The sequence below is a fragment of the Streptomyces sp. ADI95-16 genome (assembly GCF_003721495.1).
Lineage (GTDB): Bacteria > Actinomycetota > Actinomycetes > Streptomycetales > Streptomycetaceae > Streptomyces > Streptomyces goshikiensis.
Genome location: NZ_CP033581.1, coordinates 3020441 through 3135783 on the forward strand (window position 1 = coordinate 3020441; position 115343 = coordinate 3135783).

The 115343-nt window shown below is 72.2% G+C and carries 91 protein-coding genes and 4 tRNA genes (2 of these 95 running past the window's edge); 35 read left to right on the forward strand and 60 right to left on the reverse strand.

Annotation, left to right across the window (positions count from 1 at the left end):
• The 9 genes from leuS to EES41_RS41400 all read right to left on the reverse strand — a co-directional run.
• A protein-coding gene (gene leuS / locus EES41_RS13230; RefSeq protein ID WP_123078273.1) for a leucine--tRNA ligase crosses the window boundary here: on the reverse strand, positions 1-1556 show its 5' portion. The gene continues 1327 nt to the left of window position 1, outside the view; the window shows 1556 of its 2883 coding nt (coding positions 1-1556); its start codon is at positions 1554-1556; its stop codon lies beyond the left edge, outside the window.
• A gap of 281 nt (positions 1557-1837) precedes the next feature.
• Positions 1838-1910, reverse strand: a tRNA-Ala gene (locus tag EES41_RS13235).
• A gap of 131 nt (positions 1911-2041) precedes the next feature.
• Positions 2042-2275 carry a hypothetical protein gene (locus EES41_RS13240; protein WP_008738908.1) on the reverse strand — a complete coding sequence of 78 codons (234 nt, stop codon included), beginning with the start codon at positions 2273-2275 and terminating at the stop codon, positions 2042-2044.
• A gap of 143 nt (positions 2276-2418) precedes the next feature.
• A tRNA-Ala gene (locus EES41_RS13245) sits at positions 2419-2491 on the reverse strand.
• 133 nt (positions 2492-2624) lie between these two features.
• Positions 2625-3308 (reverse strand): histidine phosphatase family protein, encoded by a 684-nt coding sequence (locus tag EES41_RS13250; protein ID WP_123078275.1) that lies wholly within the window; start codon positions 3306-3308, stop codon positions 2625-2627.
• Positions 3305-3751 (reverse strand): ribosome silencing factor, encoded by a 447-nt coding sequence (gene rsfS, locus EES41_RS13255; protein ID WP_008738910.1) that lies wholly within the window; start codon positions 3749-3751, stop codon positions 3305-3307. The genes EES41_RS13250 and rsfS overlap by 4 nt, the downstream gene beginning before the upstream one ends.
• Before the next feature lie 108 nt (positions 3752-3859).
• On the reverse strand, positions 3860-5530 hold the full coding sequence (locus EES41_RS13260; RefSeq protein WP_123078277.1) for an LCP family protein: 1671 nt from the start codon (positions 5528-5530) through the stop codon (positions 3860-3862).
• A 24-nt stretch (positions 5531-5554) separates the two neighbouring features.
• Positions 5555-6172, reverse strand: a complete 618-nt coding sequence (gene nadD, locus EES41_RS13265) for a nicotinate-nucleotide adenylyltransferase (RefSeq protein ID WP_123078279.1) — start codon at positions 6170-6172, stop codon at positions 5555-5557.
• A 66-nt stretch (positions 6173-6238) separates the two neighbouring features.
• Positions 6239-6406, reverse strand: a complete 168-nt coding sequence (locus tag EES41_RS41400) for a hypothetical protein (RefSeq protein WP_164495826.1) — start codon at positions 6404-6406, stop codon at positions 6239-6241.
• Between the two features lie 140 nt (positions 6407-6546).
• On the opposite strand from EES41_RS41400, the gene EES41_RS13270 reads away from it, so the two are divergent.
• Positions 6547-7629 carry a M48 family metallopeptidase gene (locus tag EES41_RS13270; RefSeq protein ID WP_123078281.1) on the forward strand — a complete coding sequence of 361 codons (1083 nt, stop codon included), beginning with the start codon at positions 6547-6549 and terminating at the stop codon, positions 7627-7629.
• Here the strand turns inward: EES41_RS13270 and EES41_RS13275 are convergent.
• From EES41_RS13275 to EES41_RS13305, 7 genes are all read right to left on the reverse strand, one after another.
• A complete protein-coding gene (locus EES41_RS13275; RefSeq protein WP_123078283.1) occupies positions 7613-8758 on the reverse strand; it encodes a hypothetical protein in 1146 nt (381 codons plus the stop codon). The two genes, EES41_RS13270 and EES41_RS13275, sit on opposite strands and share 17 nt — an antisense overlap.
• Before the next feature lie 69 nt (positions 8759-8827).
• Positions 8828-9370: a hypothetical protein gene (locus EES41_RS13280; RefSeq protein WP_123078285.1), complete on the reverse strand. Its 543-nt coding sequence runs from the start codon at positions 9368-9370 to the stop codon at positions 8828-8830.
• A gap of 76 nt (positions 9371-9446) precedes the next feature.
• Positions 9447-10724 carry a glutamate-5-semialdehyde dehydrogenase gene (locus tag EES41_RS13285; RefSeq protein WP_123078287.1) on the reverse strand — a complete coding sequence of 426 codons (1278 nt, stop codon included), beginning with the start codon at positions 10722-10724 and terminating at the stop codon, positions 9447-9449.
• Positions 10725-10965: 241 nt separating this feature from the next.
• Positions 10966-11364, reverse strand: coding sequence for a hypothetical protein (locus EES41_RS13290; RefSeq protein ID WP_250568512.1), 399 nt, complete (start codon positions 11362-11364; stop codon positions 10966-10968).
• 96 nt (positions 11365-11460) lie between these two features.
• Positions 11461-12588, reverse strand: coding sequence for a glutamate 5-kinase (proB, locus tag EES41_RS13295; RefSeq protein WP_123078291.1), 1128 nt, complete (start codon positions 12586-12588; stop codon positions 11461-11463).
• Positions 12589-12668: 80 nt separating this feature from the next.
• Positions 12669-13106, reverse strand: coding sequence for a GtrA family protein (locus EES41_RS13300; protein ID WP_123082428.1), 438 nt, complete (start codon positions 13104-13106; stop codon positions 12669-12671).
• A 62-nt stretch (positions 13107-13168) separates the two neighbouring features.
• Positions 13169-14176, reverse strand: coding sequence for a glycosyltransferase family 2 protein (locus tag EES41_RS13305; protein ID WP_073773486.1), 1008 nt, complete (start codon positions 14174-14176; stop codon positions 13169-13171).
• Positions 14177-14334: 158 nt separating this feature from the next.
• Between EES41_RS13305 and EES41_RS13310 the strand changes: the two genes are divergently transcribed.
• Positions 14335-17205, forward strand: coding sequence for a bifunctional glycosyltransferase family 2 protein/CDP-glycerol:glycerophosphate glycerophosphotransferase (locus EES41_RS13310; RefSeq protein WP_123078293.1), 2871 nt, complete (start codon positions 14335-14337; stop codon positions 17203-17205).
• A complete protein-coding gene (locus EES41_RS13315; RefSeq protein ID WP_123078295.1) occupies positions 17202-18377 on the forward strand; it encodes a glycosyltransferase in 1176 nt (391 codons plus the stop codon). The genes EES41_RS13310 and EES41_RS13315 overlap by 4 nt, the downstream gene beginning before the upstream one ends.
• Before the next feature lie 124 nt (positions 18378-18501).
• On the opposite strand, the gene galE is transcribed toward EES41_RS13315, so the two are convergent.
• The 17 genes from galE to EES41_RS13400 form a co-directional block, all read right to left on the reverse strand.
• Positions 18502-19503, reverse strand: coding sequence for a UDP-glucose 4-epimerase GalE (gene galE, locus EES41_RS13320; RefSeq protein ID WP_008738928.1), 1002 nt, complete (start codon positions 19501-19503; stop codon positions 18502-18504).
• Between the two features lie 111 nt (positions 19504-19614).
• On the reverse strand, positions 19615-21246 hold the full coding sequence (locus EES41_RS13325) for a glycosyltransferase family 2 protein (RefSeq protein ID WP_254211426.1): 1632 nt from the start codon (positions 21244-21246) through the stop codon (positions 19615-19617).
• Positions 21247-21313: 67 nt separating this feature from the next.
• Complete coding sequence (obgE, locus tag EES41_RS13330) at positions 21314-22759, reverse strand: GTPase ObgE (RefSeq protein WP_123078299.1); 1446 nt, start codon at positions 22757-22759, stop codon at positions 21314-21316.
• Positions 22760-22928: 169 nt separating this feature from the next.
• On the reverse strand, positions 22929-23183 hold the full coding sequence (gene rpmA / locus EES41_RS13335) for a 50S ribosomal protein L27 (protein WP_008738950.1): 255 nt from the start codon (positions 23181-23183) through the stop codon (positions 22929-22931).
• 13 nt (positions 23184-23196) lie between these two features.
• Entirely contained in the window at positions 23197-23517 is a 321-nt protein-coding gene (gene rplU, locus EES41_RS13340; RefSeq protein WP_008738952.1) for a 50S ribosomal protein L21, read from the reverse strand.
• 252 nt (positions 23518-23769) lie between these two features.
• A complete protein-coding gene (locus EES41_RS13345) occupies positions 23770-27786 on the reverse strand; it encodes an Rne/Rng family ribonuclease (protein ID WP_123078301.1) in 4017 nt (1338 codons plus the stop codon).
• Between the two features lie 233 nt (positions 27787-28019).
• Positions 28020-28799: a TIGR03936 family radical SAM-associated protein gene (locus EES41_RS13350; protein ID WP_123082429.1), complete on the reverse strand. Its 780-nt coding sequence runs from the start codon at positions 28797-28799 to the stop codon at positions 28020-28022.
• Between the two features lie 364 nt (positions 28800-29163).
• Positions 29164-31089 (reverse strand): TIGR03960 family B12-binding radical SAM protein, encoded by a 1926-nt coding sequence (locus tag EES41_RS13355; RefSeq protein WP_174261684.1) that lies wholly within the window; start codon positions 31087-31089, stop codon positions 29164-29166.
• 80 nt (positions 31090-31169) lie between these two features.
• Positions 31170-32699 (reverse strand): CYTH and CHAD domain-containing protein, encoded by a 1530-nt coding sequence (locus EES41_RS13360; RefSeq protein ID WP_123078305.1) that lies wholly within the window; start codon positions 32697-32699, stop codon positions 31170-31172.
• An 81-nt stretch (positions 32700-32780) separates the two neighbouring features.
• Positions 32781-33980 (reverse strand): rod shape-determining protein RodA, encoded by a 1200-nt coding sequence (rodA, locus tag EES41_RS13365; protein WP_123078307.1) that lies wholly within the window; start codon positions 33978-33980, stop codon positions 32781-32783.
• A 7-nt stretch (positions 33981-33987) separates the two neighbouring features.
• A complete protein-coding gene (gene mrdA, locus EES41_RS13370) occupies positions 33988-36165 on the reverse strand; it encodes a penicillin-binding protein 2 (protein WP_123078309.1) in 2178 nt (725 codons plus the stop codon).
• 13 nt (positions 36166-36178) lie between these two features.
• Positions 36179-36910: a rod shape-determining protein MreD gene (gene mreD, locus EES41_RS13375; protein ID WP_008738977.1), complete on the reverse strand. Its 732-nt coding sequence runs from the start codon at positions 36908-36910 to the stop codon at positions 36179-36181.
• A 12-nt stretch (positions 36911-36922) separates the two neighbouring features.
• The gene (gene mreC / locus EES41_RS13380; protein ID WP_123078311.1) at positions 36923-37864 is read right to left on the reverse strand and encodes a rod shape-determining protein MreC; all 942 of its coding nucleotides are present in this window, start codon (positions 37862-37864) and stop codon (positions 36923-36925) included.
• A gap of 174 nt (positions 37865-38038) precedes the next feature.
• Entirely contained in the window at positions 38039-39058 is a 1020-nt protein-coding gene (locus tag EES41_RS13385; RefSeq protein ID WP_008738981.1) for a rod shape-determining protein, read from the reverse strand.
• Between the two features lie 293 nt (positions 39059-39351).
• Positions 39352-39765, reverse strand: coding sequence for a nucleoside-diphosphate kinase (ndk, locus tag EES41_RS13390; RefSeq protein WP_123078313.1), 414 nt, complete (start codon positions 39763-39765; stop codon positions 39352-39354).
• Positions 39766-39874: 109 nt separating this feature from the next.
• Positions 39875-40240 (reverse strand): DUF4233 domain-containing protein, encoded by a 366-nt coding sequence (locus tag EES41_RS13395; protein ID WP_123078315.1) that lies wholly within the window; start codon positions 40238-40240, stop codon positions 39875-39877.
• Between the two features lie 3 nt (positions 40241-40243).
• Complete coding sequence (locus EES41_RS13400) at positions 40244-41773, reverse strand: folylpolyglutamate synthase/dihydrofolate synthase family protein (RefSeq protein ID WP_123078317.1); 1530 nt, start codon at positions 41771-41773, stop codon at positions 40244-40246.
• 117 nt (positions 41774-41890) lie between these two features.
• Between EES41_RS13400 and EES41_RS13405 the strand changes: the two genes are divergently transcribed.
• A complete protein-coding gene (locus EES41_RS13405; protein ID WP_123078319.1) occupies positions 41891-42955 on the forward strand; it encodes a rod shape-determining protein in 1065 nt (354 codons plus the stop codon).
• A 36-nt stretch (positions 42956-42991) separates the two neighbouring features.
• On the opposite strand, the gene EES41_RS13410 is transcribed toward EES41_RS13405, so the two are convergent.
• Both EES41_RS13410 and EES41_RS13415 read right to left on the reverse strand, forming a co-directional pair.
• Positions 42992-44152 carry a sensor histidine kinase gene (locus EES41_RS13410; RefSeq protein WP_123082430.1) on the reverse strand — a complete coding sequence of 387 codons (1161 nt, stop codon included), beginning with the start codon at positions 44150-44152 and terminating at the stop codon, positions 42992-42994.
• A 168-nt stretch (positions 44153-44320) separates the two neighbouring features.
• On the reverse strand, positions 44321-46942 hold the full coding sequence (locus EES41_RS13415; RefSeq protein WP_123078321.1) for a valine--tRNA ligase: 2622 nt from the start codon (positions 46940-46942) through the stop codon (positions 44321-44323).
• 128 nt (positions 46943-47070) lie between these two features.
• Between EES41_RS13415 and EES41_RS13420 the strand changes: the two genes are divergently transcribed.
• Positions 47071-48021 (forward strand): hypothetical protein, encoded by a 951-nt coding sequence (locus EES41_RS13420; protein ID WP_123078323.1) that lies wholly within the window; start codon positions 47071-47073, stop codon positions 48019-48021.
• A gap of 65 nt (positions 48022-48086) precedes the next feature.
• Here the strand turns inward: EES41_RS13420 and clpX are convergent, their stop codons facing one another.
• From clpX to EES41_RS13445, 5 genes are all read right to left on the reverse strand, one after another.
• Positions 48087-49373, reverse strand: coding sequence for an ATP-dependent Clp protease ATP-binding subunit ClpX (clpX, locus tag EES41_RS13425; protein ID WP_008738998.1), 1287 nt, complete (start codon positions 49371-49373; stop codon positions 48087-48089).
• A gap of 154 nt (positions 49374-49527) precedes the next feature.
• Positions 49528-50202, reverse strand: a complete 675-nt coding sequence (locus EES41_RS13430; RefSeq protein ID WP_123078325.1) for an ATP-dependent Clp protease proteolytic subunit — start codon at positions 50200-50202, stop codon at positions 49528-49530.
• 55 nt (positions 50203-50257) lie between these two features.
• Positions 50258-50875 (reverse strand): ATP-dependent Clp protease proteolytic subunit, encoded by a 618-nt coding sequence (locus EES41_RS13435; RefSeq protein WP_030026957.1) that lies wholly within the window; start codon positions 50873-50875, stop codon positions 50258-50260.
• A gap of 276 nt (positions 50876-51151) precedes the next feature.
• Complete coding sequence (gene tig, locus EES41_RS13440; RefSeq protein WP_123078327.1) at positions 51152-52555, reverse strand: trigger factor; 1404 nt, start codon at positions 52553-52555, stop codon at positions 51152-51154.
• Positions 52556-52719: 164 nt separating this feature from the next.
• Positions 52720-52796 (reverse strand) — tRNA-Pro (locus tag EES41_RS13445).
• Between the two features lie 203 nt (positions 52797-52999).
• Here EES41_RS13445 and EES41_RS13450 point away from each other — a divergent pair.
• A tRNA-Gly gene (locus tag EES41_RS13450) sits at positions 53000-53070 on the forward strand.
• Between the two features lie 191 nt (positions 53071-53261).
• On the opposite strand, the gene EES41_RS13455 is transcribed toward EES41_RS13450, so the two are convergent.
• The 3 genes from EES41_RS13455 to EES41_RS13465 all read right to left on the reverse strand — a co-directional run bounded on the left by EES41_RS13455 (position 53262) and on the right by EES41_RS13465 (position 55489).
• The gene (locus tag EES41_RS13455) at positions 53262-53456 is read right to left on the reverse strand and encodes a hypothetical protein (protein WP_008739008.1); all 195 of its coding nucleotides are present in this window, start codon (positions 53454-53456) and stop codon (positions 53262-53264) included.
• 177 nt (positions 53457-53633) lie between these two features.
• Positions 53634-54089, reverse strand: coding sequence for an HD domain-containing protein (locus tag EES41_RS13460; RefSeq protein WP_123078329.1), 456 nt, complete (start codon positions 54087-54089; stop codon positions 53634-53636).
• Entirely contained in the window at positions 54086-55489 is a 1404-nt protein-coding gene (locus EES41_RS13465) for a pyridoxal-dependent decarboxylase (RefSeq protein ID WP_123078331.1), read from the reverse strand. The genes EES41_RS13460 and EES41_RS13465 overlap by 4 nt, the downstream gene beginning before the upstream one ends.
• A gap of 90 nt (positions 55490-55579) precedes the next feature.
• Between EES41_RS13465 and EES41_RS13470 the strand changes: the two genes are divergently transcribed.
• Positions 55580-56227 carry a DUF4232 domain-containing protein gene (locus EES41_RS13470; protein ID WP_123078333.1) on the forward strand — a complete coding sequence of 216 codons (648 nt, stop codon included), beginning with the start codon at positions 55580-55582 and terminating at the stop codon, positions 56225-56227.
• Positions 56224-56826 carry an AAA family ATPase gene (locus EES41_RS13475; RefSeq protein ID WP_123078335.1) on the forward strand — a complete coding sequence of 201 codons (603 nt, stop codon included), beginning with the start codon at positions 56224-56226 and terminating at the stop codon, positions 56824-56826. Before EES41_RS13470 ends, EES41_RS13475 begins: the two co-directional genes overlap by 4 nt.
• Positions 56827-56859: 33 nt before the next feature.
• Here the strand turns inward: EES41_RS13475 and EES41_RS13480 are convergent, their stop codons facing one another.
• Positions 56860-58002, reverse strand: coding sequence for a PP2C family protein-serine/threonine phosphatase (locus tag EES41_RS13480; RefSeq protein WP_123078337.1), 1143 nt, complete (start codon positions 58000-58002; stop codon positions 56860-56862).
• 117 nt (positions 58003-58119) lie between these two features.
• On the opposite strand from EES41_RS13480, the gene EES41_RS13485 reads away from it, so the two are divergent.
• Positions 58120-59355 (forward strand): GNAT family N-acetyltransferase, encoded by a 1236-nt coding sequence (locus EES41_RS13485; protein ID WP_123078339.1) that lies wholly within the window; start codon positions 58120-58122, stop codon positions 59353-59355.
• Positions 59356-59425: 70 nt separating this feature from the next.
• Here the strand turns inward: EES41_RS13485 and EES41_RS13490 are convergent, their stop codons facing one another.
• Positions 59426-60232 carry an Fpg/Nei family DNA glycosylase gene (locus EES41_RS13490; RefSeq protein WP_123078341.1) on the reverse strand — a complete coding sequence of 269 codons (807 nt, stop codon included), beginning with the start codon at positions 60230-60232 and terminating at the stop codon, positions 59426-59428.
• Positions 60233-60310: 78 nt separating this feature from the next.
• On the reverse strand, positions 60311-60796 hold the full coding sequence (locus EES41_RS13495; protein ID WP_030862238.1) for a ribose-5-phosphate isomerase: 486 nt from the start codon (positions 60794-60796) through the stop codon (positions 60311-60313).
• Positions 60797-61041: 245 nt separating this feature from the next.
• Between EES41_RS13495 and EES41_RS13500 the strand changes: the two genes are divergently transcribed.
• Positions 61042-62496 carry an amino acid permease gene (locus EES41_RS13500; protein WP_123078343.1) on the forward strand — a complete coding sequence of 485 codons (1455 nt, stop codon included), beginning with the start codon at positions 61042-61044 and terminating at the stop codon, positions 62494-62496.
• 76 nt (positions 62497-62572) lie between these two features.
• Here the strand turns inward: EES41_RS13500 and EES41_RS13505 are convergent, their stop codons facing one another.
• Positions 62573-63154, reverse strand: coding sequence for a biotin transporter BioY (locus EES41_RS13505; protein WP_123078345.1), 582 nt, complete (start codon positions 63152-63154; stop codon positions 62573-62575).
• Between the two features lie 289 nt (positions 63155-63443).
• On the opposite strand from EES41_RS13505, the gene EES41_RS13510 reads away from it, so the two are divergent.
• The 3 genes from EES41_RS13510 (at position 63444) to EES41_RS13520 (ending at position 67247) form a co-directional block, all read left to right on the forward strand.
• A complete protein-coding gene (locus EES41_RS13510) occupies positions 63444-64841 on the forward strand; it encodes an amino acid permease (protein ID WP_123078347.1) in 1398 nt (465 codons plus the stop codon).
• A 154-nt stretch (positions 64842-64995) separates the two neighbouring features.
• On the forward strand, positions 64996-66420 hold the full coding sequence (locus EES41_RS13515; protein ID WP_123078349.1) for an amino acid permease: 1425 nt from the start codon (positions 64996-64998) through the stop codon (positions 66418-66420).
• A gap of 170 nt (positions 66421-66590) precedes the next feature.
• Positions 66591-67247, forward strand: a complete 657-nt coding sequence (locus tag EES41_RS13520; protein ID WP_123078351.1) for a superoxide dismutase — start codon at positions 66591-66593, stop codon at positions 67245-67247.
• Positions 67248-67369: 122 nt separating this feature from the next.
• On the opposite strand, the gene EES41_RS13525 is transcribed toward EES41_RS13520, so the two are convergent.
• Positions 67370-68017, reverse strand: coding sequence for a DsbA family protein (locus EES41_RS13525; RefSeq protein ID WP_123078353.1), 648 nt, complete (start codon positions 68015-68017; stop codon positions 67370-67372).
• A 127-nt stretch (positions 68018-68144) separates the two neighbouring features.
• On the opposite strand from EES41_RS13525, the gene pepN (EES41_RS13530) reads away from it, so the two are divergent.
• Positions 68145-70730, forward strand: coding sequence for an aminopeptidase N (pepN, locus tag EES41_RS13530; RefSeq protein ID WP_123078355.1), 2586 nt, complete (start codon positions 68145-68147; stop codon positions 70728-70730).
• A 174-nt stretch (positions 70731-70904) separates the two neighbouring features.
• Positions 70905-71867: a hypothetical protein gene (locus tag EES41_RS13535; RefSeq protein ID WP_123078357.1), complete on the forward strand. Its 963-nt coding sequence runs from the start codon at positions 70905-70907 to the stop codon at positions 71865-71867.
• On the opposite strand, the gene EES41_RS13540 is transcribed toward EES41_RS13535, so the two are convergent.
• Complete coding sequence (locus EES41_RS13540; protein ID WP_123078359.1) at positions 71843-72748, reverse strand: pyridoxamine 5'-phosphate oxidase family protein; 906 nt, start codon at positions 72746-72748, stop codon at positions 71843-71845. The genes EES41_RS13535 and EES41_RS13540 overlap by 25 nt on opposite strands.
• A gap of 134 nt (positions 72749-72882) precedes the next feature.
• Here EES41_RS13540 and EES41_RS13545 point away from each other — a divergent pair, with 134 nt between their 5' ends.
• Both EES41_RS13545 and EES41_RS13550 read left to right on the forward strand, forming a co-directional pair.
• Positions 72883-73449: a CGNR zinc finger domain-containing protein gene (locus tag EES41_RS13545; RefSeq protein ID WP_123078361.1), complete on the forward strand. Its 567-nt coding sequence runs from the start codon at positions 72883-72885 to the stop codon at positions 73447-73449.
• Positions 73450-73723: 274 nt separating this feature from the next.
• The gene (locus tag EES41_RS13550; protein WP_123082431.1) at positions 73724-77047 is read left to right on the forward strand and encodes a S8 family serine peptidase; all 3324 of its coding nucleotides are present in this window, start codon (positions 73724-73726) and stop codon (positions 77045-77047) included.
• A gap of 118 nt (positions 77048-77165) precedes the next feature.
• On the opposite strand, the gene EES41_RS13555 is transcribed toward EES41_RS13550, so the two are convergent.
• Positions 77166-78656 (reverse strand): M28 family metallopeptidase, encoded by a 1491-nt coding sequence (locus tag EES41_RS13555; RefSeq protein ID WP_123078363.1) that lies wholly within the window; start codon positions 78654-78656, stop codon positions 77166-77168.
• A gap of 265 nt (positions 78657-78921) precedes the next feature.
• Between EES41_RS13555 and EES41_RS13560 the strand changes: the two genes are divergently transcribed.
• Positions 78922-79950 (forward strand): aspartate-semialdehyde dehydrogenase, encoded by a 1029-nt coding sequence (locus EES41_RS13560; protein WP_123078365.1) that lies wholly within the window; start codon positions 78922-78924, stop codon positions 79948-79950.
• 68 nt (positions 79951-80018) lie between these two features.
• Here the strand turns inward: EES41_RS13560 and EES41_RS13565 are convergent, their stop codons facing one another.
• Positions 80019-80528 (reverse strand): DUF1203 domain-containing protein, encoded by a 510-nt coding sequence (locus tag EES41_RS13565; RefSeq protein WP_123078367.1) that lies wholly within the window; start codon positions 80526-80528, stop codon positions 80019-80021.
• A gap of 152 nt (positions 80529-80680) precedes the next feature.
• On the opposite strand from EES41_RS13565, the gene pepN (EES41_RS13570) reads away from it, so the two are divergent.
• Entirely contained in the window at positions 80681-83272 is a 2592-nt protein-coding gene (gene pepN, locus EES41_RS13570; RefSeq protein WP_123078369.1) for an aminopeptidase N, read from the forward strand.
• Positions 83273-83365: 93 nt separating this feature from the next.
• Here pepN (EES41_RS13570) and EES41_RS13575 read toward each other — a convergent pair whose 3' ends face one another.
• From EES41_RS13575 to EES41_RS13590, 4 genes are all read right to left on the reverse strand, one after another.
• Entirely contained in the window at positions 83366-84280 is a 915-nt protein-coding gene (locus tag EES41_RS13575) for a LysR family transcriptional regulator (RefSeq protein WP_123082432.1), read from the reverse strand.
• A gap of 10 nt (positions 84281-84290) precedes the next feature.
• A complete protein-coding gene (locus EES41_RS13580; RefSeq protein WP_123078371.1) occupies positions 84291-85259 on the reverse strand; it encodes a DMT family transporter in 969 nt (322 codons plus the stop codon).
• Between the two features lie 44 nt (positions 85260-85303).
• Positions 85304-86254 (reverse strand): EamA family transporter, encoded by a 951-nt coding sequence (locus tag EES41_RS13585; RefSeq protein WP_123078373.1) that lies wholly within the window; start codon positions 86252-86254, stop codon positions 85304-85306.
• 61 nt (positions 86255-86315) lie between these two features.
• Positions 86316-87665: an MFS transporter gene (locus tag EES41_RS13590; RefSeq protein WP_123078375.1), complete on the reverse strand. Its 1350-nt coding sequence runs from the start codon at positions 87663-87665 to the stop codon at positions 86316-86318.
• A gap of 105 nt (positions 87666-87770) precedes the next feature.
• Here EES41_RS13590 and EES41_RS13595 point away from each other — a divergent pair, with 105 nt between their 5' ends.
• A complete protein-coding gene (locus EES41_RS13595) occupies positions 87771-88268 on the forward strand; it encodes a MarR family winged helix-turn-helix transcriptional regulator (RefSeq protein ID WP_123078377.1) in 498 nt (165 codons plus the stop codon).
• Between the two features lie 114 nt (positions 88269-88382).
• Here the strand turns inward: EES41_RS13595 and EES41_RS13600 are convergent, their stop codons facing one another.
• The 3 genes from EES41_RS13600 to EES41_RS13610 all read right to left on the reverse strand — a co-directional run bounded on the left by EES41_RS13600 (position 88383) and on the right by EES41_RS13610 (position 90947).
• The gene (locus EES41_RS13600; protein WP_123078379.1) at positions 88383-88622 is read right to left on the reverse strand and encodes a hypothetical protein; all 240 of its coding nucleotides are present in this window, start codon (positions 88620-88622) and stop codon (positions 88383-88385) included.
• A gap of 20 nt (positions 88623-88642) precedes the next feature.
• Positions 88643-90643: a 4-alpha-glucanotransferase gene (locus tag EES41_RS13605; RefSeq protein WP_123078381.1), complete on the reverse strand. Its 2001-nt coding sequence runs from the start codon at positions 90641-90643 to the stop codon at positions 88643-88645.
• A 67-nt stretch (positions 90644-90710) separates the two neighbouring features.
• Positions 90711-90947: a hypothetical protein gene (locus EES41_RS13610; RefSeq protein WP_123078383.1), complete on the reverse strand. Its 237-nt coding sequence runs from the start codon at positions 90945-90947 to the stop codon at positions 90711-90713.
• A gap of 199 nt (positions 90948-91146) precedes the next feature.
• Here EES41_RS13610 and EES41_RS13615 point away from each other — a divergent pair, with 199 nt between their 5' ends.
• A complete protein-coding gene (locus EES41_RS13615; protein WP_254211427.1) occupies positions 91147-94197 on the forward strand; it encodes a beta-N-acetylglucosaminidase domain-containing protein in 3051 nt (1016 codons plus the stop codon).
• A 127-nt stretch (positions 94198-94324) separates the two neighbouring features.
• On the opposite strand, the gene EES41_RS13620 is transcribed toward EES41_RS13615, so the two are convergent.
• Positions 94325-94861 carry an HNH endonuclease gene (locus EES41_RS13620; RefSeq protein WP_008743943.1) on the reverse strand — a complete coding sequence of 179 codons (537 nt, stop codon included), beginning with the start codon at positions 94859-94861 and terminating at the stop codon, positions 94325-94327.
• Between the two features lie 272 nt (positions 94862-95133).
• Here EES41_RS13620 and EES41_RS13625 point away from each other — a divergent pair, with 272 nt between their 5' ends.
• From EES41_RS13625 to EES41_RS13690, 14 genes are all read left to right on the forward strand, one after another.
• The gene (locus EES41_RS13625; RefSeq protein ID WP_164495827.1) at positions 95134-96207 is read left to right on the forward strand and encodes a mechanosensitive ion channel family protein; all 1074 of its coding nucleotides are present in this window, start codon (positions 95134-95136) and stop codon (positions 96205-96207) included.
• A 138-nt stretch (positions 96208-96345) separates the two neighbouring features.
• Positions 96346-97611 carry an ROK family transcriptional regulator gene (locus tag EES41_RS13630; RefSeq protein WP_123078389.1) on the forward strand — a complete coding sequence of 422 codons (1266 nt, stop codon included), beginning with the start codon at positions 96346-96348 and terminating at the stop codon, positions 97609-97611.
• Positions 97612-97698: 87 nt separating this feature from the next.
• Positions 97699-99033 carry an ABC transporter substrate-binding protein gene (locus tag EES41_RS13635; RefSeq protein WP_123078391.1) on the forward strand — a complete coding sequence of 445 codons (1335 nt, stop codon included), beginning with the start codon at positions 97699-97701 and terminating at the stop codon, positions 99031-99033.
• Between the two features lie 5 nt (positions 99034-99038).
• Complete coding sequence (locus tag EES41_RS13640) at positions 99039-99983, forward strand: carbohydrate ABC transporter permease (RefSeq protein WP_123078393.1); 945 nt, start codon at positions 99039-99041, stop codon at positions 99981-99983.
• 79 nt (positions 99984-100062) lie between these two features.
• The gene (locus tag EES41_RS13645) at positions 100063-100914 is read left to right on the forward strand and encodes a carbohydrate ABC transporter permease (protein ID WP_254211755.1); all 852 of its coding nucleotides are present in this window, start codon (positions 100063-100065) and stop codon (positions 100912-100914) included.
• A 5-nt stretch (positions 100915-100919) separates the two neighbouring features.
• A complete protein-coding gene (locus EES41_RS13650; RefSeq protein ID WP_123078397.1) occupies positions 100920-102185 on the forward strand; it encodes a 6-phospho-beta-glucosidase in 1266 nt (421 codons plus the stop codon).
• The gene (locus EES41_RS13655) at positions 102176-103198 is read left to right on the forward strand and encodes an N-acetylglucosamine kinase (protein WP_123078399.1); all 1023 of its coding nucleotides are present in this window, start codon (positions 102176-102178) and stop codon (positions 103196-103198) included. The genes EES41_RS13650 and EES41_RS13655 overlap by 10 nt, the downstream gene beginning before the upstream one ends.
• Positions 103199-103482: 284 nt before the next feature.
• Positions 103483-104775 (forward strand): hypothetical protein, encoded by a 1293-nt coding sequence (locus EES41_RS13660; protein WP_123078401.1) that lies wholly within the window; start codon positions 103483-103485, stop codon positions 104773-104775.
• Between the two features lie 113 nt (positions 104776-104888).
• Positions 104889-105833 (forward strand): glutamate ABC transporter substrate-binding protein, encoded by a 945-nt coding sequence (locus EES41_RS13665; RefSeq protein ID WP_250569902.1) that lies wholly within the window; start codon positions 104889-104891, stop codon positions 105831-105833.
• 56 nt (positions 105834-105889) lie between these two features.
• Positions 105890-107149, forward strand: coding sequence for a hypothetical protein (locus EES41_RS13670; protein ID WP_123078403.1), 1260 nt, complete (start codon positions 105890-105892; stop codon positions 107147-107149).
• Complete coding sequence (locus EES41_RS13675) at positions 107146-109845, forward strand: serine/threonine-protein kinase (RefSeq protein ID WP_123078405.1); 2700 nt, start codon at positions 107146-107148, stop codon at positions 109843-109845. Before EES41_RS13670 ends, EES41_RS13675 begins: the two co-directional genes overlap by 4 nt.
• 3 nt (positions 109846-109848) lie before the next feature.
• Entirely contained in the window at positions 109849-111774 is a 1926-nt protein-coding gene (locus EES41_RS13680; RefSeq protein ID WP_254211428.1) for a protein phosphatase 2C domain-containing protein, read from the forward strand.
• 35 nt (positions 111775-111809) lie between these two features.
• Entirely contained in the window at positions 111810-113138 is a 1329-nt protein-coding gene (locus EES41_RS13685) for a VWA domain-containing protein (protein WP_123078407.1), read from the forward strand.
• 47 nt (positions 113139-113185) lie between these two features.
• Positions 113186-114412, forward strand: coding sequence for an FHA domain-containing protein (locus tag EES41_RS13690; protein WP_123078409.1), 1227 nt, complete (start codon positions 113186-113188; stop codon positions 114410-114412).
• Here EES41_RS13690 and EES41_RS13695 read toward each other — a convergent pair.
• Positions 114409-115343, reverse strand: partial view of a methyltransferase domain-containing protein gene (locus EES41_RS13695; RefSeq protein WP_008741641.1) — the 3' portion only. Its footprint extends 43 nt past the window's final position; only the last 935 of its 978 coding nucleotides appear in the window; the start codon falls outside the window, past its right edge; the stop codon is at positions 114409-114411. The two genes, EES41_RS13690 and EES41_RS13695, sit on opposite strands and share 4 nt — an antisense overlap.

A 115343-nucleotide genomic window follows, 5' to 3' on the forward strand; every position in this document is an offset into this window, starting at 1 on the left:
CAGTCGCGCAGACGGAAGTTGACGGTGCCCTCGCCGATGCCGCGCTCGGCCAGCCAGTCGGTGATGGCGGCCTTGGCCTCTACGACGCCCAGGCCGTCCAGGGAAATGCCCTCGCCGGCCGAGTTGACCAGCGCCGCGTCGTAGGAGACGAACGCCGCGTCCCATTCGGCCGGGTCGGTCCCGCGGCCGTCGGTCGGCTGGACGACGCAGCGCATCGGCAGCTCGAAGGCGCGCGCGAACTCGAAGTCGCGGCTGTCGTGCGCGGGGACGGCCATGATCGCGCCGGTGCCGTAGCCCATCAGCACGTAGTCGGCGATGAAGACCGGGACCTTCGCGCCGCTGACCGGGTTGAGCGCGTACTCGCCGGTGAAGACGCCGGTCTTGTCCTTGGCCTCGGCCTGCCGCTCGACGTCGGACTTCGAGGCGGCCTGCTTGCGGTACGCCGCGACGGCCTCCGCCGGGGTGGCGTGCCCGCCGGTCCACACGTCGTGGGTGCCCTCGGGCCAGGCGGCCGGGATGAACTTGTCGACCAGCGGGTGCTCGGGGGCCAGCACCATGTAGGTGGCGCCGAACAGGGTGTCGGGGCGGGTGGTGAAGACGGTGATCGCGTCCTCGCCCAGCGCGAAGTCGACGCGCGCGCCCTCGCTGCGGCCGATCCAGTTGCGCTGCTGCAGCTTGATGGCCTCGGGCCAGTCCAGCGCGTCCAAGTCGTCCAGCAGGCGGTCCGCGTAGGCGGTGATCCGCATGTTCCACTGGCTCAGCTTGGCCTTGAAGACGGGGAAGTTGCCGCGCTCGGACCGGCCGTCCGCGGTGACCTCCTCGTTGGCCAGGACGGTGCCCAGGCCCGGGCACCAGTTGACGGGCGCGTCGGAGGCGTACGCCAGCCGGTACTCGTTCAGTACGTCGGCCCGCTCGCCGGCGGTCAGGTCCGCCCAGGCGCGGCCGCCCGCGACGCCGGCCGGAACCTCACGGGAGCCGTCCTCGAAGGCGGCGATCAGCTCGGCGATCGGCCGGGCCTTCTTCGCGTCCGCGTCGTACCAGGAGTTGTAGATCTGCAGGAAGATCCACTGGGTCCACTTGTAGTAGTCCGGGTCGATCGTCGCGAACGACCGGCGCTTGTCGTGGCCCAGGCCCAGGCGGCGCAGCTGGACCTTCATGTTCTCGATGTTCGCCTCGGTCGACACGCGCGGGTGCGTCCCGGTCTGCACGGCGTACTGCTCGGCCGGCAGGCCGAAGGCGTCGAAGCCCAGGGTGTGCAGGACGTTGTGGCCGGTCATCCGCTGGTGGCGGGCGTAGACGTCGGTGGCGATGTACCCGAGCGGGTGGCCGACGTGCAGGCCCGCACCTGAGGGGTACGGGAACATGTCCATGATGAACTTCTTGGGCCGCGCGACGACCTCCGGGTCCCCGGCCAGGTCACCGGTCGGGTTCGGGGCCTCGTACGTGCCCCGCGCGTCCCATACGTCCTGCCAGCGTGCCTCGATGTCGGCGGCCATGGCAGCCGTGTAGCGGTGCGCCTCGGCCGCCTCGGGGGCCGGGGTGTTCGTCTCGCTCATGATTTCTGAAGCTCCATCGATCGTCTCTGCCGTCTCTGCCTGCCCAAACGAAAAAACCCCTCGCACAGGAGGGGGCGCCGCGCCGGTGCCGACCGTCTCGAAGGGTCGGCGCTGATCAGCGCGGCTCGGTAAGCAGAAGGCGTACGGCACGCATGGCGTCAGGGTACCGCAGCGGCCCCTTCCGACGCTCGGCCGTTCCACCGCTCGACACGGGACGCGACGACAAAGTGGGACACAACGAGAAGCGGGCCACCCGATCCGGGTGGCCCGCTTCTTCACTGTGGAGCTAAGGAGAATTGAACTCCTGACCTCCTGCATGCCATGCAGGCGCTCTACCAACTGAGCTATAGCCCCTTGTTGCGCTTGCCGCTCCGGTTTCCCTTGCCGGTTCCCCTTGGCGACATCCCAAACATTACACGGTCATGGCCCTGGTCCAAAAATCGGTTTCCGCCGACCAGAGGCCATGTCCGGTTTGAGACAACTTGTCACGCTCTCGCGAACTGATAGAACCGCTTGAGCGTGCAGTGCTCGTCGAGCAGCCGCCCATAGATCGGCTCCCCTTCCAGCTCACGGTACGTCTCGATCGGGTCGCCTTTTATGATCAGCGCCCGCGCGCATTCCTCGCACCAGTACTGGTAGTCGGGGTTGACCGGGTCCATGTCCCGCACGATCGGCGTGCCGTTGTTGCACCAGTCGCACCGCCGCCGGTGTGCACCCATCCGTCAGCGACTCCCTCCCGCGTCGGGCCGTCGTGTCCCCCTCCGGCCGTCCGATTCTGCCATGACGTTACGGGGCGGGTCAGCCAGCACAAAAGGAACAAACGCAAGGATCCCGCCCCCTGTTGGGGACGGGATCCTGATTGTGGAGCTAAGGAGAATTGAACTCCTGACCTCCTGCATGCCATGCAGGCGCTCTACCAACTGAGCTATAGCCCCGCTCTCCGCCGCGCTCCCCCCGTTTCCGGTGTTCTGCGCTGCGAACAAGAAGAACTCTAGCCTGCGACCAGCCGGAAAGTGAAATCCGGGTGGGAGCCCCGGCCCGGCGCCGCCGGAGGCCTCGCGAGAGGCCTCAGTCGTCGTCGCCGAGGACGGGTTCCGGCAGCGTGCCGGCGTTGTGCTCCATCAGGCGCCAGCCGCGCGCGCCCTCGCCGAGGACGGACCAGCAGCAGTTGGAGAGCCCGCCCAGGCCCTCCCAGTAGGACGACTCCAGTCCGAGCAGCCTGCCGATGGTCGTACGGATGGTGCCGCCGTGGCTGACCACGACGAGCGTGCCGCCGGCCGGCAGCCGGTCGGCGTGCGCCAGCACCACCGGCGCGGCCCGGTCGGCGACTTCGGTCTCCAGCTCGCCGCCGCCGCGGCGCACGGGCTCGCCGCGCTTCCACGCCGCGTACTGCTCGCCGTACTTCCCGAGGATCTCGTCGTGCGTGAGGCCCTGCCACTCACCGGCGTACGTCTCGCGCAGCGCCTCGTCGTGCTCCACGGGCAGGCCCGTGACCGCAGCCAGCTCGGCGGCCGTCGCGGCGGCCCGCTGGAGGTCGGAGGCCACGATGGCGTCCGGCTTCAGCGAGGCGAGCAGCCGGGCGGCGCGGCGCGCCTGCGCCACACCCGTCTCGGTCAGCTCGATGTCCGTGGAGCCCTGGAAGCGGCGCTCCAGGTTCCACGAGGTCTGGCCGTGCCGCCACAGGACGATCTTCCGGCCGGTCCGGCCGGCCCCCTCGGTCCCGGCGGCCGTGCCGGTGCTCGGCGCGCTCAGAACAGATCACCGTCCAGTTCGTCGTCGCCCTGAGCCTCACGCAGCTTGGCGTGCTCCTCGGCCTTGCCCTTGGTGAGCTTGGCGTCCTCGGGGAGGTCGATCTCGGGGCAGTCCTTCCACAGGCGCTCCAGCGCGTAGAAGACCCGCTCCTCGCTGTGCTGCACGTGCACGACGATGTCGATGTAGTCGAGGAGGATCCAGCGGGCGTCGCGGTCGCCCTCACGGCGCACCGGCTTGGCGCCGAGCTCCTTGAGCAGGCGCTCCTCGATCTCGTCCACGATCGACTTGACCTGGCGGTCGTTGGGGGCCGAGGCGAGCAGGAAGGCGTCGGTGATCGACAGCACGTCGCTGACGTCGTACGCGATGATGTCGTGCGCGAGCCGGTCGGCCGCGGCCTGGGCGGCGGCGGTGATGAGCTCGATGGAGCGGTCCGTGGCGGTCACTGGCCATGCTTTCGGGTTGGCGGGCAGATCCTTACAAGGGTCTCATGTACCGCCATCGCCGCCCGCGCGGAAGGTCCCGCGCGGGCGGCGATCCAGCCCGATGCCTGGTCAGGACGGTTTGTAGTCCTTGCCCAGGGTCACCACGACGTCCGCGTTCACGGCGTTCTCGCCCTTCTTCACGGCCGTCTCGGCCAGCCCCAGCGTCTTGGCGACCTCGACCGCCCGCTCCCTCTGCGCGTCGTCCTGGTAGGTGATCTGCGAGGCGGCCTGGGTCTTGTCGGCCTTGCCTCCGTCCACGAAGGTGTAGCCGCCGTTCAGCAGCGCCGCCTTCGCCGTGACCTGCGTCTTGTCGTCGCCGGTGGCGTCCCTGAGCCCGACCCGGGGGGACGCGGCGGCCTGCGCGGCCGTGAAGTTGCCGCCGAGGATCTCCTTGACGACCGTCTTGTTGGCCTCGTCGGTGAGGGAGCCGTCCGCCTTCACGGCGAGCAGCTCGGTGCGGTAGTCGCCGACCTTCGCGTGCTCGCCGATCCTGGACAGCATGGCGCCGAGGGTCTGGGCGTTCAGCGCGGGGTCCAGGATCTGGCCCATGCTCTCGACGGTCACGGCCGCCGCCTTGGGGTCGCCGGGGATCTTGCGCAGGACCGCGTACAGCACGCCGCCCGTCCGCTGGAGCTGCTTGGCCTCCGGCTCGCCCTGGGCGCGGTACGTGGCGTAAGCGACGGCCATCGCGCCGCTCAGGTGCTGCTTCTTGCCCTGGGCCACGGCCGGGGTCTTGGCCTTGTCGTCGGCCGGGACCGCGGCGTCGGTGTCGACGTCGATGCCGCCGACCAGCTCGACCAGGCGCTCCAGGAAGGGGGTGTCCAGGCGCCAGGTGCCGCCGATGTCGGTGCCGAGCACGGTGTCGAGGGACTCGCTGGTGCCGATGCCGCCCTCCTCGACCGCCTTGCCGAGGGCCAGGCCGGCGCCGTCCTGCCGCGGGACGGTGAGGGTGTTCGGGAGCAGGACGGTGGCGCCCTGCTTCGTGGTGACGTTGTCGACGAGCAGCGCCGTGGAGGTGCCGCCCTTCTTGGTGTTGTGCAGGTGGACGACGATCATGTCGCGCTTCTGCGCCCCGCCGGCGGCCACGGCGCCCTTCTTGCTCCCGGGGCCGTCGAGGAACGGCAGCTTGCCGGCGTACCAGAGGTAGCCGAGGCCGCCGACGACGAACAGGGCGAGGACGACGATCAGCGCCACCACGCGGTTGCGGCCGCGGCGGCGGGCCTCCTCACGGCGTTCGGTCCGGCTCTCGGTGAAGGCGAGCCAGTCGATGACGTCTTCGGATTCCTCGTCGGGCTGGTCGATGAACGCGAACTGCTCGGTGCGGTAGTCGCCGTCCGGCCCGGCCTCGGCCCGGCGCGGTTCCGGGACCTGCGCGGCCCGCCGGGGCGCCGCTTCCGGTTCGGGTTCCGGTTCGGCCGCCTGGGGCTCGGGAGCCATCTGCTGCGGGATCCACTGCTGGGCCTGCTGGGCCTGCTGGGCCTGGGCCTCGTAGCCGTAGCCGTAGCCCGGGTCGGCGGCCGGCTGAGGGTACTCCTGGGCGGCCGGCTGCTGCTGGTCGTAGCCCTGATAGTCGTACCCGTACTGCTGTTCGTACGTCTGCTCGTACTGCTGCGGGGCCTGGGCCTGGACGGCGGGCTGCGGGGGCACCTGGCCGTACACCGGTCGCCCGTACGCGTCGTAGCCGATGAGCTGCTGCTCCTGGGCGGCGTACGGGTCGTACGGCTGCTGTCGGTCGTTCACCGCGGGACCCCTCTCTCCGGAAGCTCAGGCTCCCCGGTACAGCTCACGCTTGTCGATGTAACGCACGACACCGTCCGGCACCAGATACCAGACGGGGTCCGCGTTGGCCACCCGCTCGCGGCAGTCCGTCGACGAGATCGCCAGCGCGGGCACCTCGACCAGCGAGACGCCGCCCTCGGGCAGTCCGTCGTCGGTGAGCACGTGGCCGGGGCGGGTGACGCCGATGAAGTGGGCGAGCGAGAAGAGCTCGTCGGCGTTTCGCCAGGTCAGGATCTGCGCGAGGGCATCGGCGCCGGTGATGAAGAACAGGTCGGCGTCGGCGTTGAGGGCGCTCAGGTCCCGCAGGGTGTCGATCGTGTACGTCGGGCCGCCGCGGTCGATGTCGATGCGGCTCACCGAGAACTGGGGGTTCGAGGCCGTGGCGATGACCGTCATGAGGTAGCGGTCCTCGGCGGGCGACACGGCCCCCTGGGACTTCTGCCACGGCTCGCCGGTCGGTACGAACACCACCTCGTCGAGGTGGAAAAGGGCGGCCACCTCACTGGCGGCCACCAGGTGTCCGTGGTGGATCGGGTCGAATGTCCCGCCCATCACGCCGAGCCGGCGCTTGACCGGGCCGGTAGGCACTTCCTGCTCTCCCATGAGCGCAGAGCCTACTGGCCCGGCGGGGCGGCCCGGACCCTCGGATCGAGCGTGCGCGACGGCGCTCTAGCGGTCGCGGTTCAGGCGCGTGGTCACCCACAGCATGAAGAGCAGGATGAAGAACGCGCCGCCGCCGGTCAGGTACGGGCTGAGGCTGTCGTGGTTGCCGCCGTGCTGCTCGGCCCCCTCCGAGGCGAGGACGACCAGGTTGTGGGCGGTGGAGGAGAGGCTCATCAGGCTGATACCTATCGAGTCGGGGAGCGGGCGGAGACTTCGCTCACATCGTATGCGGGGGCCCGGGGCACGCTCACGCCGACTCAGGCGTTGGAGAGGATAGACGCACGCTGAGCAAGCCGATCTAGGGGGAGGGCGCAATGACGGACACGGGATTCGAGAAGGCACCGGCGCGGGATCGCAGGAGGTTCCCCGGTATCTCCTCGCGGGCGTACGAGCATCCGGCGGACCGCTCGGCGCTGGTGGCGCTGCGCAAGCTGAGCGGGTTCGACACGGTGTTCAAGGCGCTGAGCGGGCTGCTGCCGGAGCGGAGCCTGCGGCTGCTGTTCCTGTCGGACTCGGTGCGGGTGGGCGAGACCCAGTTCGCGCACCTGCACACGATGCTGCGGGACGCCTGTTACATCCTGGACCTGGAGAAGGTCCCGCAGATGTACGTCCAGCAGGACCCGAAGCCGAACGCCATGTGCATCGGGCTGGACGAGCCGATCATCGTGGTGACGACGGGCCTGGTCGAGCTGCTCGACGAGGAGGAGATGCGCGCGGTCGTGGGCCACGAGGTGGGCCACGCGCTGTCGGGGCACTCCGTGTACCGCACGGTCCTGCTGTTCCTGACGAACCTCGCGCTGCGGGTGGCGTGGATCCCGCTGGGCAATGTGGCGATCACCGCGATCGTCACCGCGCTGCGGGAGTGGTTCCGCAAGTCGGAGCTGTCCGCGGACCGGGCCGGGCTGCTGGTGGGGCAGGACGTGACGGCCTCGATGCGGGGGCTGATGAAGATGGCGGGCGGCAACCACCTCCACGAGATGAACGTGGACGCCTTCCTGGCCCAGGCCGACGAGTACGAGAAGAGCGGCGACCTGCGCGATTCCGTGCTGAAGATCCTCAATGTGCTGCCGCGTACGCACCCCTTCACCACGGTCCGGGCGGCCGAGCTGAACAAGTGGTCGCAGAGCCGGGACTACCAGCGGATCATGGACGGCCACTACCCGCGGCGCGAGGACGACAAGGACGCCTCGGTGTCGGACTCCTTCCGGGAGTCGGCCTCGCACTACGCGGACGCGGTGCGCAGCAGCAAGGACCCGCTGTTCAAGCTGGTCGGCGACATAGCGGGCGGCGCGGCCGACGTGGGCGGCAAGCTCCGCGACAAGTTCACCGGGGCCGCCGGGTCCGGGAGCGCCGGCGGCGCCGAGGGCAAGGGCGGCGCCGCTACGGGGCAGGGCTGACGGGCTCGGTCCCGGGCGGCGGCGTCGCGAGGACGCCGCACAGCCCGGCCGCGCGCCGGGGGTGGCCGCTGGCGTACGGGTCGCTCGCGGCCGGGCCGACGGTGGTGGGGCCGGTGCCCGCGGTGAGCGGGCGGAAGCCGGCAGCCGGGTCGGCGGAGCAGTCCTGCGGCCCGGCCATCACATAGGCCGAGGCCAGCTCCGCGCGGCGGGCCGTGAGGTCCTCCCGGTCGAAGCGCAGCCGTAGCTCGCGGCGGACGGTGAAGAGCGAGGCGCCGTCGGCGGCGGCTCCGGTCGCGGAGGCGGGCCGGACCGCGTACACGAAGGTGTGGTCGGTGGTCACCTGGAGGACGTCGGGGGCCACCTCCTCGTAGCCGAGGATGCCGCTCACCCGGACGCGGGAGTCGGCCAGGACGGTGGTCGCGGGGTCGAAGCGGACGAGCCAGCCCGTCGCGGCGTACCGGCCGTCGCCGGAGGGCGAGGTCATGCTGCGGTCGAACTGGGCCAGCTGGTCGGGGTCGAGCAGTACCCGCACCGGCCGGGTGGCGGCGCCGGACAGTACGTCCGGGTCGAGCGATGACTGCACCAGGTAGTCCTTGGCGATGGACAGCGCGGCGCCGACCTGCCCGTCGGTGAAGTGCTGGGTGCGGCGCACGGCGGGCATGGTGATCCCGGCCGCCCCGACGCGGTACTGGGCGGCGGGGCTCTTCGCGTACAGCTCGGCGGGCTTCCCGCCGGGTACGACGGCGGCCGGCGCGAGCGGGACGACGGTGCTGGCGAGCGGCTCGGCGGAGCCTCCGGGCACGGGCACGTACGGGTTGCGCAGGCCCATGTAGACGGCCACGGCGAAGGCGGTGGCGATGAGCAGTACGAGCAGCATGCCCTGGCGGGCGCCCCGGCCGGGGCTTGCCGTGCGGGAGCCGCCGGAGCCCGCGCCCGACCAGATCGAGCGGCTGCGTACGGCCCGGGCGTGCTCGCCCATGCGTTCCTGGGCGGAGTACTCCTGGATCCGGGCAGCGCGGACGAAGTCCTCGTCGAACACGATCGACCGGTACTCGTCCGGGCGGAATTCGTCGTCACCCCCTCCGATGTTCTCGGGGGTGCCGTTGGGTGGGTCTCCTGGAACGGCCATCGCTTCTCCCCGCTGTCCCCGCTTCAGAGAAGCCCCCAGCTCCGGCGTATGCGAGTGGGGTCGTTACCTTCAGGGTTGGCGGACTGCGGGGTAGGTAAACGCTCCGGCCCCGGTGACTTCCCCGAGCGGAGTACTGGCGGGCGCCGGAGCGGGTTCCGCGGACCCCGAGGCGCTGCGGTAGACGGCGCTGAAGGCGAGCGCGACCATGCCGAGGCCCATCACGCAGGCGAGTACCCAGGCGACGGGGCGCAGCCACGGCGAGCGGCCCCGGTACGGGCGCAGGCTGCCGCCGTAGGCCCCGTACGGGCCGTCGGGGCCGAGGTGGCCCGGCTCCTGGTCCCAGCCGCGCTCGTCGAGGCCGTACCCGTACCCGTAGGGGTCGTGGTCCTCGTCTCCCGGCCAGCCTCCGGCGACGGCACGGGCGGCTTCCGCTTCCGCGCGCGCCCGGTCGGCGGCCCGCTGGCGCTCTGCGGCGCTCGGTTCATGGATCTCGGCGTTCCGGACGAAGTCCTCGTCGAACACCACGGAGGCGAAGTCCTCTTCCGCGCCTCCGCGGTCGTCGTTGGGCTCCCCGTCGTCCGGGAACGGCTTGCCCCCCACGTCGTCCGGCACAGGGCCAGCCTAGACCTGGGGGGCTGCTTTGGGCAGGGTGTGGGCCGAATCCGGCCACACGTTGTTCCGGTTCCGGCTACCGGATGTGACCGTCGCCGGTGACGATGTACTTGGTGGAGGTGAGCTCCGGAAGGCCCATCGGTCCCCGGGCGTGCAGCTTCTGCGTGGAGATTCCGATCTCGGCGCCGAAGCCGAACTGGCCACCGTCGGTGAACCGGGTGGAGGCGTTCACGGCGACCGTGGTCGAGTCGACCAGCTGGGTGAACCGGCGCGCCGCGGCCTGCGAGGTGGTGACGATCGCCTCGGTGTGGCCGGAGGTCCAGCGCCGGATGTGGGTGACGGCGTCGTCGAGGGAGTCCACGACGGCGGCGGCGATGTCGTACGAGAGGTACTCGGCGGCCCAGTCCTCGTCGGTGGCGGGCAGCGCGGTGGCCTTGGTGTGCTCGGCGGCCGCGAGGACCCGGGCGTCGCCGTGGACGGTGACGCCGGCGTCGGCGAGGGCGTCGAGGGCGCGCGGCAGGAAGGCGTCGGCGATGTCGCGGTGGACGAGGAGCGTCTCGGCGGAGTTGCAGACGGAGGGCCGCTGGGCCTTGGAGTTGACGAGGATGTCCACGGCCATGTCGAGGTCGGCCTGGGCGTCCACGTAGACGTGGCAGTTTCCGGTACCGGTCTCGATGACCGGAACGGTGGACTCCTCGACGACGGTCTTGATGAGGGAGGCGCCGCCGCGCGGGATCAGGACGTCGACGAGGCCGCGGGCGCGCATCAGCTCTCGGACGGAGTCGCGGGACTCGCCGGGGACGAGCTGGATCGCGTCGGCGGGGATGCCGGCGGACTCGATGGCGTCGCGGAGGATCTCGACGAGCGCGGAGTTGGAGGCGTAGGCGGAGGAGCTGCCGCGCAGCAGGACCGCGTTGCCGGACTTGAGGCAGAGGGCGGCGGCGTCGACGGTGACGTTGGGGCGGGCCTCGTAGATGATGCCGACGACGCCGAGCGGGACGCGGATCTGGCGGAGGTCGATGCCGTTGGGGAGGGTCGAGCCGCGGACGACCTCGCCGACGGGGTCGGGGAGGGCGACGACGTCGCGGACGTCGGAGGCGATGGCCGCGACGCGCTCCGGGGTGAGGGTGAGGCGGTCGATGACGGTCTCGCTGGTGCCGGCCGCGCGGGCCTTGTCGGTGTCGACGGCGTTGGCGGCGACGATCTCGGCGGTACGGGCCTCCAGGGCGTCCGCGATGGCCAGCAGCGCCGTGTCCTTGGCGAACCGCGGCAGTGGGGCGATGGCGGCGGCGGCCGTGCGGGCGCGGTGTGCGGTGGCGAGAACGGGCGAGGTCGTGGCATCGAGCGAGGTCATGCGGCCAGGGTAAGCCCCGGCCCGGCCCCCGCCGATGGGGTTCCACCCCGCGAGACGGCCGCGCCCGTGGCCGCGCGGGCCGCCGCGCGGGCTCCCGTCCCCGGGACGGTCAGGCGCCGTGCCTGCGGGGCGGGCTGCCCGCCGCCGGGCCGGCTTCTCTCCCCAGCCCGGCCCTTCTCCGTATCCCGGACTCCGCCCGGACCCGGTCCTCAAGCGCCGGACGGGCCGACATGGCCCGGGGCTAGTACGGGTGCACGCCCACCGGGTGCGCCGGGGGCGGGCCGTAGCCCTCGGCCACGCGTTGGTGGTAGGTGGCGCGGTCGATGACCTCCAGGCCGACGATCTCCCACGGCGGGAGCTGCGCCGACGAGCGGTGTTCGCCCCACAGGCGCAGGGCGACGGCGGCCGCGTCGTGGAGGTCGCGGGCCTCCTCCCAGTACCGGATCTCCGCGTGGTCGTCCGCGTAGCGGCTGGTCAGCAGGAAGGGGTGGTCGTACGCGAGCTGCTCCAGCCCGCGCCGCACCTCGGACAGCGGCGCCGGCTTGCCGGAGACGCTCAGGGTGACGTGCCAGAGGCGGGTGGCGTCGCGCTCGTCCCCGCCTCCGCCGCCGTCACCGTCCCCGGTGCCGACGCTGGTCAGCGCTCGTCCCACCAGCCGCCTCCTGTCTGCGCTACGCGTGTCCGCCCCACACAGTTGACCAGTCCCACGGCCACCGCGCGGCGGTTTTGCCGAACCTCAGCCCTGCAGCAGGACCAGATCGTCACGGTGGACGACCTCCCGCTCGTACGCGGGTCCGAGTTCCCGCGCGAGGTCGCGGGTGGAGCGGCCCAGCAGCTGCGGGAGCTCCTTGGCGTCGAAGTTGACCAGGCCCCGGGCGACGGCGTGGCCGGCGGCGGAGCGCAGTTCGACCGGGTCGCCGGCGACGAAGTCGCCCTCGACCGCTGCGATGCCGGCGGCCAGCAGCGAGCTGCCGCGCTCGGTGACGGCGCGGACGGCGCCGTCGTCGAGTACGAGGTGTCCCTGCGGGGTGGACGCGTGCTGGAGCCACAGCAGCCGGTCCGCCGAGCGGCGCCCGGTGGCGTGGAACAGCGTGCCCGTCGCCCGCCCGGCCAGGGCGTCGGCGGCCTGGCTGGCGGAGGTGAGGACCACCGGGATGCCGGCGGCCGCCGCGATCCGCGCCGCCTCGACCTTGGTGACCATGCCGCCGGTGCCGACGCCCGCCTTGCCGGCGCTGCCGATGGAGACGTGGGCGATGTCCTCGGGGCCGGACACCTCGTCGATGCGGGTGGTGCCGGGCTGGGACGGGTCGCCGTCGTAGAGGCCGTCCACGTCAGACAGCAGGACGAGCAGGTCGGCGCGGACGAGGTGGGCCACCAGCGCCGCCAGCCGGTCGTTGTCGCCGAAGCGGATCTCGTCCGTGGCGACGGTGTCGTTCTCGTTGACGACGGGCAGCGCGCCCATCGCCAGCAGCTGGTCCAGGGTCCGGTACGCGTTGCGGTAGTGCGCGCGGCGGCTGGTGTCGTCGGTGGTCAGCAGCACCTGGCCGACGCGGACCCCGTAGCGGGCGAAGGAGGCGGTGTAGCGGGCGACGAGCAGGCCCTGTCCGACGCTGGCGGCGGCCTGCTGCCGGGCCAGGTCCGTGGGGCGGCGGCGCAGGCCGAGCGGGGAGAGGCCCGCGGCGATGGCTCCGCTGGAGACCAGGACGATCTCCTTCTCGCCGCCGCTGCGCGCCTTGGCCAGTACGTCGACCAGCGCGTCCACCCGGTCCGCGTCGAGCCCGCCGGCCGCCGTGGTCAGGGAGGAGGAGCCGACCTTGACCACGATCCTGCGGGCGTCCACGACACCTTGCCTAGCCGCTGACACGTCTGTCCCCTTGCCCCTCGCCTGCGCCGATTGCTGCCCGCCCAATCTACGGGGTGGCTCACCGGCCGCGCCCTGCGGTTTCAGACCGTGGACGACGTGGGGGCCTGCTCCGGTTCCCCGCCCCGGGCGCGGGCGCCGGGGACGAGGATCTTGCGGGACAGCAGGAAGGTGAACGGGATGGCCACGACGGCCGCGACGAGCGGGGCGATCCGGGTGTCCATCCCGGCCCAGGTCACCAGGGCGTAGAGGCCGACCGACTGGATCACGTAGTTGGTGACGTTCGTCAGCGGGAAGAGCAGGAACTTCTTCCAGGTCGGCCGGGTGCGGTAGGTGAAGTACGTGTTCATGAAGAACGAGCCGACCATCGACAGCAGGAAGGCGAGGGTGTACGCGGCGAAGTACGGCATCCACGGGTGCAGGAGCAGGTAGATGCCGAAGAACGTGCCGGTGTTCACCCCGCCCACGAGGGCGAAGCGCAGGACCTGGCCGAGCTGGTCCTTGCGGTTCCGGCCCTCCAGGTCCTTCCCGCCGTCCAGGCCCTTCCGGCCCTCCGGGTCCTTCCGGTCCTTCCGGTCCCTCGTCATCGGCGGAAGCGCTCCGCGATCATCGGGTCGGTGGCGCTCTCCGCCGGGAGTGCCGCTCCGGACCCGCCGGGGGCCGGGTTCGCGCCGTGGGCTTCCTTGACGAGGAAGTGCGGGCGGCGCTTGGTCTCGTAGTAGATGCGTCCGATGTACTCGCCGATCAGGCCCAGCATGATCATTTGGACGCCTCCGAGGCCGGTGATGATGGCCACGAGCGTGACATATCCCGGCGAGTCGACCCCGTTGGTCATCGCCATGACCGTGATCCACAGCGCGTACAGCCCGGTCAGCCCGACCAGCGACACGCCGAGCCAGATGGCGATGCGCAGGGGTCTGTTGTTGAAGGAGATCAGGCCGTCCATGCCGTAGTTGAGCAGGGAGCCGAACTTCCACTTCGTCTCGCCCGCCCCGCGCTGGGCGTTGCGGTAGTCGAAGTGGACGGTGTCGAAGCCGATCCAGGAGAACAGGCCCTTGGAGAAGCGGTTGTACTCGGGCAGCGACAGCAGGGCGTCCACGGCGGGCCGGGACAGCAGCCGGAAGTCCCCCACGCCGTCGGTCAGCTCCACGTCGACCCAGCGGTTGATGCCCCGGTAGTAGAGCCGGCTGAGCGCGGTGCGGAGCTTCTTGTCGCCCTCGCGGGTGCGCCGGGCGATGATCTGGTCGTGGCCCTGCCGGTAGTACTCCAGCATGGTGGCGATGAGCTCCGGCGGGTGCTGGAGGTCCGCGTCCATGATCACGACGGCGTCGCCGGTGGCCTCGCGCAGGCCGGCGAGCATGCCCGCCTCCTTGCCGAAGTTGCGGCTGAAGGAGACGTACCGGGTCTGGTCCCGGTACTCCGCCGCGATCCTGCGGAGCTTCTCCAGGGTTCCGTCGCGGCTGCCGTCGTCGACGTAGCAGACCTCGTAGTCGACCGGGAGCGCGTCCAGAACCTTTCGAATCTCGACATCGAAACTTTCAATGACGGCTTCTTCGTTGTAGCAAGGGACGACTACAGACAGCTTCGTCATGACACATCCTGCTGGGTCCGAACGGGTGATTGTCGGCGACCAGACCCGGAACTCACCCCTTCATTTGAAGTAGGCACGGCGAGGTTCGGGCTTCCCGGGTCGTCTGCGGCGCACGGTAGCTTTGACGGGTTAAGAGGAATGAAACAAAGGGATTCGAGGTGCACGTGCCTGACGTCTCCGTGGTCGTCATCGTCTACAACGACGCAGAGCGCCTGACGGCAGCCGTCCAGTCGGTTTTGGACCAGACCCTGCGCGGCGTCGAGGTCGTGATCGTCGACGACTACAGCCAGGACGGGTCGTACGCGGTCGCCCAGGGGCTGGAGGCCGCGCACCCCGGGCGGGTGCGCGCGTTCCGGCTGCCGGAGAACAGCGGCGGCTGCGGTGCGCCGCGCAATCACGGCATCCGGCAGGCGACCGGCACGTACGTCATGTTCCTGGACAGTGACGACGTACTGGAGCGCAACGCCTGCCGGAACATGCTGGCCGCGGCGGAGCGGACCGGCTCCGATCTCGTCTCGGGCATGTGCGTGCGCGTGCACCTCGACGACCGGTGGCACAGGACCACCGAGTGGTACCCCTGGATCTATTCGCGCACGCGTACGCTCGAATCCATCACCGAGTACCCCGACCTGCTGGTTTACGACACCCTTTCGACGAATAAGTGCTATCGGCGCGCATTCCTGTTGGAACAGGGGCTCGAATTCCCGGTCGGTATCCACTACGAGGACCTGCTGTTCTCGGCGCAGGCGTATGTCGCCGCCCGCCGGATCACGCTGATCCCGAACCACGTCTACTTCTGGAACGTGATCGAGAAGGCCTCGTCGAAGTCGATCAGCAATCGGCGCCACGAGATCGCGAACTTCGTCCACCGGATGGAGATCCACCGGCGCGTCGACGAACTGCTGGCCGCCAACGGCCACACCGCCCTCAAGACGGCCAAGGACACCAAGTTCCTCAAGCACGACCTGGTGCTGCACCTGCGTGACCTGCCCCTCCTCAGCGACGCGTACCGCCGCGAGTTCGCCCGGCTGGCCAACGGCTACCTGGCCGGCATCGACCCGGCCGCCTACGAGAACGTCAACCACCTCCAGGCGATCTGCGCCTACCTGCTGGGCAAGGAGGACTGGGACAACCTGCTCCCGGCCGCCGACGCCATGGCCAACAAGGGCCGGCTGTCCTCGCCGCTCGCCGAGCGCGACGGCCGCGTCTACTGGTGCGCCGAGCACCTCGACGACGCCGAGGGCCGCCGGATACTGGACGTCACCGACCAGGGGTTCCACACCACCCCGGTCTCCGCGCTCCGGCTCGGCAACCGCCTCACCTCCTACGCGGACGACGGGCGCGGCACGATCACCCTCAGCGGCGCCGTCGTGAACCCGCTCGGGCGCATCGCGCCGGAGGCGGGTCTCAAGGCCTCGCTGGAATTCCGGGCCCGCCGGCAGATCGGCGTCCGTTCCTTCAGCTTCCCGGTGGCAACCGTGCGCCACGCGGGTGACTCGATCGAGTGGACTGCGACGGCCGACATCGGGAGCACCGTGCGCCCCCTCGGCATCATCGACGCCGTCTGGGACGTCCGCCTGAAGTTGACGGCCGGCCGCGACCGGATCACCACCCGCGTCTCGGTCGGCGGGGTCGACCTGGAGAACGCGGCCCGCCTGCGCGTGCGCCCCCGGCTGACCCGGCTGGTCTCCGACCGCTTCGCGCCGGAGATGACCCGCAAGGGCAACCTCTCGTACGTCCTGACGGCCCAGGGCGCCGCCACTGTCCGCACCCGGACGCTGATCGACAGCGCGATGCACGGCAGGGCCGCGGGCGTCGTCAAGCGGAGCCTGCGCCGGGCGCTGAAGGCCCGCAGGAACCTCGGCTCGGGTGAACAGAAGGTGAAGGTCTACCACGAGGTCTTCTCGAAATTGCCCGTCCGCAAGGGCACGGTCGTCTTCGAGAGCCACATGGGCAAGCAGTACAGCGACAGCCCGAAGGCGATCTACGAGGAGCTGGTCCGCCAGGGCGCCCCGTTCGAGGCGATCTGGTCGTACGCCGGCGCCCGGCCCACCGGCTTCCCCCCGGAGGCCACCCTCGTCAAGCGCTGGAGCTGGCCGTACCTGCGGGCGCTGGCCCGGGCCGAGTATTGGGTCGACAACCAGGGCTTCCCGCTCGCCCTCGCCAAGCGCCCGGGAACCACGTACATCCAGACCTGGCACGGCTCCGCGCTCAAGCGGATGGGCTTCCACGAGCCCCGCACCAAGGCCCAGGGCAAGGAGGGCCAGGCCCGCTTCCAGGCGGCCGTGGACCGCTTCGACCACTTCCTGATCCGCTCCGAGCACGACGCCCGCACCCTCGCCAAGGCGTTCCGGCTGCGGGACGAGGTGCTGCTGCGCACCGGCTACCCGCGCAACGACGCCCTGGTCGCGGCGCAGCGGGAGGAGGCGCAGAGCGGGGAGCGGGTGCGCGGGCCGCTCGCCACCGAGCTGGACATCGATCCGGACAAGAGGGTGCTGCTGTACGCGCCGACGTTCCGGGCCGGTGCGGACGGGGCGGTGGAGGGCTTCGAGTTCCCCTTCGACGTGGAGGAGTTCGCCGACCGGCTCGGCGACCGCTTCACGCTGCTGGTGCGCACCCACTACCTCAACAGCGTGTCGCTGCCGCCGTCGGTCGCGGGCCGGGTGGTCGACGTGTCGCGGTACCACGACATCACCCCGCTGCTGGCGCTCGCCGACGCCCTGATCACCGACTACTCGTCCGTGATGTTCGACTACGCGGTGCTGGACCGGCCGATGCTGTTCTTCGCGTACGACTACGAGAAGTACGCGACCGACATCCGCGGCACGTACTTCGACCTGAAGGAGAAGGCGCCCGGCCCGGTGGTGGCCACGGCGGACGAACTCCTCCAGGCGCTCGCCGCCTTCGACGAGGCGGACGCGAAGTACGCGGAGGCGCGGCAGCGTTTCCTGACCGAGTTCGGCGAGTACGACCGCGGGGACGCGGCCCGCCGGATCGTCGCGAAGTTCTTCACCAGGAGCGGCAAGTGAGCCAGCAGACCGGCGGCGCGCCCGGCGGCCGTGACATCTTCCTCGTCTCGAACAGCGTCGACGAACTCGGCGGCGTGACCACCTGGTCGCACCAGATGGCGCGGCTGTTCAGCGAGCGCGGGCACCGGGTGCACGTCATCGGGATCACGCCGGTGGCCGAGGAGCTGCGGCAGCGGCTGCCGCAGGAGCTGCCGTACGGGACGACCACCCTGTACGACACCCACCCGCCGCAGGCCCGCGCGCTGCACGGGATCAAGGGCCGGCTCAACGCGCCCGAGCGCCGCCGCCAGGCATCGCGGCGCGCCGGGATGCGCGCGCGGGCGGAGAAGCTGAGCGAGCTGTTCCGGGCGGCCCGGCCGGGCGCGGTCGTGATCGTCACGCAGGTGTGGGCGATGGAGTGGGTGGCGCTCGCCGACACCAAGGGGCTCACCGTCATCGGGATGAGCCACGAGTCGTACGAGGCCAGCCACAAGTCCTCGCGCGCGGCGCGGGTCCGGCGCCACTACCGGGAGGTGGACCGGCTGCTGGTGCTGACGGCGGAGGACGCGGACCTGTGGATCCGGGCCGGCATGGAGAACGTCGCCAGCATGCCGAACCCGCTGCCGTTCATGCCGGACTCCCCCGCTCCGCGCACCGGGAAGGTGGTGGCGAGCATCGGCCGGCTGTCCTTCGAGAAGGGGCTGGACCTGCTGCTCGACGCCTGGGCGGACGTCGCTCCCCGGCACCCGGACTGGGTCCTGCGGATCTACGGGGCGGGCGCGGAGGAGCCGGCGCTGCGGGCGCACTGCGCCTCGCTCGGGCTGAGCGACTCGGTGGAGTGGAGGGGCAGCACGGACGACGTGCTGGGCGCGCTGCGCGAGGCCTCGGTGTTCGCGCAGGCCTCGCGGGCGGAGGGGTTCCCGATCACGCTGCTGGAGGCGATGGCGGCGGGCCTTGCCGTGGCCGCGTTCGACTGCGCGCCCGGCGTACGGGAGATCGTCACGCACGGGGAGGACGGGCTGCTGGCCCGGCTCGGCAACACGATGGAGCTGGCCGCGCACCTGGACGCGCTGATGTCGGACCGCGGGCTGCGCGACCGGCTCGGCGACACCGGGTTCCGCCGGGTGCGGCGCTACTCCAGCGCGGAGATCACCGACCGCTGGGAAGCGCTGATGGCGTTCCTGGAGCGCTGACGCCGTAGCCGTAGCCGTAGCCGTAGCCGTAGCCGTAGCCAACGCGCGAGCGCCCGCCCCGGATCACCTTCCGGGGCGGGCGCTCTTGCTACGGGCGCGGAAGCCGTGTCGGCCCGCCCGGTGCTCAGCGCTCGGCGTGCTGGAGGACGCCCTTGCGGTTGGCCTCCCAGCCGGCCCAGGCCGAGGTGATCATCTCGGCGACGTCGTGCCGGGCCTTCCAGCCCAGCTCGGCGGCGATCTTGTCGGCCGAGGCCACCACCTTCGCCGGGTCACCGGGGCGGCGCGGGGTGATCACCGGGGCGTGGGTGTGCCCGGTGTGGGCGCCCAGGAGCTCGACCATCTCCTTGACGGAGACTCCCTCACCGCGGCCGATGTTCACGGTGAGGTCCTTGTACTCGCCCTGGGCGCCCCACTCGGCGAGCTTGCGGGCCGCGACCACGTGGGCGTCGGCGAGGTCCTCGACGTGGATGTAGTCGCGGATGCAGGTGCCGTCCGGGGTCGGGTAGTCGTCGCCGAAGATCCGGGCGCCCTGGCCCGCGTCGTAGCGCTCGAAGACCATCGGGACCAGGTTGAACACGCCGGTGTCGGCGAGCTCGGGGGTCGCGGCGCCCGCCACGTTGAAGTAGCGCAGGCAGGCGGTGGAGATGCCGTGCGCCTTGCCGGCGGCGCGGACCAGCCACTCGCCGGCCAGCTTGGTCTCGCCGTACGGGCTGAGCGGCGCGCAGGGGGTCGTCTCGGTGACCGAGTCCACGTCGGGCATGCCGTAGACGGAGGCCGAGGAGGAGAAGAGGAAGTTGCGGATCCCCGCGGCCGCGACCTCGCCGAGCAGGACCTGAAGGCCCTCCACGTTCTCGTGGTAGTAGTACGTCGGCCTCTCGACGGATTCGCCGACCTGCTTCTTGCCCGCGAGGTGCACCACGCCGGTGATCTTGTGTTCCCGGAGGGTCTTCTCCACGACCAGGCGGTCCAGGACCGACCCGATCACGAGCGGGACGCCCTCCGGCACCCGGTCCTCGTTGCCCGTGGACAGGTCGTCCAGGACGACCACCTTCTCACCCGCGATCAGCATCGCGCGGACGACGTGCGCGCCGATGTAGCCGGCGCCACCGGTGATCAGAAACGTCATGCGTATCTCCCTGAGGTCCCCCCGGACGGCGTCCGGGGGAAGGTCCGATTTATCTCTGTGACGGCATGTCCGGAAGGCGGTCATCGTACGGCGGCCGCCGTAGGACGTGCGTCAGCCTGGCCGGGGACCCGGCCTGCGGCCCGCGCGGGCCCGGCCGAAGCGGTTGCGTACGAGGGCCAGCGCGCCCTCCGCGCCGGGCGCGAGGCGCAGCGCCAGCGAGCCGGACGCCGTCCGGTAGGGCTGCGCCAGCAGCACTCCGTACCGGCTGCTCGGCAGGATCCGGCGGCCGATCAGGTCACCGAAGGGGCGCGGGGCAGCCTGCACCGAGCTCCCGTCGGCGCAGCGCACGGCGACCCGGACGTCCCAGGCCTGCATCCCGCGCAGCCCCCGGCGGCGTCCGGTGACGGCCAGCCCGCCCAGCCGCAGCGGCAGCTCGGCGATCCAGCCGCCACCGGCCGGCGCGGCCTCCAGGGCGACCGGGTGCCCCAGGGCGGGTTCGCCGCCGTCGCGGGGCAGGAAGCTCAGCCGGGCGGTGTCCGCGCCGGCCGCGGCGAGGCGCCCGTACAGGTCGTGGACGCGGATCCGGACCGAGGAGCGGCCGGCCCGCTCCACCTCAACGGCGACGGGCAGCTCGGCGACCTGCATCGTGGCCATCCCGTCCAGCTCGACCGGCAGCTCCTCGCTCCACACCGCCGCCCCGTCGGCGCCGGTCGCGTAGGGCGGCAGCAGGCTCGGCGGGGCCGAGGCGAAGCGGGCCAGCCGGTCCATGTCGGCGGGCGGGGTCTCGCCGGCGCGCAGCAGCCGGGCGATCCAGCGGCCCTGCGCGCCGGCGGCCGCGATGTCGCCCTCGGTGAGGCAGCGCAGGCCACTACGGGTCAGGGTCCACCAGGCGGCCCGGTAGCCCGGGTCGGGGTCGAGTTCGCGGAGGTATATCGGCAGGTCGTATTCGAGGAACTTGACCTTGCTGGCCCGGCCGAGTTCGGGCGCGGCCTCGCCGAGGATGCGGGCGGCCTCGTGGTGGGCCTCCACGCGGGAGTGCCAGTTGCCGACGTCCCCCCGGTCCAGGGAGATCGACACCCGGGCGGCGGTGCGGCGCACGTGCCAGACGTAGACGAGGTCCCCGACGACGGCGATGCGCGGGGCGGCGGCCAGGACCCGTGCGGTGAAAACGAAATCCTCGTAAATGTACCGGCCGTCCGGAAAGCGGATCGCATGCTTGTCCAGGAAGTACCGGTCGTACAGCTTGTTGACGCAGAGGGTGTCGCGGACCAGCGCGGGCCGGTCGACGGGATGCTCGATGACCTCGCCCGCCGTGTACAGGCCGGGGACCCACGGCACGTCGCGGCCCTGCGGCAGTTCGCGCCGCACGCAGGCGCCGACCGCGACGGGCGCCCGGTAGCGCTCGGCGGCCGTCACCAGGGCGTCCGCCGCGCCGGGCGGCAGGACGTCGTCGCTGTCCAGGAACATGACGTACGGGGCGGTCGCGGCCGTCATCCCGGCATTGCGGGGGGTCCCGCAGCCCCCGCTGTTCTCCGCCCTGTGCACCACCTTCAGGCGCGGGTGGACGGCGGCCAGAGCGTCCAGGACCCGCCCGGTGCCGTCCGTCGAGGCGTCGTCCACCGCGACGACCTCGCGGACCACCGGGCCCTGGGCGAGGGCCGAGGAAACGGCCTCGCCCACGAGCCCGGCGTCGTTGAACGCGATCACCACAACGGTGACCGTGGAGGAGGGGCAGCTGTTCACCCGGCGGACCATAGCCGACCTGGCAGGGACCTAAATCAAGGTGAACAGGGCGCTGACATGGACAGGATTAGAACGGACGGAACTCGTCGTACTCCTGCTGGGCCGAGTCTCCACGCTTGGCTTCCTTCTCCTTGCGGCGGGTGGTCGCCGGGCGCGGAGCCTCCAGACGGTGGTCCTCACCGCGGCGGCCCAGCATCTCGGCGCCGGCCATCATGGTCGGCTCCCAGTCGAAGACGACCGCGTTCTCGTCGGAGCCGATGGCGACGCCGTCGCCCGCGCGGGCGCCCGCCTTCTTGAGCGCTGCCTCGACGCCGAGGCGGTTGAGGCGGTCGGCGAGGTAGCCGACGGCCTCGTCGTTGTTGAAGTCGGTCTGGCGGACCCAGCGCTCCGGCTTCTCGCCGCGCACGGTGTAGACGTCCTCGACCTCGTCGTAGGTGACGGTGAAGCCGGCGTCGTCCACGGCCTTCGGGCGGATGACGATACGGGTCGCCTCCTCCTTCGGCTTGCGGGCGCGGGCCTTGGCGATGCCCTCGGCGAGGAAGTAGGAGAGCTCCTTGAGGCCCGTACGGGCGACGGCGGAGACCTCGAAGACCTTGTAGCCGCGCGCCTCCAGGTCCGGGCGGACCATGTCGGCGAGCTCCTGGCCGTCCGGGATGTCGACCTTGTTGAGGACGACGAGGCGCGGACGCTTCTCCAGGCCGCCGCCGTAGAGCTTGAGCTCCTCCTCGATCACGTCGAGGTCGGCGATCGGGTCGCGGTCGGACTCCAGCGTGGCGGTGTCCAGGACGTGCACGAGCACCGAGCAGCGCTCGACGTGGCGCAGGAACTCCAGGCCGAGGCCCTTGCCCTGGCTGGCGCCGGGGATCAGGCCCGGGACGTCGGCGATCGTGTAGACGGTCGAGCCGGCGGTGACGACGCCCAGGTTCGGGACCAGCGTGGTGAAGGGGTAGTCCGCGATCTTCGGCTTGGCCGAGGAGAGCACCGAGATCAGCGAGGACTTGCCGGCGCTCGGGAAGCCGACCAGCGCCACGTCGGCGACGGTCTTGAGCTCCAGGACGATGTCACCGGTGGTACCGGGGACACCGAGCAGCGCGAAGCCGGGCGCCTTGCGGCGGGCGGAGGACAGCGCGGCGTTGCCGAGGCCGCCGCGGCCGCCCTCGGCGGCGACGTACGTGGTGCCCTGGCCGACGAGGTCGGCGAGGACGTTGCCCTCCTTGTCGAGGACGACGGTGCCGTCCGGCACGGGCAGGACCATGTCCTGGCCGTCCTTGCCGGAGCGGTTGCCGCCCTCGCCGGGCTTGCCGTTGGTGGCCTTGCGGTGCGGGCTGTGGTGATAGTCCAGCAGGGTGGTGATCGCCTGCTCCACCACCAGGATCACGTCGCCGCCGCGGCCGCCGTTGCCGCCGTCGGGGCCGCCGAGCGGCTTGAACTTCTCCCGGTGAACGGAGGCGCAGCCGTGGCCCCCGTTACCCGCGGCGACGTGCAGCTCGACGCGGTCCACGAAGGTGGTCATGGTTGTTCCTCCAGTTACATGCGGGAATGTCCCGGACAGGCCTTGCTGTCCATAAAAAACGTCTGTACATACCAACGCGCCGAGGGCGGACCTCTCTTCCCGGCTTGCGCCGGAAAGAGCTGAGATCCGCCCTCGGGAAGTTACGAACGCTCGATCAGCCGAAGCTGGATCAGGCGGCCGGAACGATGTTGACGACCTTGCGGCCACGGTGCGTGCCGAACTGCACGGCACCGGCCTGCAGCGCGAACAGCGTGTCGTCGCCGCCACGGCCGACGCCCGCGCCCGGGTGGAAGTGCGTGCCGCGCTGGCGGACGAGGATCTCACCAGCGGAAACGACCTGACCGCCGAAGCGCTTCACGCCGAGCCGCTGGGCATTGGAGTCGCGCCCGTTCCGGGTGGACGATGCGCCCTTCTTGTGTGCCATGTCTCAGTCCCTCTTACTTCGCAGCCGCGGGGATACCGGTGACCTTGATCGCCGTGTACTGCTGGCGGTGACCCTGGCGACGGCGGTAGCCGGTCTTGTTCTTGTAGCGCAGGATGTCGATCTTGGCACCCTTGTGGTGGTCCACGATCTCGGCCTGGACCTTGATGCCGGCCAGGACCCACGGGTCGCTGGTCACAGCGTCGCCGTCGACAACGAGCAGGGTCGAGAGCTCGACCGTGTCGCCAACCTTGGCAGTGGAAATCTTGTCAACCTCAACGATGTCACCAACAGCAACCTTGTGCTGGCGACCACCGCTGCGCACGATGGCGTACACGCGGATCTCTCTCTCACTCGGGACGGATGCTCCTGAAGCCAGCCGCTCAGGCGGGCCGGAGCCCGAACTGATCCGGAATGGACGAGCGGCCTCTCCGGGCAGAGCCTGGAGGAAGGTGCTCAGGAGCGCGGCGCGTAACTACGACACGCCGACGGTCTAGGTTACGGGGCCGGTTGCCGGAGGGTCAAACCGGGGGTCCCGCACACACGCCGTGGGCCCCGCCGCACGGCGGGGCCCACGGTCATGGGCTGGTCAGCCCTCGGTCGGAGCGGAGACGGACGGGGCCGTCTGCTCCGCCGCGGCGGTCTTCTTCGTCGTCCGCTTCGCAGCGGTCTTCTTGGCCGTCGTCTTCTTGGCGACGGTCTTCTTGGCGGTCGTCTTGGCCGCGGCCGCCTTCTTGGCCGGGGCCTTCTTCGCCGTGGTGGTCGCCTTCTTGGCCGGGGCCTTGCGGGCGGCCTTCTTGACCGGCGCCGCCTCGGGCTCGGCCTCGGCCTCCGCGGCGGGCTCGGCCGCCACGGGCTCCGGCTCCGCCACCGGGGCCGCCTCGACGACCACGACGGCCGCCTCGGCCGCGCCCGCCGGGGAACCGGCGGGGGCGGTGGCCTTACGGGTGGCACGGCGGCGCGGACGGGCCGGGGCCGCGTCGGCGACGGGCTCGGCCGGGGCCTCGACGACGACCGGCTCGGGCTCGGCCTCCACGACCGGCTCGGGCTCGGGCTCCGCCACGACGACCGGCTCGGCCTCGGCGACCGGGGCCGGCGCCGTGGCCTTGCGGGTGGCGCGGCGGCGGGTACGGCCCTTCGGCGCGGCCTCGTCGGCCACGACCTCGGCGACGACCTCGGCCACGGCCTCCGACGCCGGAGCGGCCTCGGTGACGACCTCGGCGGCCGGCTCCAGGACGGTGTCGGCGGGCGCGGTCACCGGCTCGGCCTCCACCACGGGGGCCGGAGCCGCCGCGGTCCGCGGGGCGCCCGCGGCAGCGGTCGCCTTACGGGTGGCACGGCGCCGGTTGCGGCGACCGCTCACGGCGGCCTCCGCCTCGGCCGGGTTGCTGTACAGCTCCTCGTCCGCGACGAACTCCGGCTCCGGCAGCGCGACCGGCGCGGCGGCCTCGGCGGCCACCTCCGCTTCGGTCTCGGCCTCGAAGGAATCCGCCTCGACCGACCCGGTCACGTGCTCGTGCTCGTGCTCGTGCTGGTCCGACTCGGACTTGCCGCCGCGGCGCTTGGCGCGCTTGCCGTTGCCACCGCCGCCGACCACGGTCGGCGTCTCCATGTGCACGATCACACCGCGCCCGTTGCAGTGGACGCAGGTCTCGGAGAAGGACTCCAGCAGACCCTGGCCCACCCGCTTGCGGGTCATCTGGACCAGGCCCAGCGAGGTGACCTCGGCCACCTGGTGCTTGGTGCGGTCGCGGCCCAGGCACTCCAGCATGCGCCGCAGCACCAGGTCGCGGTTGGACTCCAGGACCATGTCGATGAAGTCGATGACGACGATGCCGCCCAGGTCGCGCAGCCGCAGCTGGCGCACGATCTCCTCGGCCGCCTCCAGGTTGTTCCTGGTGACGGTCTCTTCGAGGTTGCCGCCCTGACCGGTGAACTTGCCGGTGTTGACGTCGATGACGATCATCGCCTCGGTCTTGTCGATCACGAGGGAGCCGCCCGAGGGCAGCCACACCTTGCGGTCGAGCGCCTTGGCGAGCTGCTCGTCGATCCGGTACGTCGCGAAGACGTCGACCTCGGAGGTCCAGCGGGACAGCCGGTCGGCCAGGTCCGGGGCCACGTGGTTCACGTAGCCGTGGATGGTCTCCCAGGCGCCGTCACCGCTGACGATGACCTTCGAGAAGTCCTCGTTGAAGATGTCGCGCACGACGCGGACGGTCATGTCCGGCTCGCCGTACAGGAGGCTCGGCGAAGAGGTCGAGATCTGCTTCGACTTCTTCTGGATGTCCTCCCACTGGGCCTGAAGGCGCTCGACGTCGCGGCGCAGCTCGTCCTCGCTCGCGCCCTCGGCGGCGGTGCGCACGATGACGCCCGCGTCCTCGGGGACGATCTTCTTGAGGATGGTCTTCAGACGCGCGCGCTCGGTGTCGGGCAGCTTGCGGCTGATGCCGGTCATCGAGCCCTCGGGCACGTAGACCAGGTAGCGGCCGGGCAGCGAGACCTGGCTGGTCAGGCGGGCGCCCTTGTGGCCGATCGGGTCCTTGGTGACCTGCACCAGGACCGACTGGCCGGACTTGAGGGCGGACTCGATGCGGCGCGGCCCGTTGGCCATGCCGAGCGCCTCGAAGTTGACCTCACCGGCGTACAGGACCGCGTTGCGGCCCTTGCCGATGTCGATGAAGGCGGCCTCCATGGACGGCAGCACGTTCTGGACCTTGCCCAGGTAGACGTTGCCGACGTACGAGGTGGCCTCTTCCTTGTTGACGTAGTGCTCGACGAGCACGTTGTCCTCAAGGACGCCGATCTGGGTGCGCTCGCCGGCCTGGCGGACGACCATCACGCGCTCGACGGCCTCGCGGCGGGCCAGGAACTCGGCCTCGGTGATGATCGGGACGCGGCGGCGGCCCTGCTCGCGGCCCTCGCGGCGGCGCTGCTTCTTCGCCTCCAGACGGGTCGAGCCCTTGATGGACTGCACCTCGTCGGACGGCTCGGCCTTCTCGCGGGCCGGGCGCGGCTCGCGGACCTTGACGACGGTGCGTACGCCGTCCTCCTCGCCCGCCTCGGCGTCCGCAGCGGAGTCACCGCTGCGACGGCGACGGCGCCGGCGACGACGGCTGGAGCTGGAGCCGGAGGCCCCGTTCTCCTCGTCGTCGTCCTCGGCGGAGTCCTCGTCCGCGTCGGCCTCCTGCTCGGCGGCCTCGGTCTCGCCCTCGTCCTCGGCGGAGTCGTCGAGGTCGGCGGACTCACCGCGGCGACGGCGACGGCCACCACGACGGCGGCGGCGCGACGGGCGCTCGCCGTCGGTCTCGTCCTCGTCGAGGTCGGCGGCCTCGGCCTCCGGCTCCTCGATCTCGGCCTGCTCCACGTCGGCCACGGTCAGCGGACCGGACTCGGCGGCCGGCGCGGCGGGCTCGGCGGCGGCGCCGCGGCCACGGCGGCGGCGACGGCCGGCGGACTGGGCGGCGGGGGCCTGGACGACCTCGGCCTCGACCTCGGCCTCCTCCTCTTCCTCCTCGGCCTCTTCGGCGCGGGTGGCGGCGGCAGCGGCCGCGGCGGCCATCGCGGCCGTCTCCGGGGTCTGGAACATCGGCTCGGCGAAGACCGGGGCCTGGAACACGGCCACGGCGGGCCGCGCGGCGCGACGGCCACGGGCCGGACCGGCGGGCGCCTCGGCCTCGGCGGCGGGCGCGGGCGCCTGCTGTACGGGGGCGGCCGGAGCGGCGGAGCGGGTGGCGCGGCGGCGGCCACCGCGCTTCGGGGAGTCCACGGCGTCGGCGACCGTGACGGTGGCCTTGGCGGCGGGCTCCTCGACGACGGCCGGCGTCTCCGCGGCGGCCTCGGCGGCCGGGGCGGTGACGGCGCGGGTGGCACGGCGACGGGCACGCGGCGCCGGAGCGGCAGCGGGCTCCTCCACAACCGGAGCGGCAGCAGCGGCGGTGGCCGGAGCGGCCTCGACCACCACGTCGGCGACGGCGGTCTCCGGAGCGGCGACGGCACGGGTGGCACGACGACGGGCACGCGGCGCCGGAGCAGCGGCGGGCTCCTCCACAACCGGAGCGGCAGCAGCGGCGGCGGCCGGAGCGGCCTCGACGACCGCGTCAGCGGCGGCGGTCTCCGGAGCGGCGACGGCACGCGTCGCACGACGACGGGCACGCGGCGCCGGAGCAGCAGCGGGCTCCTCCACAACCGGAGCGGCCTCGACGACCTGGACGACCTCGGCGGCCGGGGTCTCCGGAGCGGCTACGGCACGGGTCGCACGACGACGGGCACGCGGCGCCGGAGCGGCAGTCGGCTCCTCCACAACCGGAGCGGCCTCGACGACCTCGACGACCTCGGCGGCCGGGGTCTCCGGAGCGGCTACGGCACGGGTGGCACGACGACGGGCACGCGGCGCCGGAGCGGCAGCCGGCTCCTCCACAACCGGAGCAGCGGCAGCGGCGGCGGCCGGAGCGGCCTCGTCGGAAGCGGTGGCGGCGGCAGCCGTCGCGCCGGGCGGGCCGGCGGGCCGGGAAGCCGCGCGGCGACGCCTGCGCGGGGGCAGGTTGTCGCTGGGGCTGTCACCGTCGGCGTTGCCGGCGGCGGGGGTGGTGTTCTCGTTGTTGAGCATGCGGGGTTCTCCCGTCACGCTCCCGGGCGCCGCGGCTGACATCCGGTCCGGCGCGGCTCCGCGTAATGAGCGCGGAACCGGCCTCCGGGGCGCGTTCGCCACACGGGAGCTGTAGTCCATGGCCGCCGGTTCCGTACGTCTTGTCCGTACGGCCTGGCGGAAGTCTTCAGGTCAGTTGCGCTGCCCGACCCAGGTGGCTCCCGAGTGCCAGGGCGGCGCGGCAACGACGTTCCTTACGCGGCGGGACCTTCCGGCGCCTTCGCGTCGGCTGCTACGGCGGCCGTGGATGGGGCGGCCGTGACAGCCTCGCGGTCGGGCGCGAGCGGGTCGGTCACCGTGCCGGACTCTTCGTCGAAAAGCCCCTGCGCCAGCCTGGTCACCGCTGCGGGGACCGGCGGCGCCAGGTCGGCCACGACATGGAGACCGGACAGGACGTCGTCGGGTCGCACGGCAGGTGTCAAATGCCGAACAACCAGCCGCAGTATCGCACAAGCATTGTCCAGCGGCCTATCAGCCTGCGCGGTAAGCGCTTCCAGGCTGACCACGGCCGCGCGGGTGTCGAAGGTCCGGATGCCGTTCTTGGTGCGGCGCTGGACCTCCACGGTCTCGGCCGCGAGGAACGCGGCCACGGCCCGCTCGGCGTCGGCGGGCTCCACGCCTTCCAGGCGCAGCTCCCAGACGGAGGCGGTCAGGCGCTCGGCGAGCCCGGAGGTGCGGGCCTCGACGGCGTCGATGATGTCGAGCCCGACCGGCATCGACTCGTCCAGGAGCTCACGGAGCCTGTGCGGGTCGCGGGGCGCGGCGAGCGCGATCTCCAGGTACTCGGCTTCGCTGCCGGTGCCGGTGGGCGCGGCGTTCGCGTACGAGACCCGGGGGTGCGGGGTGAAGCCGGCCGAGTACGCCATGGGCACCTCGGAGCGGCGCAGGGCCCGCTCGAAGGCACGCTGGAAGTCTCGGTGGCTGGTGAACCGGAGGCGGCCGCGCTTGGTGTAGCGCAGTCGAATGCGCTGCACCACCGGTGCGGGAGGCGGGCCTTCGGGCTGTCGCTTGCCCAGTGGTTCTTCTCCTTGTGCGGGGCTCCGCGGCTCGCGCGTCGCCCTGAGCGTCTGTGGACCCGGCAGGCCATGCCCGGCTCCCGGCTCACCCCTGCCGTGTAGCGGGGGGCTCTCGGGGCGGGCGTGTCGCCTACGGGTGTCGTACTACCCAGAGTACGCGCCCGTGACCTCGTCGGTTCCCCGCCAGGAGTACCGAACGGCGCGCGCTTGACGTCGAGGGCGAGGAGGAGGTCCCGGACCGGCCGTACGGGCGGCACGGCCGGGCGGGAAACGCGGGAGGCCCCCACCCGTTGCGGGTGGGGGCCTCTCGTGTTCGCGAGGGTTACTTCACGACCGACAGCGGCAGCAGCTTCTTGCCCGTCGGGCCGATCTGGATCTGCGTGTCCATCTGCGGGCAGACGCCGCAGTCGAAGCAGGGGGTCCAGCGGCAGTCGTCGACCTCGGTCTCGTCGAGGGCGTCCTGCCAGTCCTCCCAGAGCCAGTCCTTGTCGAGACCGGAGTCCAGGTGGTCCCAGGGCAGGACCTCCTCGTAGGTGCGCTCGCGGGTGGTGTACCAGGCCACGTCCACCCCGTACGCGGGCAGGGCCTTCTCGGCGGCCTGCATCCAGCGGTCGTACGAGAAGTGCTCGCGCCAGCCGTCGAAGCGGCCGCCCGACTCGTACACGGCGCGGATGACGTCGCCGATGCGGCGGTCGCCGCGCGAGAGCAGGCCCTCGACGATGCCGGGCTTGCCGTCGTGGTAGCGGAAGCCGATGGAGCGGCCGTACTTCTTGTCGCCGCGGATCTTGTCGCGCAGCTTGGTCAGACGCGCGTCCGTCTCCTCGGCCGAGAGCTGCGGCGCCCACTGGAACGGGGTGTGCGGCTTCGGGACGAACCCGCCGATGGACACGGTGCAGCGGATGTCGTTCTGCCCGGAGACCTCGCGGCCCTTGGCGATGACGTTGACCGCCATGTCGCCGATCTGGAGGACGTCCTCGTCGGTCTCGGTGGGCAGGCCGCACATGAAGTACAGCTTCACCTGGCGCCAGCCGTTGCCGTACGCGGTGGCGACGGTGCGGATGAGGTCCTCTTCCGAGACCATCTTGTTGATGACCTTGCGCATGCGCTCGGAGCCGCCCTCGGGGGCGAAGGTGAGGCCCGAGCGGCGTCCGTTGCGGGTCAGCTCGTTGGCCAGGTCCACGTTGAAGGCGTCCACACGGGTCGAGGGGAGGGACAGGCCCACCTTGTCGTCCGAGTAGCGGTCCGCGAGGCCCTTGGCGATGTCGGCGATCTCGGTGTGGTCCGCGGAGGACAGCGAGAGCAGGCCGACCTCCTCGAAGCCGGTCGCCTTGAGGCCCTTCTCGACCATTTCGCCGATGCCGGTGATGCTTCGCTCCCGCACGGGGCGCGTGATCATGCCGGCCTGGCAGAAACGGCAGCCGCGGGTGCAGCCGCGGAAGATCTCCACGGACATGCGCTCGTGGACGGTCTCGGCGAGCGGGACCAGGGGCTGCTTGGGGTACGGCCACTCGTCGAGGTCCATGACGGTGTGCTTGGACACGCGCCACGGCACGCCGGAGCGGTTCGGGACGACGCGGCCGATGCGGCCGTCCGGCAGGTACTCGACGTCGTAGAAGCCCGGGACGTAGACGCCGCCGGTCTTCGCGAGGCGCAGCAGGACCTCCTCGCGCCCGCCCGGGCGGCCCTCGGCCTTCCAGGCGCGGATGATCTCGGTCATGTCGAGGACGGCCTGCTCGCCGTCGCCGATGACGGCGCAGTCGATGAACTCGGCGATCGGCTCGGGGTTGAAGGCCGCGTGGCCGCCCGCGAGGACGATCGGGTGGTCCACCGTACGGTTGCGGGCCTCCAGCGGGATGCCCGCGAGGTCGAGCGCCGTGAGCATGTTGGTGTAGCCGAGCTCGGTGGAGAAGGAGAGCCCGAACACGTCGAAGTCACCGACCGGGCGGTGGCTGTCGACGGTGAACTGCGGGACCTGGTGCTCGCGCATGAGCTCTTCCAGGTCCGGCCACACGCTGTAGGTGCGCTCGGCGAGGACGCCCTCGCGTTCGTTGAGCACCTCGTACAGGATCATGACGCCCTGGTTGGGGAGGCCCACCTCGTACGCGTCCGGGTACATGAGCGCCCAGCGGACGTCCGCGCTCTCCCACGGCTTCACGGTGGAGTTGAGCTCACCACCGACGTACTGGATGGGCTTCTGCACATGCGGGAGCAGAGCTTCGAGCTGTGGGAAGACCGACTCGGACATCACGCGACTTTCGTGAAGCGGGCAGGGGGCAGCTCTCAAGCGTACCCCGCTGCCCGGGCGGCACCCGCCGCGTCGATCACCGGTCAGCCGCGCGGGGCCGCCCGCAGCTCGGGGTCGCGGGCCGCCGCCCAGACGTCGGTGAGTTCCTGTTCGCGCCGCTCGGCCAGGGACTCCTCGCGGGCGTGGACGACACCCCAGGTGAAGGCGGACTCCCCCGCCGCGGTGGCCTGGACGCCGAGGCCGAGCAGGGCCTCGCGGGCGACGACGCTGTCCTGGTGGTCGCCGAGCAGCGTCTGCACCTTCTTCACGGCCTCGGCCAGGCGTTTCGCGGGCTTGCCGAGGGCCGGTACGGCCGCTTCAGCCGCGTAGCGGGAGCGTTTGGCGGCCTTGCGGGCCTCGTGCAGGGCCAGGTCGCGCTCGTGGCCCGGTTCCAGGTCCAGGGCGGTGGCGATCCGCTTCGCGAGCCGCCGGTGGTCGTGCAGCACGGCCTTGGGCAGGACGCTGTCGGCGGGCTCGTCGGCGCCCTCCAGCAGCGGCGGGTCGGCGAGCAGGGCGTCGAGGGCGTCCAGGAGGGCCACGTACCGCTTGCTGTCCAGGGCGGCGAGGGCGCGCCGCCGGGAGCCGGAGCGGCGGGCGTTGTTCCACACCCGGAGCCGGCCGCGGACCGGGCCGAGCAGCAGGGTGCGCGGGAGTTCGCCGAGCCGGGTCTGGAGCCGGTCGAGCAGGACCTCCTGGTCGCGGTCGACGCCGAGTTCGGCTGCGAGCCAGCGCAGCTCGTCGCCGAGGGGGTCGGTGACCTCCCGGTCCAGCACCTTGCCGTAGGTCTTGAAGGCGCTGCGCATCCGCCGGGTGGCCACGCGCAGCTGGTGGACGGAGTCGGGCAGGTTCCGGCGTACGGCGGGGTCGTGCGCGATCACGGCGTCGAGCTGTTCGCGCAGGTACGAGAGGACGTACGCGCCCGCCGCCCCGTCGGCGGGACCGGTCCCGGGCCGGGCGGGCGGCGCGGCGCCGGTCTCGGTGAGGGCGCGGGCCAGCTTCGAAGGGGCGTCGCTGACGCGGAGTCCGGCCTTGCGGAACTTCTTCTCGACGGCGTCGAGCAGCGCCGGGTCGACGTCGTCGGCGAGTTCCACCTCGACCTCGGTCCAGCCGGTGGTGGCCTCGCCGCGCTCGGCCCGGACGGTGTCGGTGGACAGTTCGGCGAGCAGGGCCCCGTCGGCGTCGAGGAGGTGGCTGACCCGGCGCGAGGAGCGCAGCCGGACCTGGGGCTCCAGGGCGCCGCCGCGGACCCGGGAGCGGAGCAGGGCGGCGAGGGCGGGGGGCACCGTGTCGCCGAGCGGCGCCGCGATCTCGTCGCGGACTCCGGGTGAGACGGGGATCTTGAGGTGCCAGCCGGCGTCGCCGCCGCCGGTCCTGCGCCGCAGGGTCAGGCCGTCGGCGGCGAGCCGCTGGTCGGGGGTGTCGTAGTAGACGGCGTCGAGGTCGACGGTGCCCTCGTCACGGACGGCCGCGACGGCGGCCGTGCCGGTCAGGTCCGGCAGCGCCCGCCGGGTGGCTTTCGACGCCTTCTCGGAGAACTCGAATTTCCGCTCGATCTCGCGCTTGGTGTCCGCCATGAACCGAATTTAGTCCTCCCCGGATCACGACGGCGGGGTGAACGGGGAATCGGGGGCGTTTAGGCGGCGGATCGGCCACGACTAGGCCGACATCGGACGTTGCACCCTGATCGACTGCAACAGTCCGACCGCCACCCAGACGGCGAACATCGACGATCCTCCGTAGGACACGAACGGCAGGGGCAGCCCCGCCACCGGCATGATCCCGAGGGTCATCCCGATGTTCTCGAAGGCCTGGAAGGCGAACCAGGCGATGATCCCGGCCGCCACGATCGTTCCGTAGAGCTCGGTGGTCTCCCGGGCGATCAGGCAGGCCCGCCACAGCACCACGCCGAGCAGGACGAGGATCAGCCCGGCCCCGAGGAAGCCCAGCTCCTCCCCCGCCACGGTGAAGACGAAGTCGGTCTGCTGCTCGGGGACGAACTGGCCGGTGGTCTGCGAGCCCTTGAACAGCCCGGAGCCGGTGAGACCGCCGGAGCCGATCGCGATGCGCGCCTGGTTGGTGTTGTAGCCGACGCCCGCGGGGTCGAGCTCGGGGTTGGCGAAGGCCGCGAAGCGGTTGATCTGGTACTCGTCGAGGACGCCGAGCTGCCAGATCAGGATGGCGCCGGTGGCGCCCGAACCGAGCAGCCCGAGCACCCAGCGGTTGGAGGCGCCGGAGGCCAGCAGCACGCCGAGCACGATGATCACCATGACCATGACCGAGCCGAGGTCGGGCATCAGCATGACGATGCCCATCGGGGCGGCCGCCAGGCAGAGCGCCTTGACCACGGTCCGGTGGTCGGGATGGGACAGGTCACCGGCGTCGACCCGGGCCGCCAGCAGCATCGCCATGCCCAGGATGATCGTGATCTTCACGAACTCGGAGGGCTGGAGCGAGAAGCCGCCGCCGATGACGATCCAGGCGTGGGCGCCGTTGATGGTCGCGCCGAGCGGGGTGAGCACGGCGAGGATCAGCAACAGCGAGAGCCCGTAGAGGACCGGCACGGCGCCGCGCAGCGTGCGGTGGCCGAGCCAGACCGTGCCGATCATCAGCACCAGGCCGATGCCGGTGTTCAGGGCGTGCCGCAGCAGGAAGTAGTACGGGTCGCCCTGGTTGAGGCTGGTCCGGTTGCGGGTCGCCGACCACACCAGCATCGAGCCGATGAAGGACAGCGCGAGCGCGGACAGCAGTATCGGCCAGTCGAGCCGGCGCAGCACCGAGTCGCGCGAGGTCAGCTTGGCCACCGGCCCGCGCTGGGGCGCGTACCGGGAGACGGAGAACTTGTTGGCGGTCTGCATCGGGGCCTCAGTCCTGCCGCGCGCTGGGCGGGGCGGGCGGTCCGGCGAGCGCGGGCGGCGCCGAGTCCTCCGGGGACGGGGGCACGTACGGCTTGACCTCGGGCGAGTCGATGGAGCCGTCGGGCTGGATGGTGGGCAGCTTCGCCTCGGGCTTGAGCAGCAGGGCCTTCTTCGGGTCCTGCTTGCCGGCCATGTCGAGGCCGTAGATGGCGTTGTAGACGTTGCGCACGGCCGGACCGGAGGCACCGGAGCCGGTACCACCCTGGGAGATCGTCATCACGATCGTGTAGTCCTCGGTGTACGTGGCGAACCAGGAGGTCGTCTGCTTGCCGTAGACCTCGGCGGTACCGGTCTTGGCGTGCATCGGGATCTGCTTCTGCGGCCAGCCGCCGAAGCGCCAGGCGGCGGTACCGCGGGTGGCGACGCCTTCGAGCGCCTCGTCGATCTGGTCGCGGGTCTTCGTGGTCATCGGCAGCTTGCCGTGGGCCTGCGGCTTGATCTCCTCGACGTTCTTGCCGTCGGCGCTGATGACGGCCTTGCCGATGGTCGGGTTCCACATGGTGCCGCCGTTGGAGATGGCCGCGTAGATGGTGGCCATCTGGATCGGGGTGACGAGCGTGTCGCCCTGGCCGATGGAGTAGTTGACGGAGTCACCGGCGCGCATGAGGTTGCCTTCGAGGCAGTTCTCGTAGGACAGCAGCTCGATGTAGGTGCCGCCCTTCTTGCCGGTCTTGCACCACTGGTCCTTGTTGGCTTCCCAGAACCGCTGCTTCCACTGGCGGTCCGGGACGCGGCCCTTCTCCTCGCCCGGCAGGTCCACGCCGGTCTCGGCGCCGAGGCCGAACTGGTGGGCCGTCTTGTAGAAGATGTCCGCCGGGTTCTTCACCGGCTTCAGGGCGCCGTCCTTCTGCCACTGCTGGTGGGCGAGGGCGTAGAAGACGGTGTCGCAGGACACCTCCAGGGCCTGGCCCAGGGTGATGGAGCCGTGGCCCTGGGACTCGAAGTTCTTGAAGACCTGGCCGCCGATGGAGTACGAGCTGGGGCAGGGGTAGTTGCCGTCGAACTTGTACCCGGCGTTGACGGCGGCCGTGGTGGGGATGACCTTGAAGATCGAGCCCGGGGCCGCCTGGCCCTGGATCGCCCGGTTCATCAGCGGGACGTTGGAGGACTTGGCGGTGAGCTTGGCGTAGTCCTTGCCGGAGATCCCGCCGACCCAGACGTTCGGGTCGTACGTCGGGTTGGAGGCCATCGCGACGACGCGGCCGGTCTTGGACTCCAGCACCACGATGGCGCCGGCGTCGGCCTTGTAGGGGACCCCGGTGTTGCGGTCGATCTGCTTGCGGGCCTCGACCATGGCCGCGTTCAGCTCGAACTCGGCGACGCCCTGGACGCGGGCGTCGATGCTGGTCACGAGGTTCGCGCCGGGGACCGCCGGGTCGTTCGCGGCCTCGCCGATGACCCGGCCGAGGTTGTCCACCTCGTAGCGGGTGACACCGGACTTGCCGCGCAGCGCCTTGTCGTAGGTGCGCTCCAGTCCGAAGCGGCCCACCTGGTCGGAGCGCAGGAACGGCGAGTTGGTGTTCTTGGCCTTGACGATCTCGTCGTCGGTGACCGGCGAGAGGTAGCCGAGCACCTGGCCGGTGTTGGCGCCGCCGGGGGCCGGGTAGCGGCGTACGGCGGTGGGCTCGGCGGTGATGCCGGGGAAGTCCTCGGGGCGCTCGCGGATCTGCAGCGCCTGCTGGGTGGTCGCCTCGTCGGTGACCGGGATGGGCTGGTACGGGGAGCCGTTCCAGCAGGGCTGGGGGGTCTTGGAGTCGCAGAGCCGGACCTTGTCCATGACGTCCTGCGGCTTCATGTCGAGCACCCCGGCGAGCCGGGTCAGGACGCCTTTGCCCTTGTCCTTTATCTTCATCAGCTCGGTGCGGCTGGCGGAGACGACCAGGCGGGTCTCGTTGTCGGCGAGCGGCACGCCGCGCGCGTCCAGGATCGAGCCGCGCACGGCGGGCTGGACGACCTGCTGGACGTGGTTGTTCTTGGCCTCGTCGGAGTACTCCGCGCCGTTGCGGATCTGGAGGTACCAGAGCCGCCCCCCGAGGGTGAACAGCAGCGAGAAGACGAGCACCTGGATGATGACGAGCCGGATCTGCACCCGAGGGGTGCGGCCGGTCTCCGGAATGTTGGTCACGCCTGCTCCCCCGTCACGGCTTCTTGACGCTCTTCACGCCTTTGATGCCTTTGACGCCCTTGACACTCTTGACGCCCTTCACACCCTTTATGCGTACGGCCCGGTTGGCCCGGCCGCGCGCGGTACGCATCCGCAGGCCGCCGCGCTGGCTGCCGATCCGCAGCCCGGTGCCGCCGGCCAGCCAGCCGGAGGCCACGTCCTTGCCCTGCGGTGCTCCGCCGTTGGCCTCGACGGCCATCGGGTCGTTCTCGGCTCGGCGCGCCAGGGCCATGATGAACGGCACCGTGAACGGGGCGAGCAGCAGGTCGTACAGGGTCGCCGTGAACAGCAGCCCGGTCAGGCCCACGTGCCGGGCGGCGGTGTCGCCGACGAGGGCGCCGACCCCCGCGTACAGCAGGGTGGAGCCGATCGCGGCGGCGACGACGGTCAGCATCGGGCCCCAGGCGGAGCGGAACCGCCCGCTGTCGGGGCGGGCCAGGCCGACGAGGTAGCCGATGAGGCACAGGACGAGCGCGTAGCGCCCGGCGGCGTGGTCGGCGGGCGGGGCCAGGTCCGCGAGGAGACCGGCGCCGAAGCCGATGAGGGCGCCGCTGACGTGCCCGTACACCAGAGCGAGGGCGACGACGGTCAGCAGCACCAGGTCGGGTACGGCGCCGGGCAGTTGCAGCCGGCCCAGGACGGAGACCTGGATGACGAGGGCGACCACGACCAGCGTGGCCGAGAGCAGGATCCGGTTGAAGCGCATGGCGGTCAGCTCCTACTCGTCGGCCGGCTTGGCGGGCGCGCTCGCGGACGGGGTGACCGTGACGGTGACCGTCGGGGTCGGCTTGGGCGGTGCGGGCTTGGGGGGCAGCACGGCGTCGCGCGGGTCCTCGCGCGGGGGCATGACCACGACGCCGACGATGTCGAGGCGGGAGAACCCGACGAACGGGCGGACCCAGACGGTGCGGGTCAGGTCGCCGCGCGAGGGGTCGACCTTGACCACCTCGCCGATGGGGACACCGGGGACGAAGGGCTTGTTGCCGCGCGACCCGAAGGTGAGGAGCCGGTCGCCGGGGTTGATCTTCGCCTTGCCGTTGAGCATCTGGACGGACAGGGCGCGGTCGCCCTGGCCGGTGGCGAAGCCCAGCTCGCCGGTCTTCTCCAGGCGGGTGCCGACGGTGAAGTCGGGGTCGTTGGCGAGGACCACGGTGGCGGTGTCCGGGCCGACGGTGGCGACGCGGCCGACGAGCCCGTCGCCGTTGAGGACGGTCATGTCGCGCTCGATGCCGTCCTTGCTGCCGGCGTCGATGGTCACGGTCCAGGAGAAGCCCTGAGCCGCTCCTATGGCGATGACCTCGGCGCCCTTGATGCCGTACTGGCCGGCTCCGGCGCGCTTGAGCATCTCGTCGAGCTCGTGGATCCGGCTGCGGGTCTGGTCCTCGCTGCCGAGCTTGGCCTTCAGGGCCGCGTTCTCGCGGGTCAGCGTGGCGATGCGGTTGTGGCGCTCACCGGAGTCCCGTACCGCCCCTATGGCGTTGGCGACCGGGTCGACCGCGGTCGCGACGCCCTCCTCGACCGGGCCGAAGACCGCCGCGGCGGCCTGCCGGGCACCGTCGACCGGAGAATCCTCGCCCGTTCTGATGTCCACCGTGATCAGCGCGAACGCGATGGCGATCAGAAGAACCAGGAGCAGCCGGCTTTCTCGTGTGTCCCTCACGTGCGGCGGCCGTGCCTTCCTCGTAGATACCCGTGCGGCGAAGCCGCTCCGGTGGGCCGTGGAGCCGTGATCCCCACCGGACTGTGCCTGTATATCAACGATCCGCCGCACGGGCCCGGTAGCACCCGTACGGCGGATCCTTGTGTTCCGCATGCCCCCCGAACGGGGGGTCTATCACCGCCGGGGCTGGGCGTCCAGAACCTGCTGGAGCGCCTCGAACTCCTCCACGCACTTGCCGGAGCCGAGGGCCACGGAGTCGAGGGGATCCTCGGCGATGTGGATCGGCATGCCGGTCTCGCGGCGCAGCCGCTCGTCCAGGCCGCGCAGCAGGGCGCCGCCGCCGGTGAGGACGATGCCGCGGTCCATGATGTCGCCGGAGAGCTCCGGCGGGCACTTGTCGAGGGTGGTCTTGACCGCGTCGACGATGGCGTTGACCGGCTCCTCGATGGCCTTGCGCACCTCGGCGGCCGAGATGACGACCGTCTTGGGCAGCCCGGAGACCAGGTCGCGGCCGCGGATCTCGGTGTGCTCGTCCTTGTCGAGGTCGTACGCCGACCCGATCGTGATCTTGATCTGCTCGGCGGTGCGCTCGCCGAGGAGGAGCGAGTACTCCTTCTTGATGTGCTGGATGATCGCGTTGTCCAGCTCGTCGCCGGCGACCCGGATGGACTGCGCCGTGACGATTCCGCCGAGGGAGATGACGGCGACCTCGGTGGTGCCGCCGCCGATGTCCACGACCATGTTGCCGGTGGCCTCGTGGACGGGCAGGCCCGAGCCGATGGCGGCGGCCATGGGCTCTTCGATGATGTGCACCTGGCGGGCGCCGGCCTGCGTGGACGCCTCGATCACGGCGCGTCGCTCGACTCCGGTGATGCCGGAGGGTACGCAGACCACGACGCGCGGGCGGGCCAGGTAGCGGCGCTTGTGGATCTTGAGGATGAAGTACCGGAGCATGCGCTCGGTGATCTCGAAGTCGGCGATCACGCCGTCCTTGAGGGGCCGTACGGCGACGATGTTGCCGGGCGTGCGCCCGATCATCTTCTTCGCCTCCGAGCCGACCGCCAGGATGCCACCGGTGTTCGTGTTGATGGCGACCACGGACGGCTCGTTCAGGACGATCCCCCGGCCCCTCACGTACACCAGCGTGTTGGCGGTCCCGAGGTCGATCGCCATGTCACGGCCGATGAACGACATTTTGTTCCCCTTGTTCCCCATGAGGAGCGTCTGGCCTTCCAGTTGATAGCGGCTGCTGTCAGGTCGGCGAGGTGGGTGTGTGGGTGGAGGCCCCATCGTAGTGCCGCATGTGCTGCCGGCGCGCGACGGGACTCCGGCAATCCCGCCGGAATGGATACCCGCCCCCATAGTGGTGACGTCGTGCCCTGTCGATGCGTTCCCGCAAGCGGCCTCGAATACCGAAGGGCGACCGAAATTACTTCGGTCGCCCCAGGTCATGAGCGCTATTCGGCTGATGTCTCGTCAGGAAGGACTCATCCGAGGACGGGGAAGAACAGCTTCAGCTCGCGCTCGGCGGACTCCTCGGAATCCGAGGCGTGGATCAGGTTCTCCCGGGTGATGGAACCGAAGTCACCCCGGATGGAGCCGGGCGCCGCGGCGATCGGATCGGTGGGACCGGCCAGCTGGCGGACACCCTCGATCACGCGTTCCCCTTCGACGACCAGGACCACGACCGGACCGCTCGCCATGAAGCCCATGAGGGGCTCGTAGAAGGGCTTGCCCTTGTGCTCGCCGTAGTGGGTCTCCAGGGTCTCCTGGTCCAGCGTACGCAGCTCCATCGCGGGAACGCTCCAGCCGGCCTTGCGCTCGATCCGGCCGATGATCTCGCCGATCAGGCCGCGACGGACGGCGTCCGGCTTGAGGATGACGAGGGTGCGCTGGGTCATGTTTCGGCTCCTTGCGGCAAACGGGTGCGGTCCCACGAATCTACAGGGGCCCCGGGGCGCCACCGTCCGCAGCCCGCGCGCCGGCGGGAGCGCCCCGTACCGCCCCGCCTCAGGCCTGCCGGGCCTCGGCCGGGGCCTGCGCCTCGCTCTGCGCCGCCCAGCGGGCCTTGATCGTGTCGATGCGGCGGCCGTAGTGCACCGAGCACCACCACAGGCCCGCGAAGACCGCGCCCAGGACGAACATCATCGGAACGACCAGCCCGCTGAGGATCAGCCCGATCTGGAGCGCCCAGCCGATCTGCACCGCTCCCGGCCGCGACAGCATCCCGCACAGCAGCACCGACAGCAGCATGGCGATCCCGCACACCGTCCAGACGGTCGCCTGGGTCAGGTCCGGGTCCTTCATCGCGACCAGCCCCGCGAAGCCGATCACGAAGAACTCGCCGATCAGCGTCGAAGCACACAGCGTGCGCATCCCTCAGCCCCTCTTCAGCAGCAGGCGGGCCTCGCCCACCGTGATCACGGAGCCGGTCACCAGGACCCCGGCCCCTCCGTACTCGGCCTCTTCCTCCGCCAGGGTGATCGCCGCCTCCAGGGCGTCGTCCAGCCGCGGCTCCACCTGGACCCGGTCCGGGCCGAAGACCTCGACCGCGATAGCGGCCAGCTCGTCCGCGCTCATCGCCCGGTGGCTGGTGTTCTCGGTGACGACGACCTCCGCGAGGATCGGCTCGAACGCCTCGAAGACGCCCTTGACGTCCTTGCCGTCGCTCGCGCCCACGACCCCGATCAGCCGGCTGAACCCGAACGCCTCGGTCACCGCCTCCGCCGTGACCTGCGCCCCGGCCGGGTTGTGCGCGGCGTCCAGCACCACGGTGGGGCTGCGCCGGACGACCTCCATGCGGCCCGGCGAGGTCGCCGAGGCGAAGGCCCGCCGTACGGTGTCCGCGTCCAGGACCCGGGCCTGCTGCCCGCCGATGCCGAAGAAGGCCTCGACGGCCGCCAGGGCCACGGCCGCGTTGCGCGCCATGTGGGCGCCGTACATCGGCAGGAAGATCCCGTCGTACTCGCCGCCGACGCCGCGCAGGGTCAGCATCTGCCCGCCGACCGCCACCTCGCGGGAGACCACGCCGAACTCCATGCCCTCGCGGGCCACGGTCGCGTCGACCTCGACGGCCTTCTTCAGCAGCACCTGCGCCGCGTCCACCGGCTGCTGCGCCAGGATCACGGTGGCGTCCTGCTTGATGACGCCGCCCTTCTCCTGGGCGATCTCGCCGGGCGTGGAGCCGAGCCGGTCCGTGTGGTCCAGGCTGATCGGGGTGATCACCGCGACCGTCCCGTCGATCACGTTGGTCGCGTCCCAGGATCCGCCCATGCCGACCTCGACGACGGCCACGTCGACCGGGGCGTCCGCGAAGGCCGCGTACGCCATCCCGGTGAGGACCTCGAAGAAGGACAGCCGGTACTCCTCGGCGGCGTCGACCATCTCCACGTACGGCTTGACGTCGTGATAGGTCTCGACGAACCGCTCGGCGCTGATCGGCGCCCCGTCCAGGCTGATCCGCTCGGTGACCGACTGCACGTGCGGGCTGGTGTAGCGGCCGGTGCGCAGCTCGAAGGCGTTCAGCAACGCCTCGATCATGCGGGCGGTGCTGGTCTTGCCGTTGGTGCCGGTGATGTGGATGGAGGGGTACGCGCGCTGCGGCTCCCCCAGTACGTCCATCAGGGCGGCGATGCGGGAGACGGAAGGCTCCAGCTTGGTCTCGCCCCAGCGGGAGGCGAGCTCCTCCTCCACCTCGCGCAGGGCCTTGTCCACCTCCGGGTTGGCGGGGCGGGCGGGCACCTGGTCGGTCTGCGGGGCTCCGCCGTGTGCGCGCAGGGTGCGACTGCCGGCCTCGATCACCGCCAGGTCGGGGTCTCGGTCGGATTCTTCCGCCACGATCCGGTCGAACGCGTCGGGGCTCTCGCCGAGGTCGTCGGGGCCGTTGCTCTCGGGCTGCTGCTCACTCACAGGGCCAGTCTACGGACGAAGCCCGGCGGGACTTTCGGCCCGGGCGTTTCGGGACCTTCGGCGGAGAGGTCGACCAGATCGTTATGCAAGCCTTGCGGGCAGGAGATTGGGGAACAAATGGCGCAGGCGCGCAGGGAAAAGACACGGCCCGACAAGGCGGCTTCCAGCCGCGACATAGGCATCGACCTGGGGACCGCCAACACCCTCGTCTACGCCCGGGGCCACGGGATCGTCCTCAACGAGCCGTCCGTGGTGGCCGTCAGGGCGGGAACCACCACGGCGCTGGCCGTGGGCGCCGAGGCCAAGGAGACCATCGGCCGCACCCCCGGCTCCATCACCGCGATCCGCCCGCTCAAGGACGGGGTGATCTGTGACTACGAGGCCGCCGAGGAGATGATCCGGCACTTCGTGCGCAAGGCCGTCCCGGGACGGCGGACCCGCACCCGGATGGTGATCTGCGTGCCGTCCGGAGTGACCCCGGTGGAGCGGCGGGCCATCGTCCACGCCTCCACCCGGGCCGGGGCGAGGAGCGTGCACCTGATCGAGGAGCCGATGGCGGCCGCGATCGGCGCCGGACTGCCGGTGGCCGAGCCGCGCGGCTCCATGGTCGTGGACATCGGCGGCGGCACCTCCGAGGTCGCCGTCATCTCGCTGGGCGGCATCGTCACCTCGCGCTCCCTGCGGGTCGGCGGGGACCGGTTGGACGCCGCGATCACGGACTACGTGCGCAAGGAACACGGCCTGCTCATCGGCGAGCGCACCGCCGAGGACGTCAAGATCGGCATCGGCTCGGCCTGGCCGGTGCCGGACCGGCCGGAGCTGGAGACGCGGACGTTCACCGTGCGCGGCCGCGAGCGGGTCGGCGGCATGCCGAAGACGCTCCAGCTGACCACGGCGGACGTCCGGGCCGCGCTCGACGAGCAGGTCGAGGCGATCATCGCGGCGGTGCGCGCCACGCTGGAGGAGTGCCCGCCGGAGCTGTCCGGCGACGTGATGGAACACGGCATCGTCCTGACGGGCGGCGGCGCGCTGCTCCCGGGCCTGGACCTGCGGATGGCCTCGGCGACGCGCATCCCGGTCTTCGTGGCGGACTCCCCGCTGGACTGCGTGGCGTTGGGCTCGGGCCGGTGCGTGGAGGACCTGGACACCCTCGGCAGCCTGCTGGCGCCGGCGAAGGCCTAGCGGGCGGGGAACCGCGCCGGGGCCGGGAGACGCCTCCTAGCCGCGCGGCAGCACCGCCACCACGGAGTACGAGTCCTTCGTGCGCGTAGCCGTCAGGGTGCCGCCCAGACTGCGGACGCGTTCGGCCATGCTCGCCGTGCCCGAGCCGGCCGAGACGGGGGCGCGGCCCGGGACCCGGCCCGGGACGCGGGCGGCGAGGCCGTTGCTGACGGTGATCCGCAGCCGGGGTCCGTCCGCGGCGATGGACACCTCGATGGTCTCCCCGTGGGCGTGCTTGGCCGCATTGGTCAGGCACTCCTGAACCACCCGGTAGACCGCCGCCTGCCGCAGCGGCGACAGCCCGCGCGCCTCGGGGGCCATCACCAGCCGGACCGGCGATCCGGCCCGTCCGCTCTCCTCCGCGAGCGCCGCCAGCCCGTCCACGCCCGGGGTCGAGGTCCGCTCCCCGCGCTGCACGATGATCTCGTTCAGCACCAGGTGCGCCCGCCGCGCGGTGTCGGCGAGCTCCTCGAAGTCCTTCGCGTGCACCGTCTCCCGCGAGCGCACCGACAGCACCTCGGAGCGCACCGTGAGCAGGGTCAGCTCCCGCCCGACGAAGTCGTGGACGTCCCGCGCGACCGAGGTGCGCTCCTGCTGGACGGCCTGGAGCACGGCGGACTCGGCACGCCGGACGTCGAGTTCGCGCACCAGGTCGTGCCGGTACGCGGCGATGCCGACGGCGGAGGCGAGCACCCCGATCGGCACGACCAGGCTGAGGAAGGAGCTGAGGCTCGCGCCCGCGGGCTCGGGCCAGCCCGGCACGCTGAACATGGCGAGCGCGAAGGCCACGTAACCGACGGTGGCGAGGACGCCTGCCCGGCGCCCCCGGAAGCGGCCGACCGAGTACAGGGCGAACTGGATCAGCGTCAGCTCGTGCAGCCACCCGATGAAGAGCAGGGACACGGCGTACGCGATCCACGGCCTCCGGCGCCGCGCGAGCAGGCTCGTACAGCCCACGGCGAGTACGGCGGCGGCGCTCGGACCGCCCAGGGAGTTGTCGGCGGCGGCGAGGCCGGGCAGGTCCAGCGCCATCAGTGCGAGGCAGCTCAGTGCCGTGAGGACGTCAAGCGCCCGTGGCGACCCGGACCAGCTCTCACCGAGGCGGCGGCCGGCCGCCGAGACACGGTGGAGCGCCGAGGCGGCGGGCTTGACGTGCATGCCCTCCATCATCCGTGCTCGGCCCCCGTGAGCGCCCGGGCCGGCGGACGGATAAAAAGTGACATACCGCACTCCGCTTGCCTCGCGGGTACGGGGCCGGCCGCCGTGGAAAGCCGTCGGCCCCCGAGCGGTTCGCTCGGGGGCCGACGGCGTACGGGGCGCTACGCGCTAGGCGGCGGGCAGCGCGTCCAGCTGGGCCGTCAGGCGGGCGATGTCCGCCTCGGCCTTGGCCAGCCGGCCCTTGATCTTGTCCACGACGTTGTCGGGCGCCTTGGCGATGAACGCCTCGTTCGCCAGCTTCGCCTCGGCCTGCTGCTTCTCCTTCTCGGCGGCCGCCAGGTCCTTGGAGAGGCGCTTGCGCTCCGCGGCCACGTCGATCGTGCCCGACAGGTCCAGCCCGACCGTGGCCCCGGCGACCGGGAGGGTCGCGGTGGCGCTGAAGGAGTCGCCCTCCGGCTGGAGGCGCAGCAGCTGCCGGATCGCGGCCTCGTGCGCGGCCAGCGACGTACCGGCGAGGTCCAGACGGGCCGGAACCTTCTGCCCCGGCTGCAGACCCTGGTCGGCCCGGAACCGGCGGACCTCGGTGACGACGGCCTGGAGGTTCTCGATCTCGGCCTCGGCGGCGTCGTCGCGGAAGCCGGAGTCCTTGGGCCACTCGGCGACCACGAGGGACTCACCACCGGTGAGGGTGGTCCACAGGGTCTCGGTGACGAACGGGACCACCGGGTGCAGCAGGCGCAGCGTGGTGTCCAGGACCTCGCCGAGGACCCGGCCGGAGACCTTGGCGCCCTCGCCGCCGGCGAAGAACGTGGTCTTCGACAGCTCGACGTACCAGTCGAAGACCTCGTCCCACGCGAAGTGGTAGAGGGCCTCGCTGAGCTTCGAGAACTGGAAGTCCTCGTAGTACGAGTCCACCTGCGCGACGGTCTTGTTGAGCCGCGACAGGATCCAGCGGTCGGTCGCCGACATCTCCTCGGGGGCCGGCAGCGGGCCCTCGACGGTGGCGCCGTTCATCAGCGCGAAGCGCGTGGCGTTCCAGATCTTGTTGGCGAAGTTGCGCGAAGCCTGGACCCAGTCCTCGCCGATCGGCACGTCGGTGCCGGGGTTGGCGCCCTTGGCCAGGGTGAAGCGGACGGCGTCGGAGCCGTACTTGTCCATCCAGTCCAGCGGGTCCACGACGTTGCCGAAGGACTTCGACATCTTCTTGCCGCGCTCGTCGCGCACCAGGCCGGTCAGCGCGATCGTCTTGAAGGGGACCTCGCCGTCCATGGCGTAGAGGCCGAACATCATCATCCGGGCGACCCAGAAGAAGATGATGTCGTGGCCGGTGACGAGGACGTCGGTGGAGTAGAACTTCGCCAGGTCCGGAGTCTTCTGCGGCCAGCCGAGGGTGGAGAACGGCCACAGTCCGGAGGAGAACCAGGTGTCGAGGACGTCCGTGTCCTGGGTCCATCCCTCGCCCGTGGGCGCCTCGTCGTCCGGTCCCACGCAGACGACCTCGCCGTCCGGGCCGTACCAGACCGGGATGCGGTGGCCCCACCACAGCTGGCGCGAGATGCACCAGTCGTTGAGGTTGTCGACCCAGTCGAAGTAGCGCTTCTCCATCTCCTGGGGGTGGATCGCGACGCGGCCGTCGCGGACCGCGTCACCGGCGGCCTTGGCGAGGGTCTCGACCTTGACCCACCACTGGAGGGACAGACGGGGCTCGACGGTGGTGCGGCAGCGCGAGCAGTGTCCGACGGAGTGCAGGTACGGACGCTTCTCGGCGACGATCCGGCCCTGCTCGCGCAGGGCTCCGACGACCGCGGAACGGGCCTCGAAGCGGTCCAGGCCGAGGAAGGGGCCGTGGACGGTGATGACGCCGTGCTCGTCCATGATCGTCATGTTGGGCAGGCCGTGGCGCTGCCCGATGGCGAAGTCGTTCGGGTCGTGGGCGGGCGTCACCTTGACGCAGCCGGTGCCGAACTCCGGGTCGACGTGGGTGTCGGCGACGACCGGGATGGAGCGGTCGGTGAGCGGAAGCTTGATGAGCTTGCCGACCAGGTGCTTGTAGCGCTCGTCGTCCGGGTGGACGGCGATGGCCGTGTCACCGAGCATCGTCTCGGCGCGGGTCGTGGCGACGACCAGGGTGTCCTCGCCCTCGCCGTACTTGATCGAGACGAGCTCGCCCGCGTCCTCCTGGTACTCCACCTCGATGTCGGAGATGGCCGTCAGGCAGCGGGGGCACCAGTTGATGATGCGCTCGGCGCGGTAGATCAGCTCGTCGTCGTAGAGCTTCTTGAAGATCGTCTGGACGGCCTTGGACAGGCCCTCGTCCATGGTGAAGCGCTCGCGCGACCAGTCGACGCCGTCGCCGAGGCGGCGCATCTGACCGAGGATCTTGCCGCCGTACTCTTCCTTCCACTGCCAGACGCGCTCGACGAACTCCTCGCGGCCCAGGTCGTGGCGGGACTTACCCTCCTCGGCGAGCTGCTGCTCGACCTTGTTCTGAGTGGCGATGCCGGCGTGGTCCATGCCGGGCAGCCACAGGGCCTCGTAACCCTGCATGCGCTTGCGGCGGGTCAGTGCGTCCATGAGCGTGTGCTGGAAGGCGTGGCCCAGGTGGAGCGAGCCGGTGACGTTCGGCGGCGGGATGACGATGGTGTACGGAGGCTTCTCGCTCGCGGGATCGGCCGTGAAGTACCCACGCTCCACCCAGCGCTCGTAGAGCTTCCCCTCTACCTCGGCCGGCGCGTACTGGGTCGGCAGTTCGGAGTTGGGGGCACTGGGTGTCTGCGCGTTCTCGGTCACGGAGCACAGTTTAGGGCCGTAACAGTCCAGTCATGAAACCGGTAATCAGGGGGCCCGGCGGCCTCTCCCGCTCCGGCTTCAGTCAGGATGTCTGAAACGCATAAGGATTCCTGAAGGGGGACGCGGGCATGAGCTACAACCAGCCGGGACCGTACGGAGGCCAGCAGCCGCAGCAGCCGGGGCCGTACGGAGGCCAGCCCGGACCGTACGGGCAGCCGCCGCAGGCGCCGCAGCCCGGCTACGGCTACCCGCAGCAGCCTCCACAGGGCTACCCCCAGCAGCCTCCCCAGCCGGGCTACCCCCAGCAGCCCCCGCAGCCGGGCTACGGCTTCCCGCAGCAACAGCAGCAGCCCCCGTACGGCATGCCGGGCCAGCAGCCCCCGAAGAAGTCGAAGGCCGGCGTCGTCATCGGGGTCGTCGTGGCGGTGGCCGTGGTCGCGGGCGCCGGCTGGTACTTCACCAAGGGCGGCGGCGCGGGGGGCAGCGTCGCTGCCGACACCAAGGGCTACAAGCTGGTCGCGCCGGAGACGGTCAACGACTTCAAGAAGGACCCCAAGTCCAAGCCGAAGGACTTCTCCGAGACGGACCGCAAGGAAGCGGAGGCTGCCGGCGTCAAGAACCCCACCCAGGTGACGCAGGGCTACCAGTCCGGCGACCCGGCGAACCCGCTGTCCGCCAAGGGGCTCAACTTCCAGGGTGTGTACGGCGAGATCGCGGACCCGGAGAAGGCGGTCGACGCCTACTTCGCCCAGGCCAAGGCCAACACGATGAAGGACGGCAGCGAGGGGACGGCCGAACTGATCGGCAGCCCCAAGGCGATGACGCCGACCGGCTTCAAGGGCGCCGTGATGAAGTGCCAGGAGATCAAGTTCACGCCGAAGCAGAAGTCGGGCGCGAGCCCGAACCCGCTGTCGAAGCCCATGACCCTGCCGGTCTGCATCTGGGGTGACTACAGCACCCTGAGCGTGATCTCCGCCGTCGACCTCTCCGCCATCCTCAGCGGCGGCAAGGGCTACACGCTGGAGCAGACCGCGGACCTCACCGCGAAGGTCTACAACACCGCCCGCGTCAAGAAGTAGCGGCACGCAGGACACGCGAAAGGGGCGCCCCGTCCGGGGCGCCCCTTTCGCGTACTGCCCGGCGGCTACGCCGACTTCTCCTGCGGGCCCTGGTCCTTCGGGACGATGCGGGGGACCAGCGTCGGGTTGACGTTGGAGCGGACCACGTCCGCGGTGATGACCACGCGGGCCACGTCCTTGCGGGACGGGACCTCGTACATCACCGACATCAGGACCTCTTCCATGATGGCGCGCAGACCGCGCGCGCCCGTCTGGCGGAGGATCGCCTGGTCCGCGATCGCTTCGAGGGCCTCGCGCTCGAAGTCCAGCTCGACGCCGTCGAGTTCGAAGAGGCGCTGGTACTGCTTCACCAGCGCGTTGCGCGGCTCGATCAGGATCTGGAGCAGGGCCTCGCGGTCCAGGTTGTGCACCGAGGTGATGACGGGGAGACGGCCGATGAACTCGGGGATCATCCCGAACTTCACCAGGTCCTCCGGCATGACCTCCTGGAACTGGTTGCTCGCCTCGATCTCGCGCTTGGAGCGGATCGTCGCCGCGAAGCCGATCCCCTTGGCGCCCGCGCGCGACTCGATGATCTTCTCCAGGCCGGCGAAGGCGCCGCCCACGATGAAGAGCACGTTCGTCGTGTCGATCTGGATGAACTCCTGGTGCGGGTGCTTGCGTCCGCCCTGCGGGGGGACCGAGGCCGTCGTGCCTTCCAGGATCTTCAGCAGGGCCTGCTGCACGCCCTCGCCGCTGACGTCGCGCGTGATCGACGGGTTCTCGCTCTTGCGGGCGACCTTGTCGATCTCGTCGATGTAGATGATGCCGGTCTCGGCCTTCTTGACGTCGTAGTCAGCGGCCTGGATCAGCTTCAGCAGGATGTTCTCGACGTCCTCGCCGACGTACCCCGCCTCCGTCAGCGCCGTCGCGTCGGCGATGGCGAACGGGACGTTGAGCATGCGGGCGAGCGTCTGCGCCAGCAGGGTCTTGCCGGAGCCCGTCGGACCCAGCAGCAGGATGTTGGACTTCGCGAGCTCGATCGCGTCGTCCCGGCCCTGCGCGCCGCCGTTCTCGCCGGCCTGGACCCGCTTGTAGTGGTTGTACACCGCTACCGAGAGCGCCTTCTTCGCCGGCTCCTGGCCGACGACGTAGCTCTCCAGGAACTCGTAGATCTCACGAGGCTTGGGGAGTTCCTCCCACCGGACCTCGGAGGTCTCGGCGAGCTCCTCCTCGATGATCTCGTTGCAGAGGTCGATGCACTCGTCGCAGATGTACACACCGGGTCCTGCGATGAGCTTCTTCACCTGCTTCTGGCTCTTTCCGCAGAACGAGCACTTGAGCAGGTCGCCGCCGTCACCGATGCGTGCCACGAGGTGCTTCCCCTTCGCCTGGGAGCCGCCTGGTTCAGCGACTCCTGGTGCCTCATATCCGACGGTACCTTGCCGGGGGCCCCGTGCGGGGCCCCCTTGACGTGGTTCACATCGCCGAATCCGGCGACGGACCCACGTCAACTGGCGGCAAGGATCAGGCCGCGTTCATCTTTCGGGTGGACACGACCTGGTCGACCAGGCCGTACGCGAGCGCGTCCTCGGCAGTGAGGATCTTGTCGCGCTCGATGTCGTCGCGGATCTTCTCGATCGGCGTCGTCGAGTGCTTGGCCAGCATGTTCTCCAGCTGGTCGCGCATGCGCAGGATCTCGTTGGCCGCGATCTCCAGGTCGGAGAGCTGCTCACGGCCGGTGCCGCCGGACGGCTGGTGGATCAGCACGCGGGCGTTCGGCAGGGCGAGACGCTTGCCGGGGGTGCCGGCGGCGAGCAGGACGGCGGCGGCGGAGGCCGCCTGGCCCATGCAGACCGTCGAGATGTCCGGCTTCACGAACTGCATCGTGTCGTAGATCGCCGTCAGCGCGGTGAACGAGCCGCCGGGGCTGTTGATGTAGATCGAGATGTCGCGGTCCGGGTCCATCGACTCCAGGCACAGCAGCTGCGCCATGACGTCGTTGGCGGAGGCGTCGTCGATCTGCACGCCGAGGAAGATGATGCGCTCCTCGAAGAGCTTCGCGTACGGGTCGTACTCGCGCACGCCCTGCGAGGTGCGCTCGACGAAGCGCGGAATCACGTAGCGGTTGTCCACCTGAGGGCCCGTGTAGAGGCCGCTCGCGGGAGAGAGGTTGTTCATGTGCATCTGGGTGTTCACCATCCTGGTGGCGTTCTGCGGGCTGTCGGCTGCGGGGTACTGACGGTGGGTCCGGGGATCAGGCCCCGGTGCCGCCGCCGCCCGGAACGTTGGACGCGGCCGAGATGATCTCGTCGATGAGGCCGTAGTCCTTGGCCTCCTCGGAGGTGAACCAGCGGTCGCGGTCACCGTCGCGGATGATCGCCTCGACGGTCTGGCCCGAGTGGAACGCGGTGATCTCGGCCATGCGCTGCTTGGTGCGCAGCAGGTACTGGGCCTGGATCTTGATGTCCGAGGCGGTACCGCCGATACCCGCGGAACCCTGGTGCATCAGGATGTCGGTGTTCGGCAGGGCGAAGCGCTTGCCCTTGGCGCCACCGGTGAGCAGGAACTGGCCCATCGAGGCGGCCATGCCCATGCCGATGGTGACGACGTCGTTCGGGATGTACTGCATGGTGTCGTAGACCGCCATGCCCGCCGTCACCGAACCACCGGGGCTGTTGATGTACAGGTAGATGTCCTTCTCCGGCTCGGCGGCCAGGAGCAGGAGCTGCGCGGTGATCTTGTTCGCGATGTCGTCGTCGACCTGCTGGCCGAGGAAGATGATCCGCTCGCCGAGCAGCCGGTTGTAGACATGGTCGCCGAGGCCGCCACCGATGGACGGCTCACCCGCGGCGTAAGGCTTCAGATTCGTCACGTATCCACCTGCTCGTCTCCGACGGCCACATGCCGTCTCAGCGTCTCGTTCTGGGGCGCGGACCAACCGTGCGGACGATGTCCACCGGCTTCGGATACTCCCGTGCCCTCGTATTCATGGACCCTAACGCGCAGGTCGGACAACGCCATCCCGCTTCCCGAACTGTTCGCTCGGAGCGCAAGCTCCGGAGCCCTTCGCGCACCGATGCCGAAGGGCCCGGACGCGGCTGCGTACGGGCCCTTCGGGGCACTGCTCGGTGGGCTCTCGCCCGGGGTGTTACTTGGCCTCGTCGCCCTTGACCTCGGCCTCGTCCGCGTCGGCCTCGACAGCGGCCTCGGCGGTCTCGGCGGCGGTCTCGGCCTCGTCCTCGTCGTCGGAGAGGTCGACGACCTCACCGTTGGTGTCGGTGACCTTGGCGGCCTCGACGACGACCGCGAGGGCCTTGCCGCGCGCGACCTCGCCGACCAGCATCGGGACCTGGCCACCCTCGACGACGGCCTGGGCGAACTGGTCGGGGGACATGCCGGAGGACTGGGCACGGCGCATGAGGTGCTCGGTGAGCTCCTCCTGGTTGACGCCCAGCTTCTCCTTGTTGACCAGCGCGTCGAGGACGAACTGGGTCTTGATGCCCTTGATCGCCTGCTCGGAGGTCTCGGCGTCGAACTCCTCGACCGTCTTGCCCTGGAACTCCAGGTACTTCTCGATGGTCAGGCCCATCTGGCCGAGCTGGTGGTGCTCCAGGTTGTGCTTGCGGGTCTGGACCTCGTCCGCGAGGAGCTTCTCGGGGATCGGGACCTCGACGAGCTCCAGCAGCTTCTCCAGGACGCGCTCCTGGGCCTGCGTGGCCTGGTCGTACTGCTTCATGTTCTCAAGGCGGGTACGGCTGTCGGCCTTGAGCTCCTCAAGGGTGTCGAACTCGCTCGCCATCTGCGCGAACTCGTCGTCCAGCTCCGGCAGCTCGCGGGCGGAGACCTTGGTGACCTTGACGGTGACCTCGGCGTCCTTGCCCTCGGCGGAGCCGCCCTTCAGCTGGGAGGTGAAGGTGGCCTCGCCACCGGCCTCCAGGCCCTTGACGGCCTCGTCGATGCCGTCGAGGAGCTCGCCCGAGCCAATGGTGTACGAGACGTCGGAGGCGACGCCGTCGGGCAGCACCTCGCCGTCGACCTTGGCCTCCAGGTCGAGGGTGACGACGTCACCCTCGGTGGCGGCGCGCTCGACGTCCTTGGTGGACGCGAAGCGACCGCGCAGCTGCTCGACCGACTTCTCGATGTCCTCCTCGGAGACCTCGATGGCGTCGACCTCGACCTCGATGCCGGAGTAGTCCGGGATCTCGATCTCGGGGCGGACGTCGACCTCGGCGGTGAAGGCCAGCAGTTCGCCGTCCTTCAGCTCCGTGATGTCCACCTCGGGCTGGCCCAGCGGGTTCAGGTCGGCCTCGTTGACCGCCTCGGTGTAGAACTTCGGGAGGGCGTCGTTGACGGCCTCCTCCAGCACCGCACCGCGGCCGAAGCGCTGGTCGATGACGCGGGCAGGGATCTTGCCCTTGCGGAAGCCCTTCACCGTGACCTGCTGGTTGATCTTCTTGTACGCCGCGTCGAGGCTGTCCTTGAGCTCCTCGAAGGGCACCTCAACAGTGAGCCGAACCCGAGTCGGGTTCAGGGTCTCCACGGCGCTCTTCACGGTTCGGTCTCCTTGTGGCTGACTGCTGGGGGTTCTGCCGTCACGCTGCGATTCAGCGGTTCAGCGGATCGGGCCCGGTACATCAGACACACGGGCACGCAGCTTGCATAGTAACCGCAAGCGGCAATCAGCCCACAACGCGATCTTCGTGATGAGCGTGCTGGTGGTCGGGGTGGCCGGATTCGAACCGACGACCTTCCGCTCCCAAAGCGGACGCGCTACCAAGCTGCGCCACACCCCGTCGGTGCGACACGTAGGGTACATGCCCGAACGCCCTCCGACATGCCGTGGGCGCGCGCGGATTCCCCGGGACCGCGCGTGGGCGCCCGCGCGGGCGCGTACGCCGGTCCGCGCTCCGGCTCGGCGGATGTGGTGTGCACTCCCCCCGCGCGACCCGCTAGGATGCTGCCTGTGCCGCGGTCCCTGACCTGCGGCGCGCGCGTTGCGGGTGTAGCTCAATGGTAGAGCACTAGTCTTCCAAACTAGCTACGCGGGTTCGATTCCCGTCACCCGCTCTGAAACACAAAGGGCCAGGTCAGAGGACATTTCCTCAACCTGGCCCTTCGTCATTCCCAGACCCGCGATCAGCCCCGCATGCCCCCTGCGTGCCGTCCGTTGGAGCGGCCGGTGTTCCTCCTGCGGTGCCCCGTCGGGTCACCGGACGCCTGCGCAGGCCACCGCGTAAACCGCTCGCCACCGCCGGCCCCTAGAGCTTGATGCCCGCGATGGTGTCCGCGAGGGAGTTCAGGAAGCGGTTGACGTCCGGGGCGATGGAGCTGGACGCGAGGAAGAAGCCGAAGAGGACCGCGATGATCGCGGGACCGGCCTTGAGGTGTTTGCCGCGGATCAGCACCACCAGGATGACCGCCAACAGAACCACCACTGACAGCGAAATGGCCACTACTGATCACACCTTCGGTCGTCCCCTGGTCGGCCCGGGGCGTGCGGCCACGCACGCCCCCACATGGACCATCCTCCCACCAACGAGCCCTGGGTATCCGCCCCGTGACGAATCGGCATCGTCACGTTTGCGCCAGCGGCATCCGCACCGGGCATGTTTCGGGCGCGGTGGCGGCCGTCACGGCGCGGTGAGGCCGAGGAGGGAGCGGACATACGCGTACTTCGCGGACAGCCGCTCCCGCGTTGGGCCGTCGAGTACGGACAGCCGCGCCGGGTCGGCGTTGTGCGCGAGGTCGGCCTCCTTGACCAGGAGGGCGCCCGGGGTGGCGAGGATGCGGGCCGTGTACTGCTCGACGGGCTCGCCCGGGCGCTTGGTGAGCGCCAGCACCATCTCCTTGACGGGCTGCGGGAGGGCGGCGCCGGCGAGCCAGGCCGGGGTGAGCGCGTCGTCCTCGATGGCGTCGTGGAGCCAGGCCGCCGCCTGCTGTTCGGCGCTGCCGCCGCGGACGCGGACGCCCTCGGCGACGGCCGCGAGGTGCTCGGCGTAGGGCCGGCCGGCCTTGTCGGTCTGCCCCTCGTGCGCCGAGCGGGCGAGGGCTTCGACCTCCATGAGGGTCAGGGGGCTGCTCGTCATGCGATCTCCCTTGCCGCCGTACGGAGGGCCTGGGCGGCCCGGCGCACATCCTCCCGCGTGGTACGCCAGTTGGAGAACGCCGCGCGCAGGGCCGGGGTTCCCGCCAGCACGGTCGGGGTGACGAACACCTCCGCCGCGGCGGCCTCCCGCAGCGCCGCGAGCCGGGCCGGGGCCGGGTCGTCGGCGAGGGTGAAGCAGACGACGTTCAGCCGGACCGGGGCGAGGAGGCGGAAGGCCGGGTCCCCGGCCAGTTCCGCGCCGAGCGCCCGGGCGCAGGCGATGTCGCGCTCGACGATCTCCCGGTGGCCCCGGCGGCCGTACGCGCGGAGCGTGAACCAGGCGGCGAGGGCGCGCAGCCGGTGGGAGTTCTCGGGGGTGAGGTGGACCAGGTCGGGGTGGCTGCCGAGGGGGCCGAGGTAGGCGGCGGAGTTCTGGAAGACGCGGGCCTGGAGGTCCTGGCGGCGGGTGAACTGGACGGCGCTGTCGTACGGGACGTTGAGCCACTTGTGCAGGTCGACGCAGAGGGAGTCGCTCGCGTCGAGTCCGGCGGTGAGGTGGGCGTGCTCCGGGGAGAGCGCGGCGAAGGCGCCGAAGGCGGCGTCGGTGTGCAGCCAGAAGTCGTGGCGCTCCTTGAGCGCGGCGACGGCGCGGAGGTCGTCGAAGTCGACGGTGTTGACGGTGCCGGCGTTGGCGACGACGACGGCCGGTCCCGGGGTGTCGGCGAGGGCCCGGTCGAGGGCGGCGGGGTCGACGGCCTCGCGGCCGGGGAGGGTGGGGACGGGGACGAGGGAGCCTCGGCCGAGGCCGAGGACGGAGAGGGCCTTGGCGATGGAGGAGTGGGGTGCGCCGGAGAGGACCCGGACGGGGCCGAGCGCTGCCGCGCCGTCCTCGCTGGGGGAGACTCCGAGGCGCTCGCCGAGCCATTCGCGGGCGATGGCGAGGCCGGTGGTGTTGGACATGGTGGCGCCGCTGACGAAGGTGCCGGTGTGGGCGTCGGAGATCCCGAAGAGCTCCCGGAGCCAGCCGACGGTCTCGCGTTCGAGGTCTTGGCCGGCGCCGTCCAGGGCGGAGTTGGAGTTCTGGTCGTGGGCGGCGGTGAGCCAGTCCCCGGCGAGGGCGGCGGGGGTGGCTCCGCCGGTGACGAAGCCGAGGTAGCGGGGTCCGGCGGAGGCCGACAGGCGGGGCTCCCAGCGGTCGCGGAAGGCGGCGAGGGCGGCATCCGCGCCGGAGCCGTCCTCGGGGAGCGGCTCGGGCAGCGGCGCGGGGCCGTGCGGTGCGGCGCCGTCGGCCGCGAGGACGGGTCGGGTGTCCAGCGTCGCGAGGGCTTCGGCGGCGGCGCGACGGGTGGCGTCGAGGAGTTCGGGGAGCCGGGCGAGATCGGCGGCGAGCGTGCGGTCCATGGGGGCACGGTAGGGCGCGGGCCGGGGCGGCGGGCGGGCCAATCCGGGGTGAGTGGCCCGCGGCCGCGGGGGCGGTCGTAGGGTCTACGGATGATCGCGAAGCGGTGGGTACGGGGACTGGTCGGGGGCGTGATCGCCGTGGGGGCGCTGGCGGGGTGTGAGGTGCCGCCCCCGCCGGAGGCGGCGCCGGGGCCGACGGCTCCGGTCCGGGGGCCGTCGGCCTCCCGGCCGGCGCGGCCGCCGCAGCCCGTTCAGCCCTCGCAGCCCGAGCGGCCGTCGCAGCCCGGGTCGCAGCCGTGCCCGGAAGGCGGCGTGCGGCTGCGCGAGGCCGGCGGGGACGCCGCGATGGGGCTCCGGCTGGCCTCGCTCGCGCTGGTCAACTGCGGTACGGAGCCGTACGTACTGGAGGGCTATCCGGAGCTCCGCGTCCTGGACCGGCAGGGCGCGCCGGTCGAGGTGTCGGCGGGCACCGGGACGAACGGGGTCACCACCTCGGTGACGGGCGTGGAGGCGGCCCCGCGGAGGATGACGCTGCGGCCCGGGGCCGAGGCGACGTTCTCCATGGTGTGGCGGAACACGGTCACGGACGTGACGGTCCCGGCGGTGGAGGGCTGGGAGATCGAGGCCGTCCCCCGCCCGGGCGCGCCGAGGCTGCGGCTGCGGCTGACGCAGCCGATCGACCTCGGGAACACCGGCAGGCTCGGGTACGGGCCCTGGATCGAGCGGGACGCGCGGTGATCGTCTGGCTCAACGGGCCGTTCGGGGGCGGCAAGACGCAGACCGCCCACGAGCTGCTCCGGCGACTGCCCGGGAGCGTGGTGTGCGACCCGGAGCACGTCGGGTTCGGGCTGCACCGGATGACGCCGCCCGCGCTGCGCGGCGACTTCCAGGACCTCCCGGCCTGGCGCCAGGGGGTGTTCGAGGTGCTGGAGCTGGCCGCGCGGAGCCATCCGGGCGTGGTGCTGGTGCCGATGACCGTCACGGAGCCGGCCTACTTCGCGCAGACCGTGGGGCGGCTGCGCGCACGAGGTCACGACGTACGGCATTTCGCGCTGCTGGCGCGGCGGGAGACGGTGCTGCGGCGGCTGAGCGAGCGCGGGCTCGGCCGGGGGCTGAAGCGGGAGAGCTTCGCGGTGTCCCGGCTCGACGGGTGCCTGGAGGCGCTGCGCGCGCCGGAGTTCGCGGAGCGGCTCGCCACGGACGGGCTGACCGTGCCGCAGGTGGCCGACCGGGTCGCGGCCTCCGCCGGACTGGAGCTGACCCCGGACACGGACTCCCCGTTGCGGGGCCGGATCCGGCGCGCGCTGGTCGGCGTCCGGCACATCCGGTTCGACTAGTTCGACTAGTTCGACTAGGGCGGTGTCCGGGTCTCAGGGGGAGCGGCGGATGAGGAGGAGCGCGCGGTCGTCGTTGACGTCCTTGGCCACCTTCTCGATCAGGTGCCAGGCCGCGCCCTCCCAGCCGGCGGCGACGTAGCGGTCGGCTTCGCCGGTGAGGCGGTCGATGCCCTCGCTGATGTCGCGGTCGGCGGTCTCGACGAGGCCGTCGGTGAACAGCATCAGGACATCGCCGGGGCGGAGGTTTCCGCGCGCGGGCCGGAAGTCGGCGCCGTCGTAGACGCCGAGCAGCGGGCCCTCGCCGGTCTTCTCCTGCCAGCGTCCGGTGCCCGCCGAGAGCTGGAGGGCGGGGAGGTGTCCGGCGGAGAGGAGTTCGTAGTCGCCGGTCTCCAGGTCCAGGACGAGGTGGATGGAGGTGGCGAAGCCCTCGTCCCAGTCCTGGCGGAGCAGGTAGCCGTTGGCGGCGGGCAGGAAGCCGTGCGGGGGCAGCGCGCCGAGCAGCCCGCCGAACGCCCCGGACAGCAGGAGGGCGCGGGAGCCGGCTTCCATGCCCTTGCCGGAGACGTCGGTGAGGACGACCTCCAGGGTCCGGCCGCCGCCCGTCCGGGCCGCGACGACGAAGTCGCCGGAGAAGGACTGGCCGCCGGCCGGGCGCAGCGCCATCTCGCGGTGCCAGCCGCGCGGCAGGCCGGGGAGTTTGCTCTGGACCCGGATGCGTTCGCGGAGGTCGAAGAGCATGGTGCCGCCGCGTCTCCAGGGCACCCCGACGCGGCTGCGGAACTGGGCGATGACCAGGCCGAAGAACCCGCAGGCGGCCACGACCAGGACCGTGCCGGGGGTGACCCGGGCCGGCCCCTGGGTGTACGGCCCGAGGACGAGGGCCTCGACGATCAGGGCAGCCGCGGAGGCGGCGTACAGGCCGAGCAGGCTGGCGGGCCGCAGCAGCAGGCCGCCCGCCACGATGGGCAGGACGAGGGCGGAGGGCGAGAACCAGACCGGCAGCATCAGGGTGCCGCAGGCGATGGCGGGGACGGTCAGCAGTAGCCCGGCGAAGGCGAGCCAGTCGGAGGCGTCGCCGCGGAAATAGTCGACGGCGGATTTGCGCAGGGAGGTGCGGGCCCGGTGCCACAGCATGCGTGTCCGGGCCATGAGCGTCTCCACGCGTGCTCCGGCCATTGCACCGGGACCCTATCGATCCTGGCTGTGCGTGTGCAGGGGTACCCCCGGACCGGGGTCCCTCCGCCGCTCGAAATCATTTCGACTGGGACGGAATGCCCTGATAGGGATGGCCGTATGGCCCTTGAAACGCGCGTATTGCAGGCTGACGAGTGGGATGTCTGGTACGACCACCTGGAACTGGCCTTCGGCGGTGTGCCCGAGTCCTCCGAGGAACGCGACCTGTACAAGTCGCTGACCGAACGCGAACGTTCCCTGGCCGTCTGGGACGGGGAGACCTGTGTCGGTTCGGCCGGTGCGTTCAGCTTCCGCCTCTCCGTTCCGGGCGGCGCGCTGGTGCCCGCGGCCGGGGTGACGATGGTCGGCGTCGCGCCGACGCACCGCCGCCGCGGGGTGCTGACCTCGCTGATGCGCCGCCAGATGGACGACATCCGGGCGGGTGGTGAACCGCTCGCCGTGCTGACGGCATCGGAGCCCGCGATCTACGGCCGGTTCGGCTACGGCACCGGTACGTACGCCCTGGCGGTGGACATCGACACCACCCGCGTACGGCTGTCCGTGCCGCCGGGGACGGACGAGGTCCGGCTGCGGCTGGTGGACCCGGAGAAGGCCCTGCCCGAGTGCGAGCAGGTGTACGCGGAGCTGGTGTCCCGGCGGCCCGGGATGACCGCCCGGCAGCCGGGCTGGGAGCGGCAGGCGCTGCTGGATCCGCCCTCGATGCGCGCGGGCGGCTCCCCGCTGAAGTGCGTGGTCGCGGAGCGGGAGGACGGCGCGGTGGTGGGGTACGCCCGCTACCGGGTCAAGGCGGACTGGGACATGACCGGTTCGGAGGGCAAGGTCCTGGTGAGCGACCTGGACGCCCTGGATCCCGCGGCGGAGGCGGCGCTGTGGCGCTACCTGTTCGAGATCGACCTGACCTGGTCGGTACGGGCGGCCAGGCGGCCGGCGGACGACCCGGTCCTGCACCTGGTCAGCGACATCCGGCGGGCCCGGCCGATGGCGCGCGACTCGCTGCACGTCCGGCTCGTGGACCTGCCGGCGGCGCTGGAGGCGCGGACGTACGGGGCGCCGCTGGACGTGGTCGTGGAGGTCGAGGACGCGTTCTGCCCGTGGAACGAGGGCCGGTGGCGGCTGACCGCCGACGCGAAGGGCGCGGCCCGCTGCGTCCGGACCGCGGACCCGGCCGATCTGGAGCTGTCCGTACGGGAGCTCGGCTCCGCCTACCTGGGCGGCATCACCCTCACCTCGCTCGCCGCCGCGGGTCGGGTACGGGAGCTGCGCGCGGGCGCGCTGACGGAGGCCTCCCGGGCCTTCGCCGGGGACGTGGCCCCCTGGCTGCCGCACGGGTTCTAGGCGGTCCGGGCGCTCGCGGCTCCGACAGGTCCTGGGGCCGCGAGCCCGGCCTGATCCGAAAGGACAGGCCCTAGCGGCGCTGGCAGCCGGGGCACCAGAAGAGGTTGCGGGCGGCGAGACCGGCGGTGCGGATCTCGTCCCCGCAGATGTGGCAGGGCATGTTCGCCCGACGGTAGACGTACACCTCGCCCCCGTGGTCGTCGACGCGGGGCGGGCGGCCCATCGCCTCGGGCAGGTGCTCGTCGCGGACGGTGTCGATGCGGTTGTTCCGCACGCCCTCGCGCATCAGCAGGACGAGGTCGGCCCAGAGCGCGTCCCATTCGGCGCGCGTGAGGTCCTTGCCGAGCCGGTACGGGTCGATGCCGTGCCGGAAGAGGACCTCGGCGCGGTAGACGTTGCCGACGCCGGCGATCACCTTCTGGTCCATGAGCAGCGCGGCGACCGTGGTGCAGGAGCGGGAGACGCGCCGCCAGGCCCGGTCGGGGTCGTCGGCCGGGCGCAGCGGGTCCGGGCCGAGCCGGTCGTGTATCGCCTTCTTCTCGCCCTCGCCGATCAGGGCGCAGGCGGTCGGGCCGCGCAGGTCGGCGTAGTGGTCGGCGTTGAGCAGGCGCAGCCGGACGGTGTCGGTGGCCGGGGGCGCCGGGGCGGGGCCGAAGCCGAGCTTGCCGAACAGGCCGAGGTGGATGTGGATCCAGGCGTCGCCGAGTTCCAGGAAGAGGTGCTTGCCGTGTGCCTCGGCGCTCTCCAGTTCGCGGCCGTCGAGCAGGGCCGCGCTGTCGGCGAAGCGGCCCTGCGGGCTGCTGACCCGGACGGGGCGCGCGGCGAACCGCTCGGTGTGGTCCTGGGCGAGGCGGTGGATCGTATGCCCCTCGGGCACGGCGGCGCTCCTCGGCGGTCATCGGGTGACGAAACCGCCGTGCCGCCGGGGGTCCCGGTGGCACGGCGGAGGTGCGGGTCAGCCCTGGGGGTGGTGTGCCGGGATCGGGGGCAGTTCGCCGGTCTGCTCGTAGGCGGAGAGCATCTCGATGCGGCGGGTGTGGCGCTCCTCGCCGGAGTACGGGGTCGCCAGGAAGGCCTCGATGAAGGAGACGGCCTCGTCCTGCGTGTGCATCCGGCCGCCGACCGAGATGACGTTGGCGTTGTTGTGCTCGCGGCCGAGCTTCGCGGTCTCGACGCTCCAGGCGAGGATGGCGCGGACGCCCTTCACCTTGTTCGCGGCGATCTGCTCGCCGTTGCCGGAGCCGCCGATCACGATGCCGAGGCCGTCGGCGTCCGCGGCGGTCTTCTCCGCGGCGCGCAGGCAGAACGGCGGGTAATCGTCCACCGCGTCGTAGATGTGGGGCCCGCAGTCGACGGGCTCGTGGCCGTTGTTCTTGAGCCAGTCCACCAGGTGGTTCTTGAGCTCAAAGCCGGCATGGTCGGATCCGAGGTACACGCGCATGGGACGAGTGTGGCACGGCGGAGCCCGGCGGCCCGCCGTTGGGGGTGTCCCGGCGAAGGCTGGGGAAGTGTCGCGTAAATCACTTCTAAACCTCAAGTAAACCCAAAGAACCCAGACGGGGCCCGCCAGGACCATGATCGACGGGTTCTAGCCTGAGGCAACCATCGAAATGGGGTCTTCCGCCTTGCCTCGATGTCAGGTTTGAATGCCGGGGCTCACAACCCGAGAACCCTAAGGAATCGTCCATGAGCTCCACGACGACCCTTCAGAAGGCAGGCGACCCCTCCGGCACTCCCGGCGACGCCCAGCCCTCCGACGGTCTGAAGGCCGGTCTCAAGAACCGCCACCTGTCCATGATCGCCATTGGCGGCGTCATCGGCGCCGGACTCTTCGTCGGCTCCGGCGGCGGCATCGCCAAGGCCGGCCCCGCCATCCTCGTGTCGTACGCACTCGTCGGCGCCATGGTCGTCTTCGTCATGCGGATGCTCGGCGAGATGGCCGCCGCCAGCCCGAACTCGGGCTCCTTCTCCGCGTACGCCGACCGCGCGCTCGGCCGCTGGGCCGGCTTCTCCATCGGCTGGCTGTACTGGTTCTTCTGGGTCGTCGTGCTGGCCGTCGAGGCCACCGCCGGCGCCGTCATCCTCGAAGGCTGGGTCCCGGCCGTCCCGCAGTGGGCCTGGGCACTGATCGTGATGGCGGTCCTGACCGTCACCAACCTCGGCTCGGTCGCCTCCTACGGCGAGTTCGAGTTCTGGTTCGCGGGCATCAAGGTCGTCGCCATCGGCGCGTTCGTGATCATCGGCATGCTGGCCGTCTTCGGCGTGCTGCCGGGCTCGGACAACCCGGGCGCGGGCTTCGCGCACCTGACCGACGCGGGCGGGTTCATGCCCAACGGCTGGGGCTCGATCCTCACCGGTGTGCTGATGGTCGTCTTCTCCTTCATGGGCAGCGAGATCGTCACGCTGGCCGCCGGCGAGTCCGAGAACCCGCGGCGCGCGGTCACCAAGGCCACCAACTCGGTGATCTGGCGCATCGGCGTCTTCTACCTGGGCTCGATCTTCATCGTCCTGACCCTGCTGCCGTGGAACGACGAGTCGATCGTCAAGAAGGGCTCGTACGTCGCCGCCCTGGACTCGATCGGCATCGCGCACGCCGGCCAGATCATGAACGTGATCGTCCTGACGGCCGTGCTGTCCTGCCTGAACTCGGGCCTGTACACCGCTTCCCGCATGGCGTTCTCGCTGGGCGAGCGCGGTGACGCCCCGAAGGCCTTCGCCAAGGTCAGCAAGAGGGGCGTGCCGACGGCCGCCATCCTGGGCTCCGTGGTCTTCGGCTTCGTCGCCGTGTACTTCAACTACGCGTTCAAGGACACCGTCTTCAACTTCCTGCTGAACTCCTCGGGTGCGATCGCGCTCTTCGTGTGGCTGGTCATCTGCCTGACCCAGCTGCGGATGCGCAAGATCCTGGTCCGCGAGTCGCCGGAGAAGCTGACGGTCAAGATGTGGCTGTTCCCGTACCTGACGTACGCCACCGCCGCGATGATCACCTTCGTCCTGGCCTACATGGTCTACGACAAGGACAACCGCGAGACGGTGACGCTGTCGCTGCTCGTCGCGGCCGTGGTGCTGGTCATCGGCGTGGTGCGCGACAAGCGCCGCAAGGCCGCGGCCGCCTCCGCCGCCGCCTCCGTCGAGGCGTAGCCGCCCCGGCACCCCGCCCGCACAGCACGCAGCCCCGGACCGCCGATCGCGGTCCGGGGCTGCGGTGTACGGGGCGCTACGCGCGGCCGAGCAGCTTCCACGTGGCGGGCAGCAGACCCATGGCGAGCGCGGCCTTGAGGGCGTCGCCGATCAGGAACGGGGTCAGGCCCGCCGCGACGGCCGCGCCGAAGGACATGCCGGTGGACAGCGCCAGGTACGGCACGCCCACCGCGTAGATCAGCGCGGAGCCGAGGACCATCGCGCCGGCGGTGCGCGGCACCGAACGGTCGGCGCCGCGCCGGGCGAGGGCGCCGACGACGGTGGCGGCGAGCAGCATGCCGAGGACGTAGCCGAAGGAGGCGCCGCCCGCGCCCGAGGTGCCGTTCGCGAACCACGGCACGCCCGCCATGCCGACGAGGGCGTAGAGGGCGAGCGAGAGGAAGCCGCGGCGGGCGCCGAAGGCGGTGCCGACCAGCAGGGCCGCGAAGGTCTGGCCGGTGACCGGGACCGGGGAGCCGGGGACGGGCACGGCGATCTGCGCGGCCAGGCCGGTGAGCGCGGCTCCGCCGGCGACGAGCGCGATGTCGCGGACGCGGCTCGCGGGCAGCAGGTCGGCGAGGACGGCGCCGGGGCGGAAGGAGACGGAAGCAGTGCTCATCAAGAGGCTCCGCGGAGTGAGGGGTGCGTGACGGGACGATGATCGACGCTAGTCCTGGAGCGGGTCTCGCCCCACAGTCGACCGGAACAAAGCCCTGCTCACCGCTTTGGTGGGGAGTTCACAAATAAGCCGGATCGGACCCGCGTCACAGTGATCCGCATCACGAGTCAGTTCAGACCACACGTCCGTTTTGCGCGGATGGGCCGCATCCGGTGAGACTGTAGGGTCCCGCCAATCCGATGTGGATCACCCACCGCCGCTGCCGAGCACGAGAGTACGAGCACCCCTCATGCGCGACCCCCTGCCCGAAGCACCTTCCGACCCGGGCGAGCTGCCCGTGGAACCCCTCAGTCACAGCCTCAAGCAGCGCCACCTGACCATGCTGGGCCTCGGCGGCGTGATCGGCGCCGGGCTCTTCGTCGGCTCCGGCGCCGGCATCGGCATCGCCGGTCCGGCGATCATCTGCTCCTACCTGCTGGCGGGCGCCCTCGCCATGCTGGTGATGCGGGCGCTCGGCGAGATGTCGGCGGCGATGCCCGCCTCCGGCTCGTTCTCCGTGTACGCGGAGAAGGCACTGGGACGCTGGGCCGGTTTCTCGGCGGGCTGGCTGTACTGGTTCCTGCTGGTCGTGGTGCTGGCGGTGGAGGCGACCGGCGCCGCGAAGATCGCGAACGGCTGGCTGCCCGCGGTGGACCAGTGGGTCTGGGTGCTGGTCTTCATGGTGGTCTTCACCGTGAGCAACCTGGCCGCCGTGAAGAACTTCGGCGAGTTCGAGTTCTGGTTCGCGGCCCTCAAGGTCGGCGCGATCGTGCTGTTCCTGATCCTCGGCACCCTGGCGGTCTTCGGGTTCCTCCCCGACACGGATCCCATCGGCACGGCCAATCTGACCGGGCACGGCGGGTTCTTCCCCGAGGGCTTCGGGGGCGTGGTCGCCGGCATGCTCGCCGTCATCTTCGCCTTCGGCGGCCTGGAGGTCGTCACCATCGCGGCGGCCGAGTCCGACGACCCGGCCAAGTCCGTGGCCCGCGCGGTGCGCAGCGCCGTGTGGCGCATCCTCTTCTTCTACGTCGGCTCGATGCTGGTCATCGTGACCCTGCTGCCGTGGGACTCGCTGGAGCCGGGACAGAGCCCGTACGTCGCCGTCCTGGACTCCATCGGCATCCCTGGGGCGGGCCAGATCATGAACATCGTGGTGTTCGTGGCGCTGCTGTCGGCGCTGAACGCCAATCTGTACGGGTCCTCGCGCATCGTGTTCTCGCTGGCCGAGCGGGGCGAGGCGCCGCAGGCGCTGCTGAAGGTGTCGGGCGGCGGGGTGCCGCGCCGGGCCGTGTTCGCCTCGGTGGCCTTCGGGTTCGTGTCGGTGGTTCTGAACCTGCTGTGGCCGGACACGGTGTTCCTCTACATGCTCAACGCGGTCGGCGCGGTGCTGCTGTTCGTGTGGGCGCTGATCGCGGTGTCGGAGCTGAAGCTGCGGCGGATGCTGGAGCGGGAGATGCCGGAGCGGCTGACGCTGCGGATGTGGTGCTTCCCGTACCTGACGTGGGCGGCGCTGGCCGGGATGGCGGCGGTGCTGGTGCTGATGCTGTTCGACGACGCGGCGCGGCCGCAGCTGCTGTGGTCCACGGGTGCGGCGGGCGCCGTGCTGGTGGTGGCCTGGGTGCGGGAGCTGCGGGCCCGGCGTTCTTGACGTCCGCGGGGAAGCGGTGGGGGCGCGGCCCCGGGACTCCGGTCCCGGGGCCGCGCCCTTTCCCGTGTGCGGATCTGATCACGCGACGTGAAACCCGCGTCCGGATGCTGGACAGCAAACGTCCGATAAGCGGACGGTCGGCAGACTGGGCCCCATGAGTCAGAGCACCATCGCACCCCCTGAGCGGCAGGCGGCACCCGGCTCCGGGTCCCCCCTCGGCAACGGCCTCAAGCAGCGCCACCTTTCGATGATCGCCCTCGGCGGGGTCATCGGCGCCGGGCTCTTCGTCGGTTCCGGCGCCGGCATCGCCGCGGCCGGCCCGTCGATCGTGATCGCGTACGCCGTGTCCGGCCTGCTCGTGATGTTCGTGATGCGGATGCTCGGCGAGATGTCGGCCGCGAACCCCGCCTCCGGCTCCTTCTCGGTGCACGCCGACCGGGCCATCGGCCCGTGGGCCGGGTTCACGGCCGGCTGGATGTTCTGGACGCTGCTGTGCGTCGGGGTGGCCATCGAGGCCATCGGCGCGGCGCACATCATGACGGGCTGGTTCCCGGGCACCCCCTCCTGGGTGTGGGTGCTCGCCTTCATGGCGCTGTTCTGCGGCTCCAACCTGGCCGCCGTCTCCAACTTCGGAGAGTTCGAGTTCTGGTTCGCCGCCCTCAAGATCGGCGCGATCGCGCTGTTCCTGGGCCTGGGCGTGCTGGCCGTCCTGGGCCTGCTGCCCGGCACCTCCTCCCCCGGCGCCGCCAACCTGGTCCACGACGGCGGCTTCCTGCCCAACGGGGTGGACGGCCTGCTGGTCGGGCTGCTGGCCTCGGTCGTCGCGTACGGCGGGCTGGAGACGGTGACCATCGCCGCCGCCGAGTCGGAGAACCCGGTCAAGGGCGTGGCGAAGGCCGTGAAGACCACCATGTGGCGGATCGCGATCGTCTACGTCGGCTCGATGCTGCTCATCGTCACCCTGCTGCCGTGGAACGACCCGGCGGTGGTCGAGAACGGCCCGTACGCCGCCACGCTGGACCGGCTGGGCATCCCCGGCGCCGGCCAGATCATGAACGTGGTGATCCTGGTGGCCCTGCTGTCCGCGATGAACGCCAACATCTACGGCTCCTCGCGCATGGCCTACTCCCTGATCTCCCGCGGCCAGGGCCCGAAGGCACTGGGCAAGGTCAGCGGCCGGGTGCCGCGGCGCGCGGTGCTGGCCTCCTCGGGCTTCGGCTTCGTCACCGTGCTGCTGTCGTACTGGTACCCGGACACCCTGTTCGCCTGGCTGCTGAACATGGTCGGCGGGGTCATCCTCGTCGTCTGGGGCTTCATCGCCGTCTCCCAGTTCGTGCTGCGCCGGCGGCTGGAGCGGGAGGCGCCGCAGAAGCTGACCGTGAAGATGTGGGGCTTCCCCTACCTGACGTGGGTCGCGCTGGCCGGGGTGGCCGGGGTGCTCGTACTGATGGCGATGGACGGGGACACCCGGGTCCAGGTGACCTTCACCGGCGGCCTGACGGTCGCCCTCGCTGTCACCGGCTACGTGATGCAGCGCCGCGCCGCGGCGACCGCCGCCCCCGGAGCCACCGAGGCCTGAGGCTCCTGACGTTCCCCCAGATCTCCCGGTGGGCCCCCGCGCGAAAGCGCGGGGGCCCACCGGCGTTCAGGCAGGTAACCCTTACATGAGAGCAGGAATAGATACTGCTAGCGTGCAGTTGCGCATGAGTTGCAATAAGAAGTTGGCACGCTGAGGGGACCGGATTACGCATGGCCATCTACACGCTTCCTGAGCTTCCTTACGACTACGCGGCGCTGGAGCCGGTGATCAACCCGCAGATCATCGAGCTCCACCACGACAAGCACCACGCGGCCTACGTCGCCGGTGCCAACTCCACGCTGGAGCAGTTGGAGGAGGCGCGCGACAAGGAGAACTGGGGCGCGCTGAACGGGCTGGAGAAGAACCTCGCGTTCCACCTCTCCGGCCACATCCTGCACAGCATCTACTGGCACAACATGGCCAGCCCGAAGACCGGCGAGGGCGGCGGCGAGCCCACCGCCGCCGACGGCCTGGGCGAGCTCGCGGACGCCATCACCGCGTCCTTCGGCTCCTTCGCCAAGTTCAAGAAGCAGCTGACCTTCGCGTCCTCGGCCACGCAGGGCTCCGGCTGGGGCGTGCTCGCGTACGAGCCCGTCAGCGGCCGCCTGATCGTCGAGCAGATCTACGACCACCAGGGCAACGTGGGCCAGGCCTCCGTGCCGGTCCTGGTCTTCGACGCCTGGGAGCACGCCTTCTACCTTCAGTACAAGAACCAGAAGGTGGACTTCATCGAGGCCATGTGGAACGTCGTGAACTGGCAGGACGTGGCCAAGCGCTACGCCGATGCCAAGGCGAACACCCCTCTGCTGATCCCCGCCAAGGGCTGATCGGCGCCACCGGCCCGCCCGCCTCGTGATCGTCTTCTCAGCCTTCGCGTGCGGGCGTGTACAGCGGAAGACCCCCGTGAGGACGTGACTCACGGGGGTCTTCTGTGTCCGCCGCCGGCCGGCTACGCGAAGTTGGGGCCCTGGGTGCGGGTCCGCTTGATCTCGTAGAAGCCGGGGATGGAGGCGACCATCAGGGTGCCGTCCCACAGCCGGGCGGCGGCCTCGCCGCGCGGGGCCGGGGTGACGACCGGGCCGAAGAAGGCCACGTCCTCGCCGTCGGCGCCGGGCACCGAGATGACCGGGGTGCCGACCTCCTGGCCGACCCGGTCGATGCCGTCGTTGTGGGAGGCGCGCAGCACCTCGTCGTACTCGTCGGAGTCGGCGTACGAGAGCAGCTCGGCCGGCAGGTCGAGGGCGGCCAGCGCCTGCGCGATCACCTCGCGGGTCGCGCCCTTGCCCTCGTTGTGGATGCGGGTGCCGAGCTCGGTGTACAGCTTGCCGGTGATCTCGTCGCCGAACTTCTGCTGTGCGGCGACGACGACGCGCACCGGCGCCCAGCCCTTGGGGCCGAGCAGCTCGCGGTAGCGCTCGGGCAGCTCGTCGAGCTTGTTCTCGTTCAGGACGGCGAGGCTCATCACGTGCCAGCGGACCTCGACGTCGCGGACCTTCTCGACCTCCAGCATCCAGCGGGACGTCATCCAGGCCCAGGGGCAGAGCGGGTCGAACCAGAAGTCGACCGGGGTCTTCTCGCTCACCTGGGTGTCGGACATGTCTCTCCTCGGGTGGTTCAGGGCATCCGTCTTCGCGTTCCCCCTGGCCAACCAGCACGCGTTCGCACGCATTCCCCCCATGGGAGGATTCGCTCGAAGGAACGCGACCACGCACGAAGGAGTGCACGTGCCCGGAGAGAATCTGTCCCGTGACGAGGCCCGCGAGCGGGCCGAGCTGCTGTCCGTCGACGGGTACGAGGTGGTCCTCGATCTGAGGTCCGCGGTGGAGGAGGCCGAGCCGGCCGAGGGCCCCCGGACCTTCCGCTCGGTGACGACCGTCCGCTTCCGGGCCGCGGCCCCCGGCACGGCCACGTTCGCGGACCTGATCGCCCCCTCCGTGAACACCGTGACCCTGAACGGGCGCGCGCTGGACCCGTCCGCCGTCTTCGACGGGGCGCGGATCGCCCTCAACGGGCTGGAGAACGAGAACGTCCTGGTGGTGGACGCGAACTGCGCGTTCAGCCGGACGGGCGAGGGCATGCACCGCTTCGTCGACCCGGAGGACGGCGAGGTCTACCTCTACACCCAGTACGAGCCGGCCGACGCCCGCCGGGTGTACGCGAACTTCGAGCAGCCGGACCTGAAGGCGCCGTACCGCTTCGAGGTGACCGCGCCCGAGGGCTGGCAGGTGTGGAGCAACGGGGCGGAGGAGTCCCGCGAGGGGCTGACCCGGCGCTTCGCCGAGACCGCGCCGATCTCCACGTACATCACCTGCGTGGTCGCGGGCCCGTACCACTACGTGACGGACACCTACACGCGCGGCGACCTGACGATCCCGCTGGGCGCGATGTGCCGCAAGGGGCTGGCGAAGCACTTCGACGCGGATGACGTCTTCCTCGTCACCAAGCAGGGCTTCGACTTCTTCCACGAGCACTTCGACTACCCGTACCCCTTCGGGAAGTACGACCAGGCGTTCGTGCCGGAGTACAACCTGGGCGCGATGGAGAACCCGGGGATGGTGACGTTCCGCGAGGAGTACATCTTCCGCGGCAAGGTGACCCGGGCCTCCTACGAGCGCCGGTGCAACACGATCCTGCACGAGATGGCGCACATGTGGTTCGGCGACCTGGTCACCATGAAGTGGTGGGACGACCTGTGGCTGAAGGAGTCCTTCGCGGACTTCATGGGCTCCTTCTCGCAGGTGGAGGCGACCCGCTTCGACCAGGCGTGGGTCACCTTCGCCAACAACCGCAAGGCGTGGGCCTACCGGGCCGACCAGCTGCCGTCCACGCACCCGGTCACGGCCGACATCCGTGACCTGGAGGACGCGAAGCTGAACTTCGACGGGATCACCTACGCCAAGGGCGCGGCGGTCCTCAAGCAGCTCGTCGCCTACGTCGGGCGGGAGGCGTTCCTGGAGGGCGCGCGCCGCTACTTCAAGGCGAACGCGTACGGGAACACCACGCTGGACGACCTGCTGTCGGTGCTCGGCGAGGTGTCCGGGCGGGACATGGCGCAGTGGTCGCGGGCCTGGCTCCAGACGGCGGGCGTGAACACGCTGACCCCGGTGGTGACCTGCGACGCGGGCGGCCGGATCACCGAGCTCGCCGTGGTGCAGGAGGGCGACGCCCTGTCCGGTCAGCCGGGAGCGGAGGCGGCCCGCCCGCACCGGGTCGCGGTGGGCCTGTACCGACTGGACACCGACGGGAGCCTGGTGCGGTACGCGCGGGCGGAGGCCGATGTGGCCGGTGCCCGCAGCGTGGTCGCCGAGCTGACGGGCCGGGAGCGGCCCGACCTGGTCCTCGTCAACGACGACGACCTGACGTACTGCAAGATGCGTTTCGACGAGGGTTCGCTGGCGACGCTGCGGTCACACCTGGGCAGTGTCACGGACCCGCTGGCGCGGGCGCTGTGCTGGTCGGCGCTGTGGAACATGACGCGTGACGCGCTGATGCCCGCGCGGGACTTCATCTCGCTGGTGCTGGCCCACGCGGGCCGCGAGAGCGATGTCGGCGTGCTCCAGATGCTGCACGGGCAGGCGCTCGGCGCGATCACCCACTACGCGGCGCCCGAGTGGCGCGAGCAGGGCGGGCGGGTGCTGGCGGCGTGCGCGCTGCAAGAGCTGCGCTTCGCCGAGCCGGGCTCGGAGCACCAGCTGACCTGGGCCCGCTTCTTCGCGGCGGGCGCGACGACGGAGGGCGACTTCCAGCTGCTGCTGGGTCTGCTGGAGGGATCGGCTCGGATCGACGGGCTGGAGGTGGACCAGGAGCTGCGCTGGGACTTCCTGCTCCCGCTGGCCGCGCACGGCGCCGTGGACGAGGGCGTCCTGCACGCCGAACTCGCGCGCGACGACACCGCGTCGGGCAAGCGGCACCAGGTGCGGTGCCTGGCGGCGCGGCCGTCGGCGGCCGTCAAGGACCAGGCGTGGGCGGCGGTGGTGGAGTCGGACGCGCTGTCGAACGCGCTGGTGGAGGCCACCATCGCGGGCATGCAGCAGCCTTCCCAGCGGGCCCTGCTGGCCGGGTACGCGCAGCCGTACTTCGAGGTCATCGAGCGGGTCTGGGCCGAGCGCTCGATCCAGATCGGCATGGACGTGGTGCGGGGGCTGTACCCGGCGTTGCAGGACGACGCGGCGACGCTGGCGGCGACGGACGCCTGGCTCTCCTCCCACGCGCAGGCGGCCCCGGCGCTGCGGCGGCTGGTCCTGGAAGCCCGTGACGACCTGGCCCGCGCCCTGCGCGCGCAGGCCTGCGACGCGGCGGCCGCGGGCTGATGCCGGCGGGCGGGGCGGGGCCGGTCAGGCGCCCGTCCCGCCCGGCGCGGCCACCCCGGCCGCTGCGCAGTGTCGGCAGTCGAACGCCCGTACTTTAGTGCGGGCTTGTCCCGATTTGCCGACGAAAATGTAACAGGGGTTAGCGCGGCCTCGGGCAGCGGGAGACTCCGCGACATGAACCACAACGCGCCCCTCCCCCTCGCCCACCTCACCGGCAGCCGGCCCCGCGTCCTGAGCCTCGCCCAGCTCCGCGAGCACGGAGTCACCGCCTCCGACGCCGCCGGCCGGCCCTGGCAGCAGATCCTGCCCGGGGTGTTCCTGCTCCACTCCGGCCCCGCGACCAGCGAGGAGCGGCTGCACGCGGCCCTCCTGTACGCCGGCCGGCGCGGCAACGACGAGGCCATGATCACCGGGCTGGCGGCCCTCGCCCTCTACCGGTTCGGCTCCGCCCCCGCGCTCCTCGCGCTCCCCCACATCGACGTGCTCGTCCCGAACACCCGCCGCCTGCGCTCCGCCGGGGACGTCCGGGTCGTCCGCGCCCACACCCCGCCCCTGCCCGTCGAGGTGACCGGCCTTCCCGTCGCGCCCGTGGCCCGCGCCGTCGCCGACGCCGTCGCCGGGCTCTCCGACGCGACGACGGTACGGCGCCTGCTCAGCGAGGCCGTGCGCGGCGGGCACTGCGAACCGGCCGCCGTGGTGCGGGAGCTGACGGTGGCCCGGCTGCTGAACCGGCCGCACGTCGTCGACGCCGTCGAGTCCCTCCTGGCCGAGGGCCGGGCCATCGCCGAGGACCGGCTCTACCAGCTCGTCCGCGGCTACGAACTTCCCGAGCCGGTCTGGAACGTGGACCTGCGGCTGCCCGGCGGCCCGCACCTCGGCGGGGTCGACGCCTACTGGCCCGAGCAGGCGGTCGCCGTCGAGATCGACACCCGGGCCCCCCGCCAGGGCGAGGACGAGCAGTGGTCCGAGTGCGTCCGCAAGCGGGAGACCCTGGAGCGGCTCGGAGTGACCGTCATCCACATCACCCCGCGCAAGCTGCGCGACTGGCCCGAACAGCAGGCCGCGGTGGTCAGGACCGCGCTGACGGCCTCCGTCGACCGCGAGCCGGCCGCCTACCTCGTCGTACTGCCCCGTTGAGGAAGCGGCGGACTGGCCGGCGAGTACTCCGGGGTGCTCCACAGCAGCCGCCCCGGATGCAGGCCCTCCACCACCGACTCGACATGGAACCGCACCCGGCGCCCCCCGTCGCCGCCCGCCCCGAACTCGGTCCCGGCCCGCCCGCTGAGCTGGAGCACCGCCCCGGTCTCCCAGTCGGGGAACAGCAGCCCGGCCCGCTCGTCGGCGGCCAGGTTCCCCAGGGTCAGGAACATCGCGTTGCCTGGATAGTCCGGCCAGGACAGCTCGCCCGGCCCGTGCACCTCCACGAACCCCGGCAGCCCGCCCCGGTGGCTCGCCTCCACCGCGCCCTCGGCGGTCGTCGTGACGAAGAAGGTGTCGGCGGCGCGGACGGCCCGCTCCTGGCCGGGGGTGAGCGCGTCCCCGCGCCCCACGACACCGGCTCCCTCCGCGACGAGCTCCAGCGGCTCCCGCTTCTGCAGGTATTTGGGACAGTTTCCGAAGACGCGCTCCGCGGCCACGGCGAACCCGCCCGGCGTCACCGCGTCGAGCGTCCCGTTCAGCCGCAGCCGGCGCCGGGTGCGCGGGTCGAGGGAGATCGTCCCGACCCGGGTGCCCACCGTGGCCAGCGCCCCGGCGAGCGGGTCCCCCTCCGGTAGTCCGCCCTCGACCTCGATCCGGTCCGGCCCCGTGGCCCGTACGAAGCCGGGGGCCGCGGTGAGCAGGGAGGCCCAGAGCCGCCCCGTACCGTCGGCGGCGCCGACGACCAGGTGGGGCTGCCGGGCGAGGAAGAGCGCCGCGGCGCCCCGGACGTCCGGCCCGATCGACCGGCCGACGTGCTCGGCGAGCTCCCGCACCCCGACCCGGTCCTGCACGGCCAGCGAGCCCCAGTGGTACGCCATGGCGCCGCTCCCTTCGTTCACCCCACCCCGATTTCCTAACCTTCTAAATCAAAATTAACGGTTAGGGCGTCGGGCGTCAACCGGTCACGTACTCTTGAAGGGTTAGTTGGCACACGCGGGAGGCGGGCGGGGACATGGCGGCACAGACGGCGGATCCGCGCCCACTGACCGGGGAGCCGGTCTCGCTGGACCTGCTGAACACGCGCTGGATCGCGGACGGCGAGCCGCTGGACCTGTTCGCCGGCGCCGCCGGCCTGACCCGGGTCGAGGGCCTCGCGGTCTGGCTGGAGAGCGTGGGGCTGGCCGGCCGCTTCCGGGCCGACGCCGCGACCCTGGTCCACCTGCTGACCGCCCGCGAGTCGCTGGCCCGCGCGGTGGCCGACCCCGCCGACACCGGCGCCCGCGAACTGGTCGACGCCGTCCTCGAACACGGGCGGATCCGCGCCACCCTGACCGCCGAAGGCCCGGGCGAGCGCGCCGAGTTCGCCGACCCCGCCTGGGGCCCGGCCTGGCTGGCCGCCCGCGACTACCTCGGCCTGCTGGAATCGGCGCCCGACCGGATCCGCACCTGCGCCTCGCCCACCTGCGTCCTGCGCTTCCACGACATCTCGCGCAACGGCACCCGGCGTTGGTGCTCCATGGCGGCCTGCGGCAACCGCGCGAAGGCCTCCCGTCATTACGCGCGCACGCGCGAGCGCTGAAGCGGCGAAAGTTGTCACACCCGACCTCCGGCGGAACGCCGCCGGAGGTCTGACGCATGGCCGCCAAGTCGACAAATAGACCGAACGGCAGCGGTGTTTGATGCCGCTCTGCGCCGGTACGGGGCCACTGGCATGTTCCCCGCGCTGGCGAGTTCCCGCCATGTCAGGTCTCGGTCAATGACAACCCTCCCCAAAGAGCTGTCACTTGCGCAAAGCTGACCGGTCATCCGGCACCGAAATCCGGACCGTATCTTTCACTTAGCCAGGGATGCTGATGACCCTCGAATCCCCCAGCTCCATATCCGGGGCCAGACGTGCGGCCCGTGTCGCGGCAGCCGCGGGCCTCGTGGCCGCGCTCTGCACGGCCGGAGCCATGCCGGCCTTCGCCGCCGGCACCACCCCCGCCCCGGGGAGCCCCACTCCGGTCAAGTCCGCGGAGCAGAAGCTCGGTTCCGCCGACGTCGAGCTGCTGCAGGAGGCCAAGACCAAGGGTGACAAGACCGTCACCGTGATGGTCGCGACCGCCCCCGGCGAGACCAAGCAGGTCGCCCAGCAGCTCGACGCCGTCCAGGGCGCCTCGGTGGGCCAGACGTACGACAAGCTCGGTTACGTACGCGCCACCCTGCCGACCGACAAGGCCGAGACCGCGCTGAAGGCGGCCGCCAAGCTGTCCTCCGTGCACGGCATCGACCTGCGGCACGAGATCCAGCTCCCGGACCCGCGGCCGTCCTCGGACCGCGAGACCGGCACGGTCAAGAAGACCGCGGCCGAGACCTACCCGGGCCCGGACAAGAACACCCCGGCGAAGAACCCGTACAACCCGTCCTTCGAGACCGGCGCGGTGGACTTCGTCAAGGAGAACCCGCAGGCCGACGGCCGTGGCGTGACCATCGGCATCCTGGACTCGGGCGTCGACATCAGCCACCCGGCGCTCCAGAAGACCACCACCGGCGAGCGCAAGATCGTCGACTGGGTCACGGCGACCGACCCGATCGCGGACAACGACGCGACCTGGCGCCCGCAGATCACCCCGGTCACCTCCACGGGCGGTGCCTTCACCGCCGGCGGCCAGAGCTGGAAGGCCCCCGAGGGCACCTTCCAGTGGAGCCGCTTCAGCGAGTCGATCACCGCCACCGGTGACATGAAGGGCGACGTCAACCGGGACGGCGACACCACCGACCGGTTCGGCATGCTCTACGACGCCGCCGCCGGCACCGTCCGCGTCGACACCGACCAGGACGGCGACTTCACCAACAACGAGCCGATGAAGCCGTACAAGGACGGCTACCAGGTCGGCTACTTCGGCACGGACAACCCGGCGACCGACGTCGCCGAGCGCATCCCGTTCGTGATCCAGATCCGCAAGGACGTCCCGATGGACCCCTTCGGGGGCGACTGGGCCGGCAAGAAGGCCGACTTCGTCAACATCGGCATCATCGAGTCGGAGCACGGCACGCACGTCGCCGGCATCACCGCCGCCAACAGCCTCTTCGGCGGCAAGATGAACGGCGAGGCGCCCGGCGCCAAGATCGTCTCCTCGCGCGCCTGCTCCTGGTCCGGCGGCTGCACCAACATCGCGCTGACCGAGGGCATGATCGACCTCGTCGTCAACCGCGGCGTGGACATCGTCAACATGTCCATCGGTGGCCTGCCGGCGCTGAACGACGGCAACAACGCCCGCTCCGAGCTCTACAAGAACCTCATCGACACCTACGGTGTCCAGCTCGTCATCTCGGCGGGCAACGAGGGCCCCGGCCTCAACACCATCGGTGACCCCGGCCTCGCCGACAAGGTCATCTCGGTGGGCGCCGCGGTCTCCAAGGAGACCTGGGCCGCCAACTACGGCTCCGGCGTGACCAAGAAGTACAACATGTTCCCCTTCTCCTCGCGCGGTCCGCGTGAGGACGGTGGCTTCACGCCCACCATCACCGCCCCCGGCGCGGCCATCAACACCATCCAGACCTGGCTGCCCGGCGCGCCCGTGGCCGAGGCGGGTTACACCCTGCCTGCCGGTTACGGCATGCTCCAGGGCACCTCGATGTCCTCCCCGCAGGCGGCGGGCGCCAGCGCCCTGCTGATCTCGGCCGCGAAGCAGCACAACATCGCGCTCAAGCCGGCCGGCCTGCGCGTGGCGCTGACCAGCACCGCGAAGCAGATCGCCGACGTCCCGGCGCACGCCCAGGGCTCCGGTCTGATCAACATCGTCGACGCGTGGGAGTCCATCCAGCGCGACGCGAAGGCCAACGAGTTCACCGTCAAGGCGCCGGTCGACACCGCGATCGACCAGTTCCTGAAGACCCCGGGCTTCGGCACCGGCGTCTACGACCGTGAGGGCGGCCTCAAGGTCGGCCAGAAGAAGGTCTACGACGTCGTCGTCACCCGCACCACCGGCGTCAAGTACGGCACCCGCCACGACCTGACCTGGCGCAACAACGACGGCACGTTCAAGGTCGTCGGCGGCTACGACTACGTCACGCTGCCCCTGAACAAGCCCGTCACGATCAAGGTCGAGGCCAAGGCCACGTCGGCCGGCGTGCACAGCGGCATCCTGCAGCTGGACGACGAGACCACCGAGGGCATCGACAAGCAGATCCTGACCACGGTCGTCGCCGCCACCCCGCTGGCGAAGCCGTCGTTCACGATGTCGGACACCTCCTCGGTGCAGCGCAACAGCCACAAGTCGTACTTCGTGACCGTCCCGCAGGGCGCCAAGACCCTTGAGGTCGCCCTCGGCGGCCTGGCGGCGGGCAGCCAGACGCGCTTCATCTCGATCCACCCGTACGGTGTGGGCGTCGAGGACAGCGCGACGACCCAGTGCTACCCGAACTACAACAACCCGGCCAACACCTGCCGCCCCGACCTGCGCTCGTACCCCGAGCCCACCCCGGGCGTCTGGGAGATCGAGGTCGAGTCGCGCCGTACGTCGCCGCTGCTCGACAACCCGTTCAAGCTGGACGTCAGCGTCCTCGGCGCGGCCTTCGACCCGGCGGTCAAGGTCCTCCCCGAGGTCAAGCAGGGCACCCCGGCGCCGGTCCAGTGGACCGTCAAGAACGACGGCGCGGCCATCTCCGGCGGCAAGCTCCAGGGCGGCGCGCTCGGTTCCGCGAAGGTCGCCAAGCCGACCATCGCGGCCGGTGAGACCCAGACCAGCACCGTCACCATCGGCGCGGGCGTCTCCCGCCTCGACGTGGCCATCGGCGGGGTCTCCGACACCGGTGCCGACCTCGACCTCACCGTCCTCAAGGACGGCGTGAAGGTCGGCTCGTCCGCCGACGGCGACTCCGAGGAAGCCGTCAGCCTGGTCAACCCGGCCGCCGGCACCTACACCATCGAGGTCGCGGGCTACGCGGTTCCGTCCGGCAGCACCACCTTCAACTACCGCGACGTGTACTTCTCGTCCGCCCTGGGCTCCCTCCAGGTCGACGAGGCCGCCGCGGTGAACCTCGCGGGCGGCGCCACCGCGTCCGTCTCGGCGAAGGTCCTGGCCGCCGCCCCGGCGCCCGAGGGCCGTCAGTTCTTCGGCGAGGTCAAGCTGCTCAACGGCCGCGGCACCGCCGCCGGCACCGGCAGCGTCCAGATCGAGAAGGTCCTCCCGTAACGGGTGACCGGCTGATCGCATGACGGAGGGGCGGGCGCCCGGATCGGGCGCCCGCCCCTTCGCCTTTCCCCCTCGCAAAGCCCCCGGCCCTTTTCCCCCCGGGCCCGGGGCTACGGGACTACTTGCCGAGCGAGCGCAGGTCCTGGGCGTAGGTGCCGACCGCGTGGGCGATGACGTCCAGGTTGGTGTCGAAGGCCTTGAGGTCGAGGTTCTTCAGGTCGTCGCCCGCACCGTGGTAGTTCGGGTCGTACGCGGCGCCGGCCGTGCCCCCGTACCGCTTGGCCTGCTCCGCGGTCTTGATGCCCTCGGCGCCGGTGAAGGTGCCGCCGGCCGGGATGCCGTTCGCGATGAACGGGCCGTAGTCGGAGCGGCCGTCGAAGTCGCTGCCCTCGTGCGGCTTGCCCTTCTTGTCGAGGAACCCGTTGATCAGGGCCTCGATCTGCGCGGAGCCCGCCGGGCCCGCGCCCTCGCCGCTCTTGTCGGAGTCGTCGCCGTCGTAGACGAACTGGACCGGGTTCGGCGAGGCGATCATGTCGAAGTTCAGGTAGAGGGCGATGTCCTTCTTCTGCCGCGCCGACAGCTGCGCCACGTAGTGCTCGGAACCCAGCAGGCCCAGCTCCTCCGCGGACCACCAGGCGAACCGCACCTTGTTGGCGGGCCCCTGGCCCTTCTTGTTCGCGCCCTCCTCCGCGAGCTTCAGGGCCACCTCCAGCAGGCCGGCCGAGCCGGAGCCGTTGTCGTTGATGCCCGGGCCCTCGGGAACCGAGTCCAGGTGGGCGCCGACCGTGACGACCCGGTCGGCGCGGCCGCCCTTCGTCTCCGCGATCACATTGCGGGTGGTCTTCCTGACGTGCTCCTGCTCCAGGTCCAGGCGGACCCTCACCTCGCCCCCGGCGGCGGCCGCGGCCAGCGCCTCGCCCTCGGCCAGGGTGATCCCGGCGCTGGGGATCAGGCCCTCGGCCGGCGAGGAGAAGCCGCCGCGCACCGGGGTGGTGCCGCTGTGGTTGTAGACGATCACACCGGCCGCACCGGCCGCCGCGGCGGCGTTCTGCTTCTCCACGAAGGTGCAGGACCCGCGCTTGACCAGGGCGATCTTGCCGGTGAAGGCACCGGCCGGGTAGTCGTCGGCGGTGCAGCCGGGGGTCTCGTCGACCCGGGCGAGCGCGAGCGGCGCGGTCAGCCCGGCCGCCGGGGTGGACGGGGTGAAGGTGAAGGCGGCGGTGGCCAGCTCGCGCGGCTCCGCGCCGAGGACGGTGGTCTTCTCCGTCTTCGTGTGCGCCTCGTAGATGTCGAAGTCCTGGTACGAGACCTCGTAGCCGGCCTTCTTCAGCGTGTCGTGGACGTACGCGGCGGAGGCCAGGTGGCCGAGCGTACCGGCGGCCCGGTTGCCGCCGTTGGCATCGGCGATCCGCTGGAACCTCGCCAGGTGGCGGTAGGCCCCGCGGGCGGTGACCTCCTCCACCAGTTCCCTGGCCAGCTTGCCGCTCCGCTGGTCGTGCGCGTGGGCGGCCGCCGGGGTGGCGGTGAGCAGGACGGGTGCGGCGACGGCGGCGGCCGCGAGGGCGGCGAGCGCCGGTATGGACCGGCGGCGGTGGCGGATGGCGCGCACGGTGGTTCTCCCCGAGGTTGGTGGTTCGTTCGCTATTCGGTCTGCCACGTCCGGACAACGGACACGACAGACCGGACGGTAACCGGCCGCGACCTGGCGAAACGGGCGTTCGGGGGAGGTGCAACACGCCCGCCACGGACTCGTCACACGGGTTCACGGCCAGGACACCGTCCGTACCTCGGACAATGGATTGGACAAGCCTCGTGGGGTCGAACGCATGATGGCTCCACGCGCGCCCGCGTCGTACGTACCAAAAGGAGTCACCGTGAGGGTCGGAATCGTCGGAGCCACCGGACAGGTCGGCGGAGTCATGCGCGGCATCCTCGCCGAGCGGAAGTTCCCGGTGGACGAGCTGCGGCTGTTCGCCTCGGCCCGTTCCGCGGGCTCGACCCTGGAGTGGGAGGGCCGCGAGATCACCATCGAGGACGCCTCCGCCGCCGACTACTCCGGCCTGGACATCGTGCTGTTCTCGGCGGGCGGCGCCACCTCGCGCGCCCTCGCGGAGAAGGTCGCCTCGCAGGGCGCCGTCGTGATCGACAACTCCTCGGCCTGGCGCGGCGACCCCGAGGTGCCGCTGGTGGTCTCCGAGGTCAACCCGCACGCGATCAAGAACCGCCCCAAGGGCATCATCGCGAACCCGAACTGCACCACGATGGCCGCGATGCCGGTGCTGCGCCCGCTGCACGACGAGGCCGGTCTGACCGCGCTGATCGCCACCACCTACCAGGCCGTGTCCGGCTCGGGCCTGGCCGGTGTGGCCGAGCTCAAGGGCCAGGCCGGCGCGGTCTCCGACGCCGCCGACCAGCTGACCTTCGACGGCGGGGCCGTGGACTTCCCCGAGCCCCGGGTCTACAAGCGCCCGATCGCCTACAACGTGATCCCGCTCGCGGGCAACCTGGTCGACGACGGCTCCTTCGAGACCGACGAGGAGCAGAAGCTCCGCAACGAGTCCCGCAAGATCCTGGAGATCCCGGAGCTGAAGGTCTCGGGCACCTGCGTGCGCGTGCCGGTCTTCTCCGGCCACTCCCTCCAGGTCAACGCCCGCTTCGCGCGCCCGGTCAGCGTGGCGCGCGCGTACGAGCTGCTGGCGCAGGCTCCGGGCGTGGAGCTCTCGGAGATCCCGACCCCGCTCCAGGCCGCCGGTCAGGACGCCTCGTACGTGGGCCGCATCCGCGTGGACGAGACGGTGGAGAACGGCCTCGCGCTGTTCCTGTCGAACGACAACCTGCGCAAGGGCGCCGCCCTGAACGCGGTCCAGATCGCCGAGCTCGTCGCCGAGGAGCTGCGCGGCTGATCCCGGTCACGGGCAGAGGGGCGGCGCCGTACGGGCGCCGCCCCTTTCGCGTCCCCGGCGCCGCGGGGTCAGGGAGCCCTTCGGACCTCGAAGAGGAAGCAGCCGAACTCGACCGCGCGGAGGTGGACGAGGGCGACGGCCGGATCGGCGAAGGCCTCGGTGAGCGCCTCCTCGATCTGCGCCTCGGGGTCGGCGGCCAGGGTCAGGACACGGCCTCCGAGGATGTGCCCCGCCGCGTCGTAGCGGCGGGCCGTGCGCAGGGCGCCGGGGTGGGCGAAGGGGTACCCGGTCCACGCCGCGGGGCCCGCGCAGTCGGCGGCGTGGATGAAGACGGGGCCCTGCTCGTCGTACGCGCCGGGGTCCGCGCCCGTCGCCGCGGCCCAGCGGCGCAGCGGGGCGTACGAGACGAGGGCGATGCGCTCGCCGGGCAGACTGCGGCGCAGGCAGCAGCGCAGCGGGGCGCCGCCCTCGGGGTCCTCGTACGGGCGGGCGGGCCGCCCGGCGTCGTCACGGACGCGCAGGTGCGCGAGGACGGACGGGGCGATCGGGAGCGCCGTGTGGGGCTTCAGCGTGGTCATGCACACCAGGGTGCGCGTCTGCGGCGGGCGAAGCTGGCGGAAATCGGACGTCGCGTACGGGGCCCGCGTTCGCTCGTGGATTACCCCGGCGCGGTGGCGGGGCCCGCGTGGAAGGATGGCGGGGCAACGTCACCATCGAAGGAGATGACCGCGTGCCTGGCACGAATCTCACCCGTGAAGAGGCTCAGCAGCGGGCGAAGCTGCTCACCGTCGACTCGTACGAGGTCGAACTCGATCTCAGCGCGGCGCAGGAGGGCGGAACGTTCCCCTCTGTCACCACCGTGCGCTTCCAGTCGGCCGAGGCGGGTGCCGGGACCTTCATCGACCTGGTCGCGCCGGCCGTCCACGAGGTCGTCCTGAACGGCGCGTTTCTGGACGTGGCCGCCGTCTTCCGGGACTCCCGGATCGCGCTGGACCACCTCGCGGCCGGGGCCAACGAGCTCCGGGTCGTCGCGGACTGCGCGTACACCAACAGCGGTGAGGGCCTGCACCGATTCGTCGACCCGGTCGACGAGCAGGCCTACCTGTACACCCAGTTCGAGGTGCCGGACGCGCGGCGGGTCTTCGCCAGCTTCGAGCAGCCCGACCTGAAGGCGACGTTCCAGTTCACCGTGACGGCCCCCGAGGGCTGGAAGGTGATCTCGAACTCCCCGACCCCGAAGCCCGAGGACGTCAAGGACAGCGTCTGGCGCTTCGAGCCGACCCCGCGCATCTCCACGTACATCACCGCGCTGATCGTCGGCCCGTACCACGAGGTGCACAGCTCGTACGAGGGCCCGGACGGGCAGTCCGTGCCGCTCGGCATCTACTGCCGGCCCTCGCTCGCCGAGTTCCTCGACGCGGACGCGATCTTCGACGTGACCCGGCAGGGCTTCGACTGGTTCCAGGAGCAGTTCGCCTACGCCTACCCGTTCGCGAAGTACGACCAGCTCTTCGTCCCGGAGTTCAACGCGGGCGCGATGGAGAACGCGGGCGCGGTCACCTTCCGCGACCAGTACGTCTTCCGCTCGAAGGTGACGGACGCGGCGTACGAGACGCGCGCCGAGACGATCCTCCACGAGCTCGCCCACATGTGGTTCGGCGACCTCGTCACCATGGAGTGGTGGAACGACCTGTGGCTGAACGAGTCGTTCGCCACCTACACCTCGATCGCGTGCATGGCGTACGCCGACGGCTCGCAGTGGCCGCACGCGTGGACCACGTTCGCCAACTCCCTCAAGACCTGGGCGTACCGGCAGGACCAGCTGCCGTCCACGCACCCGATCATGGCGGACATCCGTGACCTAGAAGACGTCATGGTCAACTTCGACGGGATCACGTACGCCAAGGGCGCCTCGGTGCTCAAGCAGCTCGTCGCCTACGTCGGCACGGACGCCTTCTTCAAGGGCGTGCAGGCGTACTTCAAGGCGCACGCGTTCGGGAACACCCGGCTGTCCGACCTGCTCGGCGCCCTGGAGGAGACCTCCGGCCGCGACCTGACCACCTGGTCGAAGGCGTGGCTGGAGACCGCCGGCATCAACGTCCTGCGGCCGCGGATCGAGACCGACGCGAACGGGGTCATCACCTCCTTCGGCGTCCGCCAGGAGGCGCCGGCCCTGCCGGCCGGTGCCAAGGGCGAGGCGGTCCTGCGCCCGCACCGCATCGCGGTGGGCTTCTACTCCCTGGACGGGGCGACCGGCAAGCTGGTGCGCGAGCAGCGGGTGGAGCTCGACGTCGCGGCCGCCGAGCTGACGGACGTGCCCGAGCTGGCCGGGCTGCGCCGCCCGGACGTGGTGCTGCTGAACGACGACGACCTCTCGTACGCGAAGGTCCGCCTCGACGAGGAGTCCCTGGCCTTCGTCACCGGGCACCTCGGCGATTTCGAGGCCTCGCTGCCGCGCGCGCTGTGCTGGGCCTCGGCCTGGGACATGACCCGCGACGGCGAGCTCGCGACCCGCGACTACCTCGCGCTGGTGCTGTCCGGCATCGGCAAGGAGTCCGACATCGGCGTGGTCCAGTCCCTGCACCGCCAGGTGAAGCTGGCCATCGAGCTGTACGGGGACCCGCAGTGGCGCGAGCGGGGTCTGGCCACCTGGACCGGGGCCACCCTGGAGCACCTGCGCGCGGCGGAGCCGGGCAGTGACCACCAGCTGGCGTGGGCCCGCGCCTTCGCGGCGACGGCCCGTACCGAGGAGCAGCTGGCCTACCTGTCGGGGCTGCTGGACGGCTCGGTCGTGATCGAGGGCCTGGTCGTCGACACCGAGCTGCGCTGGGCGTTCCTGGAGCGCCTGGCGGCGACCGGGGTCGCGGACGAGCCGGTCATCGCGGCCGAGCTGGAGCGGGACCCCACGGCGGCGGGCGAGCGCCACGCGGCCACCGCCCGGGCGGCGATCCCGACGGCCGGGGCAAAGGCCGCGGCGTGGTCCTCGATGGTGGAGGTCGGCGGGCTGCCCAACGCCGTGCAGGAGGCGGTGATCGGCGGCTTCGTGCAGACCGACCAGCGCGAGCTGCTGGCCCCCTACACCGAGAAGTACTTCGCGGTGGTCAAGGAGGTCTGGGACACCCGCAGCCACGAGATCGCCCAGCAGATCGCGGTGGGCCTGTACCCGGCGCTGCAGATCTCGCCGGCGACCCTGGAGGCGACGGACGCCTGGCTGGCCTCGGCCGAGCCGAACCCGTCCCTGCGCCGGCTGGTCTCGGAGTGCCGGGCGGGCATCGAGCGCGCCCTGAAGGCCCAGGCGGCGGACGCGGCCGCCGCTTCCTGACCCGGCCGCACGGCTGACACCACCGGTGCCCCGGTCCGCTTCGGCGGGCCGGGGCACCGGCGTTCCCGCGCGCCTACGGGGAAAGGGACGCGCCTACGAGGAACCGGCCGCCCGGAGCCGGGCCGCCTCGCGCAGCGCGTCGAGCACCCGCGCCACCGCCGGGGCGGCGTCCGCGCCGCGCCGGGTGGCGGCGATGACGTGGCGGACGGGACGGTCCCGGCCGAGGTCCCGGACGGTGACCCCGGTGGCCCGGCCGACGGCCATGCGGGGGATCAGGGCCACGCCCATGCCGGCCTCGACCAGCGCCAGGATCGCCGACCAGCCGGCGGCGGAGTGGGCCGGCTCCGGGACGAACCCGGCCGCCTCGCAGGCGCTGCGGGTGATCTGCGACCAGGGGCCGGAGCCGCCGTAGATCCAGGGCTCGCCGGACAGGTCCGCGAGGCGCAGCCGGGGCGACCGGGCGAGCGGGTGCTCCGGCGGCAGGGCCACGTCCAGGGGGTCCGCCAGCAGCGGGATGCGGGTGAAGCGGGGGTCACGGGCGGGCGGGGTGTGCGCCGCGAGGGAGAGCGCCAGGTCCACGGCCCCGGCGGAGAGCAGTTCGTACGACTCGGCGGCCTCGGTCTCCCGTACGCGGATCTCCACGCCGGGGTGGGTCAGCCGCAGGGCGGCCGCCGCCGGGACCACCAGCGCCGGGACGGCGGTGGAGAAGGCGCCGACCCGGACCTCCCCGGCCTCGCCCGCCAGATAGCCGGCGATCTCGGCGTCGGCCCGCTCCAGCTGCGCGAACACCGCTTCCGCGTGCCGCAGGACGAGGTGCGCGGCGTCGGTGAGGCGGACCCGGCGGCCCTGGGCCTCCAGCAGCGGGACGCCCAGCTGCCGGGCCAGGTTGGTCAGCTGCTGCGAAACGGCCGAGGGCGTCAGGTGCAGCGCCTCGGCCGTCGCGGTCACGGTGCCCTGTTCGGCCAGGGTCCGCAGGATCCGCAGCTTCTTGATGTCCCACTCGGTCATGGGACCGAACCTACCGGCGGGCACCCAGGCTCACGCCGGCGAGGATGAGCGCCATGCAGCCGAGTTCGGCCGGGCCGGTGCGCTCGCCGAGGAGCAGGAGGCCGAGGCCGGCGACGCAGACCGGCTGGAGGTAGTAGACGGCGCCGGCGCGGGCGGCGCCGATGACGGAGACGGCCTTGTTCCAGGCGAAGAAGGCAACGGCGGAGGACATGACGCCGACGTAGAGGAGCATGCCGCCGGTGCCCGGGGTGAGGGCGAAGCCGCCCTGGACGGTGACCGAGACGGCGTAGGCGGGAGCCAGCATCAGCGTGCCGAGCACGAAGGTGCTGAGCAGGAAGGCCAGTCCGCCGAGTTCGGCGGGCTTGCGCCTGAGGAGTGCGCTGTACGTGGCGAACGACAGGGCGGCGGCGAACATCCACAGGTCGCCGGCGGCGAAGTCGAGGCCCGGCGAGCCGTGTCCGACCAGCAGCAGCACCCCGAGGGCGGCGAGCAGCATTCCGAAGGTCCGCCGGGCGCCGAGGCGTTCGCCGCCGACGCGGGAGTAGAGCGCCATGACGACCGGGGAGGCGGCCATGATCATGCCCATGTTGGAGGCGGAGGTGGTCAGTCCGGCCTGGTGCACCAGCGTGTTGTAGAGGGCGACGCCGAACAGCGTGGCGAGGGCGGTGTAGCCGAGGTGGCGGCGGATCAGGGCCCGCTGCCGCCAGGCCTGGCGGGCGGCGAAGGGGGAGACGGCGACGGCGGCGATGACCCAGCGCCAGAAGACGGCCTGGACGGGCGGGACGGAGTCGGCCATGCCGCGGGTGGCGACGAAGCTGCCGGACCAGACCACCGTGGCGAGGAGGGCGAGGAGGACACCGACGCCGACCCCGGCCCCCTTCCCCGGAGCCCGCCGGGTCCGGGCCTGGGTCTGCGTCTGCTGGGTCTGCTGGGGCTGCTGCGGCTGCGTGCCGGCGCCGGCGCGGTCGATGACGGCCACGGTGCGTCTCCCCTCGGTTCCGGTGTGCGGATCGGTTCGCGGGGCTACCGTCGCACCGGCGAAGCACTGAGGTCCATCGAAATGTTTCGATCATTCCGTTCAGCAGGACTGAACGATCGGGCCACCTCCCGCGCCACCGGCGCCCGGCCGGCGAACAGCTGGCCCGCGACGGTGGCCCCGAAGGCGATCGCCATCCCGGCCAGCTGGACGGGTGACAGCGTCTGACCGAGCGCCGCCCAGCCGATGACGGCCGCGGTCAGCGGGGACAGCGGGCCGAGCAGGGTGACCGAGGTGGCGGTGAGCGCTCCGATGCCGCGGAACCAGAGCCAGTACGCGATCCCGGTGTTGATCAGCATCATGTACCCGTAGCCGAGGAAGGCCCTGCCGTCGAGGGCGGGCGGCGCCCCCTCGACGAGCGCGGCGACCGGGATGATGATCAGCCCGCCGGCGGTGAGCTGCCAGCCGGTCATGGCGAGCGGTCCGACGCCCGCCGGGCGGCCCCAGCGCTTGGTCATCACGGTGCCGGCGGCCATGGAGGCGGAGGAGATCACGCCGGCGACGAGACCGACCAGATCGAGCTCGGCGTCGGCGGTGAGCACCACCATGCTGACGCCGAACGCCCCGGTGACGGCGGCGAGCACGGTCTTCAGGCTCGCCCGCTCCCCCAGGACCAGCGCCGCCAGCCCGACGACGAACAGCGGTCCGGCGCTGCCCAGGACGGCGGCGACGCCGCCCGGCAGCCGGTACGCGGACAGGAACAGCAGCGGGAAGAAGGCCCCGATGTTCAGCGCGCCCAGGACCGCGGACTTCCACCACCAGGCGCCCTTGGGCAGCGTGCGGGAGAGGGCGACCAGCAGCAGCCCGGCGGGCAGGGCCCGCATCACCCCGGTGAACAGCGGGCGGTCGGGCGGCAGCAGCTCGCTGGCGACGGCGTAGGTCGAACCCCAGGAGATCGGGGCGAGGGCGGTCAGGGCGACGGTGGCGGAGCGGTTCACGGCAACTCCTCGTAGAGGGTGGGGGCGGCACCGGACGGTGTGGCCGAAGGGAAGCGCGGGCTCAGGCAGCGGTGGCGGCGGCGGTCGGCTCGACCCCGCGCGGGGCGGACCCGGCGACGACCGCCGCCGGCGGCTCCGCGTACACGGCCTCGGCCGGCAGGTGCCGCTCCAGCCGGAGCAGCGCAGCGGCGGCGCCGGTGGCGGCGACGGCGAGGACGGCCCAGGGCAGCCGCCCGTCCAGCGCGAGCAGTCCCGTGAAGAGGGACGGGGCGAGCGCGGTGGCCAGCGAGTAGGACAGCTGGTAGGTGGCGAGGTAGCGGCCGCGCACCGCCTCCGGGGCGGCGGAGACCGACAGGGCGCCGCCGGACGGGCTGTGCACCAGCTCGCCGAGGGTGTAGACGACCACGATGGCCAGCAGGGCGACCAGGGTCACGCTCTGCCCGGGGCGCAGCGTCCCGAGCACGATCTGGGCGACGAAGGCGGCGGCGAACAGCAGCGAGCCGAGGGCCGCGGAGCGGGTCCGGCGGGCTCCGGAGCGGCGCACCCGGCCCGCGACCAGGACGCCGATCCCGGCGCACAGCGCGGTGTTGACGGTGAAGGCGGCTCCGGTGAGGGAGTCGGGGCCGTGCAGCCAGGTGGCGATGTAGAGCGGGAAGAGCACCGAAAGGGCGGCGTAGCCCAGCGCGGTCAGGAAGTTGGCGGCGGTCAGGCCGAGGAAGGGCCGGTCGCGCAGCACCATCCGGTAGCCGGCGGCCGCCCGCTGGGCGGAGGCCGCCCCGGCGCCGCGCACCGGCCGGACCCGGCTGACGAGCAGTCCGGCGACGGCGAAGGCGAGCGCGTTGCCCCAGGCGGTGTGGGTGAACGCGCCGGTCCCCCAGAGGGCGAGGAGACCGGAGACGAGCAGGGCCCCGGCGCCCATTCCGGCGTTCTGCAGGGCGCGGAGCGAGGCCTGGAGCCGGTCACGGGCGGCGCCTCGGGCCACCTCGCCGATCAGGGACTGCTGCACGATCGGGAAGGACCGGTCGGCGAGCGCGGTGATCAGGGCGACGGCGGCGAAGGCGGGCAGCGAGCCGGCGAAGGGGTAGAGGGCGAAGCCGGCCGCGCGGACCGCGTACAGCGCCAGGTTGACCTTCTTGGCGCCGAACCGGTCGACGGCCGAGCCGGCGAGCGGCATGAACGCCAGTCCGATGAGGCCGGTCACGGTCAGGACCACGCCGACGAGGGCGAAGGAGAGGCCTGTGACGTGGTGGAAGAAGACGAGCGAGAAGGGGACGTACATGCCGATCCCGACCGCGCTGATCCCGGCGCCGAGGAGCAGGGAGCGCTCCCCCGCCACCCGCGTCTCCGGCGTCTTCGGCTCCCGCGCCTTCGTCCCCCGCGCCTTGGCCCTGGATTTCCTCGTCGTCGCCATCCGCTTCTCCCCCGAGTAGGTCGCTTGGAAGTAGCTTACTGCTAAGCTACTTTCCGTCAAGCAACTTTCTTGCGAACGACCGAAAGGAACCCGGATACTCAGCCCATGACCGACGCCAGCAAGGACGCAGTCGACGCGATCACCGCCCAGTGGCACGCGGTGCGCCCCGACCTGGACACGGACCCGATGGCGGTGTTCGGCCGGATCTACCGGATCGCCAAGGCCAACGGCGACGCGATGGAGGAGACGTACGGGCGCTACGGGATCTCCCGGGGCGAGTTCGACGTCGTCGCCACCCTGCGCCGCTCCGGCGCGCCCTACACCCTCTCGCCCCGCCAGCTCTCCGCCACGCTGATGCTCACCACGGGCGGGATGACGGGGCGCCTGGACAAGCTGGAGAAGGCCGGGCTGCTCTGCCGCAAGCCCGATCCGCACGACCGGCGCGGCCTCCAGGTGACGATCACCGAGCGCGGGCTGGCCCTCATCGACGAGGCCGTCACGGCCGGGCTGGTGACCCAGCGGGACGCGCTCGCCGGACTGGCCGAGGACGAGGTCGAGACGCTCACCGGCCTGCTGCGCAAACTGCTGTCCGGCATGCCGTAGCAGCCGGACGCAACAAGGCGCCGGAGGTCCGCGAGAGAGCCGATGCACATCGGCCCGCGGACCCCCGGCGCCCCGGAAGTCTTAAGAGCTGACCAGGTCAGGTCAGCTCGGTCGTCACTTGGCGGTCTGCTGCTTGTGCGACTTGTCGCCGACCATCACCAGGCCCGCGATGATCAGGAACAGCGCGATCGGCAGGCACACGAACAGGCCGACCGTTTCGGCGATGCTCAGGCCCGTGCCCGGGTCGTCACCGTCGTCGCGGGTCAGCGCCAGGGCGGGAGACGTCATCAGCAGCATCATCAGCGTCGATCCGGCCGTGACGGCGCCGGCGCGCAGAGCGTTCTTCTTGTCCACGGTGCAAACGTAGCGAACACCTAAACGGGGCGCGCGCCCGGGGGTGCCGTACGGGTGCGCACGCCCTCCCGTACGGCGCTCAGCAGGGCGTTCGCGCGGGGAGAGGCCGTCAGCGCCTCCAGCGTCAGCGGCCGGCCCCCGTCATCGGCGACCGGCAGCCGCCAGTTGGGGTACTGGTCCCAGGTCCCCGGCAGGTTCTGCGGCCGCCGGTCGCCCACGGCGTCCGGCAGCCACACCCCGACCAGTCGCGCCGGAGTGCGCAGCAGGAACCCGTACAGGGCCCGTACGGCGGCCTCCTCGCCCTTCGTGTCCAGGCCGAGGCCGTCCAGCACCTCCAGCCACTCGGCGGTGTCGGCGGCGTCCTCGGCCCGCTCCGCCTCCGCCGGGCGGGTCAGCAGGCCCAGCCGGTCGCGCAGTTCCACGTGCCCCCCGGCCAGCTTGGCGGCCGTCGGCGGCAGATCGTGGGTGGTGACGGTGGCCAGGCAGTCCGCCCGCCAGGCCCCGGGGGCCAGCGGGCCGCCGGAGCCGGACCAGTCCCGCTCGAACCACAGCACCGAGGTGCCGAGCACCCCGCGCCGCGCCAGCGCCTCGCGGACCCGCGGCTCCACGGTCCCGAGGTCCTCCCCGATGACCAGCGCCCCGGCCCGGTGGGCCTCCAGCACCAGCACCGCGAGCATCGCCTCCCCGTCGTAGGAGACGTACGTGCCCTCGGCGGGCAGCGCCTCCCGGGGGATCCACCAGAGCCGGAACAGGCCCATGACATGGTCGATGCGCAGCGCGCCCGCGTACCGGAACACCCCGCGCAGCAGGGCCCGGAAGGGCTCGTACGCCGCCTCCTCCAGCCGGTCGGGCCGCCAGGGCGGCAGCCCCCAGTCCTGGCCGCGCGCGTTGAAGGCGTCCGGCGGGGCGCCGACCGAGGCGTCCCCGGCGTAGTGCGGCGTGCCGGAGGCGTCGGAGCCCTGCGGGTGCACCCCGACGGCCAGGTCGTGCACGATGCCGACCGTCATGCCGGCCTCCCGCGCGGCCCGCTGGGCGGCGGCGAGCTGGGCTTCCGTCAGCCAGACCAGCCAGCGGTGGAAGTCCCGCCGCTCCTTGGGGTCCTCCCCGGCGTGCGCGGCGCACCAGGCGGCGTGGACGTCCAGCGGATCGCCCTGCTCCGCGCGGAACGCCGCGTAGGCGGCCTCCCGTTCGGGGGTGCGCGGGACGGCGTACAGCAGTTCCAGGGCCTGCCGCTTGAGCTCCCAGACGGCGTCCCGGTCGATCAGCGCGCCCTTCTCCAGGACCTGGCGGCGCAGTTCCCCGCCCCGGGCGGCGAGCCCGTCGAGGGCCCGGCGGCCGGGGCAGTCGGCGTACTCGGGGACGTCCTCGATCCGCAGGTACACCGGGTCCGGGAAGCGCCGCGAGGACGGCCGGTACGGGGAGGGGTCGGTCGGGCTCCCGGGCACGGCCGCGTGCAGCGGGTTGACCTGGATGAACCCGGCGCCGTGGGTGCGGCCGGCCCAGCGGGCGAGGTCCGCGAGGTCGCCGAGGTCGCCCATGCCCCAGGAGCGTTCGGACAGCAGGGAGTACAGCTGGACGAGCAGCCCGTGGGCCCGCGCGGGCGCGGCCGGGGCTCGCGGCGGGGCCACGATCAGGGCGGCCCGTCCGGTCCGCCCGTCGGGGGCCTCGGCGGTGAGCCGGTGGACCCCGAGGGGCAGTTCGGGACCCCACGCGAGTTCCTCGCCCGTCTCCTCCGCGGCGACCCGCACCCGGGTGCCCGGCGGCAGCCCGGCCGGCTCGGGCGGCACGGGTTCCCCCTGCCAGAGCACCACCGTCCGCGGCAGCAGCCGCCCGGCCGCCTCCCGTACGGCGTCGGCGGCCTGCGCCCGGACGCTCTCCGCGTCGTCGGTGATGACCCCCAGCAGCCCGAGGACCGCCTTGACGGTGGCCTCCGGCACCGGAACGGTGACGTCCGCGGCGGGCTGGAAGGCGGTGGCCACGCCGTGCAGGGCCGCGAGCCGGGCCAGGTCGTCCATCTGCATCCCTCTCCGTATCTGACTGTCGGGCCGTCAGGCCCCCGGCCCGTACGGCGCTCTGGCTTCGGGCTGGTCAGTCCCCCGCGGCGGCCGCCGCGGCGGAGGTGGTCGGCTCGCTCGTCAGCGGGGCCGCGTCGGCGAGCGGCGGCTCGCTGGTCAACGGCGCGTGCCCGGAGCCGGCGAGCGGGGGTTCGCTCGTGAGCGGCCCGTCCGGGGACTCCCCCTGAACGGGCAGGTGGGCGAGCGGGGCGGGGCCCCGCGCGAGGCGGGCGCGGGCGGTCACCGGGGCGGCGTTCCTGAGGGCGTTCATGACGGCACTCCTTCGTGCGGATCGTCGGACGTGCCCATGCAACACCCCGGATGAATACCGCAGCCATACCCAGTCAAGGGGCGTGCATTCCTGGCGTATACCGGTCAGATCACCCTCTCGCATTGACACTCCAGCCGCACGGGTGGTGGGCTCGGGCTCATCAGTACGAGCGGGTGACGACTCGCGACGGGGAGGCTCGGTGCAGCTCAGGGGCAGGAAACGGACCACGGCCGTGGCCGTGGCCGTCATCGGCACGCTGCTCGGCGGCGGGGCGATCGCGACACATCCGGAGTCATTCGGATGGCCGACGGCGCCGGTGCCGCCGGCGAAGGACCCGGCCGCCGCGCCGGCCGCCGGGAGCGCGCCCGGCGCCGCCACCGGGACCTCCGGGGCCTCCTCGGCGCTCGCCCCCACCGGCATGTCGCCGGGTGCCCCCATACCGCAGGCCGCCGACGGCTCCCCTCCCGTGTGGCCGCGGCCGCAGTCGATGGCCGCCGATCCCAAGCGCGCGGTGCCGCTGGGCAGCGAGGCCGTGCTGGTGCTGCCCGCCGACGCCGACCCGGACGCCGCCCAGGTGGTACGGACGGCCCTGCGCGAGGCGGGCGTACGGACCCTGCGCGAGGTGCGGCCGGGGGCTGCGCTGCCCGAACGGGGCACCGTCGTACGCCTCCAGGGCCCCGACGCGGAGCGGGCCCTGCGGGAGCTGGGCGCGGCCGAGGCCGGCGACCTGCCGGCCGGCGGCTACCGGCTGGCCGTGGGCCGCACCGGCGGCCGGGACACCGTCGCGCTGGCGGGCGTGGGCGAGGACGGGCCGTTCCACGCGGCGCAGACCCTGCGTCAGGTGCTGGCCGGCGGCAAGGGGAAGATCCCCGGGGTGCTGGTGCGGGACTGGGCGATCGCCCCGGTGCGCGGGATCACCGAGGGGTTCTACGGGCAGCAGTGGACCCGGGAACAGCGGCTCGCGCAGCTGGATTTCATGGGCCGCACCAAGCAGAACCGGATGCTGCTCGCACCGGGCGACGACACCTACCGGACGACGGGCTGGCGCGAGGAGTACCCGCAGGAGCGGCAGGACGAGTTCCGGGCGCTGGCCGAACGGGCCCGCGCCAACAAGGTGGTGCTCGGCTGGGCGGTGTCCCCCGGGCAGTCGATGTGCCTGGCCTCGGCCTCCGACCGGGAGGCGCTCGCCCGCAAGGTGGACGCCATGTGGGACCTGGGCTTCCGGGCGTTCCAGCTGCAGTTCCAGGACGTCAGCTACACGGAGTGGGGCTGCCGGGCGGACCGGGTGCGGTACGGGACGGGCCCGCAGGCGGCCGCGAAGGCGCACGCGGAGGTCGCGGGCGAGCTGGCGGCCCGCCTGGCGGAGCGGCACCCGGGCGCGGCCCCGCTGTCGCTGCTGCCCACCGAGTACTACCAGGACGGCGCCACCGCCTACCGGACGGCCCTGGCGGGCCGGCTGGACGGGCGGGTGGAGGTGGCCTGGACGGGCGTGGGCGTGGTGCCGCGCACCATCACCGGCAAGGAACTGGCCGGGGCGCGGGCGGCGTTCGGGCATCCGATGGTCACCATGGACAACTACCCGGTGAACGACTGGGAGCCGGGCCGGATCTTCCTCGGCCCGTACGTCGGGCGGGATCCGGCGGTGGCGGGCGGTTCGGCGGGGATGCTCGCCAACGCCATGCAGCAGGGCACGCTGTCGCGGATCCCGCTGTTCACGGCGGCGGACTACTCCTGGAACCCGCGCGGCTACCGGCCCGGGGAGTCCTGGGCGGCGGCGGTCGCGGAGCTGGCGGGGCCGGACGCCCGGGCCCGGGAGGCCCTGGGCGCGCTGGCCGGGAACACGGCGTCCTCGGGTCTGAAGCAGGAGGAGTCGGCGTACCTGAAGCCGCTGATGGAGGAGTTCTGGCGGACCCGGGGCTCCGGCGACGCGGCGAAGGCGGCCGCGGAGCGGCTGCGCGGGGCCTTCACCGTCCTGCGGGAGGCCCCGGAGCGGCTGGCGTACCTGGCGGGCGAGAACGGCGAGGCGGGCCCCTGGCTGGACCGGCTGGCCCGGTACGGGGCGGCGGGCGAACTGGCCGTCGACGTCCTGCAGTCGCAGTCCCGCGGCGACGGGGCGGCGGCCTGGAAGTCCTCGCGGGCCCTGGCCGAGGCCCGCGCGGCGCTGTCGGAGCCGGGCGACGCCCGGGTGGACACGGCGGTGCTGGATCCGTTCCTTCAGAAGGCGGTGGCCGAGGCGGACGCGTGGACGGGCGCTTCCGCGCGGGTCGGCACGGTCGTGAAGCTGCCCGGCGTCTGGGCGGTCGAGCTGGACACGGCGCGGCCGCTGTCGGCCGTGACCGTGATGACGGACCCGCTGCCGGCGGGGACCCGGGGCGCGATCGTGGAAGCGCGGGTTCCGGGCGAGGGCTGGCGGAAGATCGCCGACGCCTCGGCGTCCGGGTGGACCCAGGCGGACGCGGCGGGGGTACGGGCGGACGCGGTCCGGCTTGCGTGGTCGGGTCCGGCGCCGGAGGTACGGGGCGTCGTGCCGTGGTTCGCGGACGGGCCGCAGGCGCGGTTCGAGCTGTCCGACGGGGGCCGCGTGGACGCGGAGATCGGCGGGGCCCCGAAGCGGGTGACGGCCGAGCTGTCGGGGCTGCGGGCCGGCGAGGTCCGCGGCCCGCTGGCGGCGGCGCCGCCGAAGGGGGTCGAGGTGCGGCTGCCGTCGGAGGCGACGGCGCCGCGCGGCACCCGGGTCTCGGTCCCGGTGGAGGTCACGATCCCGGCGTCGACGCCGGCGGGGGTGTACTCGGTCCCGGTGACGTTCGCCGGGGAGTCCCGGATGCTCACGGTCCGGGCGGTGCCGAAGACGGGCGGGCCGGACCTGCTGCGGACGGCGCGGGCCACGTCCTCGGGCGACGAGGCCCCGCAGTTCCCGGCGTCGGCGGTGGTGGACGGCTCCGACAGCACCCGCTGGTCGTCCCCGGCGGTGGACGGCGCGTGGTGGCAGGCCGAGCTGGCGGCGCCGGCCCGGGTGGGGCTGCTGACCCTGCACTGGCAGGACGCGTACCCGTCCGCCTACCGCGTGGAAACGTCCTCGGACGGGATCACCTGGCGCCCGGCGGTCACCGTCTCGGCCTCCCGCGGCGGCAAGGAATCCCTGCGCATGGACGCCCCGGACACCCGCTTCCTCCGCGTCACCTGCACCACTCGCGCCACCCGCTTCGGCTGCAGCCTCTGGTCCGCGACGGCGCAGGCGGTAACCCCGTAACCCGGCGCATCCAGCCCCGCCGGCGTTTGAGGCGCGGGCTGGTGCGGAGCCCCGGGGAACCCGGCGTCGCCGGGCAGGGGCTCCGCCCGGCGACGCCGCCGCAGGACGTCGGGGGACACCGGCGGAGCTACGAGGCGGCGACGCCGATGCGGTCCAGCGCGTCCTCCGCCCCGTACGGCTGGAGGTAAGGCATCCAGCGCGGGTCCCGGTGCCCCGTGCCGATGATCCGCCACGCCAGCCCCGACGGCGGAGCCGGCTGGTGCCGCAGGCGCCACCCCAGTTCCAGCAGGTGCCGGTCGGCCTTGACGTGGTTGCACCGCCGGCACGCCGCGACGACGTTGTCCCACGCGTGCTGCCCACCCCGGCTGCGCGGGATCACGTGGTCGACGCTGGTGGCGACCCCGCCGCAGTACATGCAGCGGCCGCCGTCCCGCGCGAACAACGCGCGCCTGGTGAGCGGAACGGGCCCCCGGTAGGGGACCCGCACGAAGCGCTTGAGCCGGACCACGCTGGGCGCGGGGACGGCTCTCGTCGCGCTGTGCAGAAAGGCGCCGGATTCCTCCAGGGAGACCGCTTTGTTCTCCAGGACGAGGACGAGCGCGCGGCGGAGCGGTACGACGCCGAGAGGCTCGTACGACGCGTTGAGGACCAGGACGTGCGGCACGGACTGCCTCCTTGTACGCCGGCGGCGCGTGGCTCGCGCCGGGACGATCTGCTCTCCAGTCTCTCCTTACGGCTGGTCGAAGCGCCACCACGCGCCCGTAACGGGTCGGAGGTGTTTTCAACCACACCCCACTTCATCCCCAGGTGAATCCCGTCTCTCCCTCGAACAAGCGGAACGCCAGGCACCGGAGTCAGGGCAATGCCCCGTTAGTGTGGATGTTCTGCCCGCACCCCCGTTCCGTCGGCAGACCGCTATACCTGGAGGTACCCGTCGTGCCCTGGCCCGCCGCCCCCCTGCTCCCGCTCGCCTCCGAGATCCCGGACGCCGCCGAAGCCCAGCAGAGCGTGACCAACGCCGCGAGCTTCATCGAGGAGAACTGGGCCACCTGGCTGAGCATCGGCCTGAAGATCCTCCTGATCATCGTGATCGCGGCCGCGCTCCGTTCGGTGGTCCGCAAGGCGCTGACCAGGCTGATAACCCGGATGAACAGCAGCGCGGAGGCCGTCGAGGGCACCGCGCTCGGCGGGCTGCTGGTCAACGCGGAACGCCGCCGCCAGCGCTCGGAGGCGATCGGCTCGGTCCTGCGGTCGGTGGCGTCCTTCCTGATCCTCGGCACGGCCGCGCTGATGGTCCTCGGCGCCCTCAAGATCGACCTGGCCCCGCTGCTCGCGAGCGCGGGTGTGGCCGGTGTCGCGATCGGTTTCGGCGCCCGGAACCTGGTGACGGACTTCCTGTCCGGCGTCTTCATGATCATGGAGGACCAGTACGGCGTCGGCGACAAGATCGACGCGGGCGTGGCCTCCGGCGAGGTCATCGAGGTCGGTCTGCGCGTGACCAAGCTGCGCGGCGACAACGGCGAGATCTGGTACGTCCGCAACGGCGAGATCAAGCGGATCGGCAACCTCAGCCAGGGCTGGGCCACGGCCGGCGTGGACGTGCAGGTCAAGCCCACGGAGAACCTGGCCCACATCCGCGAGGTCGTCCAGCGGGTCGCCGAAGGCCTGGCGAAGGACACCCCGTGGGACGAGCGCCTGTGGGGCCCGGTCGAGGTGCTGGGCCTGGACGAGGTGCTGCTGGCCTCGATGACGGTGAAGGTGTCGGCGAAGACGATGCCGGGCCAGCAGTTCGCCGTGGAGCGCGAGCTGCGCTGGCGGATCAAGGAGGCCTTCGACGCCGCCGGCATCCGGATCATCGGCGGCGTGGCCCCGGCCGACGAGGAGGGCGAGGCCCCGGCGGACCCTTCGGCGGCCGTCTCCGCCCCGTCCGCGCTGGCGAACCCGACGTCCCCGCAGTCCCTGGCGACCGCCCCGATCCCGGCCCCGAGCACCCCCCGCATCACCAAGTAGCCCGCCCGCCCCGCCCGCGCCCGGTGCGCGGGATCCGCCGCCCCGCAGGTCATTCCTGCGGGGCGGTTCCATTGACAGGGCCCGAACGCCGATAGGAAACTTACCTAACAATTCACCTCGGTGAGGGAGAGAAGCGTCATGCCCGCAGCCACACCCGGAACGCCCAGCCTGCTGCGCGCCATGAACGACCGGGCCGCGCTGGAGCTCCTGCTCACCCACGGCCCGCTGTCCCGGACCAGGATCGGGCACCTGACCGGGCTGTCCAAGCCCACCGCCTCCCAGCTGCTGGCCCGCCTGGAGGACGCCGGACTGGTCGTGGCCACCGGCACCGACGGCGGCCGGCCCGGACCGAGCGCCCAGCTGTACGCGCTCAACCCGCGCGCCGCCCACGTCGGCGGTCTCGACGTCACCCCCGAGCGGGTACTCGCCGCCGTCGCCGACCTCACCGGCGCGGTGGTCGGCAGCTTCGAGCTGCCGTACACCGAGGGTGCCGGGGCCGTGGACCAGGTCACCGAGGCGCTCGGCGAGGCCGTCAAGGCCGCCGGACTGCAGCGCTCCGACCTGCACCGCCTGGTGATCGCCACCCCGGGCGCCTTCGACCCGCAGACCGGCCGGCTGCGCTACGCGAGCCACCTCCCCGGCTGGCACTCCCCCACCCTCCTCGACGAACTGGCGGCGGCGCTGCCGATGCCGGTGGAGTACGAGAACGACGTGAACCTCGCCGCGATCGCCGAGCAGCGGCTCGGCGCGGCCCACGGCCACGAGGACTTCGTCCTGCTCTGGAACGAGGAGGGCCTCGGCGCCGCCCTGGTGCTCGGCGGCCGGCTGCACCGCGGCTGGACCGGCGGCGCGGGCGAGGTGGGATTCCTGCCGGTGCCGGGCCACCCCCTGGTCCGGCAGGTCACCCGGGCCAACACGGGCGGCTACCAGGAGCTGGCCGGCGTACAGGTACTGCCGCGGCTCGCCGCCGAACTGGGCATCGAGGCCACGCCCGACGGGACGCCCGACGCCACGCCCGACGCACCGCACGGGCCGCACGGGCCGCACGCACCGCACGGGCCGCACGGGCCGCTGGTCGCCGAGGCCGTCGCGCTGCTGCGGCGGGCCGCCGCCGAGCCCGAAGGGCCGTACCTGCGCTTCCTCCAGTCGTACGCCACGGTCCTCGCGACCGGTCTGGCCTCGCTGGTCGCCGTACTGGACCCGGAGGTCGTGGTCCTGTCCGGGGCCGTGATCGCCGCGGGCGGCGATCCGCTGCGCGCGCTGCTGGAGGCCGAGCTCGCCGAACTGGCGCCCGCCCGGCCGCGCCTGGTCACGGGCCAGGTGCGCGAGCGGCCGGTGCTGCGCGGCGCGCTGGAGAGCGCCCTCGCCGCCACCCGCGAGGAAGTCTTCGACACCTCCCGCTGAACCACCCGTAGATGCCCCACCCCCACACCGGCACCCCCGCACTGACACCCTCCCCGGAAGTTCCTCCCGCAGAGAGCGAGCACCGCCATGCCCGGAATCGGACGTCTGACCCCCGCGGCCACCCTCCTGGCCGCGTTATCCGTCCTCGTCACCGCCTGCACCGGCCAGAGCGGCGCCGAGGCCGCCGCCGACCCGAAGGCCGACGTCACCCTCAACTTCTGGCACGGCTGGGCCGCGCCGAGCGAGGTCAAGGCCATCGAGGAGAACATCGCCCGGTTCGAGAAGGCCCACCCGAACATCAAGGTCAAGGTCACCGGCAACATGACCGACGCCAAGATCAACCAGGCGCTCCGGGCGGGCGGCGAGAAGGCCCCCGACGTGGTCTCCTCCTTCACCACCGACAGCGTCGGCAAGTTCTGCAACTCCCGCGTCTTCGCCGACCTGAACCCCTTCCTCCAGAAGTCCGGGATCGACAAGACGAAGGTCTTCCCCAAGACGCTGCTGGAGTACACCCAGTTCAACGGCAACCAGTGCACGCTGCCGCTGCTGAACGACGCGTACGGGCTCGTCTACAACAAGGACGCCTTCAAGGCGGCCGGCATCACCGAACCGCCCAAGACCTGGGACCAGTTCGCCGAGGCGGCGCGGAAACTGACCAAGACCAGCGGGGACTCGTACGAGCAACTGGGCGTCATGCCCACCTTCCACGGCTACGAGACCACCCCCATGCGCCTCGCCGCGCAGTGGAGCCCGGCGTACTTCACCGCCGACGGCAAGTCCAACCTGGCCAAGGACCCGGCCTTCGCGAAGATGCTGACCGCCCAGAAGGACCTGGTGGCCGAGCTCGGCGGCTACCAGAAGCTGGAGAAGTTCCGCAGCACCTTCGGCGACGAGTGGAGCACCGACCACCCCTTCCACAAGGGCCTGGTCGCCATGCAGATCGACGGCGAGTGGCGGGCCGCCATGGCCAAGGAGGGCGGGGCCTCCTTCGAGATCGGCACGGCGCCGCTGCCCGTGCCGGACGACCAGGTCGAGGACTACGGCAAGGGCTACCTCTCCGGCACGATCATGGGCATCGCCGCCGGGAGCAAGAAGCAGAACGCGGCCTGGGAGCTGGTCAAGTACATGACCACCGACACGGCGGCGGTCGTGGCCTTCGCCAACTCCATCCACAACGTGCCCTCCACCCTGGAGGCCCTGGAATCCCCGGACCTCCAGGTGAGCCCGGAGTTCAAGACCTTCCTCGACATCGCCCGGCACCCGAAGTCGAACACCACCCCGGCCCAGGCCGACGGCGGCACCTACCAGCTGACCTTCCAGGACTTCGCGTACGCCGTCGAGAAGGGCGGCGTGAGCGACCTGCCCGCCGGGCTCGCCAGGCTCGACCAGCAGATCGACACGGACATCGCGAAGGCGAAGTAGCCCCGATGACCAGCACCCACCCCCTGCGGGCGAAGCGGCGGCGGGCCGCGCTGCGCACCGCGGCCTTCATGTCGCCCTGGCTGATCGGGTTCTCGCTCTTCTGCGCCTACCCGCTGCTGTCCACCGTGTACTTCTCCTTCACCAAGTACGACGGCTTCCGGCCCCCGGTCTTCAACGGCGCGGACAACTGGACGTACGTCTTCACCGAATATCCGCTGTTCTGGCCCGCCATGTGGAACACCCTGTGGCTGGTCGTGGTGATGGTGAGCTGCCGGGTCCTGTTCGGGCTCGGTGTCGGCCTGCTCATCACGAAGATCAAGACCGGTGCCGGGCTCTTCCGGACCCTGTTCTACCTGCCCTACCTGGCCCCGCCCGTGGCCGCCACCCTGGCCTTCGTCTTCCTCCTCAACCCCGGCACCGGCCCGGTGAACGTCCTGCTGGACTCGGCCGGGCTGCCCGCGCCCGGCTGGTTCACCGACGCCGACTGGTCCAAGCCCGCGCTCACCGCGCTCGCCCTGTGGGGGGTGGGCGACCTGATGGTGATCTTCATGGCCGCGCTGCTCGACGTACCCAAGGAGCAGTACGAGGCCGCCGAGCTGGACGGGGCCGGGGCCTGGGCGCGGCTGCGGCACATCACCCTGCCGAACATCTCCCCGATCATCCTGTTCGCGGTGGTCACGGGGGTCATCCAGGCCATGCAGTACTACACGCAGCCGCTGGTGGCGGGGAAGGTGTCGGCCGGCATCATCGGCGGCTCGGGCCAGCAGGTCGAGCCCGGCTACCCGGACAAGTCCACGCTGACGCTGCCCCAGGTCATCTACAACGCCGGGTTCCAGCGCTTCGACTACGGCGCCGCCTGCGTCGTCGCGCTGGTGCTCTTCGCCCTCTCCATGGCCTTGACCGCGCTCCTGATGCGCCGCCGTGGCGGACTGATCGGAGCAGGTGACTGAAGTGACCCTCGATCACAAGACCGTGCGGCGCGAGAAGGCCGCGCCCCGCAGGACCGCGCCCCGCAAGGCCGCGCCCCGTATGAGCGCGCACCACAGGGTCGAGCGCCGCAGGGCCGTGCTCCAGTGGGTCGGCGTGCACTCCCTCGGGGTCGCCGCCGCCCTGTTCTTCGTCCTCCCCTTCGTCTTCCTCTTCCTCACGTCCGTGATGAGCGACCAGCAGGCGCTGACCCGCGATCTGAGCCCGGACACCTGGGAGTGGGGCAACTACGCGACGGTGTGGCACACCCCGGGCTTCCTGACCTGGTGGCGCAACACCCTGCTGTACGCCGGACTCGGGACACTGCTGACCGTGCTGTCCTCGGTGCCCGTCGCGTACGCGCTCGCCAAGTTCCGCTTCCGCGGGCGGCGGCTGTCGCTGCTGCTGGTGATCGCGATGATGATGCTGCCGCCCCAGGTCGTCGTCATCCCGATGTACCTGTTCTGGGCCAAGCAGCTGGACCTGTCCGGCACGCTGTGGCCGCTGATCGTCCCGATGGCGTTCGGGGACGCCTTCTCCATCTTCCTGCTGCGCCAGTTCCTGCTGACCATCCCCGACGAGTACCTCGACTCGGCCCGGGTCGACGGCTGCGGCGAAGTGCGCACGCTGCTGCGCGTCGTCGTGCCGATGGCCAAGCCGGGCATCGCGGCCGTGGCCCTGTTCCAGTTCTTCAGCGCCTGGAACGACTACTTCGGCCCGCAGATCTACGCCTCCGACAACCCGGCCGCCTGGACCCTCAGCTACGGGCTGGAGTCCTTCAAGGGCGCTCACCACACGAACTGGAATCTGACCATGGCCGCGACCGTCCTGGTCATGGCACCTGTGATCGTCCTCTTCTTCTTCGCCCAGAAGGCGTTCGTCGAAGGCGTCACCCTGACCGGAGTGAAAGGCTGAAGTCCATGAAACTCGCCGTGGTGGGTGGGGGTTCCACCTACACCCCCGAACTGATCGACGGCTTCGCACGGCTGCGCGACACCCTGCCGGTCAGCGAGCTGGTCCTGATCGACCCCGCCGCCGAACGCCTGGAGCTGATCGGGGCCCTCGCCCGGCGGATCTTCGCCCGGCAGGACCATCCGGGCCTGATCACCACCACCTCCGACCTCGACGCGGGGGTGGCAGGCGCCGACGCGGTCCTGCTCCAGCTGCGCATCGGCGGGCAGGCCGCCCGGCTCCAGGACGAGACCTGGCCGCTGGAATGCGGCTGCGTCGGCCAGGAGACCACCGGCGCGGGCGGGCTCGCGAAGGCGCTGCGCACCGTGCCGGTGGTCCTCGACATCGCCGAACGGGTGCGGCGGGCCAGCCCGGACGCCTGGATCATCGACTTCACCAACCCGGTCGGGATCGTCACCCGGGCCCTGCTCCGGGCCGGGCACAAGGCGGTCGGGCTGTGCAACGTCGCCATCGGCTTCCAGCGGAAGTTCGCGGCGCTGCTGGACGTGGCGCCCGCCGAGGTCCACCTCGACCACGTGGGCCTCAACCACCTGACCTGGGAGCTGGGCGTACGGGTCGGGGGCCCCGGAGGCCGGGACGTCCTGCCGGAGCTGCTGGCCGGGCACGGGGACGCGGTCGCCGCCGACCTGCGGCTGCCCCGGGCGGTGCTGGACCGGCTCGGCGTGGTGCCCTCGTACTACCTGCGCTACTTCTACGCGCACGACGCGGTGGTGCGGGAGCTCGGCGAGAAGCCGTCCCGGGCCGCCGAGGTCGCCGCGATGGAGCGGGAGCTGCTCGCCCTGTACGCGGATCCCGCGCTCGACGAGAAGCCGGCGCTGCTGGCGAAGCGGGGCGGCGCCTTCTACTCGGAGGCGGCCGTGGACCTGGCGGCGGCGCTGCTGGCCGGCGGCGGCCCGGCCGTGCAGGTGGTGAACACGTACAACCGGGGGACCCTGCCGTTCCTGCCGGACGACGCGGTCATCGAGGTGCAGGCCCGGGTGGACGGCTCCGGGGCGGCGCCGCTGGCCGTAGCGGCCCTCGACCCGCTGTTCGCCGGGCTGGTCTCGCACGTGAGCGCCTACGAGGACCTCGCGTTGGACGCGGCCCTGCGCGGCGGGCGCGAGCGGGTCTTCAAGGCCCTGCTGGCCCACCCGCTCGTCGGGCAGTTCGACCTCGCGGAGGGGCTGACGGACCGGCTCCTGGCGCACAACAAGGAGCATCTGGCATGGGCGTGAACCGGCCCGCCGCCCCGGCGGCCGTCCTGGCCGTCGACGCGGGCAACAGCAAGACGGACGTCGCGCTGATCGCGGCGGACGGGGCCGTGCTCGGCACCGGGCGCTCCGGGGGCTTCCAGCCGCCGCGCGACGGTGTCGAGGCGGCCGTGGACGTACTGGGGCGGGCCGTCGCGGAAGCCGCCGAGGCGGCCGGACTGCCGCCGCTGCGACCGGGGTCCCGGTCCGCCCCGTACGCCGGCCAGGTCGCGGCGTGCCTGTCCAACGCCGACTTCCCGGTGGAGGAGCGCCGGCTCGCGGACGCCATCGGCGCGCGCGGCTGGGGCGCGGCCACGCGGGTGCGCAACGACACCTTCGCGATCCTGCGGGCCGGACTGCCCGGTCCGGCGGCCCCGCGCGGGGTCGCGGTGGTGTGCGGGGCCGGGATCAACTGCGTGGGGATGCTGCCCGACGGGCGCACCGCGCGGTTCCCGGCGGTCGGGACGATCTCCGGCGACTGGGGCGGCGGCGGCGGTCTCGCGGAGGAGGCCCTGTGGTGGGCGGCGCGGGCCGAGGACGGCCGCGGCGGCCCGACGGAGCTCGCGGCGGCGCTGCCGGCCCGGTTCGGGCTCGGTTCCATGGGGGAGCTGATCGAGGCGCTGCACCTGGGCTCGCTGGGCCGGCGACGGCTGCACGAGCTGGTGCCGGTGCTGTTCGCGGTGGCCGCGGCGGGCGATCCGGTGGCGTCGGCGATCGTGGAGCGGCAGGCCGACGAGGTGGTGGCGCTGGCCTCGGTGGCGCTCGGCCGGCTTGACCTGCTGGGCGAGGAGGTGCCCGTCCTGCTCGGCGGGAGCGTGCTGACGGCCGGGCACCCGCAGCTGAACGGGCGGATCGTGGCGGGTCTGACGGAGCGGGCGCCGCGCGCCCGGGTGTCGGTGGTGTCGGCCCCGCCGGTGCTGGGCGCGGGCCTGCTGGGACTGGACGCCCTCGGGTCCCCGCCCGAGGCCCATGGAAAACTCCGTGCCCATTTCGGGTGAACCCGCCCCGATGCCCCTCCGGTCTGGAACCGTGGCGGTCGTGTGGACGTATTCACGGTGAAGGGGTGACGGGGGCGCCCGCAGGGGTGGTTCGCCCATGATCCAGCACTGGGTGCTGTGGTTGACCGTCACTACGGCCATACTGCTGCGGAGCAAGAGGGACCGAGGGGGAGGTCACGGTGGTCGTCACATCACGCGCGCCCGCGCCCGGGGGCGGCCCCGCCGCGCCTCCCGCCGGGCCGCCGGCCGCCGCGCCGAGGCGGGTTTCCGCCTGGGCCGAGGGCGTGGACCAGCTGCGCCGGGCGGCGGTGACGGAGCCCGGCAGGCTGCGCATCATCGGCGCCGCTCTGGCCGCGGCGGTGCTGCTGTTCGGCCTGGTGACGGTGTGGGAGATCTCCGGCCGGGTCGCCGCCGCGGATGACGTGGTGAGCCGCAGCCAGCCGCTGAGCGCGGACGCGGCGAGCATCTACCGCTCCCTGGCCGATGCGGACACGGCCTCCTCCAGCGGGTTCCTCGCCGGCGCGCAGGAGCCGCGCGAGGTCCGCCAGCGGTACGAGAAGGACATCGCCAACGCGTCCCGGCTGCTGGTGAGCGCGGCCGCCAACGCCGCGGCCGGCGACAGCTCCCGCAAGGAGATCACCCTCCTCGGTGAGCAGCTGCCCCGGTACACCGGACTGATCGAGCAGGCCCGGGCCACCAACCGGCAGGGCCTGCCGCTCGGCGGCGCGTACCTCAGGTACGCCAATGAGCAGATGAGCACCGTACTGCTGCCGGCGGCCCAGCGGCTGTACGAGGCGGAGACGGGCCGGCTGTACACGGACTACGACGACGCCCGGTCCTGGCCGCTGGCCGCGCTCGCCGCGGGGGCGCTGGCGCTGGCCGCCCTGGGCTGGGCGCAGCGGCGCAACTACCACCGGACGAACCGGGTCTTCAACCACGGGCTGGTGGCCGCGACGGGCGCCGCCCTGGTGGTGCTGCTGTGGCTGGCGGTGGGCCAGAGCTTCGCCCGGGCCGATCTGAACGAGGCCCGGACGGACGGCCAGGAGTCGCTGAAGGTGCTCAACGACGCCCGGATCGCCTCGCTCCAGGCCCGGGCCAACGAGAACCTCACCCTGATCTCGCGCGGCGCCGTGCTCGCCGAGGACAAGAAGTCCGACAAGTACGACGTGGACTTCACCACGAACATGAAGCAGCTGGACGACGGACTGGCGAGAGCGCTGAGGCTCGCCGACGACGACAGCGGCCGCTCCCCGGTCACCCGCGCCGCGGGCGGGGTGGCGCAGTGGAAGCAGCGGCACGCGGCGGCCCGGGAGACCGACCTGAAGGGCGACTACGAGGGCGCCCTGCCCCAGGTCATCGGGGACGCCGACCACAAGGAGAGCAGCGGCGCCTCGTTCGACACGGTGGACGCCTCGCTGGAACAGGCTGTGGCCCATGAGCAGAAGGAGTTCACCCGGGCGGCCCGGGGCGGGCTCGGCGCGCTGGGCGGATTGGTGACGGGCGCGGCGGCCCTTGCGGTCGTCGGCGCGGCGGCGGCGCTGCTCGGTATCGGGCGCAGGCTTTCGGAGTACAGGTGAGAGCGATGCGGACGGTACGAGTGCGGCGCGGTGCGGGCGAGGGCGACGGCCCCGGGCCGTCCGGGGTGCGCCGGCTGGCGGGCCGGCTGCGCGGCTGGGGCGGCGTCACGGCGATGGCGGCGGCCTGCGCGCTGACGGCGGCGGCCGTGCTGCTGCCGCTGGCCCAGGCCGCGCCGGAGACCGGCGGCCCGCCGGCGGTCCGCCCGCCGGCCTCGGTGCAGGTGGCGCCGGACGCCCTCTGGGGTCCCGGGGACACCTGCGAGAACCCGGAGGCCAGCCTGCGTCCGTCCACGGTGGACGGGCCGACGATCGAGCGGATCCGCAGCGCGGGCAAGCTCGTCGCGGGCGTGGACCAGAACAGCTTCAAGTGGGGCTACCGCAATCCGGACGGCCATCTCGACGGCTTCGACATCGCGCTGGTCAAGGCCATAGCCAAGGACATCCTGGGCGACGAGTCCAAGGTGATCTACCGGGCCATCCCCACCAGCCAGCGCATCCCGGCCCTCCAGGCGGGCCGGGTAGACATCGTCGTGCGGACGATGACGATCAACTGCAAGCGGCTGGAGGACGTCGCCTTCTCGACGGCCTACTTCGAGGCCGGGCAGCAGGTGCTCGTGCCCAAGGGCTCGACGATCACGGGGTACGACGCCTCCCTGAAGGGCCGCAGGATCTGCTTCGCCGCCGGTTCCACGGCGGAGGCCGCGCTGACGTCGCGGTCCTACGGATCGGTCCCGGTCACCGTGCCCAACCAGCTGGACTGCCTGGTGCGGCTCCAGCTGGGCGAGGTGGACGGCATCATCACGGACAACGCCCTCGCGGCCGGGCAGGCCGCGCAGGACCCGTCGGTGCGGCTCGTCGGCTCCCCGTTCACCAAGGAGTTCTACGGCGTCGCCATGAACAAGGACGCCACCGATCTGGTGCGCCGCGTCAACAAGGTGCTGGAGAACTACCGCGCCGGCGGGAACGACAGCCCGTGGATGGTCGCCTACCGGGCCCACTTCGAAGGCGTGCTGCCCAAGGCGGTCGCACCGCCCGAGCCCAAGTACCGGGACGGCTGAGGCCTGTGGCGGGATCGGAGCCCTATGTGAGGCGCCCGGAAACGGGACCGGCCCTGATGGACCGGGACGAGGTCGACCGCGCGCTGACCCGGCTGGGCGCGGAGCACGAGGCCGTCGAGACCTCCCTGCTCGCGCTCCAGGACCACGCCGGGCGGCGGCTCCTGGAGGGGGCCGGGCTGACCGGCGTCACCAAGGAGCGCTGGGCCGCCGCCGACGCGTCGATCACCCGGCTGTGGACGTACTTCGACGCCTACAGCGGGGCGCTGGCCGCCGCCCGCCGGATCCGCGACCGGCGCCGCTGGCCCAGCCGTGACGACCTGATCGAGCTGACCGACCGGCTGCGCGGACCCGGGGTGACCATCGCCGGGGCCGGGGTCGAGGGCGCCGCGCTGGCGGAGCGCTTCTCGCTCGCCGGTCTGGTCACCCGGATGAACGAGCTGTACGCGAGCTCGCTGGACGTGGTGGTGGCCGCCGACGCGGTGTGGTCGGCGCTGCCCGCCCGCATCGACCTGCTCGCCGCCGAGCTGCACCGCACCCGTTCGCTGGCCCACTCGGTGGGGGTGCGCCCGGGCGAACACCCCTCGGGGGACGACCTGGAGGACATCACCGCCGAACTGGCCGAGCTGCGGGAGCGGGTGATCGCGGACCCCTTGGCGTTCTGGCTGCCGGTGGCGGGGAGTTCCGCGCCCGGCGGCGGCCGCCCGGACACCGGCCGCTACGACCGGGCGGCGCTCGCGCTGGAGGACGTGCGCCGTGAGGTCGAGGCGGTGCTGGACGTACGGCAGGACGCCGAGGCGCGGCTGATCAGCGTGCGGGACGTGCTCTCGCGGGCGGACCGGACCCTGGCGGAGGCGCGGACGGCGCGCGGCGAGGTACTGGCGAAGATCGCGGCATCGGAGGTTCCGGCGGTGAGCGGCCCTCCGACGGCGTTGCAGGAGCAGCTCGCGACGGCCGCGGAGTACCGCCGCCGGGCGCAGTGGCACCGGCTGTCGCCGCTGCTGGAGTCGTTGGAGGAGCGGGCCGGGGAGGAACTCCGCAGGGCCCGCGAATCGTTGACCGCGGTGACGGCGCCGCTGGCCGTACGGGCCGAGCTGCGCGGGCGGCTCGACGCGTACAAAGCGAAGATGGCCCGGCACGGCATGGCGGAGGATCCACTGCTGATCGAGCGGTACGACACGGCCCGGCGGATGCTGTGGAGCGCGCCCTGCGACCTGCGGGCCGCCGAGCAGGCCGTCCTGAGGTACCAGCAGGCGGCGGCCGAGGCGCTGGCGCCCCGGCAGCACCGGCCCGAGGGGCCGGGGGAGGAGGACGCATGAGTGTGGCCGGAACCGCGTGCGTCCGCCCCGGATGCCCGGGGACGTACGAGGACATGGGCGGCGGCGAGCTGTACTGCGACACCTGCGGGCTGGCGCCGGTCGGCTCCGTCGCGGCGGGCGCGGAGGAACTCCTCTCGCCGCCGACGGGGATGACGAGCGCGGCGCGCCGCGGCGACTCGTACGCGTCCCACGGCTCCCGGGGGTCCCAGGGATCGCACGGATCGGCGCGCTCGTCGGCCTCGGCGCGCTCCTCGCGTTCGTCCTCCTCCCGCCGCTCGGTGTCGGGGCGGCTGTCGCGCGCGCTGTCGGGCGCCGCGTCCACCCGGTCGGTGTCGGTGCGCAGTTCGTCCTCCGGGGCCTCGGCCCCGGGGCGTAGCCGGCTCGGGGCCGGGCTGGTCAACGTACCGGAGGTGCCGCGACCGGATCCTTCGGCGGCGGTGCTGGAGAACCCGGAGGTGCCGGAGCGCAAGCGGTTCTGCTCGCGCTCGGACTGCGGGGCTCCGGTGGGCCGGGCGCGGGGCGACCGGCCGGGCCGGACGGAAGGGTTCTGCACCAAGTGCGGGCACCCGTACTCCTTCGTGCCCAAGCTGCGCGCGGGTGACGTGGTGCACGGCCAGTACGAGGTGGCGGGCTGCCTGGCGCACGGCGGCCTCGGCTGGGTGTACCTGGCGGTGGACCGGGCGGTCTCGGACCGGTGGGTGGTGCTCAAGGGCCTGCTGGACACCGGGGACCAGGACGCGATGGAGGCGGCGATCTCCGAGCGGCGCTTCCTCGCGGAGATCGAGCACTCCAACATCGTGCGGATCTACAACTTCGTCGAGCACCTGGACCAGCGGACCGGTTCGCTCGACGGGTACATCGTCATGGAGTACGTCGGCGGCAAGTCCCTCAAGGAGATCGCCAACGACCGGCGGCGGCCGGACGGCCGGCGCGACCCGCTGCCGGTGGAGCAGGCCTGCGCGTACGGCATCGAGGCCCTGGAGGCGCTCGGCCACCTGCACAGCAGAAACCTTCTGTACTGCGACTTCAAGGTCGACAACGCGATCCAGCAGCAGGACCAGCTGAAGCTGATCGACATGGGCGCGGTCCGGCGGATGGACGACGAGGAGTCGGCCATCTACGGCACGGTGGGCTACCAGGCCCCGGAGGTCGCGGAGTCGGGCCCGTCGGTCGCCTCCGACCTGTACACGGTGGCCCGCACCCTGGCGGTGCTGACGTTCGACTTCCAGGGCTACACGAACGTGTTCGTGGATTCGCTGCCGGACCCGGAGCACATCGAGGTCTTCGGCCGCTACGAGTCGTTCTACCGGCTGCTGGTACGGGCCACCGACCCGGACCCGGGGCGGCGGTTCGCGTCCGCGCAGGAGATGGCGGACCAGCTGACGGGCGTCCTGCGGGAGGTGGTCGCGCTCCAGACGGGCCGGCCGCGGCCGCAGGTCTCCACCCTGTTCGGGCCGGAGCTGCGGGTTCCGGACACCCGGCTGTTCGCCGACACGGCGGGGGCGCAGGTGTCCCGGCTGGGGGCGCGGGCCGCCTCCCGCAGGGGACGGCCGGCGGCCGCGGTGGCCGGGCCGCCGCCCGCGCCGGCGGCGGGTCCGATCCCGGTGACGGCCGCGTCAGGGGCTCCGGCCGCGCGGCTGGGGGCCTCGGCGACGCACAAGTCGGCGGGCCGGGCGACGGGCGTGCCCGCGCCCCGGCAGGCCACGACGGCTCCGCCCCCGGACCCGGCTGCGGAGCCGGCGCTCCCCCGTACCGGGCTCGCCCCGCTGGACGCGCGGGAGGCGGCGCTGGCCCTGCCGGTGCCGCTGGTGGACCCCACCGATCCCAACGCCGGTTTCCTGGCGGGCCTGCTGGCCTCCGCGCCGGCCGACCTGCTGGGCGCGCTCGGCGCGCTCGGCCCGGCGGCCGCCGACTCGGCGGAGCTGCGGCTGCGGGAGCTGCGGGTGCGCCTGGAGCTGGGCGAGCCGGACGTCGCCGGACCCGAGGGGCCGCTGGCGCGGCTGGAGGCCAGGCACCCGGACGACTGGCGGGTGGTGTGGGCGCGCGGGATCGTCTCCCTGGCCACCGGGGACGACGAGACGGCGGCCCTGTCCTTCGACGCGATCTACGACGCGTTCCCGGGCGAGCCCGCTCCGAAGCTGGCCCTGGGCCTGTGCGCGGAGGTCCTGGGGCAGTTGGACAACGCGGCCGAGTACTACCGGCTGGTGTGGATCACCGACCCCGGTTTCGTCAGCGCGGCGTTCGGGCTGTCCCGGGTGCAGCTGGCCGCGGGCGACCGGGCCGGGGCGGTGGCCACGCTGGAGTCCGTACCGGAGGCGTCGATCCACTACACCGCCGCACGGGTGGCGGCGGTACGGGCACGCCTGCGCGACCGGGCTCCCGAAGAGGCCCTGCTGCCGGACCTGACGGCGGCTGCCGCGCAGGTGGAGGCGCTGGAGCGGTTCGGCCTGGACGCGGAGCGGCACCAGCGGCTGTCGACGGAGGTTCTGGGCTCGGCCCTGGACTGGGTACTGTCGGGTGGCCGGGGTGCCGACCCCGGCCGGCCCTTGCTGCTCGGCAGTCAACTGGACGAGCGGGGGCTGCGCTTCGGCCTGGAGCGCTCGTACCGCGTCCTCGCCCGGCTGGCGCAGCGGGGCGAGGAGAGGATCGAACTGGTGGAGCGGGCAAACCGTTTCCGTCCCCGGACGTGGGTGTGAGTGATGTCGATGCATCGGCTGTCGGGATGCCCGAGCTGCGCGGAACCCTTGGAGGAGGGTGACCGCTTCTGCGGCGTGTGCGGCTACGCCCTCTCCGCCCCACCCCCACCCGGGGACCACCCCACCCTCCCCCTCCCCCAGGGCCCCCCGGCCGCCGCACCTCAGGCCGCCGCGCCCCGAGTTGCCGCACCCGCGCCGCCGGTTGCCGCACCGGCGCCCCCGGTTGCCGCCCCCGCGCCGCCGGGTGCCGCGCCTCAGGCCGCCGCGCCCCCGTCGCCGGTTGCCGCGCCCGCGCCGCCGGCCGGCCGGCCCGCCGTGCACTCCGCGAGCGAACACCCCGAGCCCGTCCCCAACGCGGCAGCGGCCGCGGGCGGTTACCCCGGCGCGGATGCCCGCCCGGGCGAAGCCGCCAGTGGGCCGGGCGCTGCCGGGCACCCCGGATCCGGCCCGAACGCGGTCGGCCACCCCGGGGTGGCCGAACCGGCGGGCGGCCGACCGCGCGCGACCGCCGTCGGCGCCCCGTACCGGCCCGACCCGGAGACGGGCGAACCCGGTGGTTCCGGCGGCTACGCCGAGGCGGGCGCCGCACGGGGCGGGCGGGGCTTCGCGGCCTCCGCGAGCGAGCACCCCGGCGCCCACGCGGGCAACGCGGGCGACGCGGGTGGCCGGGAGCGCACCGGCGGGGAGGACCGCGACCACCCGGCCGTGGTCCCGCAGCCGGGCGGCGCTTCCGGGTACGGGGTCGCCGCCGCGCCCGGATGGGGCAGTACGGCCGCCGCCGCGCCGACGCTGGTCGAGAACTCGACCGGCCGGTCCGCCGAAGGCGACCCCGGCCCGGACTCCGGCGCCGCTCAGCCCCCGCGGGGCGCCGCCGCCGACGGGAGCGAGAACCGCCACGACCCGCAGGGCGCCGCCGCCGGCCGGTACGACCCGCCCGCCCCGCAGGGCGACGGCGCGAAGACCTGCGTCGCCTGCCGCGCCGGCCGGGTCGACACCGACGGCTACTGCGAGCACTGCGGCCACGCCCAGCCCCGCGAGCGCGACCACCTCGAAGAGGAACTCGGCAGCGTCGCCGCCGTCAGCGACCGCGGTCTGCGCCACCACCGCAACGAGGACTCCTTCGCCGTCGCGGCCACCGCCCTACCCGACGGCTCCGCCGCCACCGTCGCCATCGTCTGCGACGGCGTCTCCTCCGCCAGCCGCCCCGACGACGCCTCCGCCGCCGCGGCCGCCGCCGCCAACGAGGCGCTGCTCGAAGCCCTGCCCCGCGGCGCGCACCCCCAGGAGGCCATGCACGAGGCGATCCTCGCCGCCGCGGCCGCCGTCAACGCCCTCGCGCCGGAGGTGTCCGGCGCGCAGAACGCCCCCGCCTGCACCCTCGTCGGCGCCGTCGTCAGCGGCGGCCTGCTGACCATCGGCTGGGTCGGCGACAGCCGCGCGTACTGGGTCCCCGACGACCGCGCCGCGCTCCCCCGCCGCCTCACCGAGGACGATTCCTGGGCGGCCCAGATGGTCGCGGCCGGCCTGATGGGCGAGGCCGAGGCCTACGCCGACGTCCGCGCGCACGCCATCACCGGCTGGCTCGGGGCGGACGCGTACGAACTCGAACCGCACACCGCCAGCTTCAAGCCGGATCACGACGGCGTGGTGGTCGTCTGCACCGACGGCCTGTGGAACTACGCCGAGTCCGCCCGCGACATGGCCCAGGTGCTCCCCGAGGACGCCGCGGCCCGCCCGCTGCACAGCGCGCAGGTGCTGGTGGGGCACGCCCTCGACGGGGGCGGCCACGACAACGTCACCGTGGCCGTGGTCCCCTTCACCGCGCCCCCGAACCAGGACTCGAACCCGGGCTCGGACCCGGCCCGGGGCCCCGGCGCGGACGCACAAGCGGAACCGCAAGCGGAAGCGGACCCCCGCACCCAGGCCTGACCCCCCAGCCCCGCCCGCCCCGAGGAGTCCAACCGATGGCGAACTTCGCCAAGCCGAGCGCCCCGCGCTTCAGCGTGGAGGTGTACCAGAACGAGTTCCTCCCCGAGGGCGGCCGTGACGTCCACGCCATCGTGACGGTCACCTCCACCGGCGGGGCGACCGCGACGCGTGCCGCCGTCCCCGCCCAGGGCGGGGCGGCCGTCGTGATCATGGTCGACTGCTCGGGCTCGATGGAGTACCCGCCGGACAAGATGCGCGGCGCCCGCGAGGCCACGGCGGCGGCGATCGACACCCTGCGCGACGGCACCGCGTTCGCCGTCGTCGCCGGTACGCACGTGGCCAAGGAGGTCTACCCCGGCCAGGGCCGCCTCGCCACCGCCGGCCCGGAGACCCGCGCCCGGGCCAAGGAGGCCCTGCGCGGCCTCAGCGCGGGCGGCGGCACCGCCATCGGGACCTGGCTGCGCCTCGCCGACGGCCTGCTCCGGCAGTCCCCCGCCGCCATCCGGCACGGCATCCTGCTCACCGACGGCCGCAACGAGCACGAGGACCCGGCCGTGCTGCGCGCCACCCTCGACGCCTGCGCGGGCCGCTTCACCTGCGACGCCCGCGGCGTGGGCACCGACTGGGAGGTCAAGGAGGTCACCGGCATCGCGAGCGCGCTGCTCGGCACCGCCGACATCGTCGCCGACCCGGCCCACCTCGCCGAGGACTTCACCCGCATGATGGGCAACGCCATGGGCAAGGAGGTCGCGGACGTCGCGCTGCGCCTGTGGACCCCGGTCGGCGTGGAGATCCAGTACGTCAAGCAGGTCGCGCCCGCCGTCCGGGACCTGACCGACCGCCGCACCCCGGCGGGTCCGCGCGCCGGTGACTACCCGACGGGCTCGTGGGGCGACGAGTCCCGCGAGTACCACGTGTGCGTACGGGTGCCGGGTGCGGCCGTCGGTCAGGAGATGCTGGCCGCCCGGGCCACGCTCATGCTCCCCGGCGCGCCGGGCGAGCCGCCGTCCGCCCTCGCCCAGGGGCTCGTCCGGGCGGTGTGGACGACCGATCTCGCCGCTTCCACCGCCATCAACCCGCAGGTCGCGCACTACACCGGACAGGCGGAGCTCGCGCAGGCTATCCAACAGGGCCTGGAAGCCCGCAAACTGGGTGATGTCGGCGGCGCCACGGCCAAGCTCGGCCGTGCCGTGCAGCTCGCGTCCGCGTCGGGGAACGCGGACACGGCCAAGTTGCTGGCGAAGGTGGTGGACGTCGTCGATGCGGCGGCGGGTACTGTGCGGCTGAAAGCGAAGGTCGCCGATGCCGACGAGATGACTCTGGAAACGCGTTCGACCCAGACCGTCCGAGTGAAGAAGACCTGAGAAGAAGACCTGACGCGATGACGCAGGGTGAAGGGGGAAGGGCCGACATGCCGACCTGCCCGAACGGGCACCACTCGGGTTCCGATGACTGGTGCGAGGTCTGCGGCCACCGCATGGCTGCCCCCTCTCCCGCCCCCTCCTCCGCGGGTGCTCCCGCGGCTCCGTCGTACGGGTACGGCTACCCTCCCACCGCCGGTGAGCCGACCGCCCAGGCCGAGCTGTGCCCGCAGTGCCGGACCCCGCGCGAGGCCATGGCCCCGTTCTGCGAGGAGTGCCGGTACAACTTCCTGACGCGTACGGCGACCTCGTACACCCCGCTCGCCCCGGAACCCATGCCCGGTGCCGGGGCAGGCGTCGGCCCGGGTCAGGGGCTGGGCCAAGGGCTGAGCCAGGGCCATGGCCAAGGCCAAGGGCTGAGCCAGGGGCTGGGCCAGGGCTCAGATCAGGGCGCGGGCCCGGGGGCCGGCATCGCCCCGCCGCCCCCGCCTCCGGCGCCGCCCGCCCCGCCGGTGGCACCGCCTGCTCCGCCCGTCTTCTCCCAGGACCACTTCGAGTACCAGGGCTCCCGCCCGTCCCGGGTCAACCGGCCGGCCGAGCCGTTGCAGCGCGAGGACGACTGGCTGCTCCCGCCCCCGGCGCACGAGCAGCACCAGCAGCCCCAGTACCAGCAGCAGCCCCCGCCGCCGCCCCAGGTGCAGGCGTACCAGCAGCAGGCGCCGGTCCAGGAGTACCAGGCGCCGGTCCAGGAGTACCAGCAGCCCCAGTCCCAGCCTCAGCCTCAGCCGCACCAGTCGTACGCGCCGCCCGCGCCGCAGCAGGAGTACCAGCAGCCTCAGCAGCAGCACCAGCCCTTCCCGTCCCAGGGCGGCGGCTCCTGGAGTGCGACGATCGGACCCGACCGCTCGTACTTCATGGCGATGATGCAGCGCAGCGGCCCGGACGCGGCGGGGCTCAACATGCCCGCGTACTCCCCGGAGCTGCATCTTCCGCTCGCCGGGAGCCAGATCACCATCGGCCGCCGCCGCGCCTCCACGGGCGAGTCCCCGGACGTCGACCTGTCGGTGCCCCCGGAGGACCCGGGCGTCTCGCACCAGCACGCGGTGCTGGTCCAGCAGCCCGACGGCAGCTGGGCCGTGGTGGACCAGAACTCCACCAACGGCACCACCATCAACGGCGGCGAGGAGCCGATCCAGCCCTACGTGCCGGTCCCGCTCACCGACGGTGACCGCGTGCACGTCGGCGCCTGGACCACCATCACCGTCCGCCGCGGCTAGCCCGTCTCCCCCAGGGGCCACACGTAGGGCCCCTGGGGATCGTCGAGCCACGACCACTGGCCCTCCGGGGTGACCGTCACACCGAAGCGCTCGCGCGCCGGGCGGCCCTCGCCGCGCCAGAGGTCCAGGGCCTCGCGGGCGTGCAGCGCCCCGGCGGTCAGCACCAGCATGAACTGGAAGCGCTCGTTCTCCACCAGCTCGTACGGCAGCCCGTACGAGGGCTCGGCGGGCGGCGGCGCCGCCGTGGCCCCGCGCAGCGGGACGAAGTAGGCCGAGGTGTGCAGGAAGCGGCCCTCGGCGAGTTCCGCGTCCCGGACGGTGAGCGCGATCAGCCCGGTCGACAGCGGGGCCAGGACCCGCGCCCCGGGCCGGCACTGGCCGAGCCAGGCGGGCGGGATCCGGGGCAGCGTGCAGGTCACCAGGATCCGGTCGAAGGGGGCGCGGGAGGGGCAGCCGCGCGCTCCGTCCCCCGTGACCACGGTGGGCCGGTAGCCGAGCGCGGCCAGGTGCGTCCGCGCGGACTCGGTGATCTCCTCCTCCAGGTCCACGGTGGTGACGAGGTCGTCGCCGAGCCGGTGGCACAGGAGCGCGGCGTTGTAGCCGGTGCCGGTGCCGATCTCCAGCACGCGGTGGCCGTCGCGCACGTCCAGGGCGTTGAGCATCTTCGCCATCAGGGAGGGCTGGCTGCTGGAGGAGACCAGCTCGCCGTCGCGGAGCCGGGTCGCGAGCGGGGTGTCCGTGTACACGCCGCGCAGCCAGCGGGCCCGCTGCTCCGGGTCCGGGTCCTCGCCCCACAGCCGCTCGTGGCCGGCGCCTCGGCCGGTCCAGAAGTACGGCACGAAGGCGTGCCGGGGCACCCCCTCGAAGGCCGCCCGCCAGGCCGGATCGACGAGGACCCCGGCGGCGTCCAGCTCCCGTACCTGGGCGGCGT

Excerpts from the sequence above, each read along its gene's own strand:
- EES41_RS13240 (WP_008738908.1), bottom strand. The coding sequence starts at position 2,275 with ATGGGTGCACACCGGCGGCGGTGCGACTGGTGCAACAACGGCACGCCG.
- nadD (WP_123078279.1), bottom strand. The coding sequence starts at position 6,172 with ATGGGAGAGCAGGAAGTGCCTACCGGCCCGGTCAAGCGCCGGCTCGGC.
- EES41_RS41400 (WP_164495826.1), bottom strand. The coding sequence starts at position 6,406 with ATGAGCCTCTCCTCCACCGCCCACAACCTGGTCGTCCTCGCCTCGGAG.
- EES41_RS13270 (WP_123078281.1), top strand. The coding sequence starts at position 6,547 with ATGACGGACACGGGATTCGAGAAGGCACCGGCGCGGGATCGCAGGAGG.
- EES41_RS13275 (WP_123078283.1), bottom strand. The coding sequence starts at position 8,758 with ATGGCCGTTCCAGGAGACCCACCCAACGGCACCCCCGAGAACATCGGA.
- EES41_RS13285 (WP_123078287.1), bottom strand. The coding sequence starts at position 10,724 with ATGACCTCGCTCGATGCCACGACCTCGCCCGTTCTCGCCACCGCACAC.
- EES41_RS13305 (WP_073773486.1), bottom strand. The coding sequence starts at position 14,176 with ATGACGAAGCTGTCTGTAGTCGTCCCTTGCTACAACGAAGAAGCCGTC.
- galE (WP_008738928.1), bottom strand. The coding sequence starts at position 19,503 with ATGACGTTTCTGATCACCGGTGGCGCCGGCTACATCGGCGCGCACGTC.
- obgE (WP_123078299.1), bottom strand. The coding sequence starts at position 22,759 with ATGACCACCTTCGTGGACCGCGTCGAGCTGCACGTCGCCGCGGGTAAC.
- rpmA (WP_008738950.1), bottom strand. The coding sequence starts at position 23,183 with ATGGCACACAAGAAGGGCGCATCGTCCACCCGGAACGGGCGCGACTCC.
- EES41_RS13345 (WP_123078301.1), bottom strand. The coding sequence starts at position 27,786 with ATGCTCAACAACGAGAACACCACCCCCGCCGCCGGCAACGCCGACGGT.
- EES41_RS13360 (WP_123078305.1), bottom strand. The coding sequence starts at position 32,699 with ATGGCGGACACCAAGCGCGAGATCGAGCGGAAATTCGAGTTCTCCGAG.
- rodA (WP_123078307.1), bottom strand. The coding sequence starts at position 33,980 with ATGCAGACCGCCAACAAGTTCTCCGTCTCCCGGTACGCGCCCCAGCGC.
- mreD (WP_008738977.1), bottom strand. The coding sequence starts at position 36,910 with ATGCGCTTCAACCGGATCCTGCTCTCGGCCACGCTGGTCGTGGTCGCC.
- EES41_RS13385 (WP_008738981.1), bottom strand. The coding sequence starts at position 39,058 with ATGTCGTTCATCGGCCGTGACATGGCGATCGACCTCGGGACCGCCAAC.
- ndk (WP_123078313.1), bottom strand. The coding sequence starts at position 39,765 with ATGACCCAGCGCACCCTCGTCATCCTCAAGCCGGACGCCGTCCGTCGC.
- EES41_RS13395 (WP_123078315.1), bottom strand. The coding sequence starts at position 40,240 with ATGCGCACGCTGTGTGCTTCGACGCTGATCGGCGAGTTCTTCGTGATC.
- EES41_RS13405 (WP_123078319.1), top strand. The coding sequence starts at position 41,891 with ATGGCGCAGGCGCGCAGGGAAAAGACACGGCCCGACAAGGCGGCTTCC.
- EES41_RS13410 (WP_123082430.1), bottom strand. The coding sequence starts at position 44,152 with ATGCACGTCAAGCCCGCCGCCTCGGCGCTCCACCGTGTCTCGGCGGCC.
- EES41_RS13420 (WP_123078323.1), top strand. The coding sequence starts at position 47,071 with ATGAGCTACAACCAGCCGGGACCGTACGGAGGCCAGCAGCCGCAGCAG.
- EES41_RS13430 (WP_123078325.1), bottom strand. The coding sequence starts at position 50,202 with ATGGTGAACACCCAGATGCACATGAACAACCTCTCTCCCGCGAGCGGC.
- EES41_RS13460 (WP_123078329.1), bottom strand. The coding sequence starts at position 54,089 with ATGACGAGCAGCCCCCTGACCCTCATGGAGGTCGAAGCCCTCGCCCGC.
- EES41_RS13465 (WP_123078331.1), bottom strand. The coding sequence starts at position 55,489 with ATGGACCGCACGCTCGCCGCCGATCTCGCCCGGCTCCCCGAACTCCTC.
- EES41_RS13470 (WP_123078333.1), top strand. The coding sequence starts at position 55,580 with ATGATCGCGAAGCGGTGGGTACGGGGACTGGTCGGGGGCGTGATCGCC.
- EES41_RS13480 (WP_123078337.1), bottom strand. The coding sequence starts at position 58,002 with ATGGCCGGAGCACGCGTGGAGACGCTCATGGCCCGGACACGCATGCTG.
- EES41_RS13485 (WP_123078339.1), top strand. The coding sequence starts at position 58,120 with ATGGCCCTTGAAACGCGCGTATTGCAGGCTGACGAGTGGGATGTCTGG.
- EES41_RS13495 (WP_030862238.1), bottom strand. The coding sequence starts at position 60,796 with ATGCGCGTGTACCTCGGATCCGACCATGCCGGCTTTGAGCTCAAGAAC.
- EES41_RS13500 (WP_123078343.1), top strand. The coding sequence starts at position 61,042 with ATGAGCTCCACGACGACCCTTCAGAAGGCAGGCGACCCCTCCGGCACT.
- EES41_RS13505 (WP_123078345.1), bottom strand. The coding sequence starts at position 63,154 with ATGAGCACTGCTTCCGTCTCCTTCCGCCCCGGCGCCGTCCTCGCCGAC.
- EES41_RS13510 (WP_123078347.1), top strand. The coding sequence starts at position 63,444 with ATGCGCGACCCCCTGCCCGAAGCACCTTCCGACCCGGGCGAGCTGCCC.
- EES41_RS13515 (WP_123078349.1), top strand. The coding sequence starts at position 64,996 with ATGAGTCAGAGCACCATCGCACCCCCTGAGCGGCAGGCGGCACCCGGC.
- EES41_RS13520 (WP_123078351.1), top strand. The coding sequence starts at position 66,591 with ATGGCCATCTACACGCTTCCTGAGCTTCCTTACGACTACGCGGCGCTG.
- EES41_RS13525 (WP_123078353.1), bottom strand. The coding sequence starts at position 68,017 with ATGTCCGACACCCAGGTGAGCGAGAAGACCCCGGTCGACTTCTGGTTC.
- EES41_RS13535 (WP_123078357.1), top strand. The coding sequence starts at position 70,905 with ATGAACCACAACGCGCCCCTCCCCCTCGCCCACCTCACCGGCAGCCGG.
- EES41_RS13540 (WP_123078359.1), bottom strand. The coding sequence starts at position 72,748 with ATGGCGTACCACTGGGGCTCGCTGGCCGTGCAGGACCGGGTCGGGGTG.
- EES41_RS13545 (WP_123078361.1), top strand. The coding sequence starts at position 72,883 with ATGGCGGCACAGACGGCGGATCCGCGCCCACTGACCGGGGAGCCGGTC.
- EES41_RS13550 (WP_123082431.1), top strand. The coding sequence starts at position 73,724 with ATGACCCTCGAATCCCCCAGCTCCATATCCGGGGCCAGACGTGCGGCC.
- EES41_RS13565 (WP_123078367.1), bottom strand. The coding sequence starts at position 80,528 with ATGACCACGCTGAAGCCCCACACGGCGCTCCCGATCGCCCCGTCCGTC.
- EES41_RS13575 (WP_123082432.1), bottom strand. The coding sequence starts at position 84,280 with ATGACCGAGTGGGACATCAAGAAGCTGCGGATCCTGCGGACCCTGGCC.
- EES41_RS13590 (WP_123078375.1), bottom strand. The coding sequence starts at position 87,665 with ATGGCGACGACGAGGAAATCCAGGGCCAAGGCGCGGGGGACGAAGGCG.
- EES41_RS13595 (WP_123078377.1), top strand. The coding sequence starts at position 87,771 with ATGACCGACGCCAGCAAGGACGCAGTCGACGCGATCACCGCCCAGTGG.
- EES41_RS13605 (WP_123078381.1), bottom strand. The coding sequence starts at position 90,643 with ATGCAGATGGACGACCTGGCCCGGCTCGCGGCCCTGCACGGCGTGGCC.
- EES41_RS13610 (WP_123078383.1), bottom strand. The coding sequence starts at position 90,947 with ATGAACGCCCTCAGGAACGCCGCCCCGGTGACCGCCCGCGCCCGCCTC.
- EES41_RS13630 (WP_123078389.1), top strand. The coding sequence starts at position 96,346 with ATGCCCGCAGCCACACCCGGAACGCCCAGCCTGCTGCGCGCCATGAAC.
- EES41_RS13635 (WP_123078391.1), top strand. The coding sequence starts at position 97,699 with ATGCCCGGAATCGGACGTCTGACCCCCGCGGCCACCCTCCTGGCCGCG.
- EES41_RS13640 (WP_123078393.1), top strand. The coding sequence starts at position 99,039 with ATGACCAGCACCCACCCCCTGCGGGCGAAGCGGCGGCGGGCCGCGCTG.
- EES41_RS13645 (WP_254211755.1), top strand. The coding sequence starts at position 100,063 with ATGAGCGCGCACCACAGGGTCGAGCGCCGCAGGGCCGTGCTCCAGTGG.
- EES41_RS13650 (WP_123078397.1), top strand. The coding sequence starts at position 100,920 with ATGAAACTCGCCGTGGTGGGTGGGGGTTCCACCTACACCCCCGAACTG.
- EES41_RS13655 (WP_123078399.1), top strand. The coding sequence starts at position 102,176 with ATGGGCGTGAACCGGCCCGCCGCCCCGGCGGCCGTCCTGGCCGTCGAC.
- EES41_RS13665 (WP_250569902.1), top strand. The coding sequence starts at position 104,889 with ATGGCGGCGGCCTGCGCGCTGACGGCGGCGGCCGTGCTGCTGCCGCTG.
- EES41_RS13670 (WP_123078403.1), top strand. The coding sequence starts at position 105,890 with ATGGACCGGGACGAGGTCGACCGCGCGCTGACCCGGCTGGGCGCGGAG.
- EES41_RS13675 (WP_123078405.1), top strand. The coding sequence starts at position 107,146 with ATGAGTGTGGCCGGAACCGCGTGCGTCCGCCCCGGATGCCCGGGGACG.
- EES41_RS13680 (WP_254211428.1), top strand. The coding sequence starts at position 109,849 with ATGTCGATGCATCGGCTGTCGGGATGCCCGAGCTGCGCGGAACCCTTG.
- EES41_RS13685 (WP_123078407.1), top strand. The coding sequence starts at position 111,810 with ATGGCGAACTTCGCCAAGCCGAGCGCCCCGCGCTTCAGCGTGGAGGTG.
- EES41_RS13690 (WP_123078409.1), top strand. The coding sequence starts at position 113,186 with ATGCCGACCTGCCCGAACGGGCACCACTCGGGTTCCGATGACTGGTGC.